Annotated in this window: 99 protein-coding genes, 3 tRNA genes and 1 pseudogene (1 of these 103 running past the window's edge); 43 read left to right on the top strand and 60 right to left on the bottom strand. The window is 69.1% G+C overall.

Annotated features, from left to right (window positions below):
• A partial coding sequence (locus tag D9R14_RS18100; protein ID WP_147453061.1) for a hypothetical protein occupies positions 1 to 214 on the bottom strand: 214 nt, incomplete at its 3' end.
• 103 nt (positions 215 to 317) lie between these two features.
• On the bottom strand, positions 318 to 449 hold the full coding sequence (locus D9R14_RS23520) for a hypothetical protein (RefSeq protein WP_281042015.1): 132 nt from the start codon (positions 447 to 449) through the stop codon (positions 318 to 320).
• A 69-nt stretch (positions 450 to 518) separates the two neighbouring features.
• On the opposite strand from D9R14_RS23520, the gene D9R14_RS18105 reads away from it, so the two are divergent.
• Positions 519 to 1,205, top strand: a complete 687-nt coding sequence (locus D9R14_RS18105) for a DJ-1/PfpI family protein (RefSeq protein ID WP_121624847.1) — start codon at positions 519 to 521, stop codon at positions 1,203 to 1,205.
• A 703-nt stretch (positions 1,206 to 1,908) separates the two neighbouring features.
• Here D9R14_RS18105 and D9R14_RS18110 read toward each other — a convergent pair.
• The 6 genes from D9R14_RS18110 to D9R14_RS18135 form a co-directional block, all read right to left on the bottom strand.
• Positions 1,909 to 1,984, bottom strand: a tRNA-Lys gene (locus D9R14_RS18110).
• Positions 1,985 to 2,156: 172 nt separating this feature from the next.
• Positions 2,157 to 3,656 carry a tripartite tricarboxylate transporter permease gene (locus D9R14_RS18115; protein ID WP_121624758.1) on the bottom strand — a complete coding sequence of 500 codons (1,500 nt, stop codon included), beginning with the start codon at positions 3,654 to 3,656 and terminating at the stop codon, positions 2,157 to 2,159.
• Between the two features lie 10 nt (positions 3,657 to 3,666).
• The gene (locus D9R14_RS18120; protein ID WP_121624759.1) at positions 3,667 to 4,128 is read right to left on the bottom strand and encodes a tripartite tricarboxylate transporter TctB family protein; all 462 of its coding nucleotides are present in this window, start codon (positions 4,126 to 4,128) and stop codon (positions 3,667 to 3,669) included.
• Positions 4,129 to 4,268: 140 nt separating this feature from the next.
• Positions 4,269 to 5,240 carry a tripartite tricarboxylate transporter substrate-binding protein gene (locus tag D9R14_RS18125; RefSeq protein WP_121624760.1) on the bottom strand — a complete coding sequence of 324 codons (972 nt, stop codon included), beginning with the start codon at positions 5,238 to 5,240 and terminating at the stop codon, positions 4,269 to 4,271.
• Positions 5,241 to 5,658: 418 nt separating this feature from the next.
• Positions 5,659 to 7,239: a 2-isopropylmalate synthase gene (locus tag D9R14_RS18130; protein WP_121624761.1), complete on the bottom strand. Its 1,581-nt coding sequence runs from the start codon at positions 7,237 to 7,239 to the stop codon at positions 5,659 to 5,661.
• A gap of 321 nt (positions 7,240 to 7,560) precedes the next feature.
• Entirely contained in the window at positions 7,561 to 8,418 is an 858-nt protein-coding gene (locus D9R14_RS18135; protein ID WP_121624762.1) for a LysR family transcriptional regulator, read from the bottom strand.
• 90 nt (positions 8,419 to 8,508) lie between these two features.
• On the opposite strand from D9R14_RS18135, the gene D9R14_RS18140 reads away from it, so the two are divergent.
• Complete coding sequence (locus D9R14_RS18140; protein WP_121624763.1) at positions 8,509 to 8,889, top strand: tautomerase family protein; 381 nt, start codon at positions 8,509 to 8,511, stop codon at positions 8,887 to 8,889.
• The gene (locus tag D9R14_RS18145) at positions 8,873 to 9,076 is read left to right on the top strand and encodes a hypothetical protein (protein WP_147453062.1); all 204 of its coding nucleotides are present in this window, start codon (positions 8,873 to 8,875) and stop codon (positions 9,074 to 9,076) included. The genes D9R14_RS18140 and D9R14_RS18145 overlap by 17 nt, the downstream gene beginning before the upstream one ends.
• Positions 9,077 to 9,103: 27 nt before the next feature.
• On the opposite strand, the gene D9R14_RS18150 is transcribed toward D9R14_RS18145, so the two are convergent.
• Positions 9,104 to 9,364, bottom strand: a complete 261-nt coding sequence (locus D9R14_RS18150) for a hypothetical protein (RefSeq protein WP_121624765.1) — start codon at positions 9,362 to 9,364, stop codon at positions 9,104 to 9,106.
• 280 nt (positions 9,365 to 9,644) lie between these two features.
• Positions 9,645 to 10,592 carry a UDP-N-acetylmuramate dehydrogenase gene (gene murB / locus D9R14_RS18155; protein ID WP_281042016.1) on the bottom strand — a complete coding sequence of 316 codons (948 nt, stop codon included), beginning with the start codon at positions 10,590 to 10,592 and terminating at the stop codon, positions 9,645 to 9,647.
• Positions 10,593 to 10,834: 242 nt separating this feature from the next.
• Between murB and D9R14_RS18160 the strand changes: the two genes are divergently transcribed.
• From D9R14_RS18160 to pbpC, 3 genes are all read left to right on the top strand, one after another.
• A complete protein-coding gene (locus D9R14_RS18160) occupies positions 10,835 to 11,458 on the top strand; it encodes a glycosyltransferase (protein WP_121624766.1) in 624 nt (207 codons plus the stop codon).
• 87 nt (positions 11,459 to 11,545) lie between these two features.
• Positions 11,546 to 16,876 carry an alpha-2-macroglobulin family protein gene (locus D9R14_RS18165; protein ID WP_121624767.1) on the top strand — a complete coding sequence of 1,777 codons (5,331 nt, stop codon included), beginning with the start codon at positions 11,546 to 11,548 and terminating at the stop codon, positions 16,874 to 16,876.
• Positions 16,873 to 19,026, top strand: coding sequence for a penicillin-binding protein 1C (gene pbpC, locus D9R14_RS18170; protein ID WP_245420876.1), 2,154 nt, complete (start codon positions 16,873 to 16,875; stop codon positions 19,024 to 19,026). The genes D9R14_RS18165 and pbpC overlap by 4 nt, the downstream gene beginning before the upstream one ends.
• Positions 19,027 to 19,384: 358 nt before the next feature.
• Here the strand turns inward: pbpC and D9R14_RS18175 are convergent, their stop codons facing one another.
• Positions 19,385 to 19,591, bottom strand: coding sequence for a DUF1127 domain-containing protein (locus D9R14_RS18175; protein ID WP_245420877.1), 207 nt, complete (start codon positions 19,589 to 19,591; stop codon positions 19,385 to 19,387).
• Positions 19,592 to 19,819: 228 nt separating this feature from the next.
• On the opposite strand from D9R14_RS18175, the gene D9R14_RS18180 reads away from it, so the two are divergent.
• A tRNA-Gln gene (locus D9R14_RS18180) sits at positions 19,820 to 19,893 on the top strand.
• Between the two features lie 251 nt (positions 19,894 to 20,144).
• Here D9R14_RS18180 and D9R14_RS18185 read toward each other — a convergent pair.
• Genes D9R14_RS18185 through D9R14_RS18205 form a run of 5 tightly spaced genes read right to left on the bottom strand, consistent with a single transcriptional unit; the run spans position 20,145 to position 24,267 of the window.
• Complete coding sequence (locus D9R14_RS18185; RefSeq protein WP_121624768.1) at positions 20,145 to 20,369, bottom strand: hypothetical protein; 225 nt, start codon at positions 20,367 to 20,369, stop codon at positions 20,145 to 20,147.
• 14 nt (positions 20,370 to 20,383) lie between these two features.
• Entirely contained in the window at positions 20,384 to 21,175 is a 792-nt protein-coding gene (locus D9R14_RS18190) for an ABC transporter permease (protein ID WP_170168670.1), read from the bottom strand.
• Positions 21,176 to 21,228: 53 nt separating this feature from the next.
• On the bottom strand, positions 21,229 to 22,137 hold the full coding sequence (locus D9R14_RS18195) for an ABC transporter permease (RefSeq protein WP_121624770.1): 909 nt from the start codon (positions 22,135 to 22,137) through the stop codon (positions 21,229 to 21,231).
• Entirely contained in the window at positions 22,124 to 23,182 is a 1,059-nt protein-coding gene (locus D9R14_RS18200; protein WP_121624771.1) for an ABC transporter ATP-binding protein, read from the bottom strand. Before D9R14_RS18200 ends, D9R14_RS18195 begins: the two co-directional genes overlap by 14 nt.
• 11 nt (positions 23,183 to 23,193) lie before the next feature.
• Positions 23,194 to 24,267 (bottom strand): ABC transporter substrate-binding protein, encoded by a 1,074-nt coding sequence (locus D9R14_RS18205; protein WP_170168671.1) that lies wholly within the window; start codon positions 24,265 to 24,267, stop codon positions 23,194 to 23,196.
• Positions 24,268 to 24,561: 294 nt separating this feature from the next.
• Between D9R14_RS18205 and D9R14_RS18210 the strand changes: the two genes are divergently transcribed.
• From D9R14_RS18210 to D9R14_RS18250, 9 genes are all read left to right on the top strand, one after another.
• Positions 24,562 to 25,419 (top strand): IclR family transcriptional regulator, encoded by an 858-nt coding sequence (locus tag D9R14_RS18210; RefSeq protein ID WP_121624773.1) that lies wholly within the window; start codon positions 24,562 to 24,564, stop codon positions 25,417 to 25,419.
• A 61-nt stretch (positions 25,420 to 25,480) separates the two neighbouring features.
• Entirely contained in the window at positions 25,481 to 27,268 is a 1,788-nt protein-coding gene (locus D9R14_RS18215; protein WP_121624774.1) for a gamma-glutamyltransferase family protein, read from the top strand.
• 118 nt (positions 27,269 to 27,386) lie between these two features.
• Entirely contained in the window at positions 27,387 to 27,563 is a 177-nt protein-coding gene (locus tag D9R14_RS23185) for a hypothetical protein (protein ID WP_170168672.1), read from the top strand.
• 259 nt (positions 27,564 to 27,822) lie between these two features.
• On the top strand, positions 27,823 to 28,734 hold the full coding sequence (locus D9R14_RS18225) for a LysR family transcriptional regulator (protein WP_121624776.1): 912 nt from the start codon (positions 27,823 to 27,825) through the stop codon (positions 28,732 to 28,734).
• 107 nt (positions 28,735 to 28,841) lie between these two features.
• Positions 28,842 to 29,462: a DUF4286 family protein gene (locus D9R14_RS18230; protein WP_121624777.1), complete on the top strand. Its 621-nt coding sequence runs from the start codon at positions 28,842 to 28,844 to the stop codon at positions 29,460 to 29,462.
• Complete coding sequence (locus D9R14_RS18235; protein ID WP_210210872.1) at positions 29,459 to 30,352, top strand: alpha/beta hydrolase; 894 nt, start codon at positions 29,459 to 29,461, stop codon at positions 30,350 to 30,352. Before D9R14_RS18230 ends, D9R14_RS18235 begins: the two co-directional genes overlap by 4 nt.
• Positions 30,353 to 30,371: 19 nt before the next feature.
• Positions 30,372 to 32,489, top strand: coding sequence for a hydantoinase/oxoprolinase family protein (locus tag D9R14_RS18240; RefSeq protein ID WP_210210873.1), 2,118 nt, complete (start codon positions 30,372 to 30,374; stop codon positions 32,487 to 32,489).
• A complete protein-coding gene (locus D9R14_RS18245; protein ID WP_121624779.1) occupies positions 32,482 to 34,260 on the top strand; it encodes a hydantoinase B/oxoprolinase family protein in 1,779 nt (592 codons plus the stop codon). Before D9R14_RS18240 ends, D9R14_RS18245 begins: the two co-directional genes overlap by 8 nt.
• A 46-nt stretch (positions 34,261 to 34,306) precedes the next feature.
• A complete protein-coding gene (locus D9R14_RS18250; protein ID WP_170168673.1) occupies positions 34,307 to 35,263 on the top strand; it encodes a Bug family tripartite tricarboxylate transporter substrate binding protein in 957 nt (318 codons plus the stop codon).
• A 54-nt stretch (positions 35,264 to 35,317) separates the two neighbouring features.
• Here D9R14_RS18250 and fghA read toward each other — a convergent pair whose 3' ends face one another.
• The 15 genes from fghA to D9R14_RS18325 form a co-directional block, all read right to left on the bottom strand.
• Positions 35,318 to 36,157, bottom strand: coding sequence for an S-formylglutathione hydrolase (gene fghA, locus D9R14_RS18255; protein WP_121624781.1), 840 nt, complete (start codon positions 36,155 to 36,157; stop codon positions 35,318 to 35,320).
• 14 nt (positions 36,158 to 36,171) lie between these two features.
• On the bottom strand, positions 36,172 to 37,299 hold the full coding sequence (locus D9R14_RS18260; RefSeq protein ID WP_121624782.1) for an S-(hydroxymethyl)glutathione dehydrogenase/class III alcohol dehydrogenase: 1,128 nt from the start codon (positions 37,297 to 37,299) through the stop codon (positions 36,172 to 36,174).
• A 32-nt stretch (positions 37,300 to 37,331) separates the two neighbouring features.
• Positions 37,332 to 37,613, bottom strand: a complete 282-nt coding sequence (locus tag D9R14_RS18265) for a metal/formaldehyde-sensitive transcriptional repressor (RefSeq protein ID WP_121624783.1) — start codon at positions 37,611 to 37,613, stop codon at positions 37,332 to 37,334.
• A 441-nt stretch (positions 37,614 to 38,054) separates the two neighbouring features.
• Entirely contained in the window at positions 38,055 to 39,923 is a 1,869-nt protein-coding gene (locus tag D9R14_RS18270) for a DEAD/DEAH box helicase (protein WP_121624784.1), read from the bottom strand.
• A gap of 198 nt (positions 39,924 to 40,121) precedes the next feature.
• Positions 40,122 to 41,315, bottom strand: coding sequence for a M14 family metallopeptidase (locus D9R14_RS18275; RefSeq protein WP_121624785.1), 1,194 nt, complete (start codon positions 41,313 to 41,315; stop codon positions 40,122 to 40,124).
• Positions 41,316 to 41,576: 261 nt separating this feature from the next.
• Positions 41,577 to 43,049 (bottom strand): arylsulfatase B, encoded by a 1,473-nt coding sequence (locus tag D9R14_RS18280; protein ID WP_121624786.1) that lies wholly within the window; start codon positions 43,047 to 43,049, stop codon positions 41,577 to 41,579.
• 11 nt (positions 43,050 to 43,060) lie between these two features.
• On the bottom strand, positions 43,061 to 44,044 hold the full coding sequence (locus D9R14_RS18285; protein ID WP_500692520.1) for a formylglycine-generating enzyme family protein: 984 nt from the start codon (positions 44,042 to 44,044) through the stop codon (positions 43,061 to 43,063).
• 175 nt (positions 44,045 to 44,219) lie between these two features.
• Complete coding sequence (locus tag D9R14_RS18290) at positions 44,220 to 45,251, bottom strand: AraC family transcriptional regulator (protein WP_121624787.1); 1,032 nt, start codon at positions 45,249 to 45,251, stop codon at positions 44,220 to 44,222.
• 153 nt (positions 45,252 to 45,404) lie between these two features.
• Complete coding sequence (locus tag D9R14_RS18295; RefSeq protein WP_121624788.1) at positions 45,405 to 46,160, bottom strand: sulfite exporter TauE/SafE family protein; 756 nt, start codon at positions 46,158 to 46,160, stop codon at positions 45,405 to 45,407.
• Positions 46,161 to 46,172: 12 nt separating this feature from the next.
• Complete coding sequence (locus D9R14_RS18300) at positions 46,173 to 47,228, bottom strand: phenylacetaldoxime dehydratase family protein (RefSeq protein WP_121624789.1); 1,056 nt, start codon at positions 47,226 to 47,228, stop codon at positions 46,173 to 46,175.
• Positions 47,229 to 47,236: 8 nt separating this feature from the next.
• A complete protein-coding gene (locus tag D9R14_RS18305) occupies positions 47,237 to 48,310 on the bottom strand; it encodes an ABC transporter substrate-binding protein (RefSeq protein ID WP_121624790.1) in 1,074 nt (357 codons plus the stop codon).
• A gap of 67 nt (positions 48,311 to 48,377) precedes the next feature.
• Positions 48,378 to 49,202, bottom strand: a complete 825-nt coding sequence (locus D9R14_RS18310) for an ABC transporter ATP-binding protein (protein ID WP_121624791.1) — start codon at positions 49,200 to 49,202, stop codon at positions 48,378 to 48,380.
• On the bottom strand, positions 49,199 to 50,038 hold the full coding sequence (locus D9R14_RS18315; RefSeq protein WP_245420878.1) for an ABC transporter permease: 840 nt from the start codon (positions 50,036 to 50,038) through the stop codon (positions 49,199 to 49,201). The genes D9R14_RS18310 and D9R14_RS18315 overlap by 4 nt, the downstream gene beginning before the upstream one ends.
• Positions 50,035 to 50,826 (bottom strand): ABC transporter permease, encoded by a 792-nt coding sequence (locus tag D9R14_RS18320; protein WP_121624792.1) that lies wholly within the window; start codon positions 50,824 to 50,826, stop codon positions 50,035 to 50,037. The genes D9R14_RS18315 and D9R14_RS18320 overlap by 4 nt, the downstream gene beginning before the upstream one ends.
• 5 nt (positions 50,827 to 50,831) lie before the next feature.
• Positions 50,832 to 51,887 (bottom strand): carbon-nitrogen hydrolase family protein, encoded by a 1,056-nt coding sequence (locus D9R14_RS18325; protein ID WP_170168674.1) that lies wholly within the window; start codon positions 51,885 to 51,887, stop codon positions 50,832 to 50,834.
• Positions 51,888 to 52,012: 125 nt separating this feature from the next.
• Between D9R14_RS18325 and D9R14_RS18330 the strand changes: the two genes are divergently transcribed.
• Entirely contained in the window at positions 52,013 to 52,954 is a 942-nt protein-coding gene (locus D9R14_RS18330) for a LysR family transcriptional regulator (RefSeq protein ID WP_121624794.1), read from the top strand.
• Positions 52,955 to 53,090: 136 nt separating this feature from the next.
• On the opposite strand, the pseudogene D9R14_RS23595 reads toward D9R14_RS18330, so the two are convergent.
• The 7 genes and pseudogenes from D9R14_RS23595 to D9R14_RS18360 all read right to left on the bottom strand — a co-directional run.
• Positions 53,091 to 53,252 (bottom strand): annotated as a pseudogene (locus tag D9R14_RS23595) (transposase); the annotation flags it as partial.
• The gene (locus tag D9R14_RS18335; protein WP_121624795.1) at positions 53,249 to 55,117 is read right to left on the bottom strand and encodes a TRAP transporter large permease; all 1,869 of its coding nucleotides are present in this window, start codon (positions 55,115 to 55,117) and stop codon (positions 53,249 to 53,251) included. The gene D9R14_RS18335 and the pseudogene D9R14_RS23595, both read right to left, overlap by 4 nt.
• Positions 55,118 to 55,127: 10 nt before the next feature.
• On the bottom strand, positions 55,128 to 56,141 hold the full coding sequence (locus D9R14_RS18340; protein WP_121624796.1) for a TRAP transporter substrate-binding protein: 1,014 nt from the start codon (positions 56,139 to 56,141) through the stop codon (positions 55,128 to 55,130).
• A 39-nt stretch (positions 56,142 to 56,180) separates the two neighbouring features.
• Entirely contained in the window at positions 56,181 to 57,044 is an 864-nt protein-coding gene (locus D9R14_RS18345) for an alpha/beta fold hydrolase (RefSeq protein WP_121624797.1), read from the bottom strand.
• A 35-nt stretch (positions 57,045 to 57,079) separates the two neighbouring features.
• Positions 57,080 to 57,955 (bottom strand): NAD(P)-dependent oxidoreductase, encoded by an 876-nt coding sequence (locus D9R14_RS18350; protein ID WP_121624798.1) that lies wholly within the window; start codon positions 57,953 to 57,955, stop codon positions 57,080 to 57,082.
• Positions 57,952 to 59,001: a transketolase family protein gene (locus tag D9R14_RS18355; RefSeq protein WP_245420879.1), complete on the bottom strand. Its 1,050-nt coding sequence runs from the start codon at positions 58,999 to 59,001 to the stop codon at positions 57,952 to 57,954. The genes D9R14_RS18350 and D9R14_RS18355 overlap by 4 nt, the downstream gene beginning before the upstream one ends.
• Positions 58,998 to 59,840, bottom strand: coding sequence for a transketolase (locus D9R14_RS18360; protein ID WP_210210874.1), 843 nt, complete (start codon positions 59,838 to 59,840; stop codon positions 58,998 to 59,000). The genes D9R14_RS18355 and D9R14_RS18360 overlap by 4 nt, the downstream gene beginning before the upstream one ends.
• A gap of 243 nt (positions 59,841 to 60,083) precedes the next feature.
• Between D9R14_RS18360 and gcvA the strand changes: the two genes are divergently transcribed.
• Entirely contained in the window at positions 60,084 to 61,049 is a 966-nt protein-coding gene (gcvA, locus tag D9R14_RS18365) for a transcriptional regulator GcvA (protein WP_121624801.1), read from the top strand.
• 143 nt (positions 61,050 to 61,192) lie between these two features.
• Here the strand turns inward: gcvA and D9R14_RS18370 are convergent, their stop codons facing one another.
• The 4 genes from D9R14_RS18370 to D9R14_RS18385 all read right to left on the bottom strand — a co-directional run bounded on the left by D9R14_RS18370 (position 61,193) and on the right by D9R14_RS18385 (position 66,156).
• Positions 61,193 to 62,626: an aldehyde dehydrogenase family protein gene (locus D9R14_RS18370; protein ID WP_210210875.1), complete on the bottom strand. Its 1,434-nt coding sequence runs from the start codon at positions 62,624 to 62,626 to the stop codon at positions 61,193 to 61,195.
• Between the two features lie 95 nt (positions 62,627 to 62,721).
• A complete protein-coding gene (locus tag D9R14_RS18375; RefSeq protein ID WP_121624803.1) occupies positions 62,722 to 63,621 on the bottom strand; it encodes an MBL fold metallo-hydrolase in 900 nt (299 codons plus the stop codon).
• Positions 63,622 to 63,659: 38 nt separating this feature from the next.
• Positions 63,660 to 64,397 carry an SDR family NAD(P)-dependent oxidoreductase gene (locus D9R14_RS18380; RefSeq protein WP_121624804.1) on the bottom strand — a complete coding sequence of 246 codons (738 nt, stop codon included), beginning with the start codon at positions 64,395 to 64,397 and terminating at the stop codon, positions 63,660 to 63,662.
• Positions 64,398 to 64,455: 58 nt separating this feature from the next.
• Positions 64,456 to 66,156, bottom strand: a complete 1,701-nt coding sequence (locus tag D9R14_RS18385; protein WP_121624805.1) for a GMC family oxidoreductase — start codon at positions 66,154 to 66,156, stop codon at positions 64,456 to 64,458.
• A gap of 185 nt (positions 66,157 to 66,341) precedes the next feature.
• Here D9R14_RS18385 and D9R14_RS18390 point away from each other — a divergent pair, with 185 nt between their 5' ends.
• The 3 genes from D9R14_RS18390 (at position 66,342) to D9R14_RS18400 (ending at position 69,087) form a co-directional block, all read left to right on the top strand.
• Positions 66,342 to 67,298, top strand: coding sequence for a LysR family transcriptional regulator (locus tag D9R14_RS18390; protein ID WP_121624806.1), 957 nt, complete (start codon positions 66,342 to 66,344; stop codon positions 67,296 to 67,298).
• A gap of 191 nt (positions 67,299 to 67,489) precedes the next feature.
• A complete protein-coding gene (locus D9R14_RS18395) occupies positions 67,490 to 67,915 on the top strand; it encodes a Zn-ribbon domain-containing OB-fold protein (protein ID WP_121624807.1) in 426 nt (141 codons plus the stop codon).
• Positions 67,912 to 69,087: a thiolase C-terminal domain-containing protein gene (locus D9R14_RS18400; protein ID WP_121624808.1), complete on the top strand. Its 1,176-nt coding sequence runs from the start codon at positions 67,912 to 67,914 to the stop codon at positions 69,085 to 69,087. The genes D9R14_RS18395 and D9R14_RS18400 overlap by 4 nt, the downstream gene beginning before the upstream one ends.
• Positions 69,088 to 69,200: 113 nt before the next feature.
• Here the strand turns inward: D9R14_RS18400 and D9R14_RS18405 are convergent, their stop codons facing one another.
• The gene (locus tag D9R14_RS18405) at positions 69,201 to 70,799 is read right to left on the bottom strand and encodes an AMP-binding protein (protein ID WP_170168675.1); all 1,599 of its coding nucleotides are present in this window, start codon (positions 70,797 to 70,799) and stop codon (positions 69,201 to 69,203) included.
• Between the two features lie 318 nt (positions 70,800 to 71,117).
• Here D9R14_RS18405 and D9R14_RS18410 point away from each other — a divergent pair, with 318 nt between their 5' ends.
• The 7 genes from D9R14_RS18410 to D9R14_RS18440 all read left to right on the top strand — a co-directional run bounded on the left by D9R14_RS18410 (position 71,118) and on the right by D9R14_RS18440 (position 77,613).
• Complete coding sequence (locus D9R14_RS18410; protein ID WP_121624810.1) at positions 71,118 to 72,083, top strand: Bug family tripartite tricarboxylate transporter substrate binding protein; 966 nt, start codon at positions 71,118 to 71,120, stop codon at positions 72,081 to 72,083.
• 27 nt (positions 72,084 to 72,110) lie between these two features.
• On the top strand, positions 72,111 to 73,013 hold the full coding sequence (locus tag D9R14_RS18415) for an NAD(P)-dependent oxidoreductase (protein WP_121624811.1): 903 nt from the start codon (positions 72,111 to 72,113) through the stop codon (positions 73,011 to 73,013).
• 48 nt (positions 73,014 to 73,061) lie between these two features.
• On the top strand, positions 73,062 to 73,847 hold the full coding sequence (locus D9R14_RS18420) for an N-acyl homoserine lactonase family protein (RefSeq protein ID WP_121624812.1): 786 nt from the start codon (positions 73,062 to 73,064) through the stop codon (positions 73,845 to 73,847).
• Positions 73,848 to 73,918: 71 nt separating this feature from the next.
• A complete protein-coding gene (locus tag D9R14_RS18425; RefSeq protein ID WP_121624813.1) occupies positions 73,919 to 74,275 on the top strand; it encodes a hypothetical protein in 357 nt (118 codons plus the stop codon).
• Positions 74,276 to 74,518: 243 nt separating this feature from the next.
• Entirely contained in the window at positions 74,519 to 75,799 is a 1,281-nt protein-coding gene (locus D9R14_RS18430) for a hypothetical protein (RefSeq protein ID WP_121624814.1), read from the top strand.
• A gap of 124 nt (positions 75,800 to 75,923) precedes the next feature.
• Complete coding sequence (locus tag D9R14_RS18435) at positions 75,924 to 76,628, top strand: COG3904 family protein (protein ID WP_245420880.1); 705 nt, start codon at positions 75,924 to 75,926, stop codon at positions 76,626 to 76,628.
• A gap of 289 nt (positions 76,629 to 76,917) precedes the next feature.
• Positions 76,918 to 77,613 (top strand): VIT1/CCC1 transporter family protein, encoded by a 696-nt coding sequence (locus D9R14_RS18440; protein ID WP_121624816.1) that lies wholly within the window; start codon positions 76,918 to 76,920, stop codon positions 77,611 to 77,613.
• Here the strand turns inward: D9R14_RS18440 and D9R14_RS18445 are convergent.
• From D9R14_RS18445 to D9R14_RS18470, 6 genes are all read right to left on the bottom strand, one after another.
• Positions 77,610 to 78,599, bottom strand: a complete 990-nt coding sequence (locus tag D9R14_RS18445; RefSeq protein WP_121624817.1) for an FAD:protein FMN transferase — start codon at positions 78,597 to 78,599, stop codon at positions 77,610 to 77,612. The two genes, D9R14_RS18440 and D9R14_RS18445, sit on opposite strands and share 4 nt — an antisense overlap.
• Positions 78,580 to 80,787: a PepSY domain-containing protein gene (locus D9R14_RS18450; RefSeq protein ID WP_121624818.1), complete on the bottom strand. Its 2,208-nt coding sequence runs from the start codon at positions 80,785 to 80,787 to the stop codon at positions 78,580 to 78,582. The genes D9R14_RS18445 and D9R14_RS18450 overlap by 20 nt, the downstream gene beginning before the upstream one ends.
• A 22-nt stretch (positions 80,788 to 80,809) precedes the next feature.
• Positions 80,810 to 81,280 carry a DUF2271 domain-containing protein gene (locus tag D9R14_RS18455; RefSeq protein ID WP_024279909.1) on the bottom strand — a complete coding sequence of 157 codons (471 nt, stop codon included), beginning with the start codon at positions 81,278 to 81,280 and terminating at the stop codon, positions 80,810 to 80,812.
• Between the two features lie 39 nt (positions 81,281 to 81,319).
• Positions 81,320 to 81,670, bottom strand: coding sequence for a hypothetical protein (locus tag D9R14_RS18460; protein ID WP_121624819.1), 351 nt, complete (start codon positions 81,668 to 81,670; stop codon positions 81,320 to 81,322).
• 91 nt (positions 81,671 to 81,761) lie between these two features.
• Positions 81,762 to 83,099, bottom strand: coding sequence for an ATP-binding protein (locus D9R14_RS18465; protein WP_121624820.1), 1,338 nt, complete (start codon positions 83,097 to 83,099; stop codon positions 81,762 to 81,764).
• Complete coding sequence (locus D9R14_RS18470; RefSeq protein ID WP_121624821.1) at positions 83,096 to 83,767, bottom strand: response regulator transcription factor; 672 nt, start codon at positions 83,765 to 83,767, stop codon at positions 83,096 to 83,098. Before D9R14_RS18470 ends, D9R14_RS18465 begins: the two co-directional genes overlap by 4 nt.
• A 133-nt stretch (positions 83,768 to 83,900) precedes the next feature.
• Between D9R14_RS18470 and D9R14_RS18475 the strand changes: the two genes are divergently transcribed.
• The 12 genes from D9R14_RS18475 (at position 83,901) to D9R14_RS18530 (ending at position 96,038) form a co-directional block, all read left to right on the top strand.
• A complete protein-coding gene (locus D9R14_RS18475; protein ID WP_121624822.1) occupies positions 83,901 to 84,191 on the top strand; it encodes a PepSY domain-containing protein in 291 nt (96 codons plus the stop codon).
• 113 nt (positions 84,192 to 84,304) lie between these two features.
• A complete protein-coding gene (locus D9R14_RS18480; RefSeq protein WP_281042018.1) occupies positions 84,305 to 85,213 on the top strand; it encodes a LysR substrate-binding domain-containing protein in 909 nt (302 codons plus the stop codon).
• A 208-nt stretch (positions 85,214 to 85,421) separates the two neighbouring features.
• Positions 85,422 to 86,486, top strand: a complete 1,065-nt coding sequence (locus tag D9R14_RS18485) for a 2,5-dihydroxypyridine 5,6-dioxygenase NicX family protein (protein ID WP_121624824.1) — start codon at positions 85,422 to 85,424, stop codon at positions 86,484 to 86,486.
• 25 nt (positions 86,487 to 86,511) lie between these two features.
• Positions 86,512 to 86,916 carry a hypothetical protein gene (locus D9R14_RS18490; protein WP_121624825.1) on the top strand — a complete coding sequence of 135 codons (405 nt, stop codon included), beginning with the start codon at positions 86,512 to 86,514 and terminating at the stop codon, positions 86,914 to 86,916.
• On the top strand, positions 86,913 to 88,331 hold the full coding sequence (locus D9R14_RS18495) for an acetyl-CoA carboxylase biotin carboxylase subunit (RefSeq protein ID WP_121624826.1): 1,419 nt from the start codon (positions 86,913 to 86,915) through the stop codon (positions 88,329 to 88,331). The genes D9R14_RS18490 and D9R14_RS18495 overlap by 4 nt, the downstream gene beginning before the upstream one ends.
• A 55-nt stretch (positions 88,332 to 88,386) precedes the next feature.
• Entirely contained in the window at positions 88,387 to 88,884 is a 498-nt protein-coding gene (locus tag D9R14_RS18500; protein ID WP_170168676.1) for an acetyl-CoA carboxylase biotin carboxyl carrier protein, read from the top strand.
• 28 nt (positions 88,885 to 88,912) lie between these two features.
• Positions 88,913 to 90,400: a hypothetical protein gene (locus D9R14_RS18505; RefSeq protein ID WP_170168677.1), complete on the top strand. Its 1,488-nt coding sequence runs from the start codon at positions 88,913 to 88,915 to the stop codon at positions 90,398 to 90,400.
• A 10-nt stretch (positions 90,401 to 90,410) separates the two neighbouring features.
• A complete protein-coding gene (locus tag D9R14_RS18510; RefSeq protein ID WP_121624829.1) occupies positions 90,411 to 91,580 on the top strand; it encodes an ABC transporter ATP-binding protein in 1,170 nt (389 codons plus the stop codon).
• 29 nt (positions 91,581 to 91,609) lie between these two features.
• Positions 91,610 to 92,413 carry an SDR family NAD(P)-dependent oxidoreductase gene (locus D9R14_RS18515; protein ID WP_121624830.1) on the top strand — a complete coding sequence of 268 codons (804 nt, stop codon included), beginning with the start codon at positions 91,610 to 91,612 and terminating at the stop codon, positions 92,411 to 92,413.
• Between the two features lie 36 nt (positions 92,414 to 92,449).
• A complete protein-coding gene (locus tag D9R14_RS18520) occupies positions 92,450 to 93,181 on the top strand; it encodes an SDR family oxidoreductase (RefSeq protein WP_121624831.1) in 732 nt (243 codons plus the stop codon).
• Between the two features lie 47 nt (positions 93,182 to 93,228).
• On the top strand, positions 93,229 to 94,287 hold the full coding sequence (locus D9R14_RS18525; protein WP_121624832.1) for an ABC transporter substrate-binding protein: 1,059 nt from the start codon (positions 93,229 to 93,231) through the stop codon (positions 94,285 to 94,287).
• Positions 94,287 to 96,038: an ABC transporter permease gene (locus tag D9R14_RS18530; protein WP_121624833.1), complete on the top strand. Its 1,752-nt coding sequence runs from the start codon at positions 94,287 to 94,289 to the stop codon at positions 96,036 to 96,038. The genes D9R14_RS18525 and D9R14_RS18530 overlap by 1 nt, the downstream gene beginning before the upstream one ends.
• Positions 96,039 to 96,209: 171 nt before the next feature.
• Here the strand turns inward: D9R14_RS18530 and D9R14_RS18535 are convergent.
• The 7 genes from D9R14_RS18535 to D9R14_RS18565 all read right to left on the bottom strand — a co-directional run bounded on the left by D9R14_RS18535 (position 96,210) and on the right by D9R14_RS18565 (position 102,136).
• A tRNA-Arg gene (locus D9R14_RS18535) sits at positions 96,210 to 96,286 on the bottom strand.
• Between the two features lie 281 nt (positions 96,287 to 96,567).
• A complete protein-coding gene (locus D9R14_RS18540) occupies positions 96,568 to 98,043 on the bottom strand; it encodes a sensor histidine kinase (protein WP_121624834.1) in 1,476 nt (491 codons plus the stop codon).
• A gap of 200 nt (positions 98,044 to 98,243) precedes the next feature.
• The gene (locus D9R14_RS18545; RefSeq protein ID WP_121624835.1) at positions 98,244 to 98,615 is read right to left on the bottom strand and encodes an HPr family phosphocarrier protein; all 372 of its coding nucleotides are present in this window, start codon (positions 98,613 to 98,615) and stop codon (positions 98,244 to 98,246) included.
• Complete coding sequence (locus D9R14_RS18550; protein WP_121624836.1) at positions 98,584 to 98,985, bottom strand: PTS sugar transporter subunit IIA; 402 nt, start codon at positions 98,983 to 98,985, stop codon at positions 98,584 to 98,586. Before D9R14_RS18550 ends, D9R14_RS18545 begins: the two co-directional genes overlap by 32 nt.
• Positions 98,986 to 99,088: 103 nt before the next feature.
• Positions 99,089 to 99,565 carry an HPr kinase/phosphorylase gene (locus D9R14_RS18555; RefSeq protein WP_121624837.1) on the bottom strand — a complete coding sequence of 159 codons (477 nt, stop codon included), beginning with the start codon at positions 99,563 to 99,565 and terminating at the stop codon, positions 99,089 to 99,091.
• Positions 99,566 to 99,569: 4 nt separating this feature from the next.
• Complete coding sequence (locus D9R14_RS18560; RefSeq protein WP_281042019.1) at positions 99,570 to 101,441, bottom strand: sensor histidine kinase; 1,872 nt, start codon at positions 101,439 to 101,441, stop codon at positions 99,570 to 99,572.
• Positions 101,438 to 102,136: a response regulator transcription factor gene (locus D9R14_RS18565; RefSeq protein WP_121624838.1), complete on the bottom strand. Its 699-nt coding sequence runs from the start codon at positions 102,134 to 102,136 to the stop codon at positions 101,438 to 101,440. The genes D9R14_RS18560 and D9R14_RS18565 overlap by 4 nt, the downstream gene beginning before the upstream one ends.
• A gap of 380 nt (positions 102,137 to 102,516) precedes the next feature.
• Between D9R14_RS18565 and D9R14_RS18570 the strand changes: the two genes are divergently transcribed.
• The gene (locus D9R14_RS18570) at positions 102,517 to 103,236 is read left to right on the top strand and encodes a HugZ family pyridoxamine 5'-phosphate oxidase (RefSeq protein ID WP_121624839.1); all 720 of its coding nucleotides are present in this window, start codon (positions 102,517 to 102,519) and stop codon (positions 103,234 to 103,236) included.
• Between the two features lie 129 nt (positions 103,237 to 103,365).
• The gene (locus tag D9R14_RS18575) at positions 103,366 to 104,979 is read left to right on the top strand and encodes a phosphoenolpyruvate carboxykinase (protein WP_121624840.1); all 1,614 of its coding nucleotides are present in this window, start codon (positions 103,366 to 103,368) and stop codon (positions 104,977 to 104,979) included.
• Between the two features lie 76 nt (positions 104,980 to 105,055).
• On the opposite strand, the gene D9R14_RS18580 is transcribed toward D9R14_RS18575, so the two are convergent.
• Both D9R14_RS18580 and D9R14_RS18585 read right to left on the bottom strand, forming a co-directional pair.
• On the bottom strand, positions 105,056 to 105,376 hold the full coding sequence (locus D9R14_RS18580) for a YnfA family protein (RefSeq protein ID WP_121624841.1): 321 nt from the start codon (positions 105,374 to 105,376) through the stop codon (positions 105,056 to 105,058).
• 4 nt (positions 105,377 to 105,380) lie between these two features.
• Positions 105,381 to 106,250, bottom strand: coding sequence for a 4-(cytidine 5'-diphospho)-2-C-methyl-D-erythritol kinase (locus tag D9R14_RS18585; protein WP_121624842.1), 870 nt, complete (start codon positions 106,248 to 106,250; stop codon positions 105,381 to 105,383).
• Between the two features lie 205 nt (positions 106,251 to 106,455).
• Between D9R14_RS18585 and D9R14_RS18590 the strand changes: the two genes are divergently transcribed.
• Positions 106,456 to 108,267 (top strand): tetratricopeptide repeat protein, encoded by a 1,812-nt coding sequence (locus tag D9R14_RS18590; RefSeq protein ID WP_245420882.1) that lies wholly within the window; start codon positions 106,456 to 106,458, stop codon positions 108,265 to 108,267.
• 125 nt (positions 108,268 to 108,392) lie between these two features.
• On the opposite strand, the gene D9R14_RS18595 is transcribed toward D9R14_RS18590, so the two are convergent.
• The gene (locus D9R14_RS18595; protein WP_121624844.1) at positions 108,393 to 109,814 is read right to left on the bottom strand and encodes a glutamate synthase subunit beta; all 1,422 of its coding nucleotides are present in this window, start codon (positions 109,812 to 109,814) and stop codon (positions 108,393 to 108,395) included.
• Positions 109,815 to 110,036: 222 nt separating this feature from the next.
• Positions 110,037 to 113,477: the 3' portion of a glutamate synthase large subunit gene (gene gltB, locus D9R14_RS18600; protein ID WP_245420883.1), read on the bottom strand. The gene runs 1,188 nt beyond the window's last position; only the last 3,441 of its 4,629 coding nucleotides appear in the window; the start codon falls outside the window, past its right edge; it ends in the stop codon at positions 110,037 to 110,039.

A 113,477-nucleotide genomic window follows, 5' to 3' on the forward strand; every position in this document is an offset into this window, starting at 1 on the left:
GCCGGCCGCCGCCGAAGCCGGTGCCGTCGGCATTGGTGAGGGTGACGTTGGGATCGAGCTGCACCGGGCCGGAATTGACCGCGGCCTCGCGCACGGTCTTCGCGGCATCGAGTCCGCCGAACGCCGGCGTCTTCGCGCGGGCGCCGAAACCGCCGAGGCCGCCGAAGCGGAAGGGAAAGAGCGCCATGACGAACTCCAGGGTCCAAGCAGCCATCGACCGATCCCTTCGAAGGGACATCTCCACCGACGCTAACCATGACGCTGCGGCGCCCACATCACCCATTTGGGTTGGCGCCAAGGTGCCCGCTCGGGAATTTTCAATCCTGGGGGGCAATCGACGCGCAGGCGAGCAAGGGCGCGGCAGCGGGCCGGCCGGGGCGCACCAAGAGCGCGTTCGGCACGAAGCGCGGGACGCTCAGGATGGCGATCACCGCGATGTCCAAATTCAAGGGAACTCGGTCATTTTGACATCAAAATCATGATAGGATGATATGGGCAAGATCATTCCGGAGCCCGCCATGAACAAGAAGCTCAAATTCGGACTATTGGTTTTTCCGGGCATCACGCAATTGGATATGACGGGTCCGCTGCAGGTCTTTGCCGCTGTTCCGGGTGCCGAAGTCCATGTTCTTTGGAAGCGGATCGAGCCTGTATCCACCGACGCCATCATCACTCTTACGCCTACGATGACCCTGGCGGACTGTCCCCAGCTCGACGTGATCTGCGTGCCGGGCGGATTCGGCATCGACGATCTGCTGGGAGACGACGAGGTTCTCGACTTTCTGCGACGTCAGGCCGAGGGCGCGCGCTTCGTGACCTCGGTCTGCACGGGCGCCCTGGTGTTGGGGGCGGCCGGGCTGTTGAGGGGGTATCGCGCGACGACGCACTGGAACGCGCTCGCAGCCCTGCCGATGCTCGGGGCCGAGATTTCACATGAACGTGTCTGCATCGACCGCAACCGCATCACCGGCGGGGGCGTCACCGCCGGCATCGATCTGGGACTGACCGTCGTTGCCGAACTGGTCGGCCGGTCCGCGGCCGAGGCGATCCAGCTTTGGATCGAATACAATCCCGCACCGCCGTTTCAGGCCGGCTCGCCCGACACCGCGCCGCCCGAACTGGTCGCATCCACGCGGGCGCGCCTCGAGGAGCGCCGCAAGCGCCGGTTCGAGCGGGTGGCGGACGCCGCCGCGCGGATGCGCTGAAGCGCCGCCGGAACACCGAAGACCTTCTTCCCCAGATGTGACAGGCAGGCCCCGGAGGGGCAAATCGAACCTCTCCGAGGGCCGCTCCATCCGGAAACCGCCGACGGAACGGGACCTCTCGCCCCGCGCATCCGCCTGCCGGCACGAGGCGAAAGCCGGGAGACCTGCAATGCGTGGGCATTGCGCTCTCCGGCATGTCGGCATCCACCCCAAACGGGTGATTATCCACGAGAAGCGTGCTGCTACCGTAAGCAAGTTTTCGGAGGGCAGACCATGAATATCAAGACTTTGGCCCTGGCAGCAGCGTTTTGGATTCTGGCTGCGGCCAATGCAACGGCGTGCGTCTCAGCAAATTCGAGGCATGGCCAGTACTGGATAATCGAAAATCGGTGCCCATACGATATTACGGCAAATTATACTCTGCATAATTCGTCTGGAGGCATCGGCCGCATCCGGAGTGGGCGAAATTATCTTACAGCTCAACCTGCAAATCGGAGTTTCGATTTCAATTATTGCGAAACCGAATCGTTGCTGAGGCGCGGTTGCAGCCTGAGTCCATACTAGGCTCCAGCCCCACGGTTTGCGGCGGTCCATAGGGAAAGCCAGGGCACGCTCCGGCCAGCCCCTCGGCTGTGCCAGATCACGAAGACGAGCCCCATCAAAGGGGGGCTCTCCGCCAAATTCCATGGTCATTGAGGAAATTTGGTGGGCGCACTAGGGCTCGAACCTAGGACCCGCTGATTAAGAGTCAGCTGCTCTACCAACTGAGCTATGCGCCCGTTCCGGGTGGCCCCGGAAGGAGGCGTCCGTGTAGCAAAACGCCCCCGCCCTTACAAGAGCGGAGGCGCACTTTTTTGCCAGGGATCGTCGGCCGGGTCCGGCACGGTCAAGCAAGCGGGTCGGCCGGGCCGGCCGGACGGCGGCGCGCCCGAAGGCCGCCGCCGTGCCGTCTCACTCCTTGAAGGCCTCCTCGCGGGTCTTCTGCACCGAGGGCAGCAGCACCACCACCAGCGCGATCGCAGCGAGGATCAGCAGCGAGGCCGAGATCGGCCGGGTGAGGAACACCATGGGATCGCCGCGCGAGATCAGCATGGCGCGGCGCAGATATTCCTCGAGCATCGGGCCGATGACGAAGCCCAGCAGCATGGGCGCCGGCTCGCAGTCGAGCTTCACCAGCGCGTAGCCCAGCACGCCGAACAGCGCCATCGAATAGACGTCGAAGGCGTTGTTGTTCACCGAGTACACGCCGATGCAGCAGAACGCGATGATGGCCGGGAACAGCAGGTGGTACGGCACGGTCAGCAGGCGCACCCACATGCCGATCAGCGGCAGGTTGAGCAGCACCAGCATGGCATTGCCGACCCACATGGAGGCGATGATGCCCCAGAACAGGTCCGGCTTCTCCGTCACCACGTTCGGCCCGGGCGTGATGCCCTGGATGATGAGCGCGCCGATCATCAGCGCCATCACCGGGTTGGACGGGATGCCCAGCGTCAGCATGGGGATGAAGGAGGTCTGCGCGCCCGCATTGTTGGCGCTCTCCGGCCCGGCGACGCCGGCGATGGCGCCTTTGCCGAACTCCTTCGGGGTCTTGGAGACCTTCTTCTCGATCGAGTAGGAGGCGAACGAGGACAGCATGGCGCCGCCGCCCGGCAGGATGCCGAGCACCGAGCCGATCGCCGTGCCGCGCAGCACCGGGGCGATGCTGGCCTTGAACTCGTCCTTGGTGAGAAGGAGGCTCTTCACCTTCGCCGCCACCAGGGATCGCTGGTGCTCGTCCTCCAGGTTGCGGATGATTTCGCCGATGCCGAACATGCCCATGGCGACCGCGACGAAGTCGAAGCCGTCGGCCAGTTCCTGCATGTCGAAGGTGAAGCGCGGCGTACCGGTGTAGATGTCCTGCCCCGACAGGCCGAGCAGCAGGCCGAGCACGATCATCGCCAGCGCCTTGACGATCGAGCCGGAGGCGAGCGTCACCGAGGCGATCAGGCCGAGCACCATCAGCGAGAAGTATTCCGCCGGGCCGAACTGCAGCGCGAGGTTGGCAAGCGGGGGGGCGAACAGCGCCAAGAGGAAGGTCGCGACCGTGCCCGCAAAGAACGAGCCGAGCGCGGCGATGGCGAGCGCCGCGCCGGCGCGGCCCTTCTTGGCCATCTGGTGGCCGTCGAGCGCTGTCACCACCGAGGATGATTCGCCCGGCAGGTTGATGAGGATGGCGGTGGTGGAGCCGCCATACTGCGCGCCGTAATAGATGCCGGCGAGCATGATCAGGGCGGAGACCGGCGGCAGGCCGAAGGTGATCGGCAGCAGCATGGCGATTGTGGCCACCGGGCCGAGGCCCGGCAGCACGCCGATCAGCGTGCCGAGAAGCACGCCGATGAAGCAATAGAAGAGGTTCTGAAACGAGAGGGCGACCGAGAACCCGAGTTCGAGATTGCTGAGAAGTTCCATGGCGCGCCCCTCAGTATCCGCCGAGCCACGGACCGATGATCTGCAGCGGCAGACCGAGGCCCTTGATGAAGACCGCCCAGCAGAAGACCGTCATCACCACGGTGTTGATGATCGCCGATTGCAGGCGGAACTTCTGGCTCGCCAGCGTCGAGGCGAACACCGAGATCGCCAGGGCCGGCAGGAAGCCGAGCGGGCGCATGGCGAAGCCGAAGAAGACGATCGAGCCGATGAGGATGATGAGCGCCCGCCACGCGATGCTTGAGGGGGCTTCCCCTTGTGTGCGCAGGCCGTTCACCAGCACGATCAGGCCCAGTAGTCCCAGGGTGCCCGACAGCACCATGGGGAAGTAGCCTGGGCCCATCCGGCCCGATGTGCCGAACGGCAGTTCGAGCCCTTGCCAGGCGAAAAGCGCCGCAAGGGCGATGAAAAGAAGTCCCGAAAGGACGTCCTTGGGATTGCGCACCAAACTCATAGCCTCCCCTCAGCCACTGGTCGTTTTTGTGATCTTGGGGGCGATCCTGCCCCGTGCCCGCGACGTGACGCCGACGCGGCGACCACATGCATAAACAAAACGGCTTCCGAGCGCGAGCCCGGAAGCCGCATGACTAAGCGTCAATCTGCAAATACGCCGGCCGATTCGATGATCGGCTTCCACTGGGCGATCTGGTCTTGCAGGAACTTCTCGTGGACCGCGGGGCTGCGGCGGTCCTTCGGCTCCGGCTCGGTGCCGAGATCGGCCATGCGGGCGATCACCTTGGGATCGTCGAGCGCCGCGTCGAGCGCCTTGTTGATCTTCTCGACCACGTCCTTCGGCGTGCCCTTCGGGGCGTAGATGCCGTGCCAGACCGCGACCTCGACCGGCAGGCCGCCTTCCGTGGTGGTCGGGATGTCGGGCAGCGACTTCACGCGGTCCTTGGTGGTCACGGCATAGGGCTTCACCTTGCCGCCCTTGATCTGGCCGGTGGTGTTGGTGGTCTGGTCGCACAGGAGGTCGATCTGGCCGCCCACCAGGTCGTTCATGGCCGGGCCCGTGCCGGGATAGGGCACGGTGGTCATGGGCGTGCCGACCTTGGACATGAACAGCATGCCGCACAGATGCGAGGCCGAGCCGACGCCGGCATTGCCGTACGTGACCTTGTCCTTGTTGGCCTTCACGTAGTCGACCAGTTCCTTGTAGGTCTTCGGCTCGAAGCCGGTCTTGCCGATGATGGTCATCGGCACGGCGGTGACGAGGCCCACTTCCTCGAAGTCGCTGCCGGGCTTGTAGGGCAGCTTGCGGTAGAGGGTCGCCGACGTCGCCTGGCCGATGTGGTGGAGCAGGAGCGTGTAGCCGTCGGGCGCGGCCTTCGCCACCTGGCCCGCGCCGCGGGTGCCGCCGGCGCCGCCGACATTCTCCACCAGCACCTGCTGGCCGAGGGTGCGCGACATGCTCTCGGCGATCAGCCGGGCGACGGTATCGGTCGGGCCGCCGGCGGTGAAGGGCACCACCATGGTGATGGGCCGGCTGGGATAGGTCTGGGCGCCGGCCGCGGACGACAGTCCAACGGCGGCGGCGAGGGCGAGCGCCGCTTTGAAGATGCGCATGGTGTCCTCCTCAACTCCCCTGGGAGCGTTTTGGGCCGTTGCCGGCTACTGCCTTTGAAACGGGCGCCGTGGCGAGCGTCAAGTGTTGCGCGGTGCCGCAGGCGAAGTTTTGCAATGCAGCATTATGTGCAAAGCAGAAGAAATCGCCTTTTCTGCCACCGGGACGTGTATCGCGGCGCGAAGTTCGGCGGGTCTTCAAGGGATTGAGAGGTTTTGCCTGAATTTGCGCCATTTAGGGCGCAAAGGCGCCACAAACAAAATTTGCGACCGCCCGGCCTGGTCCGACGCCGCGCCATGGGCGGGACGGCACGGGCGGACCCGGGGGGGGCGCACGCCGCTGCCATCCTGCGGCGATGGGAACACGTCCCTGTGGATACCGCCACGGCGAAGCGCCGCGGCGGTATCCGTCGCGCCGCGGTCAGCCCGCCGCGCTCTGCGCATTCAGCGTCTGGCGCTTCATCTGCAGCTTGTTGAGGGCGGTGATGTAGGCCTGCGCCGAGGCGACCAGCGTGTCCGGGTCCGCCGCGCGGGCGGTCACGGCCTTGCCGTTCTCCTCCAGCCGCACCGACACCTCGGCCTGCGCGTCCGTGCCCTCGGTGACCGCATGGACCTGGTAGAGGTCGAGCTTCACATTGTGCGGCACCAGCGCCTTGATGGCGTTGAAGGTGGCGTCCACCGGGCCGTTGCCCTCGGCCTCCTCGGTCTTCACCTCGCCGTCCACCGACATCTTCATGGTGGCGCGCTGCGGCCCGCGCGTGCCGGCGATGACCGACAGGGAGATCAGCTTGATGCGGTCGTGGGCGGCGGCGATGCCCTGGTCCACCAGCGCCTCGATGTCCTCGTCGTAGACCACCTTCTTGCGGTCGGCGAGATCCTTGAAGCGGGCGAAGGCGTCGTTGAGGGCGTTTTCGCCCAGTTCGTAGCCCATGGTCTTGAGCTTGTCGCGGAACGCGGCGCGGCCGGAATGCTTGCCCATGACCAGCGACGTCTTGGAGACGCCGACGCTCTCCGGCGTCATGATCTCGTAGGTCTGGGTGTGCTTGAGCATGCCGTCCTGGTGGATGCCGCTCTCGTGGGCGAAGGCGTTCCGGCCGACGATGGCCTTGTTGTACTGCACCGGGAACGAGGTCACCGCCGAAACCAGCTTGGAGGCGCGGGTGAGCATGGTCGCGTCGATGCCGGTGGCGTAGGGCAGCACGTCGGCGCGGGTGTTGATCGCCATGACGATCTCCTCCAGCGCCGCATTGCCCGCGCGCTCGCCGATGCCGTTGATGGTGCACTCGATCTGCCGCGCACCGCCGGCGAGGCCGGCCAGCGAATTGGCGACCGCCATGCCCAGATCGTCGTGGCAGTGCACGGAGAATACCGCCTTGTCGGAGTTCGGCACCCGCTCGATCACGGTGCGGAACAGGCGCTCATACTCGCTCGGGGTGGTGTAGCCCACGGTGTCGGGGATGTTGATGGTGGTGGCGCCGGCCTTGATCGCGGCCTCCACGCAGCGGCACAGGAAGTCGATCTCGGTGCGGGTGCCGTCTTCGGACGACCATTCCACGTCGTCCACATGGTTGCGGGCGCGGGTGACCGAGGCGACGATCATCTCCAGAACCTGCTCGGGCTCCTTCTGGAGCTTGTACTTCATGTGCACCGGCGAGGTGGACAGGAAGGTGTGGATGCGCCCGCGGCGCGCATGCTTCACCGCCTCGGCGCAGCGGTCGATGTCGTTGAGCGCGGCGCGCGACAGGCCGGCGATGGTGGCGTTCTTGGTGCGGCGGGCGATCTCGGCCACGCTCTCGAAATCGCCGATGGAGGCGATGGGGAAGCCGGCCTCGATCACGTCCACGCCCATCTCGTCGAGGAGCGCGGCCACCTCCAGCTTCTCCTCGAAGGTCATGGAGGCGCCGGGGCACTGCTCGCCGTCGCGCAGGGTGGTGTCGAAGATGATGACCCGGTCCGCCTTGCTCGCGGGCGCGGATACGGGGGGCGTGGTGGTGTCGGTCATCGCTGCGGTCCTTCTGGCGATCCGGCGGGCCGGCCATCGTCGGGGCGGCACAGGGTGCGGATCATAAGCCGAATGGGGCGCCGGGGCTTCCCGGCGGCGGCATCAACCCCTGAGTGCCCAGGCGCAAGCCCGGCCGGCCCTCAGGGGCGGCTAAGGAGCAGAAGCGCGCGCAGAATGAGAGCGTTGCCCGGAAACCGATCGGTCCGGGGGGCAGAGGCGGCAGTCTTGGTCGTGCGGGACGACACGGGGGCGCTCTACTCTTCGCTCAAATGCTTGGAAGGCTGCTCTTACCCGAGCGGTGACCGGAGCGCAAGCGCAACGTCAGCCGCGCACGGCGTTACGATAAGCGGCGGCGAGGGCCGCGAGCGCGGCGCGCGGCCGCGCGTCCACCACCCGCGTGTGCAGCAGCACCGGAAGGCGCGGCAGGTCCGGCAGCGCGAGCCGGCGCCCCACGTCGACGGCGCCGAGCGGCAGCATGCGGGGTGCCAGAGCGGCCACGCCAAGCCCGGCCGTGACCGCCGCCGCGACCGCCGTGACGCCGCCGCCGACGAATACCTCGGTCCAGGGCACGCCGGCTTCATCGAGGAGGCGCCCGGCGAGCGCGCGCACGCCGCATGGCTCCGCCATGGTGGCGAGCGGCAGCGGCTCGCCCGCGCGCTGCTGCCAGCCCGGCGCCGCGAACCAGCCGAACTTCTCCTGCGCGAGGCATTCGCCGTCGTCGCGCCCGGCGTGCAGGCGCACGATCACCGTGTCCAGCTCGCGCCGGTCGAAGCTCTGGAGCAGGTCGCCCGACGAGCCGATGCGAATCTCGATCACCAGATGCGGGTCCTGCGCGTTCATCCGCGCGATCAGGCCTGGAAGCTCCGGGCCCGCCACGTGGTCGCTGATGCCGATGGTGAGGCGCTGGCGCGCGGTGGCGAACAGGGCCAGCGCCCGGTCATTCGCTGCGAGCAGTTCGCGGGCATGGTCGAGGAATGCTTCGCCCCGTGCGGAGAGCTGCACGTGGCGCGGGGTGCGTTCGACCAGCCGGCAGCCCAGGCGCTCCTCAAGCCGCTTGAGCTTCAGGCTGACGGCGGCCTGCGTCGTCTGCATGGCCTCGGCGGCGCGGGTGAAGCTTCCGAGTTCGGCAATGCGAACGAAGGCCTGGACCGCATCCAGGTCGAGGGCAGGGACATTCATTATGATACGTTATCATTGTTATTAGAAGTGATAGCATATCAAAATATATCAGCCGGGCCTACCGTCGATTGCGCGACCAGGGAGGCCCCAATGCCGCTCGTTCACATTGCCATGCGTTCCGGAAAGTCCGACGCCTATCGCCAGGCGATCTTCGACGGGATTTATCGCGCCATGCGCGAGACGTTCTCGGTGCCCGAGGACGACCAGTTCATGACCATCACCCTGCACGACGCCGCCGACTTCCGCTATGGCGCGTCCTATTTCGGCATCGCCCGCAGCGACGATCTGGTGCTGATCCAGATCAGCGCCATGAACACCCGGACGCTGGAGCAGAAGAAGGCCTTGTTTGCGACGATCGCAGCGCGGCTCGGCGAGAACCCCGGCCTCCGCCCGGAGGATGTGTTCGTGAACCTCATCGAGGGCGCGCGCGAGAACTGGTCGCTCGGCCATGGCCTTGCCCAATACGCCTGACGCCGGTGCGGCCACGGGCTCCATCCGGGCGATCCGGCTTAGGGGATGGCTGAGGCAGGCCGTCGCGCGGCTGCGGCGCGCCAAGGCCATCTCCGCATCGCGTGAATTTCCCGCCGGCCGCTGGTGCGACCATGTCGAGCGCGCCATCAATGCGCAGATCATCCACGGCGATCCGCGCAAGCTGTGATGTCGGCTACACTGGCCCTGGGCGGCCTCAGTTCGGCGCGCCTTCCTTGCCGGACGGGGCCTTCTCTTCAATCGCATCGGCCACCTCGGTCAAGGCGGCGGCCAGCGCCCGCAGCAGATCGGCGGGGGCGGAGACCTGGACCGCGGGGGTGGGCAGGCCCGGCTTCGGGCGGCCCACCTCCAGCCGCAGCGCGCCGACCTTGCCGTCGAAGATGGCGGTGGTGAAGGCCTGGAGCGGCCACACCTTCAGGCGCCCCGCCTCGTCCTTGTCCCAGTTCTCGAAATCCATGCCGGTTCGCGCTCCCGCTCGCGCCCGCCGTCCTCCCGGTGCCCCGGGATGTGGCGACGCGTATCTGGCATTCTGCATATCATGACTGCCCGCGCGGGCAACCGGCGCCCGGTCGCGGCGATGGGCGGGACACCTTGCCCATACCCAAGCGCCCGTTTGATCGGTCAAAAGAGGAATGGCCGCGCCCACCGGCGTCATGGCCGGGACAAGCCCGGCCCTGACTTGGCTGACGATGTCAGGAAGCTCCAGGCACCCACTTCTGCGATTTTCCAAACCGGCTCTAAGCGCCTTTCGGCACGCCGATGCGCTTGATTTCCCAGTCCAGCGTGACGCCGCTCGTCTCCTTCACGCGTCGCCGCACCTCCTCCCCGAGGCCCTCGATGTCGGCGGCCGTGGCGCCGCCGAGGTTGATGAGGAAATTCGCGTGCAGTTCCGAGACCTGCGCCTGGCCGATGGTCAATCCGCGGCAGCCGGCGGCGTCCACCAGCTTCCAGGCGCTGGTGCCAGGCGGGTTCTTGAAGGTGGAGCCGCCGGTGCGGCTCTTGATGGGCTGGGTCGCCTCGCGGCTCTCGGTGATCTTTGCCATCTCCGCGGCGATCACCTCCCCGTCTCCCGGCCGGCCCTCGAACACGGCGCGGGTGAAGATCAGGTCGTCCGGCACGGAGGAGTGCCGGTAGGAATAGCCCATGTCGGCATTGGCGAGGGTGATCTTCTCGCCGCGGCGCGTGACCGCCTCCACCGCTACCACCACGTTTCTGGTCTCGCCGCCATAGGCGCCGCCGTTCATCCGCAGCGCCCCGCCGATGCAGCCCGGAATGCCGCGCAGGAAGGAGAAGCCCGCAATGGCATGATCGGCCGCCGCGCGTGCGACCTTCACGTCCGGCACCGCCGCGCCCGCGGTGATGCGGGTGCCCTCGACCTCCACTTCGGAGAAGCCGCGCCCGAGCCGGATGACGACGCCGGGGATGCCGCCGTCGCGCACGATCAGGTTGGAGCCGAGGCCGATCACCGTCACCGGGATCTCGGCCGGCAGATGCGCCAGAGCATAAGCGAGGTCGTCCGCGTCCGCGGGCAGGAACAGGACCTCGGCCGGGCCGCCGACCCGGAACCAGGTGAGATCGGCCAGCGAGATGCCGGCCTGAAGCGTGCCGCGCAGCTGCGGCATCGCCGCCTTGAGCGTGTCGGCGAGGCCGGCGCCGGGAGCGGCGGTCCCCTGTGCATCTGCCACGATGGTCGTCCCGTGCTGGGGCCGAAATCTCCCGCCGCGCGAGGCGGCCCGTTCGGCGCGGCCTGCCTCTCCCACATGCGCGCAGCCAGGGCAAGCGCGGTGCGGGCGGCGCGTCTGCCCGCCGCCCCCGAGCGGCGCCCGGACAGGGGGTGCCGTGCAACCGTTTTCATCGCACTGCACACAGCCATCGACGATCCCGCAAACCGGCGGTATAGCTTGCTTCCAAGAGGAGCCGCCGCCCTTTGCTGTCCGTCATCATCCCCACCCAGAATTCCGAGCGCCGCCTGGTGCCCGTCCTGTCCGCCCTGGTGCAGGGCGTGACCGCCGGCGTGCTGCGCGACGTGACGCTGGTGGACAACGGATCGACCGACGGCACCGCCACCATCGCCGACGGTGCGGGCTGCGCCTTCCTGCCCTCGGTGGGCGATCTCGGCGTCCGGCTGCGCCAGGGGGCCGCGGCCTCGCGGGGGCGCTGGCTGATGTTCCTCACCGACCAGTCGTTCCTGGAGGAGGGCTGGGCGCGCGAGGTGGCGCATTTCATCGAGGCCGCGGAACGGCGGGGGCAGGCGGAGCGGATCGCCGGTACCTTCCGCCTGGCGGTGGACGGCTACGGCCTGCGCCCGCGGCTCGGCGAGGCGGTGGCCGCGGCGCGACTCGCGCTGCTCGGCCTGCCGAAGCCGGGGCAGGGGCTCATCATCTCCCACCGGCACTATGATCGGCTCGGCGGCCATCCCTCCGGGGTGAAGGCCGAGCAGCGGCTTCTGGCGCGCATCGGCCGGCGCGGCATTCACGTGCTGCGCGCCCGCGTCCTGCTGGCCGACGGGATGGGGGGCGAGCCGGGCGAGGAGGGGGCGCTTTCCACCTAAAATAAGCCCCAGTGTGGGATAAGGTCTTTGCGCTGTCGCAGCCATCGGGCTTCATCCGCCCGCGGCGAAGCGCCGAGGGAGGGGTCCATGGGGCTGGGGCATCGTCTCGTTCGCGTCGGATTTGCGGTGGTGCTGGCGCTCTCCGCGGCGGCGGCGCTGGCTCAGACCCCGCCGCCCCGGCCTCCGGCCCGGCCCGAGGCGCCCGCGCCGCTGCCGCGGCCCCAGCCGGCCCAAAGCGCCCCGGCCCCCGCGCCCGCGCCGCAGGCCCAGGCTCCGACCCGTCCGGCCTCCGCCAAGACCTTCCAGCGCGCCGAGCTGTCCACCAATGCGCGCCGCTACGAGCGCTTGCTACGCCGCGGCGCGACGCCGCCGACCCAGCCGCTCGACAGGCTGCGGCGCGACGCCGATACCGCCTACCAGCGCAACGACGCGCGTGGCGCGGCCCAGCTCTATGCCGCCGTGGTGGTGGCGAGCCCGGACGACGCGGCCTCCTGGATGCGGCTCGCCCGCGCGCTCTCGGCCATCAAGCCGACCGAGAAGGAAAGCGGCTTCACCTTCACCGAGAATGCGCTCGGCGCCGCCTACATCGCCTATCGCCGCGCCGGCACGGCGGCGCTGGAGGGCGACGCGCTCGCCTTCATCGCCCGCACCGATGCCGGTCGCGGCACCTGGCGCTCGGCCATCGACACCATGAAGCTCGCGCTCGATTTGCGCGACAATGCGAGCGACCGCGCCTTCTTGGAGAAGATGAAGGAGGAGCACGGCTTCCGCATGCTCGACTACACGGTCGAATCGGACGCCGCCGCGCCGCGCGCCTGCCTCCAGTTCTCCGAGGATCTCAAGCCCGCCACCGACTTCTCCGCCTTCGTGCAGGTGGAGGGCATGGACAAGCCCGCGGTCACCGCCGAGGAGCGGCAGATCTGCGTCGAGGGCCTCAAGCACGGCGAGCACTATGAGGTGCGCGTGCGGCCCGGCGTTCCCGCCGCCATCGGCGAGACCACCCGCAAGGGCGCCGAGCTGTCCATCTATGTGCGCGACCGGCGCCCCTCCGCCCGCTTCGGCGGCCGCAACTACGTGCTGCCCAGCATCGGCCAGAAGGGCATTCCCATCACCACCGTCAACACCAAGGCGGTGAAGGTCTCGATCCTGCGCATCGGCGACCGCGGCCTCGTGCCCACCGCGCTCGACGGCGAGTTCCGGCAGGCGATCGAGTTCTACGTGCGCGAGCGCCTGAAGGAGGGCGCGGCGATCCCGGTGTTCGACGGCATCCTGGAAGTGGACAGCCCGCTGAACGGCGAGGTGACGACCGCCATCCCCGTCACCGAGGCGCTCGGCCAACTCCAGAGCGGCGTCTATGTGATGACCGCCGCGCCGGACCCCGCGCCCACCACCGAGGACGGCGACTACGAGACCATCTCCACCCAGTGGTTCATCGTCTCCGACCTCGGCCTCACCGCCGTGTCGGCGCGCGACGGCGTGCATGTGATGGTGCGCTCGCTCGGCGGCGCCGAGCCGGTGGCGGGGGTCGAGGTGCGCCTCGTCGCCAAGTCCAACGAGGTGCTCGGCACCCGCACCACCGACGCGAACGGCCTCGCCCGCTTCGATCCCGGCCTCGCGCGCGGGCCGGCGGGTCTTGAGCCCGAAGTGGTGGTGGCGCAGACCAAGGCGGGCGACTACGCCTTCCTGTCGCTCAAGGACCAGGGCTTCGACCTCACCGACCGCGGCGTCGCCGGGCGCGAGGCGCCGGGGCCGCTCGACGCCTTCCTCGCCGCCGAGCGCGGCGTCTACCGCTCCGGCGAGAGCGTGCACCTCACCGCTCTGCTGCGCGACGCCAAAGGCAATGCGGCGCCCGGCCTTCCCATCACCCTGGTGCTCCAGCGTCCGGACGGCGTCGAGGACCGGCGCCTCGTCTCCGAGGATGCCGGCGCGGGCGGGCGCACCGTGGACCTGCCGCTGCTCAAGGGCGCCATGACCGGCACCTGGCGCATCAAGGCGTTCAGCGACCCGAAGGCGGCGCCCATCGGCGAGACCACCTTCCTGCTGGAGGACTATGTTCCCGACCGGGTGGAGTTCGAGCTCTCCACCGCCGCCACCGCGGTGCCGCGCGCCGGCTCGGTGGAGGTTCTGCTGAACGGGCGCTATCTGTTCGGCGCGCCGGCCGCGCTGCTCGACGTGGAGGCGGAGAGCGAGCTGCGCCTCGCGCCGGGCGGGCGCAAGGCCTTCCCCGGCTTCCTGTTCGGCAATTCCGAGGACGAGGTGCTGGCCGACCGCAACCCGGCCCCCGACGCCCCGCGCACCGATGCGAACGGCCGTGCCACCCTGCGCCTCGGCGCCGGCACGCTGCCGCGCACCGAGCGGCCGCTGGAGATCGAGGCCATCGTGCGCCTCGTGGAGGCGGGCGGGCGCGCGGTGCAGCGCACGCTCACCGTCCCGGTCGCCGCCGCCGGCAGTCAGATCGGCGTGAAGCCGCTGTTCGACTCCCGCGTGCGCGAGGGCGAGCCGGCGGCGTTCGAGGTGGTGGTCGCCGCTCCCGATGACAAGCCGCGCGCCGCCAGCGGGCTCACCTGGCGCCTGTCGCGCCTGGAGACGCGCTACCAGTGGTACAAGGTGGACGGCGCCTGGCAGTACGAGCCGGTGAAGATCGTCTCCCGCGTCGGCGAAGGCCGCTTCGACGTGGCGGCGGACGCTCCCGCGCGGCTCCAGCTGCCCACCGATTTCGGCCGCTACCGGCTCGACGTGACCGGGCCCGGCCTGCCGCTCACCTCGCTGCCGTTCGAGGCCGGCTTCGGCGGCGGCGCCAGCGCCGACACACCCGACCGCCTGGAACTGACGCTCGGCGCCGACGCCTATGCCGCCGGCGACACGCTGGAGGCGACGATCACCGCCCGCGCCCCCGGCGCCGCCACCGTCATGGTGATGAACGAAGGCGTGCTGGCGACCCGCACCCTGAAGCTGGAGAAGGGCGCCAACAAGGTTGCCTTCCCGGTGGAGCCCTCCTGGACCCCCGGCGCCTATGTGGTCGCCTTCTACCATCGCCCGCTCGACGTGGCCGCCGGCCGCATGCCGGGCCGCGCCATCGGCCTCGGCTGGTTCTCGGTGGACCGCGCGGCGCGCACTCTCAAGGTGGAGCTGGGCGGCCCGGCGGAAATCCGCCCGGAGACCGCGCTCGACATTCCCGTCACCGTCACCGGGCTCAAGCCCGGCGAGCAGGCTTTTGTGACACTCGCCGCGGTGGACGTGGGCATCCTCAACCTCACCGGCTACAAGCCGCCGAACCCGGACGCCGCCATCCTCGGCCAGCGCCGGCTCGCGCCCGAGATCCGCGACCTCTACGGCGCGCTGATCGACGGCATGCGCGCCAATGCCGGTCGCCTGCGCTCCGGCGGCGACGGCGGCGAGGAGCACGCGCTGGCGAGCCCGCCCACCCAGCCGCCGCTCGCTCTATTCTCCGGCCTCGTCGCGGTGGGGCCGGACGGCACGGCGCGCGTCTCGTTCGCGATCCCCGCCTTTGACGGTACGGTGCGGCTGATGGCCATCGCCTGGAGCGCCGACAGGCTCGGCCACGCCGCCCGCGACGTGCTGGTGCGCGACCAGGTGGTGCTGATGCCGACCCTGCCGCGCTTCCTCGCCAATGGCGACCGCGGCTCGATCCACCTGGACGTGACACCCATCACCGCCCCGGCGGGCGACTACCGCCTGGAGGTGACGGGCACGGGCGCGGTGGCGACCCCGGTGCCCGGCCCGACGCTGAAGCTCGCCGCCGGCGAGCGCCAGTCCGTGCGCCTGCCGGTGGAGGGCAAGACGGTGGGCGCCGGCACGGTGGCGGTGCGCCTGGTCGGCCAGGGCGTCGACATCCGCCGCACCTATGCGGTGAACGTGCGCCCGGCCTATCCCGAGATCGAGCGCCGCACGGTGCGCAATCTCGCGCCCGGCGAGAGCATCACGCTCAACGCGGCCCTCGTGCAGGACCTCGTGCCCGGCACCGGATCGGTGGCGGTCAGCGCCGCGCCGCTCTCCACCATCGACGTGCCGGCGCTGCTCTCGGCGCTCGACCGCTACCCCTATGGCTGCTCCGAGCAGATCACCAGCCGCGCGCTGCCGCTGCTCTATTTCAACGATCTGGCCCAGCTCACCGGCAAGGACACCGACCCCGGCGCCGCGGATCGCATCCGCGATGCCGTCGCCCGCGTGCTCTCGCGGCAGGGTTCGGACGGCTCGTTCGGACTGTGGGCGGCGGGCGGCAGCGACACCTGGCTCGACGCCTATGTGACCGACTTCCTCGGCCGCGCGCGGGAGAAGGGCTATGCGGTGCCGGACATCGCCTTCCGCCTCGCGCTCGACCGGCTGCGCAACGTCGTCAACCTCGCCGGCGCGCGCTTCGACGAGGCCAGCGAGGGCCTTGCCTATGCGCTCTACGTGCTGGCCCGCAATGGCCGCGCGCCGCTCGGCGATCTGCGCTATCTCGCCGATGCGCGGCTCTCCGACATTACGTCGCCGCTCTCCCAAGGCCAGGTGGGCGCGGCGCTGGCGCTGCTCGGCGACCGCACCCGCGCCGAGCGCGTGATGAAGGTGGCGCTGGACGGCCTGCCCACGGCGGCCGCCGCCCCCGAGGCCGGCCGCGCCGACTTCGGCTCGGCTTTGCGCGATGCCGCCGCGCTTGCCGTGCTGGCGCGGGAGGCGGACCTGCCGCGCCTCGCCGACGTGGCGCTGAACCGGGTCGACGTGGCGCGCACCCTCACCCTGCGCACCTCCACCCAGGAGAACGCTTGGCTGCTGCTCGCCGCCCGCTCCCTCGCCGCCAGCGCCTCCGGCATGGTGATCGAGGCGAACGGCGCCGCCCGGCGCGGCGCGTTCGGCCGCACGCTCTCGCGCCAGGACCTGGAGCAGGGGCAGCTGACGTTGCGCAATGCCGGGCCGGAGCCGGTGAAGGTGGTGGTCGCCGTCAGCGGCGCCCCGGCCCAGCCGGAGCCGCCCACCGCCCACGGCTTCACCCTGGAGCGGCGCTATTACACCCCGGACGGCAAGCCGGCCGACCCCTCCAAGGCGGTGCAGAACCAGCGCTTCGTCGTGGTTCTGAAGGCCAAGGAGGAGGACACCGTGCTCGCCGATGTGCTGCTGGTGGACTATCTGCCCGCCGGCTTCGAGATCGAGAACCCGAACCTGCTCTCGGGCGAGGCGGACGCCTTCGCGTGGCTCGGCGAGACCAGCGAGGCGGGGCATCTCGAATTCCGCGACGACCGCTTCGTCGCCTCCGTCACCCGGCAGGAGGACGATGCGCCGTTCGTCGTCGCCTACATGGTGCGGGCGGTGGCGCCGGGGCGCTATGCCCACCCCCCGGCGATGATCGAGGACATGTACCGGCCCGACCGCTTCGCCCGCACCGCCGCAGGCACCCTGGAGGTCGCGCCCGCCCGATGAGCGAGGACCTCCCGGCAGCGGACCCGGCCGCGACCGGAGTGGGCCGGGACATGCCCCGCTCCGGTCCCCATCCGCGGCGCGCGGTGCGCGCGGCCGGCTGGGCGGCGATCGCCGCCGCCTTCCTCGCGGGCGGCGCCTATGCGGGCCTCGCCGGGCTCGGGCATGGCGGCGCGCGATTTGGCGGGCTGCCGGCGGATCCGGAGGTCTCGCGCGAGGTGGTGGACCGCTTCGGCGCGCTGCTGCGTCCGTTCGCGCTGAAAGACGGGCGCTGGCGCCTCGATGCGCGGGCCGAGGACGTGGATCCGCGCTTCCTCGCCATGCTGTTCGCCTATGAGGACAGGCGCTTCCGCGCGCATGGCGGGGTCGATCCGCTGGCGCTCGGGCGCGCCGCGTTCCAGGGCCTCGGCGCGCGCCGCGTGGTCTCAGGCGGTTCCACCCTCACCATGCAGGTGGCGCGCCTCACCGATCCGCCGCAGCCGCGCACGCTCAAGGCCAAGCTGCGCCAGATGGCGCGCGCGCTCGCCATCGAGCGCCACCGCACCAAGGACGAGATCCTCTCCCTCTATCTCACGCTCGCCCCGTATGGCGGCAACATCGAGGGGGTGAGGGCCGCCGCGCTCACCTATTTCGGCAAGGAACCGCGCCGGCTCACTTTGGGCGAGGCAGCACTGCTGGTGGCGCTGCCCCAGTCGCCCGAGGCGCGCCGGCCGGACCGCAACCCCGACGCCGCCCGCGCCGCTCGCGACCGGGTGCTGGACCGCCTGCTCGCCCAAGGCGCGCTGAAGGCCGACGAGGTGCGCCTCGCCAAGATCGAGCCGGTGCCGCGCGCCCGCCTTCCGCTGCCGCAGCGGGCGCCGCACCTCGCCGAGCAGATGGCGGCGGAGCGCCCCGCCGTGCGACGCCATGCGCTGACCCTGGAGCGCGATCTCCAGGCGCGCCTGGAGGACCTCGTCAAGGAGCGCACGGCGGCGCTCGGGCGCGGGGTCTCGGCCGCGCTTCTCGTGGTGGACAATGCCAGCGCCGAGGTGCGCGCCTATGTGGGTGGGGCCGATTTCTCCGATGCCAGCCGCGCCGGCGCGGTGGACCTCGCCCGCGCGGTGCGTTCGCCGGGCTCGACGCTGAAGCCGTTCATCTATGCGCTCGCCTTCGATGACGGCATCGCCCACCCGCAGACGCTGATCGAGGACGCCCCCGCGCGTTTCGGCGCCTGGCGGCCGGAGAATTTCGACCTCACATATCAGGGCGTCCTGCCGGTGAGGAAGGCGCTGCAACTGTCGCTGAACGTGCCGGCGGTGCGCCTCCTGGAGGCGGTGGGGCCGCAGCGCCTCGCCACCCGCATCAAGGAGGCCGGCGCGCGGCTGGAACTGCCCGAGGGCGCCGCGCCGAGCCTGCCCATGGGGCTCGGGGGCGTCGGCATCCGCCTCACCGACCTCGCCATGCTCTATTCCGCGCTGGCGCGGGGCGGGCAGGCGCTGCCCTTGAAGCTGCGGGCGGAGGGCGCGTTCGCCGGTCCCGCCCGGCCGCCGCGGGCGCTGGTGGGGGAGGTGGCGGCCTGGTACGTGGCGACGAGCCTCCTGGGCACGCCGGCCCCGGACAATGCGCTCGGTGGGCGCATCGCCTTCAAGACCGGCACCTCCTACGGCTATCGCGACGCCTGGGCGGTGGGGTTCGACGGGCGGCGCACGGTGGCGGTGTGGGTGGGGCGGCCCGATGGGCGCCCGGTGGCCGACCTCACCGGCCGCAATGCCGCGGCCCCGCTTCTGTTCGACGCCTTCGCCCGCATCGTGCGCACGCCGGCCCCGCTGGGGGCGCCGCCGCAGGGGGCGCTGATGGCGGTGAACGCCCGCCTGCCGCCGCCGCAGCGGCGGTTCGGTGCCGATGGCGCCGCCGACCGCTTCGCCGTGATCTATCCGCCGAACGGCGCGCGTCTGGAGGCGGCAGCCGAAGCGGACGGCGCGGATGAAACCGGCCTCGTCATCAAGGTGGAGGGCGGTGCGCTGCCCCTGACCGTGCTGGCGGACGGCAAGCCCGTCGCCCGTTCCGAGGACCGGCGCACGGTGTTCTGGACCCCGCCGGGCCGGGGCTTCGTGCGCCTGACCGTGATCGACGCCACCGGCCGCGCCGACAGCGTTACGGTGCGCGTGGAATAGGCCTGCGCAAAAAAAAACCGCCGCGCCGGTGAGGGCGGGCGGTCTGGAGGCCCCGGGAGGGGTCGGGAGGAAACAGTCGGGGGTGCGAGACAGCGACGCTTGTGGCGGCCGGTCCGTCGCCCCTTTGCGCCGACCGGGCTCGACAGGCGGATCGCCGGAGCCCACGCGGGCGCAGAAGCAAAACCCTCAGGTGCACGACGGACGGGACAGGCCCGCAAACTCCGTCGGTCCACCGAAACTCTGGCCGGTCGGCGACCTGCGTCGGCCGGCCCTTGAACCTGAACCCTTGAACCCTCACATCCGTTCCGTATCCCGGACCAACCGGGATTGGGATCGATGGATGAGGGCGCCGTCCGGTTCAGCGGCTGCGCGCGACGACCTGGGGAATATCCTCGCGGACGAGACCCATCTGGGCGAGCTCGGTGTTGCTCAGGCGGCTCAGATAGTCGTAGCGGTCGGCCATGCGGCGGGCCTCGGCGACGGCCGAGAAGAAGTTGGACACGGCCGCGGCGAAACGCCCGAAGAAGCCGGTATCGCGCAGGCCATTGGCAGTGATCGTGGTCATCTTTCCCTCCATTCGATGATGCGAATATAGGGCGGTTGCGTGCGCTGCAACATGGCCGATTGTGCATAGCACCAATGCGCATGCCGTATACCAGCGACCGATGCAAGCGGGTGCGAATTGGCTCTGGACCGGCGGCGGCGAATTGCGTATAGAGCGCGCCTGCCCGCGCTGGCGGGGCGCCCGCCGCCTCCGCCCCGCGCCGCCACCGCCCGCGCAGAGGCGGTCTGGTGGGGGATAGTTCAACGGTAGAACAGCGGACTCTGACTCCGTTAATCTAGGTTCGAATCCTAGTCCCCCAGCCAATCAGTTTCCTTTCCCAGAGATTTTGGCGTGCACGGTCATTCCTGCGACGGTGTCGTGGGTTAGCCGGGCGTTGGCGCGACCGCAGACCTGCTGCGGGTGGTCTTGGGCGAATCCTGGGGCGGATATCTCGGTCCGTCTGAGGCCGGACCTTTCCAATTTCCGGCCGCATCGCCGTTGGGCTTTGAGACCGAGGCCCGCGGACCCACGGGCAGGTCTCGAAGCGCGTCGTGTTGATAGGAAAGACGGCGGATTAGGCGCCGAGGATGCGCTGTTCCTGCGCGGCCCAGTCGTGGGGCAGCGCTACACTCAGGCTGGTGACCGTCAGGTCGGCAGGCCCATTGCCATCAGCGATGGCCTTGATGAGCTTCGGCGAGAGGCAGGCCAGCGCCAGGAGCCTGCGCACATTGCGATCCCCCATCCCTTCACGGGCAGCGATGTCATCGATGGTGGAGGAGCCGTCGAGCAGCTCCGCCATCCAACTCCATGCTTCTATCTCGTCGGGGTGGTGATGGAGAGGCCGAACACCTTCTCGAGGATCACAATCAGCGCGATGACCAACCCCATCTGGAGGGTCGAAGCGGCCGCAACGATGACCTGTTCGGATCCGTACTGGATCTGGCTGTAGATCTGGATTGGCAGGGTGGAGAGGCCCGGCCCGGTCAAGAACAACGTCGCGTTCACCTCGCCGAACGACACCACGAACGCGAACACCGCGCCGGCCACGATCCCCGGCTGGATGCTGGGCAGCGTCACCTTGAAGAACGCCCGCACCGGCGAGGCGCCGTGGATGATGGCTGCCTCCTCAACGCGGATGTCGAACAGATCGAGGCTCGACAGCACCGAGCGCACCACGAACGGCACGCCAAGCAGGATGTGCGCCGTCGCGATCCGGGCGAGGATCGGTGCGTGCGCCAGCTGGAAATACAGCAGCAGCGCAACGCCGAGGATGAGGCCGGGAAAGATCAGCGGCGTCAGCAGGAAGGCGTTGATCGCCCCCTTGAACGGGAAGCGCCCGCGCGCCAGCGCAATGGCGGCCAGCGTGCCGAGCACCACCGAGGCGGCGGCGGCGATCACCGCGATGACCAGGCTCCAGACGAAGCCGCTGACCATGTCGGCGGTGTTGAAGAACTCGAAATACCAGCGCAGCGAAAGCTGCTGCGGCGGAAAGGTGAGCGCGGAGGAGGGATTGAAGGACGAGATGATGATGACGATGATCGGCAGCAGGACCACCGCATAGGCGACCACGGTCGCGGCGGCCAGGGCCGCGTTGCCCCAGTCCATCGGTCGTCGCAGCGGGCGGGCCGGGGAGGGTTCTGCTTCGCGCGAAGGCGTGCTCATCGGGCCATCCCATTCGCAGGGCTGCCGAGCAGCCGGACCATCGCGCCGCAGGCGGCCGCGGTGGCCACCACCAGCACCACTGAAAGCGCGGCGGCGAGCGGCCAGTTGAAGCTGGACGTGGAATCGAAGATCAGGTTGCCGAGCAGCTTCACCTTCGGGCCGCCGAGCAGGAAGGAGATGATGTAGGTGCTCATGGCGATCGTGAAGACCATCACCGCGCCGGACACCATGCCGGCGCCGCTGAGTGGCAGCGTCACCTTCAGGAATATCTTGAACGGCCCTGCGCCGTGTGCGGCCGCAGCCTCGCGCAGCGCCGGATCGATGGTGATGAGCGTGTTGGTGATGTTGATGATCATGTACGGCAGGAGGATCGAGACGAGACCGAGCAGCACCGTGCCTTCCGTGTAGAGGAAGGCGATGGGGTAGTCGGTGGCTCCGGACGACAGGAGTACCTGGTTGACGATGCCGCGCCGTCCGAGCAGCGCGATCCATCCATAGACCCGGATCACCGTGCTCAGCAGCAGCGGGAACAGCAGCAGGATGATGAGCTTCTTGCGCGCCGCCGGCGACAGCTTGGCAAGATAGTAGGCGGCGGGATAGCCGAGCAGCAGGCAGGCCAGCGTCGTCTCCACGCTGATGCGGAAGGTGAGCCAGAGGCTGCCGAGATAGAAGCCGTCCGTGAGCACCGAGACGTAGTTCTTCAGCGTGAAGACGCCGTCGAAGAAACCGGTGTCCGACCGACCGTAGAAGCTCACCACGCAGAACGCCGCCGAAGGCAGCACGAGCAGGACGAAATAATAGAGGAAGGCGGGCGCCAGAAGCGCCTCGGCCCGCTTCCAGCGGAACGGCCGGCGGGCGGCGGGGGCGCGCTCGGCCGTGCCGGCGAGGCTGCTAGTGCGCGACAATGGCGGCGTCCTCCGGCTTGAACGCGGCGAAGACCTCCGCGCCCTCCGCGAGGGCGGTTCCGCGGCTGGGCGCGCGGGCGACCAGCAGGGCTCCGCCCCGCGTCCGCAGCACCACCCGCAGGTCGCTGCCGAGATAGAGGACGCTTTCCACCCTGGCCGGCAGGCCTTGCGCGGCGCCCGGCGCGCCGCTGAGGTCGAGCCGCTCCGGCCGGATGGCGAGGTGCACCCGCTCGTTCTCGCGCAAGATGTGATCCGCGGACGGGCGGAAGGCTTCGCCCTCCGCCACGACATGAAGTCCCTGCGGCCCCCGGGCGACCACGCCTTCGATCAGATTTGCGCTGCCGAGGAAGTCGGCGACGAAGCCGTCGGCCGGGCGCTCGTACAGGTCCTCGGCCGAGCCCTGCTGGGCAATGCGCCCGTCGCGGAAGATGGCAATGCCATCGGACATGGCGAGCGCCTCCTCCTGGTCGTGGGTGACATAGATGGTGGTGATGCCGAGCAGCTTCTGCAGCGAGCGCAATTCGCTCTGCATCTCGATGCGCAGCTTGCGGTCGAGCGCGCTCAGCGGCTCGTCCAGCAGCCACACCGCAGGGCGCGCGGCGATCGAGCGGGCGATCGCGATGCGCTGCTGCTGGCCGCCGCTCAGCTCCTTGGGATAGGCGCGCTCGCGGCCCGCCATGCGCACCATCTCCAGCGCCTCGCGCGCCTTCGCCTCGCGCGCCTTGCGGCCCATGCCGCGCATCTCGAGGCCGAAGGCGACATTGTCCAGCACCGTCTGGTGGGGAAACAGCGCATACTGCTGGAACACCATGCCGATGTCCCGCTTGTGGGGCGGCACCTCGTTCACGATGGCCGGGCCGATGCGCACCGTGCCGGCGTCCGGCCGCAGGAAGCCGGCGACGAGGCGCAGCAGCGTGGTCTTGCCCGAGCCGCTGGGACCGAGCAGCGAGAAGAACGACCCGTCCGGGACCGTGATGCTGACGCGGTCCACCGCCCAGGCGCCGGCATATTGCTTGGAGACGCCGGCTATCTCGACACTGGCCATGGCGCGCGCCCTCAGCGGCCGACAGTGCGGTTCCAGGCTTCTGTCAGCTCGGCCCGCTTGGAGTTCAGCCAGGCATAGTCGATGGCGACGAACCGCTTCTGCTCCTCCGGGGTCCAGGAGATCTTCGCCGCGCTCTCGGCGTCGATATAGTCCTTCCACTTGGTGTTGGTGGGGTGGAAGCCGAGCTTCTTGGCGTTCGCCGCCTGGAGCTGCGGATCGAGCGTGACGTTAACGTAGTCTTCGATCAGCGCCATGTTCTTGGTGTTCTGGATCGGCCCGAAGCCCCACGAGGTGAAGAAGCCGCCTTCGCTCGGCAGCACGAACTTGGTGGCGCCGCCCCAGTTCTGCACCTGGACCCATTCAGCGCGGCCAAGCCAGCCGATGGCGGCCTCCTCCTGGAACAAGCTCCGCGCATTGGCCTGGCTGTCGACGGTCCAGATCGGGTCGAGATCGGCGAGGCGCTTCAGGTTGTCGAGGCCCGCCTGGGTGTCCTTGTAGTCCTTGCCGGCCGCCAGCGCCGACAGGAGGATGACGTGGAGCCCGAAGGAGTGGACCACGGCCGGCAGCACGATCTTGCCGCGATAGTCCTTGTTCCACATGTCCGCCCAGGACGTGGGCGGGCTCTTCACCATCTTCGGATTGTAGCCCATGCCCAGGCCGTTGAAGAGGAACGACGTGTAGTTCGGGGTGATGAAGCGCGGGTCGACGTCCTTCAGGTTCGTAAGCTTGGGGGACTTGTAGTTTATTGCCTCAAGGATGCCTTCGGACTGGGCGCGGGCGAAGAAGGAATCCGCGAGGCAGATGAGGTCGTACTCGCTGCGCGGGATGCCGAGCTTCGCCTTGGCGATGCGCGCGGCATTGTCGGAGCCGGTGTCGTGGAGCACCGGTACCTTGGTGATCTCGGTGAACTTGGCGTCGATATTGGCCTTGTTCCAGGTTGCCCAATCGCCGCCGAAATCGCTCACCACGAGCTGGCTGGCTTGAGCGAAGGCATCCGTTGCCGCTGCAAACGGAGAGATCAGCCCTGCCGCTGCCGCGCCGGCTGAAAGCTTGAGGACGTGACGGCGATCGACGGTCTTCATCATGGCACGCTCCGCTCGGAAGGAAGGTCGCCGGACGCCAGTACTAGCGCCGATCATTGTTTCATATATGAAACCTGTATTTCTTATATGACTTCATCGGTGCTGGCTCTGCATGTCAAGGCGTGATTTTCAGCAAGCATTGACGCAATTTTGAGCGGGCGGTATGGCCAAACCCTGCGGTATATTCTGCCATTACTTTCAACGAAGACTTGCAATCCGATCGCCTGCGCCACAATCCAGATTGACACCCAGGTGCTCACGCAACAGTATGTTCCATATAAGAGAAAGTCATTTCATATGCGAAACAGTGAGAGCGTGAAGCGCAAGCTCGGTCCGGCCACGCCGGCCATCCTCAATGCGCTGGCAATCCTGGAATCCTTCGACGTCGAGACCCCCGCGCTCTCGCTGTCCGAGATCAGCCGCCGCCTCGGGATCGCCAAGGCCTCGGCATTCCGCAACCTCAATGCGCTGGAGCAGGGCGGGTACGTCGTCAAGGACGTGCGCGACGGCTCCTATTCGCTCGGCTCCAAGGTGCTGGACCTTGCCCGACGGTTTTCCGAGAAGGACCGTTTTCTCTCCATCGGCGGCGCGCACCTGCGCGAGCTTTCGCGCGTCACCGGCGAGACCAGCCACCTCGCCATCATGGACGGCCGGGAGATCGTCTATGTGGACGTCGCCGAGGGCTCGCACCGGGTTCGGGCGGTGGTGAGCCGCGGCGACCGGGTGCCCGGGCACTGCGTCGCCTCCGGCAAGGCCATTCTCGCCTTCTCCGACCGCCAGCGCGTCACCGAATTCCTGGCTGCCGGCCTGGCCGCCTTCACCCCCGGCACCATCACCTCGCCGGACGGACTTCTGACCGAGCTCGACCGCACCAGCCGGCGCGGCTACGCCGTCAATCTGGGGGAATGGGCGGAGGATGTCTCGGCCGTCGCCGTGCCGGTGTTCGGCCCCAACGACGCGGCAGTGGGCGCCATCGGCATCGCCGGCCCCCGCCTGCGGCTCGGCGCTAAGATGCTCGCGCACCTGTCCGAAGCCATCAAGGCCCAGGCGCGGCGCCTGTCCATGGAGCTGGGCGCGAGCCCCGGCCGTCTCGCCGAACCATCCGACTTGTCCAACGCCGCCATCCGCCGCAAGCGCGGCGCGGTCGCCGCCTGATCGCCCCGCAGCCGCCTGCCCGACATCGGGTGCCGTCGGCGCCGCCTCACGAGGATCCGCAATGAACAGAATTCCGACCAACCGCGCCTTCCGCATCAAGGACACGGCGTCGATGACCACGCATCCGCGGGTCTTTGGACATCGCGGCGCGGTGGCCTCGGAGCACTACCTCGCCTCCATGGCCGGCATCGATGCCTTGAAGATGGGCGGCAACGCCATCGACGCGGCCGTGGCCGCGACCCTGGTGGAGGGCGTCGTCAACCAGCACATGCACTCGATCGGCGGCGAGGTCCCCATCCTCGTCTCCTCCCCGGAGCATCCCGCGGTGGTGTGCATCAACGGGAACATGGTGGCGCCCGCCGCGGCGACGCCGGAACGATTCAAGGAGCTCGGGTTCGAGAAGATTCCCCCCTCCGGCGTCTTCGCCGCGGGCGTGCCGGGCTGCATGGGCGCGCTGCTCGAGGCGATGAAGCGCTACGGCCGCCTCACCTTCGGCGACGTCGTGGGGCCGGCGCTCGATCTCGCGCGCAACGGCTTCGCCGCCCATGCCGGCCTGCTGCGCCAGCATGCCTTCGGGGTTTGCGACCTCGCCGACCTGTTCCGCGCCGAATGGCACGGTTCGGCCGCGCTCTACCTCAATCCGGATGGCAGCGAGCTCGACGAGGGCACGACCATCCGCAACCCGGCGCTGGCCGACATGTTCGAGTATCTCTCGCGCTCCGAGGCGGCGCGCGGCGGCACCCGCGTGGAAGGGCTGGAGGCGGCCTTCGACGCTTTCTACAAGGGCGACGTGGCGCGCGAGATCGCCGACTATGTGAAGGACCAAGGCGGCCTGCTGACGCGCGAAGACCTGGAGCGCTTCCAGGTGCGCATCGAGGTGCCGGTGTCGATCGAGTTCGGCGGCGCGGTCTTCCACAAATGCGGCCCCTGGAACCAGGGCCCCGCATTGCTCCAGACCCTCTCCATCCTCAAGAACTTCGACCTCGTGGCCATGGGCCACAACACCGCCGACTACGTCCACACCGTGGTCGAGGCCATCAAGCTCGCTTATGCCGATCGCGAGCAGTATTACGGCGATCCGGCCTTCGTCGACGTGCCCATGGACCGGCTGCTCAGCGACGATTACGGCCGCATGCGCTCCGCCCTTGTCGGCCCGCGCGCCGACATGGAGGTGCGCCCCGGCGACGCCTGGAACAATGTCGCCCTGCTTCCGGCCGAAGAGCGCATCGGCGGCGCCCTCTGGGGACCCGGCACGGTCCACGTGGACGCGATGGACAAGGACGGCTACACCGCCGCCTTCACCCCGAGCGGCGCCTATCTGAAGGCCTCCGAAGTGGTGCCGGCGCTGGGCTTTCCGCTGGGCGTCCGGCTCTCCAACTGCCGGCTCGACCCGCCGAACCATCCGAACATCGTCGCGCCCTTCAAGCGGCCGCGCACCACCATATCCCCGAGCCTCGCGATGAAGGACGGCAAGCCCTGGCTCGCTTTCGGCTCCATGGGCGGCGACCAGCAGGACCAGTGGCAGATCCAGTTCGTGCTCAACCGCGTCTTGTTCGACATGCCGCTTCAGGCGGCGATCGAGGCGCCGAAATTCTCCTCCGATCACTTTCCGGCGCTGTTCTACCCGCATGATTTCTTCCTCAACCGGCTGCGGATCGAGGAGAGCGTCGGCGCGGAAACCATCGCCGGTTTGGAGGATCGCGGGCACGATCTCGATGTCGCCCCGCCCTGGACCGAGGGTTTCCTGTGCGGCACCGAGCGCCACCTCGACACGGGCCTCATGGAGGCGGGGTCCGATCCGCGCGGCACGCGCGCCGAGGTCTTCCCGGCCTACGCGCTCGCTTATTGATGCAACGGATCCCGGCTGTGGGGACCAGTTCCCCGCGGCTGGCGGCGACCCGCTGAGCCGCACGACCAGAAAAGCTGAAGGGCTTTCGCCACGGCCTCTATTGCGTCGGCTGTCGCTGTTGCTGGTCGTTTCGATGGACCTGCGCTGGACCGCCGCACTCGCCATCTACGTGGGGGCCGGGAAGCTCCTGCCGCATCGTGCCATCCTGTCGAAGGCAGCGGGCGTGGTCGCCGTGGCGCCGGGGGCCGTCCGAGTTGCCGGCGCGGCGCTCTTCCTTTCCCAGGCGTTCTGGTGAGGGGAGCGGCTCGGGCGTCGTGGCGGGACATTTACTGGCAGGACACGCGCGCGCCTCAGCGCTCATTTTCGATTCTCCTCCCGGTCTCTTCTCCTATGCGCCCCGTCGGCTCAGCGCCGTCCGAGGCCATGCCGAGCAAACCGCAATCCAGCCTGTGCCCGGCCGCGTCATCTGCCATGATGGGTCTGAGGAATCTCAGGAATGACGGCAAGGCACGCCCCCGTGGCGGGGACCGGGAACGCGCCGCGGGAGGAGAAGAATGGGAACGGATCGCCTTCAGGAAATCGAGGCGTTCGTGCAGATCGCGAAAAGTGGAACGTTCTCTGCGGCCGGACGTGCCCTCGGGCTCAGTCCATCCGCCGTCTCGAAGCTGGTCGCCCGCCTGGAGAAGCGTTTCGGCGCCCGCCTCTTCAACCGCACCACCCATGCTGTGCGCTTGTCCCACGAGGGCGAGGCGCTGCTGCATCGCGCAACCCGCGTGATGGATGCCATGCGCGAGACGGACAGACTCATCGACACCTTCTCGGCGGCGCCCTCGGGCCAGATCCGGGTCTATTGCCTGCCCTCGTTCGCGCTGTCTCAGCTCGCGCCGATCATTCCCGAATTCCTGCTGCTGCACCCACAGGTGCGTCTCGACATCCAGCTCGGCGCCGAGAAGATCGACCTGGTGGAGGCCGACGTCGATGTGCTGCTGCGCCTCGGCTACGGGCACGACAGCACGCTCGTCTCCCGCAAGATCGCCGAGAGCGGCTGGACGGTCTGCGCGGCGCCGTCCTATCTCGCTGCGCGCGGCGTGCCTGCCGTGCCGGCGGACCTCGTGGGGCACAATTGCCTGAACTTCTCGGTCCGCACCCGCGCCATCGTCTGGACTTTCCAGTCGCAGGATGTCCCCGCCGGCATCACGGGCAACGCCACCGCCAACCAGGCGCCGATGCTGCGCGAGCTGGCGCTGCGCGGGGTCGGAATCATCCGCGTCGCGGACTTCGTCGTGGCGGACGACATCCGCTCCGGGGCGCTGGTGCATCTGCTGCCCGAATTCACGGTGAGCGCGCGCGAGCCTCTGTTTGCGCTCTATCAGCGCCAGCCCGAGCAGTCGCTGCGCATCCGTACGTTCGTGGACTTCCTCTGCCAGAAGTTTGCCCGCAATCCCTGGCACCTGCCGCCATCCTGACGTTTTGGCTGTGAAGCGAATTCACAACCGTTGTCCCTCCGCGCGGCTGGCCGGAAGATTCTCCCGCTGGAATAGTCGCAGCCGTCGGCAGGGTACGGAGGCCATTTGTGTCGCGCTATTTCTACTTCGTCTTCACCCGGGCAAAGCCGGGTCAGGACAAGGAATTCAATCACTGGTACTCGGAACGGCACATCTTCGACCTTGTGGCCATCCCCGGAATTGCTGCAGCGCAGCGATTTCGCCTTGTGGACTCGCTGTCGCGGGCGCCGATGGCGGACTATCTGGCGATCTACGAATTCTCGGACCTGGAGCTTGCCCTCGCCGGCATCGCCGAGCGGCGCGGCACGGACCGCATGCCCTCCACCGAGGCCATCGACCGCGAGGCCAGCCGCGGCGTCGTGTTCCGGCCGCTGTGGGCCGTGGCCGAGGACTGGCGGTTCGGCGCCGGGCAGCTGGATCTCGTGAAGTTCGACGGCCCGACGGCAGCGGCCCAGCTTGAGGCCGGCCTCGGCAGGCTCGCGGCCCACGAGCGGCAGTCGCGTCCCGGGCCGCCGGCGTTCGACCTGGCGCGCTTCTGCGCAGACCCGCCCCGCACGCCAGCCGACAACCTGTCCGGCGCTGGCGCCGTCCACCTGAGCGCCGGCATCCTGCCGATCACCGATCGCGTACCCGCCACCTGGCCTCAGGCCGCCGAGACGAGCCCGACGCCAGGAGGACCGACATCATGAGGACCGACATCGAATTCAATGCCGAAGGCGCTGTCCTGCGCGGCTGGCACTATGTGCCGGACACCGGCGCAGGTCCCTTCCCCACCATCGTCATGGCGCACGGATCGGCGGCGCTGAAGGAGCAGTATCTCGACCGCTACGCGGAGGTGTTCGCCGCGGCGGGCCTTGCGTCCATCGTCTACGACAACCGCAATTTCGGCGCGAGCGGCGGCGACGTCCGGCAGGAGATCGATCCGATCCTCCAGATGCGGGACTACCGCCACGCCGTCACCTTCGCCGAGACCCTGCCGAGCACCGACGCCCAGCGCATCGGCGCCTGGGGCACGAGCCTCAGCGGCGGCCACGTGCTGATGCTCGCGGCCCTCGACCGGCGGGTGAAGTGCGTGGTGGCGCAGGTGCCCACCATCAGCGGCGGTCAGGGCGCGCTGCGCCGCACCCGCGCCGATCAGATGGCGGCATCGCGGGCGCGCTTCGACGAGGACCGCCGGCGGCGCTTCCGCGGCGAGCCGCCGGCGACCATGCCGCTGGTGGCCGAAGACCCGCAGACGCCCTGCTTCAACGGCGGGGCCGATGCCTGGGCCTTCTTTCAGGAAAGCCTCAAGGTCGCCCCCAGCCGCCGGAACGAGGTGACGGTCCGCAGCGCCGAGATGCTGAGGGAATACGAGCCCGGCAGCTATATCGAGCGCATCAGCCCTACGCCGCTGCTGATGATCGTCGGCACCCGCGACGTGCTCACCGCCACGGACCTTGCGCTCTCGGCCTACAACCGGGCGCTTGAGCCCAAGAAGCTGGTCCTGTTCGAGGGCGGTCACTACGACCCCTACATCAACCAGTTCGCCCTTTCGAGCAGCGCCGCGCGCGACTGGTTCGTCGCCCATCTGTGCCAATGACGCGGCGCGAGAGACACCCATGACCATCCAGTCTATGGCCGCCGACGGCGCGCGCCGCTTCCTCATCGCCGCCGACACCGGCGGCACGTTCACGGACCTCGCCGTCTACGACACCGCCACCGGCGCGACGACCTTCGGCAAGACGTTGACGACCTATGGCGACCTGGTGGAAGGCGTGATCGCCGGCCTTGAGGATACCGGGGCCGAGCTGAGCCACGCGGCGCTCTTCAAGCACGGCACCACACACGTCATCAACGCCTTCATCCAGCGCCGCGGCGGCCGCACGGCCCTGATCGCCACCGCCGGCTTCCGCGACGTGCTGGAGATCGGCCGCGGCAACCGGCCGGAGACGTTCAACCTTCGGTACCGCCGCGGTGCTCCGCTCGTGCCGCGCAGCCTCCGCTTCGAAGTGACGGAGCGCATGGACGGCCAGGGACGCGTCGTCACCCCTCTGGACGTGGCGGAACTGGAGGCCCTGGCGCCGGCCCTGCGGCAGGCGGAGGTGGAATCCATCGCCATCTCCTTCCTCAATTCCTACGCCAATGCCGTCCACGAAGAGCAGGCGCGTGCGGTGCTGCGGGCGCTGCTGCCGGATGTCTACATCACCACCGGCACCGAGCTGTCGCGCGAGTGGATGGAGTATGAGCGCACCTCGACGGCGGTCGCCAACGCGTTCGTGGGCGCCCGGATGTCGGCCTATGTGGGCGGCTTCTCGGAGGCGCTGCGTGGCCGCCGGTTCGACGGGCGCTTCTACATGATGGGCTCCAACGGCGGCGTGATGACGCCCGAAGCGGCCATCGCCCAGCCGGTGACGCTGGTGGAATCCGGGCCGATCGGCGGCTGCATCGGTGCGGCGGCCTATGCCGCGGCGCTCGGCATCGACCGGATGATCGCCTTCGACATGGGCGGCACCACCGCCAAGTGCGCACTGGTGGAGCACGCCCGCTTCGACGTGGTGAACACCTATTGGGTGGGCGGATACGAGCGCGGCTTCCCGATCCGCACCCCGGTGCTCGACATCGTGGAAGTCGGCGCGGGCGGCGGCTCCATCGCCTGGATCGACGACAATTCCCGGATGCGCCTCGGCCCGCGCAGCGCCGGCTCCGATCCCGGCCCCATCGCCTTCGGGCGCGGCGGCAGCGAGCCGACCGTCACCGACGCGAACGTGGTGCTCGGCCGCATTGGCTCGGACAGCTTCATGAACGGGAAGCTGTCGCTCGACCGCCAGGGCGCGAGCACCGCCATAGACCGCCAGCTCGCCTTGCCGCTCGGCTATGCGGGGCCGGACCGGATCGACCAGGTGGCGCAGGGCATCCTGGACCTCGCCACGGTCGCCATGTCGGGCGCGATCAAGGAGATTACCATCGAGCGCGGGCGCGACATCCGCGACTACGAGCTCTTCGTCTTCGGCGGCGGCGGCCCCCTGTTCGGCTCGGATCTCGCCCGCAGCCTCGGCATCCGCACCGTCGTCGTGCCGCCGCATCCCGGCGCCTTCTCGTCCCTGGGCATGCTCATGGCCGAGGCGCGGCGCGATGCGGCGCGCACCTTCCTGCACCCCCTGTCGGAGCAGGCGGTCGGCGACGCGCTCGCCACGCTACAGGAGATGGCGGACGGCCTGCGGGTGGACATGGCGGACGAGTTCGACGTGTCGCGCATCTCGTATCTCTACGAGGCGGACATGAACTACCAGGGCCAGTCCCATACGGTGCGAATCCAGATTCCGCCGGAGCCCACCACCGAGAGCATCCAGGCCGCCTTCGAGGCGGTGTACCGGGCGCGCTACGGCCACCTCAACGACGACATGGGACTGGCCTTCGTCGTGCTGCGCGCCGGAGCGGTGGTGCCGACGCTGCGCCCGACGCTGGAGGCGATCGGCCGAACCCCCGTCGCCGGCGATGGCGCCCCGCGCACGCAGCGCTCGGTCTACTTCGCCAGCGTCGGCCAACGTCTGGAGACCAGGGTCTACCGCCGTTCGGACCTCGCGCCCGGCGCGACCGTCGAGGGGCCGGCGATCATCGAGGAATACAGCTCCACCACCGTGGTTGCCCCGAGGGACACGCTGACCGTGGGCGCGCTCGGGGAGTTGCGCATCACGTGCGCTCCCGCGGCCCGCAAAGGAGACGCGTCCCGTGGATGACATCTCGCATTCCCTCGCCTTCGCCCGTGCGAGCGATCCCATCGAGCTGCAGATCATCCGCCAGCGGCTGATCGCGATCCCGAACCTGATCGAGAAGAACATCGAGCGCACGGCCTTCAGCCTGCTGGTGCAGGAATACAAGGACTATGCGGTCGGCTTCGTCGACGCGTCGGGCAACCTCGTCACCCAGTCCCGCTACAGCCTGCCGGGTTTCGTCGCCAACGCGCTGGGCCTTGCGGTGCGGGCCGGGCTCGACGTGGTCGGCGCGGCGGAGATGCACGAGGGCGACGTCTTCATCATCAACGACGCGGCGACCCTCGGAAAGCATCTCAACGACGTCTGCGCCTTCACGCCGATCCGGGTCGACGGCCGCCTCCTGGGGTTCTTCGCGGTCCTGGTCCACTGGGTGGACGTGGGCGGCAACATGCCCGGCTCCTGCCTGTCGCCGACCACGACGGAGATCTACCAGGAAGGCATCCAGTTCCCGCTGCTGAAGCTGATCGACCGCGGGCGGAAGTGCCGCGAGATCTTCCGCCTGATCGAGAGCAACACGCGCTTCCCCGATCTCGTCATGGGCGACCTGGAGGCCCAGTTGGGCGGCTGCCGCATGGGCCACGACATGGTCCTGGAGGTGGTTGCCCAGCATGGCCTCGACGAGGTGACGGAAGCCATGGAGGTCATGCACGCGGACGCCGACCGCGACATGGCCCGTGCATTGCGCGACGTGCCGCGCGGCACCTACGCCGCATCCTCGTTCTTCGACGACGACGGCATCAATGTCGGCGTGCCCATCAAGGTGGACGTGAAGGTCGTGGTCGCGGACGAGGGGATCACGATCGACCTGTCGGGCCTCAACGGGCAGGTCTCCGGCCCGTTCAATTCGGGGCGGGAGGGCGGCGCAGTGGCGGTGGGCCGCATGGCGGCCAAGTTCCTGTTCTCGCCGCTCTCGCCCGTGAACGAAGGCGATTTCGGCCGGGTGCGCATCGAGGTCCCCGACGGGACCTTCCTGAGCGCCGGGCCGCACGCCGCCTATGGCAGTGCCGGCAACACCCACGCCAGCGTGGTCGACACCATCCTCGCCGCATTCGCCGGCGCGCTGCCCGACGACATTCCGGCCGGCCATCACGGCATCTACGGCACGCACACCGTCACCGGGATCAATGCCGAGACCGGCGCGCGCTTCCTGTGTCTCGACGCCATGTCGGGCGGCTGGGGCGCGTTCTCGGATGCGGACGGTCCCGGCCCCTACCGCTCCACCACGCACGGCGACGTGCGCGACGTGCCGGTGGAGATCCAGGAGGCGCTGTACCCGTACCGGATCGAGGCCAAGCGCCTGCGGCCGGATTCCGCCGGTCCGGGTCGCTTCCGCGGCGGCCTCGGGGTCGAGAAGGTCTACCGCTTCCTTCAGCCGCTCACGCTGATGAACAAGATGGATCGCACCGCGTGCCCGCCCTGGGGCCTTGCGGGCGGCGGCGCCGCCTTGCCGGCCGGCGGAGAGGTCCGCCGCGCCGATGGCGACGCCTTCGTCCTGCGCAAGGGGCGCATGCAGATGGAGCGCGGCGACGTGGTCGTCATCTGCAGCGGCGGCGGCGGTGGGCATGGCCCGGCGTTCGAGCGCGATCCCCGGCGGGTGCTGGAGGATGTCCGGCAAGGCTACGTCTCCGTCGAGGCGGCGGCCCGCGACTACGGCGTCGTCCTTGGCGCAGACGGCGCGCTCGACGCGCAGGCGACGAACGCCCGCCGCGCCGCGATGGCGGCCGGCGCTCGATGACGGGCCGCGCGGCGGCCGCGAAAAACCAGAAAACAGGAGGAAACCGATGAAGCTCACATGTCTCGCGGGCGCGGCACTGGCCGTCGCCGTGGCGCTATCGCCCGCTTGGGCCGCCGAGGGGCCGCCGATCAAGATCGTTGTCGGCTTCACCGCCGGCGGCGTTACCGACGTGCTGGCCCGCGTGGTGGCCGAAGACCTGCGCAAGCGCCTCAATGCGCCGGTGATCGTCGAGAACAAGCCGGGCGCGGCCGGCACCCGCGCCGCGGCCCAGGTGTCGAAGGCGGACCCCGACGGCACCACCCTGCTGATGATCCCCGGAACGCACACCATGGCGCCGGCGCTCCAGAAGGTCGACTACGACACCAAGAAGGACCTGACCTACATCAGCCTGATCGCCACTGCGCCCTCCATGCTGACGGTGAACAAGGACACGAAGTACACCGACGTGAAGTCGGTGGTGGACGATGCCAAGGCGCATCCGGGCGAGATTCCGTATGGCAGTTCGGGCGTCGGCTCCACCTCGCACTTCATGGGGATCCTGTTCGAGCGGGAAGCGGGCGTGAAGCTGAACCACGTCCCCTTCAAGAGCTCGGGAGAAAGCCTTCAGGCGGTGATCGGCGGCCATGTGCCGATGTCGTTCTCGGCCGTGAACCAGGCGCTCGGCGCGGTGAAGTCCGGTCAGGTGCGCGCGCTCGCGATCGGCTCGGAAAAGCGCTCCGCCCATCTGCCGGACGTGCCCACCTTCGCCGAGGTGGGCCTGCCGAAGGTGCTTTCCGAAACCTGGATCGGCCTGACCGGCCCGGCCAACATGTCGCCGGACCTGGTGAAGAAGATCAACGACGCCGTCATGGCGGGCATCGCGACGCCGGAAATGCAGAAGCGCTTCGCCGACCTGGGCGTGGACGTGATCGCGGCCGGCCCGGTGGAATTCACGAACATCGTTGCGCGCGAGGTCGACACCTATGAGGCCCTCGCCCGGGATCTCAATCTTAAGGCGCAGTGACGGCAGAGCCGGCGGGCTGCGGGAGCGCATTCGCTTCCGCAGCCGTCTTCACCGTCACGCCTTTTCCAGCCGCGCCGCGTGCCAATGGATATGGCTCGCCATGAAGGTCGAGATGAAGAAATAGGAATGGTCGTATCCCTCGCGCATATTGAGCGTGACGGGGATGCCCGCAGTCTGGCAGGCCGCGACCAGCAGTTCCGGCCGAAGGCCCGTCTTCAGGAACGGATCCGCCGCGCCCTGATCGACGAGGAACTCCGGAAAGCGCTTGCCGTCCTCGATCAGCGCCACGGCGTCGTAGGAGCGCCACGCCGCCTCGTCCTTGCCGAGATATTTCTCCAACGCCGGGCGTGACCAGTCCGCGGTCGACGGCTGGACGATCGGAGCGAAGGCCGAACAGCTCTTGAAGCGGTCGGGATGCTTCAGCGCAAAGGTCAGCGCGCCATGTCCGCCCATCGAGTGGCCGAAAATGCCCTGCCGGCTCATATCGGCAGGAAACTCGGCGGCGATGAGCGCGGTGAGTTCCTCGACGATGTAGGAATACATCCGGTAGTGCGGCGCGTAGGGGTCCTGCGTCGCGTCCAGATAGAAGCCGGCACCGGAGCCGAACTGCCAATTGTCCGGCTCGTCCGCGACATGGGCGCCGCGCGGGCTGGTATCGGGCGCCACGATGATGACGCCGCGCTCGGCCGCCGCCGCGCGGTACTCGCCCTTCTCCATGACATTGGCATGGGTGCAGGTGAGCCCCGACAGATACCAAAGCACCGGCACCGGCCCACGTGCGGCCTGAGGCGGCACGAAGACGGCGAAGGTCATGGTCGAGCCGGTCACCTGCGAAGAGTGCCGATAGACACCCTGGACACCGCCATGGGACTTCGCCGTCGAGACCGTCTGCATCGCCGTCGTTTCCATCAGTAGATCACGACCGAGCGGATCGACTTGCCTTCATGCATCAGGTCGAAGGCGGTATTGATCTCGTCGAGCGGCATGGTGTGGGTGATCAGGTCGTCGATGTTGATCTTGCCCTCCATGTACCAGTCGACGATCTTCGGCACGTCGGTGCGCCCACGCGCGCCGCCAAAGGCCGAGCCGCGCCAGTTGCGGCCGGTCACGAGCTGGAAGGGGCGGGTGGAGATCTCCGCCCCCGCCGGCGCCACACCGATGACGATCGAGGTTCCCCAGCCGCGATGGCAGGCTTCCAGAGCCTGACGCATGACAGTCACATTGCCGGTGCAGTCAAAGGTGAAGTCCGCGCCGCCATCCGTCAGGTCCTGAATGGCGGAGACCACCTTGTCCGAACCGATCTCCAGCGGGTTGATGAAGTCGGTCATGCCGAACTTCTTCGCCATCTCGACCTTCGCCGGGTTGATGTCCACGCCGATGATCTTGTCGGCGCCGACCATGCGGGCGCCCTGGATCACGTTGAGCCCAATACCGCCGAGGCCGAACACCACGACGTTCGCGCCGGGCCACACCTTGGCGGTGTAGACCACCGCGCCGATGCCGGTGGTGACGCCGCAGCCGATGTAGCAGATCTTGTCGAAGGGGGCGTCCTCGCGCACCTTGGCCAGCGCGATCTCCGGCAGCACGGTGAAGTTCGAGAAGGTCGAGCAGCCCATATAGTGGAAGATTTCCGTGCTTTTTCCACCAATGGCCTCGCAGGAGAAGCGCGAGGTCCGGTCCGGCATCAGGCCCTGGCCTTGCGTGGCGCGGATCGAGGTGCAGAGGTTCGAGCGCTGCGACAGGCAGGTCTTGCAGCTCCGGCATTCCGGCGTGTAGAGCGGAATGACGTGATCCCCGACCTTGAGCGAGGTCACGCCGGCGCCGACCTCGCGCACGATGCCCGCGCCCTCATGGCCGAGAATGGCGGGGAACTTTCCCTCGCTGTCGAGGCCATCGAGCGTGTAGGCGTCGGTGTGGCACACGCCGGTCGCCATGATCTCGACCAGCACCTCGCCGGGCTTCGGCCCGCCGATCTCGATGGTTTCGATGGTCAGCGGCTTCTTGGCCTCCCAGGCCACGGCGGCGCGCGATTTCATGAGTCTTCCCCTTTGTCTGGCTTGGTGTACGGCTATTTCAGATAGGTGCGCAGAATCTGCATGATGTCGTTGAGGTCATCCGGCATCGGGGCAGCCCCTGCCTTTGCCGCCAGGGGACCGATCGTGTCGCGCAGATGACTGTCGAGCACTTCGGCCATCAGCCCACCCGCCGCTCCGCGCAGCGCGGCGATCTGCTGGAGCAGCAGCCGGCATTCCACCCCCGCCTCGATCGCGCGTTCCAGCGCCTCGGCCTGGCCCTTGATGCGGCGCAGGCGCGCCAGGGCGCGCTTCTTGTCATCCGGCGAATGCGGCATAGAGGCACCGATGCGTGCGAACTGGAGGCTCCACGAGTCAGGGAATTATACTGATGGGAGTATGTGCGCAATCCCTGCTCGCCTCCGCTGATGGAGGCTGCTGCGCGTGGCCTGCCCCGCCGAAAGCGGGCTGAAAGGGCAGGGGATCGACCGTCCGGCTGTCATCCCGGCATGATTGTGAAGCGGTGGACGTGGGGTCGATCGCAGCCGTGGCAGCGCCATTGGCGCGCTTGGGAGGCGCGCCAACATCGCGAACAAAACCAGAGTCAGCGAGTCTGGTGCCAACCTCGGCGCCGAGCCGCGGAGACACAATGCTCGCTCCTGGCTCTTGCCACTTGGCAGCGATCTTTGCCGCATAGCCAGATGGGCCACGCGATGGGCCTTGTCGGTTCTTGGGGGCTCCGTTCTCGCCCGGTCCCGCGAGTGGCTCCCGGAGCGTCGTCAGGAACGTCGCGTCGGCTTGCCTTTGGGCTTTCCCTCGAAGCGGCTCGGACGCCCGCCTTTCGGCTGGCGCTCGCCTTTGCCTTGACCTGACGGCTTGGCCTCGCGCGGCTTCTCGAACGCGGCCCTGCCTTCGTCCGCTCGGCCATCGGCTGACTTCCCGTGCGGGCGCCCATTGCGAAACTTCTTGCCGCGGGAAGGGCCCTCCGGGGAGGGCGGGCCGCGCATCGCCTTCCCGCGTGCCGGAGGCTTCGAAGGGGCCGCGGGTCGGCCGGGCAGCGGCTCGATGATGATATCTTCGTCATCCGCCTTGCGCGCCGCCTTGGCGAAGCGGTCGGCGGCGGCGAGGCTGACCTCGAAGGCCGTCTCCTCATCGAAGATGCGGATGACGCCGATGTCCTTTCGCGTCACGTTCCCGCGCCGGCAGATCAGCGGCAGCAGCCATTTCGGGTCGGCATTGTTGCGGCGCCCCACATTGAGGCGGAACCAGGCACCGCCGGCGCCGGACGCTTCGCCGAAATCCCGGCCGGCCGCGCGGTCGCGTGCGGCGCGCGGCTCCCCCGGGTCGGCCACCTCCTCCGGGGCGGGCAGGCCGGCCCGATAGAGGCGCACCAAAGCGGCGGCCAGGTGCTCGGGCGAATGGGCGGCGAGCAGCGCGAGGCCGGCGCTGGCATCCTCCTCATTGGGCTCGTCGGTGACAACGGCGTCGCGCAGCATGCGTTCGTGGTCGAGCTTGCGGATGTCCTCGGAGGTCGGCGGGCCGGACCATGACGGCTTGATGCCCAGCCCCCGCATCAGGTCTTCGGTCCGGCGCCGGCGGAACGGCGGAACCAGCAGCACGCTCACGCCCTTGCGGCCCGCCCGTCCGGTGCGCCCGCTGCGGTGCTGCAGGCTTTCGGCATCGTTCGGCAGGTCGGCATGGATGACGAGGCCGAGGTTCGGCAGGTCGATGCCGCGCGCCGCGACGTCGGTGGCCACGCAGACCCGCGCCCGCCCATCCCTGAGCGCCTGCAAGGCGTGGTTGCGCTCGTTCTGGCTCAGCTCGCCGGACAGCGCCACGGCGGAGAACTGCCGCTCCTGAAGCATGGCGTGCAGGCGCCGCACGGCCTCGCGCGTGTTGCAGAACACGATGGCGCTGGGGGTGTCGTAATAGCGCAGCACGTTGACCACCGCATGCGCGACCTCGGTCGGCGCGACACGCATCGTGCGGTACTCGATGTCGGCGTGGCCGCCTTCCGCGCTCGCCACCTCGATCCGCAGCGCCTCGCGCTGATAGCGCCGGGCCAGCGTGGTGATGCCGCGCGGCATGGTCGCCGAGAACAGCAGGCTGCGCCGCTCCGGCGGGGTGGCGTCGAGAATGAATTCGAGATCGTCGCGAAAGCCGAGGTCGAGCATCTCGTCGGCCTCGTCGAGCACGCAGACGCGCAGCGCGGAGAGGTCGAGGCGGCCACGCTCCAGATGATCGCGCAGGCGGCCGGGCGTGCCGACGACGATGTGGGCGCCCCGTTCCAGCTGGCGCTGCTCCTGGCGCGGATCCATCCCGCCGACGCAGGAGACGATGCGGGCGCCCGTGCCCGCATAGAGCCAGGCGAACTCGCGCTGGACCTGGAGCGCCAGTTCGCGCGTGGGCGCCACCACCAGCGCCTGCGGCACGGTCGCGAACTCGAAACGCTCGGCGGCGCCCAGCAGCGTCTCGGCCATGGCGAGGCCATAGGCCACCGTCTTGCCGGAACCGGTCTGGGCCGACACCAGAAGGTCGCGCCCCGAGGCCTCGGGCGCCAGCACGGCGCGCTGGACCGGCGTCGGGTTGTCGTATTCCCGGTCTGCTAGGGCGCGCGCGAGCGCAGGATTGGTCGTCTGGAAGGGCACGGCTGGTTCCGCCTATCTCGCAGTATCGTCAGGCGTCGAAGGGGAGCCGTCGGAAAGTTTATGGAACGCCTTGTAATAGGCCGCGAGACCAGATGCCACAGTCACCTACGTGCGCTTCTGCGGCGCATGGCGCCGTGCCCATTGAGCTCAGGCCAGAGATTGCCGACGGTAAAAGCGCAAACGTCGCGCGCCGGATGGTCACTCGGGATAGCTCTCGCAGCCATCCGGCGCATCCTTGTGGAAAAGAATGAAGACCAAGGGATTGCCTGGTTCGGCCATCGCGTCGCTGCGCTGGCCGGTCACCTCTCCGGCCACGCCGCTCGTATATGTCGCGACCACTTCTCCGAAGCTGTTGCGCTGGACGGCCACCTCCTGCCCGGGTTCGACCTTGTCACTGAGGCCGACCAGATGCTCGACGAGCCCGCCTTGGGTCGCCAGGATGGGAAAGGCGCTGTTGCCGACGAAGACGCTCACGTCCTTGCCCGTCCGTCCCATCGGCCCGGCGACGATGCCGTGATGCTTGAGGACGTTCATGGTGCCTTCCACGAATAAGTCGATCATTTCAAGATCCAGCACGCGCGCCGCGCCGATCTCCGGCGTGAAGGCGGGGATGCCCGCGTCCATGAAGGCATTGTGCAGGACACCCGGATACACGTGGTTGTCGAAGATCTGGCCGACCGGGTAGAGCTCCACCATGGCCTTGACCTCCGGTACGTCCATGCCGCCGATGTTGAAAGCGGCGACCTCGAACCCGGTCGTGCCGGTATGGAAGTCGATGGCGGCATCGGCGTTCGGCCGCAGCAGGCGGTTGAACAGCAGCCCGGCATGCCGGCTTGGGGCGGTCAGGCCGTTCTCGTTGCCGGGCCATTCCCGATTCATGTCGATCAGGTCGGCGCCCCTTCCGGCATTCGGCCATCTGCGCTGCATGCCTTCCATTGCTGCGCGAGACACGTCGGTCACGGCCGTGACCGTGCCCGACATCCGCGCCGGATCGAGCTGGTTCATCACCGTCTGCACCGTGTGCACGGAACTCATCTCGTCGCCGTGCACGCCGCTCACCAGAACGACACGCTTGCCCGGCTTGGCGCCCCTGGCGACCGTCACCGACACGTACCAGTGCTGTCCCGTGGGCGTCTCGACGCCCTGAAAATACAGAAGATGCTTCCGCCCTGGCTCCAGGTCGTCGACGTTGAGCGCGCTGACGACCTTTTTCCCCTGGATGACGTCGCCGGTATAGACCGTTGCGGATGGACCGCCGGCTGCGGAGGTCGGCGAACCCTGAGCCGGGGCGGGACTGGCGTTGGCCATGAGCCCAGCCGATGCGCCGAGCGTTGCAACTGACGCGATCATGAAGTCGCGGCGACCAAGGCTTTCGCCCGGCTTGCTGGACATGACACAGATCCCTTCAATGCGATCGGCAGCGTCTCGACGCGCTCGACCGCCTGGCAGCCCGCACCAGCGTGGCCCAATCGATCGGCGAGTTTGAGGCGAGTTGCCGGCGATTCTGCCGGGAGCATGCGTGATCGTCAGCCGGTCCCATGAGGACCGGAACCCAGCCGGGCCTGGCTTATGACCGGCAGGAAAATGGGGAGCGCTTCAGTCGTCAGTCCACGCGACCGGGGGGTCTTGCGCCCGAACAGGCGGCCGGCGGCCTCAGTCGTCCTCCAGGCCCATCTCGTAGAGCGCCGCGCCGGGGGTGGCGAGCGGGGCCGAAAGCGTCGCCTTCAGCGCCGCCGAATAGAACAGCGGCGGCGCCATGGCTCGGGCAAGGTCGATGACCTTGTCCTGCAGCGCCTTCACCGTGTCGGGATGCCGGGCCGCGAGGTCGGTCTTCTCCGAAGGATCGGCATCGAGGTCGAACAGCTCCACCTTGGGCGGCAGCACGACGTGCCAGACGAGCTTCCATTTGCCGTCGCGGACCGCCCCTTGAGTGGGCTCCACATTGTAGACCACCCCGCCGCGTCCGGCCTGGCCGGCGGAGAGCGCCTGCCAGACATCCTGGCCATCGAGGGGCTTGGAGCGGGCGAGGTCGGCGCCGGCGAGCCTGGCCAGCGTCGGCAGCATGTCCACCACATGCATCACGCCGTCCGACTGGCCCGGCGCGATCCGTCCCGGCCAGTTGGCAAGCGCCACCACGCGAGTGCCGCCTTCATAGAGCGAGCCCTTCCCGTCGCGGTAGGGCGTGTTGCGGGCCGGCAGTTCGCCCGCCACAGCTCCCTCGCCCACGAACATCTTGTTGCGCGTCCCGCCATTGTCGGAATGGAAGACGATGAGCGTGTCCCGGCGCATGCCGCGCGCCTCCAGCGCATCCACCACCTTGCCGATCTGCTCGTCCATGGCGGTGATCATGGCGGCATAGGCGCGCCGCGAGGGATCGGCAATGTGGGCATACAGGTCGAGATAGTGCTGCGGCGCCTGAAACGGGGTGTGGGGCGCCGTGAAGGCGAGGTAGAGAAACAGCGGCGTGTTCGGATCGTGGCCGCCGATGAGGTGCACCGCTTCGGCGCCGAACAGGTCGGTGTCGTAGCCCTCTTCCTTCACCAGCTCGTTGTTGCGGTACCAGTCGGTGACGCCGTGGGCCTCGTGCTTGAAGTGGTCGATCTCGCCGACCAGCGGGCCATAGAAGCTGTCGAACCCGCGCTGGCGGGGCCAATAGGCCTTGTCGGCGTGGCCGAGGTGCCACTTGCCGACCAGTGCGGTGCGATATCCCACCTCCCTCAGCGCCTGGGGCAGCAGGAATTCGTCGGTGGCGAGGCCATAGCTCGCGCCGGAAGGAATGACGCCCACCTGGAGCCCGTAGCGCAGCGGATAGCGGCCGGTCATGAGTGCCGCGCGGGTCGGGGTGCACAAGGGCTGGGTATAGAACTGGCCAAGCCGCGCGCCCCCCGCGGCGAGCCGGTCGAGATGGGGGGTCTTGATGTCCGAGCCGTGAAAGCCGACATCGGCAAACCCGAGGTCATCGGCGAGGATGTAGAGAATGTGAGGTCGCGGCGCTCCGGCCGCCCGCGCGCCGGGGGCCAGCAGGGACAGTCCCGCCACGGCGGCCAGGAAGCCGGCTCCGCCGGAGAGGACATCGCGCCGGTTCGGAGAGGCCGCATCTGCGGCAGTGTCGCGTGCGTCGGTCATGGAGGTCCTCGTCAGGGAGAGACACGGCGGACACATCGGAATCCGATGTGCACGGAGCCGGTGTCGATGGTCTGGGGCTGCCGGGCGGCGGGACGGTAGCGGCGGCAGTAGTTGGGCGCGCACAGATGCGAGCCGCCCTTCAGCACCTTGCGCGGCAGGGCGGGTCCCCACCGGTTCTGGTCGAGGCTTTCCTGAGGGCTGCCGCCGCGGGGGTTGCGGGGAAGGCAGCACGGCTTGGCCGAGGGGTCGGCATGGCGGGGCCGGAACCAGTCGTCGGTCCATTCCCACACGTTGCCGATCATGTCGAAGAGACCGTAGCCGTTGGGCGAAAAAGCCGTGACCGGCGACGTCCCCGCATAGCCGTCAAGCGCCAGGTTCTCGTAAGGGAACTCACCCTGCCAAGTGTTGGCCAGATGCACGCCACCGGGCGCCAGTTCGTCGCCCCAGGCGAACGCTTTGCCATCGAGCCCACTGCGCGCGGCGAACTCCCATTCGGCCTCCGTGGGCAGCGCCTTTCCGCGCCAGCGCGCATAGGCGGCGGCATCGGCGTGACAGACATGGACCACCGGGTGGTCGTCCAACCCCTTCAGATCGCTGTCCGGCCCGCGGGGATGGCGCCAGTTCGCCCCGGCCACGAACTGCCACCAGCGGGTCCAGTCTCGCCGATCGCCCGGCGCCATCGCGGGCACGAACACCAGCGAGCCGCCGATCAGAAGGCGCGGATCGGCATCCGGATAGTCCGCCGCGCTGGGGATCTGCTCGGCCAGCGTGACGTGGCCGGTCGCCGCGACGAATGCAGCAAAATCCCGATTGGTCACCGGTGTGCGGTCGATGAAGAAGCCGTCCACGTGGACCGGATGAGCCGGCGCCTCTTCCGGATAGTGCGCGTCCGAACCCATCAGAAAATGCCCGCCGGCGAGCCACACCATGTCGTCGCCCGGGCCAGGTTTCGGTGCCGCGTTCAGGAGCGGGCGGAGATCGCGCTGCCCGTGCATCGTCCTTGCCTTCTTCTGCCGCCCCTCGGGTCGATCCGGGCCGTCTAGAACCGTGGGGTCCGGGCCGAAGCCACCGACCGCGGTTTAGCCGGAGCCATCGCGGGCCCTCAATTGCCATTTGGCGCCAATGCGAGCGGATCCGTGCGCGGGACGGTTCCGCGGCCCTTGATCGGCCTCAGCCGTCGATCGCCGCTGCCCTGCGGTAGGCGAGCGGCGTGCGGCCTTCCCACCGCCGGAACGCGCGGATGAAATGCGAAGCGTGGCCATAGCCGAGCGCCCGCGCCACCGAGCCGATGGGGAGGACGTCGCCGGCAAGGTGAAGCCGGGCCTGCGCATGCCGCCACCCATCCACCTCCATCTCGAACGACGTGTCGAGACCGGCGAGGCGCCGCTGCAACGTGCGCGGCGCGACGCCCAGGCTGCAAGCCGTATCGATCAAGGATAGGGACCCGCTCATGGCCGCGCTGGCGACCAGGCGGTGGATCACGGCCAGCAATGCGGCATCATTATCCCAGATCCCCGCGGCAGGCCCGGCTGCGGCGGCCTCCAGGCGATCACCGGGAGGCGTCGTGGCGCCGAACAGGAGGTTCGGCCGGTCGAGCCACGCGGCGTCGAAGGTCAGGGCGATGCCATCGCCGGAACCAAAGATCACGCGCGCGCCGAGCTTGGTCTCGTAGACGTGCACGGGCGCCGCGCGACGATGGGGAAGGTGGACGACGGTCTGTTCCGGGTCCACTCCCGCGATCTGCGTGATGGCGCGGAGCATGAAGGCCGCGACGCCGTCATTGAGCACGCGTGCGTGCTCGGGATCACTGTCCGTCAGGCTGTGGCGCCAGGCGGCCATTCCGTGCCGCTCCTCCAGGCGAAGCGCGACGCCGCCCTGCAGGTCCGGCATCTGCCGTGCGAGCGCAATGAGGCATTCGCGCAGAGTGCGTCCGGAGAAGAGCGCCCATCCGGCGGCGCCCAGCCGGAGCGGGTCGGCCGCCGCGGCGAGGTCGAGGCCGATGGCGGGCTCCGCGCTGCGCCGTGCGAATTGGCGCAGGAGAGCACACAGCTTTGCGCGGGCGACGAGATCGCCGCCGGCAAACCGCGCGTCGGCCGCAAGTCCTGCTTGGGCCAAGAGGGGCGCAAGCGCGACGCCGCGCTCCTCGGCGATGCCGGGAAGCATGTGCAGCAGTGCGAGGCGAACCGGGTTGCCATCCCACATCGGACCGGCACGAGCGTAGGTCCGGAACGCAAGGGTGAACCTGCGGATCCGGGAGGTTGACGTCCAGCCTCCATATCGTGGCTGCACGGTGGATGGGTCAAGAGGGGCCCGCGCGCCGCCCGGGGGATCGGGATGGCGCTGATCCGTCCGCTGCTAGAACAGCAGCATCGCCCCGCGGGAGGCGGCCATCGTGCCGATGAGGCCGAGCGCGACGAGCGCCACGCGCCGGTGCCCGCCCGGCATGCGGCGGAACAGCCAGCCGCCGGCGAGCGTGCCGGCGATCAGCGCGGGCAGGAGCAGGGCGGCAAGCCCCATGTGGCGGACGGTGATCTGACCGGCGAGCGCGCCGAGCACCAGCGGCGCCGCGCAGAACAGCGAGAACACCAGGGTCATGGAGGCGCGCGCGGCCGCGGGCGTGAACCAGCCGCGCAGGTAGAAGGCGGTGAGCGGCGGACCGCCCATGGCCACCAGTCCCTGGAGAAAGCCCGCGGATGCTCCGGTGGCGAGCGTGACGGCGAGGCCGGGGCGCGGCGTGCGCACCGGCGGAGCCAGTGCCAGCCCCAGGGATGCGCCGACGGTCACGACACCCACCAGGAGCCGCACCATGTCCTGCGGGGCGAAGTGGAGCAGGACCGCCCCCAGGGCGACGAAAGGCAGCCCGGCTGCGGCGATGGCGGCGCTGCTGCGCCGGTCGACCGTGGCGAGGTCGCCGCGCAGCGTCACCGCGCCGGATGCCAGCTGAAGGGAGAGCACCACCGGCACGGCCTGCACCGGATCCATGAACAGGGAAGCGAACGGCATGGCGAACAGCCCGAAGCCGAAGCCGGTGAAGCCGCGCAGCACTGCCGCGGCGGCCACCACCACGGACAGGGCGAGCGCCATGGTCGCGAACTGGGGGTCGATGCTCATGAGTGCAGCGCGTCAGCCGGCCTGTCCCAGAACGCGGGCGGGAAAATAGGGCAAGAGGCCGGTGCCCCCATCGCAATTGACATACTCGAAGTCGGGCGCGTCGTGATCGAGCACGTAGATTTCGTTGTAGGTGCGCAGTTCCAGCGCCTCCTGGTACTTCCGGCGCTCCGCCATCGCGCGGTGATAGATGGCGAGATGGGTGGGGTGGTGCATGGCCCAGGACTCCAGGTGCCCGAGCGAGAGGAAATGGCCGAGCGAATAGGCCTCCTCCAGAGGCGCCCCCGCGGCGTCTGTGAGCATCACCTGGCGCAGCGCAGGGCAGCCGGCCTCGCAGGGATTGCGCCGCAGATAGTCCATGCCGGCGTCGAGCTTCGGCCGGACGTTGCGCTCGTAGCTGTCGCGCTGCTCCGGCCCGCAGGCGGCCCAGGAGACGCCCGAGCGGATCACCGCCAGGCCGGCGGGCGGGCGCACCGCGAGGCGCTGGCCACGCCCTTCCGGCGCGGCGTCGAGCGACACGAGCCGCGGCGCCTCGCCTTCGAGCCGGTCCCAGGCCGAGGCCGGGATGCGGTCGCGCGCAGCGCCCCAGTAGCCGGTCTCGTCCATCTGCTCCAGGCGCGAGAAGGGACAGCCGGAGAGGCCGCGGCGATATTCCGCGAAGGCGATGGTCTCGGCCCGCTCGGGAGCGACGCTCACCGGCTCCCACCATTGGCCGAAGTCTTCGGCCAGCGCGCGGGTGCCGGCGCGCCAGGCCGCCACCTCGGGCGCCCCGAGCCAGCGGGCATAGGCGTCACGGTCGGGCCAATAGAGCGCCGCCAAGCGGTTCGCCCGCCCCGCGAGGTCGGTGAAGGCGGCGCAGTCGAGATGGCCGGGGGCATCGGGCGCCGCGCGCGCCGCCGCGAGGAAATCGGCGAGCGCGCGCGCGGCGAGGTCCGCCTCCGCCGCCATGCCCACGAACAGCACGGCGAGCCGGCCGGGCGCGTGGTCGAAGCGCGACGAGTAGCGCGGGATCGGCGGGACATGTCCCGCCGGCCGGCTCATCGGATGGATGCGCGGGCGCTCCTCGCTCATGGGCGCGCTCAGCCCTGGTCCATGGCGAAGGCGCGCAGCTTGGGATCGTCGGCGATCATCTTCAGGAACTTGTCGGTGATGTAGTCCTTCGCCTCGGGCGTCTTCTGCAGCGTGCCGGTGGACCTCAGGTAGTCGGCAAGGTCCGTGTGCCACTGGTCCATGGTCGAGGGGCCCTTCGAGCGGTCGAAGAGCTTGAGCTGCTCCTCCAGCGTGTAGATCGGCCGCTTGTCGTAATCCATCTCGATGAAGTGGTCGGACAGCGTGGTGCCGCCTTCCGGGTAGAACTTCTTCATGTAGGCCATGGTCTCGGCGCGGTGCTTCTTCTGCCAGGCGATGGAGCGCAGATAGACCGCCAGCACCTTGGCCACCGTCTCCGGATGCTCCTGCGCGAAATCGGCGCGCACCACCACGGCGGCGGTCACCGCGGCGCCGCCGTCCCGGCCGGTGCACAGCGTCTTGGTGTCGGCCTTCTCCTGGAGCGTGTAGGAGAAGGGCGGCCAGGCCGCCGCGAGCGCGCCGTTGCCCGAGGAATAGGCGGCGATGGTCTGCGCGGGACCGAGATTGACCACCCGCACGTCGTTCGGGCCGAGGCCCATCTTCTTCAGGCAGGCCACGGCCGTGTAATGGCCGGTGGAATTGGTAGTGAGGAGAATCTCCTTGCCCTTCAGGATCGAGGGATCCTTGAGGATCGCGTCCGCATCCTTGGCGCGGGCTGCGACCCAGGCGGTGTCCGACTGGTCGTCGGCGAGCGCGATGGTGACGAGGTTGAAGCGCACGGCGCCGAGCACCGCCGGCGGCGAGCCGGTGCCGCCGATGTCCCAGGACTTGGACGGCGCGGCGGCGATCTGCTGCGGCCCGGCGGGGAAGGTGGAGAAGCTCGGCTCCAGCCCCATCTCCTTCCACCAGCCCTTCTCGGTGGCGATGTAGAACGGAAGCGACCAGTAGAGCGCCGGCTGGTAGGAGATCTTCACCTCCTCGGCGGCGGCGGGGGCGGCGAACGCCGGCGCGGCGAGCGCCATGCCGGCGGCGAGGATTGTGCGTGCGAGGACCCTGCGTGCGGGGACCGTGCTGCGAGAGACCATGGTCTGAACTCCTGTTCCCGTTTTTTCTGGAAGGTTTGTCTTTGTCGTTGCCGTCGTCGTGCCGCCTTCAGGAGGCGATCGGGAGCGTGTGCGTGGCCGCGTCGTCGCGGTGGGCACCCGCCGAGCGCAGCAGGCGCCACAGGCGGGTGCGGATGCGGATGAAGGAGTCCAGCTCCATCACCTCCTCCACCGGGCGTTCCGCCCAGCGCTCCGCCTTGCGCAGGGAGGCGACGTCGACGATCTCGCGTACCGAGCCCGGCCGGCCCGCCATCACCACCACGCGGTCGGCGAGGTAGGTCGCCTCCTCGACCGAATGGGTGATGAACAGGACGGTGCGGCGCTGGCCCGCGGTGAGGCGGATCAGCTCTTCCTGCATCTCGATGCGGGTCTGCGCGTCGAGGGCGCCGAACGGCTCGTCCATCAGCAGCACCTCCGGCTCCAGGATGAAGGAGCGGGCGATGGCGACGCGCTGCTGCATGCCGCCGGAAAGCTGGTGCGGATAGCTGTCGCCGTGGCCTTCGAGCCGCATGGTGGCGAGATAGCGCTCCACCAGGGGGCGCGCCTCGGCGTCGCTCATGCCGCGGCACTTGAGGCCGAAGCCGATGTTCTGGCGCACCGTCTTCCAGGGCAGCAGCGCGAACTGCTGGAACACCACGGCACGGTCCGGTCCCGGCCCGGTCACCGCCCGCCCGCCCACCATCACGCTTCCGGTGGTGGGGTGGTCGAGCCCGGCGGCGAGCCGCAGCAGCGTGGTCTTACCGCAGCCCGAGGGACCGACGATGGCGACGAACTCGCCGTCCGGCACATGCAGCGTGACCGGCTCCAGGGCCTGGAACGCGCCGCCTTTGCGCTCGAAGGCGCGGGTGACGTCGGTGAATGCGATGCCGCTCATGCGCCTGCCCTCCAGCCGCGCCCGATGCGCGCGTCGATTTGCCGAAGCCCGAGGTCGATCAGGAGACCGACGAAGCCGATGGTGGCCATGCCGGCCATGACGATCGGCGTCTCCACCGATCCCTGTCCCTGGACGATGAGGTAGCCGACGCCCGAGGACGCGACGATCAGCTCCGCCCCGATCAGCGACTGCCAGCCGAGCGCCGCCGCCACCCGGATGCCGGCCATGATGGAGGGCAGCGCCGAGGGCAGGAGCACGTCGACGATCAGCCGCCAGTTCCCCGCCCCCAGGGTGCGGCAGGCCTCGATGAGCCGCTCGTCGGTCATCCGCGCCCCGCGATAGGTGTTGATGACGCAGGCGGCGAAGGCGCCGGAGAAGACGATCAGGATCGGCCCGCCAATGCCGGTGCCGAACCACAGCGCCGCGAACGGCACCCAGGCCAGCGGGGCGATGAAGCGGAAGGTCTCGAAGAACGGCGCGAACGCATGGCGGAACGGTGCGAACCATCCCATCATGAGGCCCACCGGAACGCCGACCGCCACGGCGAGCGCGAAGCCCGCGGAGAACCGCCCGAGGCTCGCAAGGAGGTGCTGCTGCAGCGTCGCGCCCGCGAACGGCACGCCGATATTCTTCACCAGCGCCTGGGCCACGTCCCATGGCGAGGGCAGCAGCATCTTCGGCAGCAGCCCGGACGCGGCGAGGGCGAACCACAGGCCGAGGGCGAAGGCGATGCTGGCGGCGGACAGCAGGGTCAGCCGCGCGCCTGGCCCCACTGCCGGGCCGCGGCGCCTGCGCACCGGTCGCAGATCTGATTTGGCCAGCATGTCCATGGTCATGGCGTCACCTTGAGCCAGGGAAGGCAGCGCCGCTCGACGACGCCGAGCAGCCACGTCATGGTGGCGCCGCACACGGCCACCGCCGCCATGGCGACGACGATCATCCCGGGGAAGATGTCCTGCGCAGCGGTCATCAGCACCCGGCCGAGGCCGAAGAAGGCGCCGATCAGCTCCGCCGCCACCAGCGCCATCCAGGACGCCTGGAGCGACACCCGCAGCCCCGAGAAGATCAGAGGCGCCGCGCCGGGCAGGATCACGTCGAGCAGCATTCGGCGGGGCCCGGCGCCATGCACCCGCGCGGCGGCGATGATGGTGGGGTCCACGGTGCGCACGCCGGTGAAGGTATTGATGAGCGTCGGCACGAAGGCGGTGAACCAGATGACGAAGATCTTGGCCCCGTCGCCGAGCCCGAACCAGATGATGGCGAGCGGGATCCAGGCCAGAGGCGGGATCGGGCGGATGAAGGCGACGATCGGCCCGAACACCGCCTCCGCGCTGCGGCTCATGCCCATGGCGAGGCCGATGGGCAGCGCCGTGCCCGCGGCCACCGCGAAGCCCATGAAGGCGAGCATGATGGATTGCAGCGTGTGCTGGGCGAGGGTGCCGCCCGCATAGCCGGTGGTGGCGAGCTGCACGGCGGCGTCCCACACGTCGCCCGGCTGCGGGATGCGCATGGGGTCGAAGCTCTTCGCCGACACCCACCAGGCGATCAGGAAGCCGACCACCGCCGCGCCGCCGATGACGGGCGCGCCGAGCAGCGAGCGGTGCAAGGGGCTGGCGGCGGCCATGGCGCCTACTCCGCCGCGGCGCCGAACGACGCCAGCTCGGTCTCGCCGTCGAACGGCGAGGGGGCGGCATCCAGGCTCTCCAGCAGCCGCGGCCGCTCGCGCCGCACACGCAGCGAGAACAGCTCGTGGCGGTTGTAGTAGCCCGCCATGTCGTGATGCTGCTTCAGCTCCACCAGAACGGAGAGGTCGATCTCGGCCAGGATCAGCCCCTCCTCGTCGCCCTGCCGGCTGGCGAGCAGCTCCCCGGTGGGGCCGACGATCATGGATGCCGCGCGCGGACAGGCGCGCATCATCGCCTCCACCTCCTCGTCGCCCTCGCTCATTGCGGCGATGGTGGGCTCGTCGAGCGTTCCGGCCGCCACCACGCAATAGACCTTGGCCTCGAACGCATGGGCGGCGGTGCGGAAGCGGATGGCGTCCTTCAGGTCGTAGGGCGCTCCGCCGAGCGGATTGCGGAACGGCCAGATCGCCGGATAGCAGGAGCAGTGGATCTCCTCGCCCTCGCTCATGAGCACGTAGCGGGCGAGCGGATTGTTGTTCTCGCCGCAGATCAGCCCGCCGATGCGGGCGAGCGAGGTCTGCACCACCCGGAGGCCGGCGGCGTCGCCCCGGTTCCAGGAAAGCTGCTCGTAGAAGGTCGGCACCAGCTTCCTGTGCAGGTTCACGATCTCGCCGGTGTCGGAGATCAGCGCCTGGGAATTCCACATGCAGCCGGGGCTGGTCGGCGAGACCTCGCAGAAGCCGAGGCTCACGAAGATGCGGTGGCGCGCGGCGGCGGCGGCGATCTCGCCGATGGGGCCGCGGTCGGACAGCAGCGCGTTTTCCGCAAAGCGGCGGAAGAAGCGGTGGGCGTCGACGGGCCGGTAGAGGCCGGCCCAGATCGGGAAGCCGGGAATGAAGGATTCCGGAAAGACCACCAGCCGGGCGCCGGTGCGCGCCGCATCGGCGATCACCTCGACCGCCTTCGCCACGCCGCCGCGCAGGTCGAACGGCGGAGCCGCAACGTGCGCCGCAGCAACGACCGTCTTGCGGCTGGCGCCGGAGCCAGGAATGCCTTGCATGCCAGATGTTTCCTTCCAAAAACCCGGGCCTGGCCCAGGGTGCCGGACAAGCCCTCTTGCATGCATCGTATCGCTGGAGCAGCATTCGAAAAGACATAAGAAACCGAATATGAGGTTCGGAAAACATGAACCGCTTTACGCTCCGCGCGGTGCGGACCTTCGTGACGGTGGCGGAGTGTGGGACCATCTCCGTTGCCGCGGAGCGGCTCGGCCGCAGCCAGGGCTCGGTGTCGACCACGATCAGCGACTTCGAGGAGCAGGTCGGCCTGCAATTGTTCGTGCGCAAGCCCGCCAAGGGCCTTGCCCTGACGCCCTCCGGCGAGCTGGTGGCGCTGGAGGCGCGCGGCCTCCTGGCCCATGCCGACGAGTTCGAGACCATCGCTGGGGCGCTCGGCAACGCGGTGGAAGGCGACCTCATGGTGGGCTGCTTCACCAACCTCGCACCGGTGGTGTTCGCCAACATCATGGGCTCGTTCTCGGCGCGCTATCCGAGCATCCGCATCCATATCGAGATCGGCGACCAGGAGGAGATCCTCCAGGGGCTCAAGAGCGGCCGCATCGAGACCGCCCTCACCTTCGACCTCGGGCTATCCGACCAGTTCCAGGCGGTGCACATGGCCGAGCTTCCGGCGTTCGTGGTGCTGCCCGAGCAGCACCGGCTGGCCGGCCGGCGCGCCGTTCAGCTCAGCGAACTCGCCGCCGAACCCATGATCCTCATGGACCTGCCGCACACGCGCGAATACTTCCTCTCGCTGTTCTATGCGCTGGGGCTCGAACCCAACATCCGCTTCCGCTCCTCCTCGTTCGAGGCAGTGCGCACCCTGGTGGGCAACGGCCTCGGCTACTCGATCCTGAACCTCAAGACCGCCTCCTCGATCACCTATGACGGCTCGCGCATCGTCACCGTGCCGCTGGAGGATGGGGTGCGCCCGCTGAAGGTGGTGCTGGTGACGCTGAAGCGGATCGCCAAGCGCCGGCTGACCATGACCTTCCAGGACTTCGTGCGCGGCTTCCTCGCGACGTGGAGCAGGGGCCAGACACGCTCGGAGGCCGATGCCGCCGACTGATGCGGAGCAGCCGCCGGAAAAGGCGTCGCCCGCTTGGCGCAGGGCCGCCGCCGGAGAGGCTGGCGAACCGTGCCGAGCACACCGCTGAAAGCCAGTTCCGCCATCCCACCTCGGGACGAACAGCCTCCCCGGGCCCGTAGAACGTCCCGTTGATCGCCCGCCGATCATCGCCCCCGGGCACCCCGCGCGGCTTGTTCGGCAGCAGCGGCGCGATCAGCCGCCACTCTCCTTCGCTCAGATCGCAACGAGGCTCCCTGTCCGGGCGCTTGAGATTGGACGCCGCATGCGCCGGCGTCACAGGAAGCCGATGGAGATCCACGGCACGGCGGCGACCAGCGCGAGGCCGAGGATGAGCGCGCCCATGTATCCCCAGAGGGGCCTTATGCCCTTTGTCGGGTCCACCCTGCCGATGGCACAGGCCGCGTAGTAGCCGACACCGAACGGCGGAATGAACAGCCCGACGCCCATCGAGAGGATGATGACCATCGCGTAATGCACCTCGTGGATGCCGAGGGCCTTGGCGATCGGGAACACCAGCGGGGCGAACAGGACCACGGCCGGGATGCCTTCGAGCACGCTGCCGAGCACCACGAAGGTGATGACCGAGACCCCCATGAACACCGGCGCCCCGCCGGGCAGGTTGCCCATGGCCGTCGCCAGCGCCCGGGAGAATCCGGATTGCGTCAGGCACCACGCCACCGCGGTCGCCGCGGCGATGATGAAGAGGATGGCGCCGGAGAGCGCGGCCGTGTCCACCAGCATCCGCAGCAGCCGGCGCAGGTCGAATTCGCGGTAGATGAAGATGCCGACCAGCACCGAATAGGCGATGCCGATGGTGGACACCTCGGTGGCGGTCGCCACGCCCTCCACCACCGCGGTGCGGATGATGAGCGGCAGGATGAGGGCCGGCACGGCCAGCAGCAGCGCCTTCGATATCTCGCCGCGGGTGGCCCGGCGCACGCCGGACAGGTCCTCGTTCCGGTAGCGCCACCACACGAGCGCGCACAAGGCGAGGCCGCACACGAAGGCGGGCAGCAGCCCGCCGATGAAGAGCGAGGCGATGGACACGCTCGTCACCGACCCGATGGTGATGAGAACGAGCGAGGGCGGGATGGTCTCGGTCTGCGCGCCGGTGGCGGCGAGCAGGGCCACGAGGTCGCCCTCCTTCGCGCCGCGCTTCTTCATCTCCGGAAACAGCGCCGGCGCCACCGCCGCCATGTCGGCGGTCTTCGAGCCGGAGATGCCAGACACGAGATACATCGCCGCGACCAGCACATAGGACAGGCCGCCGCGCACATGGCCGAGCAGGGCGGCGAGGAAGCCCACCATGGCCCGCGCCATGCCGGTCAGCTCCATCAGCATGCCGAGCAGCACGAACAGCGGCACCGCGAGCAGCAGAAGATGCGACATGCCCTCGTCGAGCCGGCCGGCGATCACGGTCAGCGGGCGGCCGGTGCCAAGCGCCACATAGCTCAGCGCCGCGAGGCCGAACACGAACGCGATCGGCACGCCGCTCAAGACGCCTGTGGCCACGAACAGCACGAAGAACAATACAAGGTTCCAGTTGCCGAGGGCGAGGATGAGGGGCTTTGCGGCCATGCCCGCGGCCACGACGGCGACGGCGACCGCGACCGCGACGAGCACGTCGCGCGGCTGCCCGAGCCGGGCGGCCCGCATCAGGCCGAAGAACAGGATCAGCGCAAGCCCGATGGGCAGCCCCGCCGCGCGCCAGGCCACCGAGACTTCGAGCGCGGGGGTGATGACGATGATCTCGTCCACCGCATATTCGAAGGCGTAGGGCAGCAGGATCACGGTGAGCGCGAGACAGGTCACCAGGGCGGCCAGCTCAAGCCGCGACCGCACGCGAGGCGGCGCGGCATCCGCCAGCGCGCCCATGCGCATGTGCTGCCCACGCTGGAAGGCGAGCACCGCCCCCAGCATGGAGAGCCAAAGGAAGAGCATCGAGGCGAGCTCGTCCGACCAGGTCAGCGGCGCGCCCCACACGTAGCGGGCGAGGACGCCGGCGAGAAGCACCGCCACCTCGACCACGACGAGCCCGCCGGCGGCGAACTCGACGACGCGCACCACGCCGGCCTCCAGCTTTTCAAGCACCGGAGGGAGCGCGACGGCCGCAGCCGGAGTGGGGTGGGACGGAGCCGCCATCGATCCGGCCTCAGCCGAGCTTGCCGGAGGCGGCTTCGAGCAGCCCCCACGCCTCGTCGCCGAACCGGCCCTTCCACTCGGTATAGAAGGTGGAATCCTGAAGCTTCTTGCGGAACAGCGCGCTGTCCACGTCGAAGAACTCCAGTCCCTTGGCGGTCAGCTCGGCCTGCAGTTCGGCATTGAGCTTCTCCACGTCGGCACGCTGCTTCAGCGCGGCCTCGTTGACGGTCTTCATGATGATGTCGCGGGTCGACGCCGGCATCGCCTCGAAGTTGCGGCGGTTGGCGAGGAACCAGAAGCCGTCCCACATGTGGTTGGTCTTCGAGAGATACTTCTGCACCTCGTACATCTTCGCGAAGTAGATGCCGGCGAGCGGGTTTTCGAGGCCGTCCGCGACGTGGGTCTGCAGCGCCGAATAGGTCTCGCCCCACGGGATCGAGGTGGGCGAGGCGCCCAGCGACTTGAAGAGCGAGGTCCACAGCGGCGACGGCGGGACGCGGATCTTGAAGCCCTGGAAGTCCTGGGGCGTGCGGATCGGGCGGGTCTGCGAGGTGGTCTGGCGGAAGCCGTTGTCCCACATCTTGTCGAAGGCGACGAGATTGGCCTTGTTGAAGGCCTTGATGATGTGCTGGCCGAGCGGTCCGTCCACGGCCTTCCAGACCTGCGGATAGTTCGAGAACGCGAAGCCGACGCCGGTGATGGCGGCGACCGGAACCAGGGTCGATACGATGAGGCCGGTCTGGGCGAAGAAGTCCAGCGCGCCGGAGCGCAGCTGGCTCAGCATGTCGGCATCGGTGCCGAGCTGGCTCGCCGGGAAGACCTGGATCTCCACCTTGCCGTCGGTGAGCTGGGAGATGGTCTTGCTCGCCTCGGTCATCCGCGTGTTCAGCGGATGATCCACCGGCATGATGTTGGCGAACTTGAGCGTGAACTCCGGCGCCGCCCGCACGATGGCGGGCATGGCGATCGTGGCGCCGGCGAGCGCGGTGCCGGCGAGAAAGCCGCGGCGGCTGATGATCGACATGGTAGTCCTCCCGTTTTTATTCCTGACAGTGGGTACGCTTTACGTTCCGGCGTGCTGGGCGAAGAAGTCGCGGAGCTGCGCCGCCACGAAGTCCGGGGCCTCCTCCGCAACCCAGTGGCCGCAATCGGGGATGAGCCCGCCGCTCACGTTCTCCGCCAGGCGGCTCAGGGACTCGAACGTCTCCATGCCGCGGCCGAAGCTGCTGTCGCCGCCCAGCGCCAGCACCGGCATCTTGAGCTTGCCGTTGCGCGCGACGATCTCGGCATTGTCGATCGCGTCCTGCGGGAAGGCCCGGTAGTAGGCGATCAGAGCGCGGAAGCCGCCGAGCCGCGCATAAGTGCGGTGGTATTCGAGTCGGTCCTGGAGCGGAATCACGTCGTGCCGCTTGCCGTAATTCTCGAACAGCCAGTCGATGACCAGGTGCTCGCGCCCCTCGCACAGCTTCTCGGGCAGGTCGAGGGTGCGGAAGAAGGGATGGTGCCAGCGCCGGCCGCCCTGGGACATCTCCGCCCCGTCGCCGGGAATGGCGACGTCAAGGATGGCGAGCGCGCGTACCGCCTCCGGGTGCTGGGCCGCAAGCGAGAAGGCGACCGGGCCGCCCCAGTCGTGGCCGACCAGGAAGAAGCGCTCGATGCCGAGCTTGTGGTGCAGCAGTTCCCAAATGTCGGCGGCCACCGTCTTCTTGTCGTAGCCGGACGCGGGACGGGAGGTGTCGCCCAATCCCCTCAGGTCCGGGGCGATGATGGAATAGCGGTCCGCCAGCTGGGGAATGATGGTGCGCCATTCGTGCGAGCTCTGCGGCACGCCGTGCAGCAGCACCACGGGATCTCCGGCGCCGGCCGTAAGATAGTGCAGCGTGACGTCGGAGAGCTCGGCGTAGTGGGAGGTGATCTCGACGGTCATCGCCGTCTCCTTGTTGCTTGTCTGCGTTTCCCGGTTCAGGCGCCCCGCAGGCGCCGGTAGGCCTCGATGACCTTGCTGTCGTCCTGTTCGCCCATGCCCTGGCCGGATACGGCCAGGAACAGCTGGTGCGCCGCCGCGGCCAAGGGCAGCGCCGCGCGCGTCTCCGTGCCGGCGGCGAGCACGATGCCGAGGTCCTTCACGAAGATGTCGACGGTGCTCGTGACGATGGGTTCGTCCTCCAGCATCCGCGGGCCGCGGTCCTTCAGCATCCAGCTCGATGCGGCCGAGCCGGAGACGATCTCCAGCGCCACGGCGGCATCGACGCCGGCCTTCTCGGCGAGCGACAGCGCCTCCGCGGCCGCCGCCAGATGCACGCCGCACAGAAGCTGGTTGATGGTCTTTGCCATCGCGCCCTGTCCGGGCGTGGTGCCGGTGTTGTAGAGCTTGCCGCCCATCGCCTCCAGCAACGGCCGCGCGCGGGCGAAGATGTCCTCGCGTCCCGCCGCCATGATGGAGAGGGAGCCGGCGGCGGCGCCCACCACGCCGCCGGAGACCGGCGCGTCGAGGAAGCCGCGGCCCGTGGCCATCACCTTCGCGGCGAGCGCCGCCACCTGTCCCGGCAGGCAGGTGGCCATGAGCACCACCACCGCGTCCGGTGCCAGCGCGTCGAGCGCGTCGGCATTGAACAGGACATCCTCCGCCTGGGCCGCGTTGACGACCATCAGCAGCAGCGTTCCGGCGCCGCGGGCGGCGTCCGCAGGGGTTGGAGCGACCGCGCCGCCGGCGGCGGCGAAGGCGTCGAGCGCTTCCGGCCGGCGGTCGCAGCCGCAGACCGAAAAGCCGGCCCGGACCAGGTTGGTGGCCATCGGCAGGCCCATGGCCCCGAGGCCGACGAATGCAACCTTGCTCATGCCGCGCCTCCCGCGCCGCCGTCCGACCAGGCCTTGATGCTGCCCGCCACCTTCTCGGCGGAGATGCCGTAGCGATCGTGCAGCGTCGGCAGTGCGCCCGCGTCGAGGAAGGCGTCCGGCAGGCCGATTTGGTGGAAGGCCGCCGGCGCCACGCCGGCGCGCAGCAGCGTGGCCGCCACCGCTTCACCGAGGCCGCCGATCACCGTGTGGTTCTCGGCCACGATCACCGGCCGGCCGGTCTTGCGCGCGGCGGCGACGATCGCCGCCTCGTCGAGCGGCTTGATGGTGGGCACGTGGAGCACCGCCACTTCCACCTTGTCCTTGCGCAGGAGATCGGCTGCCTCCAAAGCGCGCATGGTCATGAGGCCGGAGGAGATGACGAGGGCGTCCGGGCCGTCGCGCAGCAGCTTCGCCTTGCCGAGCTCGAACGTGTAGCCATACTCATCCAGCACCAGCGGGACCTGGCCGCGCAGCAGGCGCATGTAGGCCGGCCCGTCGTGCCGGGCCATCGCCGGCACCACCTGCTCGATCTCGTGCGCGTCGCAGGGGTCGATCACCACCATGTTGGGCATCGCCCGGAACAGCGCCAGATCCTCGGCCGCCTGGTGCGAGGGGCCATAGCCCGAAGTGAGGCCCGGCAGCGCGCAGACGATCTTCACGTTGCGGTTTTCCTCCGCGATCGTCTGGTGGATGAAGTCGTAGGCCCGGCGCGAGGCGAACACGGCATAGGTGGTGGCGAAGGGCATGAACCCTTCGGACGCGAGCCCCGAGGCCGCGCCGAACAGGAGCTGCTCGGCCATCCCCATCTGGTGGAAGCGCTCGGGAAAGGCCTGCGCGAAGATGTGCAGGTCGGTGTACTTGCCGAGGTCAGCCGTCATGCCCAGCACGCGCTCGTTCTCGCGGGCGAGGGCGACAAGCGCATGGCCGAAGGGCGCCGGCTTGGTGCGCTGGCCCTCCGCTGCGATGGAGGCGATCATCGCCGAGGTGGTGAGGCGGGGCTTGCCGGCCGCGGCGGCCGGCGCGTTCTTGCGGATGTGCGTGCTCATGACGGCTTCCCTTCGTCGAGCGCGGCCAGCGCCAGCTGCCATTCGTGCGCATCGACGCGGATGAAATGGTTCTTCTCGCGTGCCTCAAGGAACGGCACGCCCTTGCCCATCAGCGTATCGGCGACGATCATGCTCGGCCGGCCGCTTCCCGCCTGGGCCCTGGCGGCGTCGAACGCCGCCTGCACCGCGGCGATGTCGTTGCCGTCCACGCGCCGGACGAACCAGCCGAACGCCTCCAGCTTCTGCGGCAGCGGCTCGAAGCCCAGAACGGAGGTGGACGGGCCGTCGGCCTGCTGGTTGTTCACGTCGACCACGGCGATGAGGTTGTCGAGCTTGAAGTGGCCGGCCGACATGATGGCCTCCCACACCGACCCCTCGTCCAGTTCGCCGTCGGAGAACAGCGTATAGACCCGGCGGTCCGAGCCCTTGCGCTTCAGGCCGAGGCACTTGCCGACCGCGATGGAAAGCCCGAGCCCCAGCGAGCCGCCCGACATCTCCATGCCGGGGGTGTAGCTGGCCATGCCGGACATGGGCAGGCGGCTGTCGTCCGAGCCGTAGGTCTCGATCTCGGCGTCCGGGATGATCCCGGCCTCGATCAGCGCCGCATACAGGGCGATGGCATAGTGGCCGTTGGACAGAAGGAAGCGGTCGCGGTCTTCCCATTCCGGCTCCTCCGGCCGGTAGGTCATGGCGTGGAAGTAGGCGACCGCCAGCACGTCGGCGATGCCGAGCGCCTGGGCGATGTAGCCCTGTCCCTGCACCTCGCCCATGCGCAGCGCGTTGCGGCGGATGTTGCGTGCGCGTTCGGGAATAGGAATGTTGTGGCCGAGCTGGCTCATGGGCATGACCTTGACAGAAGGATGCGGACCCGCAGCAGGCGCTGCGTCGCCGCAGGCGCCTGCGCGCAGTTCAGTGTTCCGGGCCGTGGATGCGAAGCATGGTGTCCTCCCAAGCGTCCCGATGGATCGGGATCGGGCGCGGCACGGTGGCCTGCGCATTTCATTGCCCCAAGGGTGTTTCGTTTGCCGGGCCGCTTCAAACGAATTAGAACGACCAATAGCTGAAATTAATTCAGGCAAAGAATGCGCAAGCTCCCGACCCTGAAAGCCGTCCGCGCCTTCGAGGCGGCGTCACGCCTCGGCTCGATCCAGCAGGCGGCGGACGAGCTGCGCGTCACCCCTTCGGCAGTGAGCCACCAGATCCGCTTCCTGGAGGAGGAGATCGGCGCGCGGCTGTTTCATCGCGCCCACCGCTCGATCATCCTGACCGATGTGGGCCGGCGCTATGCCACCGAGATCGGGCGGGCGCTGTCCCAGATCGAGGACGCCACGCGCAATGTGCGCCGGGGCGAGCGCAGCGATATCCTGTCAATCCACGTGGTGCCGAGCCTGGCGACCCAATGGCTGATGCCGCGGATTTCCCGCTTCAGCGAGATCAATGCGGAGATCGACCTCAGGCTGCACGCGTCCAACAACACGATCGACCTCAATTCCGGGACGCTCGATCTCGCCATCCAGTACGGCACCGCGCTGCAGCAGAGCGGAACCGTGGTCGAGCCGTTCCCGAACGAGACGATCGTGGCCCTTTGCTCGCCGCGTTTCCTGGAAGGCGCCCATCCGCTTCGCGAGCCCGCCGACCTCGTGCATCACCAGCTCATTCACTCCGAAGTCAATTTGTTCGGCTGGCCTGAATGGCAGAAGCGTCATCCCGGCGTTCGGCTCAATCTCGACCGAGGCCCCCGGTTCGACCGCTCGTTCATGTCGATCAGCGCGGCGGTCGACGGGCGGGGCGTCTGCCTGGAAAGCCTGCTGCTGGTCGAGCGGGAGATCAAGAGCGGCAGTCTTGTCGCCCCCTTCGGGATGGAGGGGCCGCAGATGATCTGTCACAGCCTTGTTTACTTGAAGGCGTCGGAGCAACTGCCGAAAATCACCTCGTTTCGACACTGGCTGTTTTCGGAACTCGGCAATCTGAACCGATCGGCGGGGCCGGGCGACACGATCCGCCCCCCGCGCGCGCTGTCCCGCCTCACCTCTCCAAATCCCGGCTGATCCTGCGGGAAAGTCTTGGACGAGCGCCATCGGCCGCATGACAGCAACGCGTTCGCCGCCCCTGCCCATCATTTGCGGGCGCCGCGATCCGATCGGCAGACCACGGGTGGGGATCGCTGGGGACTCAAGGTCGGCACGCAGGGTCAGCCGGCGTTGATCCAGACCGACTTGGTGCTGAGATACTCATCCAGATGCCGCGCGCCGGACTCGCGTCCGTAGCCGCTCATGCGGTAGCCGCCGAACGACACGGCTGGGTCCATGAGTTGGTAGCAGTTGGCCCAGACCGAGCCCGCCTTCATGGCGCGCGCGACGCGCAGGGCGCGGCCGACGTCGCGGGTCCACACGCCCGCGCCGAGGCCGAACATGCTGGCGTTGGCGCGGGCGATGACCTCCGCTTCGCCGTCGAACGGGATGACGCACAGCACCGGCCCGAAAATCTCCTCCTGGGCGATGCGCATCCGGTCCTCGACGCCTGAGAACACCGTCGGCGGCACGTAGAAGCCTTTCGCGTAGGCGCCATCCGTGAGCCGTGCGCCTCCGGACACCGCATGCGCCCCCTCGGCGGCGCCGATGTCGAGATAGGAGGCCACGCGCTCCAGCTGCCGCGCCGAGATCAGCGGCCCGAGCTGGGTCTGAGGGTCCGCACCGTCACCGACTTTGAGCGCGGCGCCGAATGCGGCGACGCGCGCGACGACGTCGTCATAGATGCTCCGCTCAACGAACAGCCGCGTGCCGGCGCTGCATACCTGTCCCGAATTGGCGAAGGCGGCCATGGCGGCGCCCGGCACCGCGGCATCAAGGTCGGCGTCGGCGAACACGATGTTCGCGGACTTTCCGCCCAGTTCCAGAGACAGGCGCTTGAGGTTGGCCGCGGAGAGCCGCACGATCTCCTGCCCAGTCACATGCGAGCCGGTGAAGGCCACCTTGTCGATGCCGGGATGGGCGGCAATGGCCGCGCCCGCCGTTCGGCCGAAGCCGGTGACGACGTTCACCACACCCGGCGGCACGCCCGCCTCCAGCACCAGCTCGGCGAAGCGCAGCGGGCTCAGCGAGGCATCCTCGGCGGGCTTCAGAACGATGGCACAGCCGGTGGCCAGCGCCGGCCCCACCTTCAGCACGCTCATGCCCAGCGGCGCGTTCCAGGGGATGATGGCGCCCACGACCCCCACCGGCTCCCGCGCCGTGAAGGTGAGCACCGCGCCAGGGACGGAATTCTCGATGGTCTCGCCGGTCAGCGCCGTGGCCTGCCCTGCGTAGAAGCGCAGCAGCCCCACCATGCGCTTGCGCCCGAGGCGCGTGCGGCTGATGGGGCCGCCCATGTCCAGGGTGTCGAGCCAGGCAAGCTCGTCGTAGTTCGTGTCCACGAGGTCCGCGAGGCGCAAAAGCGCAGCTTGGCGCTCGTCGGGTTTCGCCTTCGACCACGAGCCGTCCAGGGCGGCGCGCGCGGCGGCGACGGCACGGTCGACGTCCTCGGCATCGCCCTCCGGAAGCGTTGCCAGCAGCGTGCCGGTGGCGGGGTTGCGGGCCTCGAAGCGGCGGCCGGAGGCGGCCTCCACCCAGTCCGCCCCGATGAGCATGCGGCGCGCCCCGCCGTCGGCGAAGGCGGGCAAGGCGGGCGCCTCGGCGGCGCGGCGTTGGGCGGTCTCGGCCATGGGCGTCTCCTGCTGCCGGCTCAGAGCACGAGGCAATAGCCGCTGCCGCGGCGGGCAAGGCGGCTCGCGTGGGGGGCGCCAAAATGGGCGGGAAAGACCATGGCGTCGGTCTCGATCGCCTGCTCCAGCAGCGCCTTGCGGGTGCGATAGGCGAGGGCGCTGTCCTCGTCGAACCGGCAGTGCCATTCCGGGCGAGGCACCTGGACGATCTGGTGCAGCACGTCGGCGGAGAAGATGCCGGTCTCGCCCTTCGAGCGGGCGATCACGGCCACCTGTCCCGCGGTGTGGCCGGGCGCCGCCTGGATGAAGAGGCCCTTCGATATCTCGTCGCCGTCGGCGATGTCGTCCACGAGGCCCGCCTCGTAGATCGGCTTGATGCTGTCCTCCAGATAGCAGTCGCACTCCGGAAAGCCCTTCAGGCCGGTATCGGTGGCGATCCAATGCTCGTACTCCGCCTTTGGGAAGAGATAGCGGGCATTGGGGAAGGTCGGCACCCAGCGGCCATCCACCAGCATGGTGTTCCAGCCCACATGGTCGACGTGGAAATGGGTGTTGACCACCAGGGTCACGTCTTCGGGCGTGACGCCTTCCGCGGCGAGGCGGTCGAGGAAGGGCGTGTCCAGCATGTCGAAGCGGCGGAAGGCTGGCGGGCGCGGCTTGGCGTTGCCGCAGCCGGTATCGACGAGGATCACGTCGTCGCCGTTTCGCACCAGCCAGGTGTGCATGGACGACATCAGCCGCTGGGTCTTGGGATCGAGGAAGGCCGGGCTCGCGAGCTCGGGATTCTCCTCGTAGAAGGAAGGCCGGAAGTCGGCGAACAGGTAGCTCGGGGGCGAGCCGGGACTGAGCAGTTCCTCCACACGGGTCACGGCGATATCGCCCACCCGGTAGGTGCTGGACGTGGTCTTGGTCGCGGTCATGGCTCGCTCCTCCGCCTTCGTGCTCTCCGGCCGCGCCGTCAGATGGCGGCGACGCCGATGGTGAGGCCGCCGCACACATTGAGCGTCTGCCCCGTGGTGTAGCCGGCCTCGTCGGACATGAAGTACATGCAGGCCGCCGCGATCTCCTCCGGCTGGCCGACGCGGCGCACCGGGATCGCATTGACGAACGCCTCACGCTGGGGCGTGCCGGGGGCCATGTTGCCGGCTGTGAAGCCCTCGGTCTCGATGGGGCCGGGGGAGATGCAGTTCACCGTGATGCCGAAGGGCGCGAGCTCCAGCGCCGCGTTGCGGGTGAGCCCGACGATGCCGGCCTTGGTCATGCCGTAGAGCAGGCGGCCGTGCTTCCCGAGCGCCGAACGGCTGCCCATGTTGACGATGCGCCCGAAGCCGGCGGCGCGCATGTGCGGTACGAACGCCTGCATGGTCAGCATGTTCGCGGCGAGATTCACTGCCACGAGGTTCTCGAAATGGGCGAACTCCGCCGTCTCCACCTCGCCGTAGAAGAAGCGCGCGGCGTTGTTCACGAGCCGCAGCACCTTGTGGCGGGCGGCGATGCCGGCGAGCACCTCGCGGGTGGCGGCGCTGTCGGAGAAGTCCAGGTTGACGAACTCGCCGGGGAAATCCTCCTTGGGCGAGGTGCGCGCGAGGCCGATCACGTGGTGGCCTTGGGCCGCGAGGCGGCGGGCGATGGCGAGGCCGATGCCCCTGTTGGCGCCGGTGACGACGGCGCCGGCTTTCTCCGTATTCTCTCCCATCTTCTGCTCCAGTTTCCTGCGGCGGCAGAGCCGCCCTGCGTGTCGGTTCGGCGACGGGTCAGTGCCCGGAGAGGATCGCGTCGGCGATCTTCTCGGCGGCCATCATCACCGGGACGTTGGTGTTGGCGGACGGCACGACGGGGAAGATGGAAGCGTCCACCACCCTGAGCCCCCGGACGCTGCGCACAAGGCCGGCAGCGTCGGTCACGGCCATGGGGTCGTCGGCCCGTCCCATGCGGCACGAACAGCTTGCATGCCAGGTGCCGGTCACCGCCGATCGGGTGAAGTCCTCCAGCTCCCCGTCATCCTCCATCAGCCGGTCGAAGCGGTACTTGCCGGCCATGAAGCGGTCGATGAGGGCGCGGCGCAGGACCGGATTGGCGTCCAGCATCCGCGCCAGCACCGCCATCAGGATACGGTTCCGGGAATTGACCATGCCCACCTGCCGCACGCGCTTGTCGTAGCTCGCCGGGAACGGATCGGAGGCGACGGCGCGCATTTCGGCCGAGCGCTGGATCATGCCCATGAGGCGGAATCCCGCCATCAGGCGCACCAGGTCGCGGTGGTCGCTCAGCAGGTTGAAGGCGACCGCCGCCGGCTCGCGCCAGTCCGCCGAGCGCAGCGTCACCGTGCCGGATTGGGAATAGCTCTTGTTGACGAAGATGATGAAGGTGCCGAGCTGCTCGCCCACTTTGTGCCAGGCGGACTTGCTGGCAAGCGTCACGAACATGTCGCCGCGCGGCGCTCCCGCGAGGCCCGACGAGTAGCGCAGCGCCATCAGGATGTGGCGCCGCGTCAGAATGCCGATGCGGGCCTCGGGCTTCAGGAACGAGGCGAGGGCCACGGACGGGTGGTCCATGAGGCTCTGGCCCACCCCCGGGACGTGCGCCACCACCTCGATGCCATGGGCGCGCAGGTGCGGCGCCGGGCCAATACCGGCACGCAGCAACTGGGACGGCGAGCCGATGGCGCCGCTCGACAGGATGACCTCGCGGGCACGCAGTTCGTCCTCGCCCTCGCCGGAGCGGACGGCGACGCCGACGCAGGCGCCATCCTCCAGCAGGAGGCGCGTCACTCTCGCGCCGGCGCGGATGTGCAGGTTCTCCCGTCGGCGCGTCGCGGCGTCGAGATAGGCCGCGGCGGCGGACACGCGCCGGTCGTAGATGTTGTTGATGGCGATCGGGAAATGCCCGTCCGCGAAAGCCCCGTTCTGGTCCTCCAGGAAGGGAATGCCGGCCGCTTCCAGCGCCTTGCTCACCGCCTTGGCGTGGCCGCACCACAGCTCCGGGAAGATGCGGGAGATGGGGACCGGCCCCTCCTTGCCGTGCAGCGGGCCGCCGAAGTCCATGTCCCGCTCGAGCTTGCGGAAATAGGGGAGCACCGCCTCCCAGTTCCATCCCGCCGCGCCGCGTCTCTCCCAGTCGTCATAGTCTGAGGGGGCGCCGCGATTGGCGAGCTGTCCATTCACGGAGGAGCCGCCGCCCAGAACGCGGCCCTGCTCGTACCGCGCCTCCGGCGGCGCCGCCGCAGGGTCGTTGTGCGGAACGGCGCGTGCGCGGGCCTTCAGCTCGGTCCACAGGAAGCGGGGATTGAGATAGGCGAAGCCGGGATAGCTGTCTGCGATCTCCGGCGGCACGCGGCCGGGCGGGGTGTCCTCCCCGGCCTCGCACAGCAGCACCCGGTTCGACGCCTTGGCCGAGAGGCGGCTGGCGAGAACGCATCCGGCCGATCCGCCGCCCACGATGATGTAGTCGTACATCAGCCCGCTGTTCCCCGTCGCGTCCGGCTCCGCGCAGGGCCGGCCTCCCCCGGTGCGTCCCACGCAGGACGGACCGGCACGCCTCTGCGGGCGTCGTCTCCTCTAAGTACAGGCGCGCTCGGCGCCCGGTCGACTTTCGCGGGAGCATATGTTCTATAATCCAAAGGTATGGCTGGAGGACCGGCGTGGACGTCCGCGAGCTGCGCTATTTCAGGACCGTCGCGGAGGCGCGCAGCTTCTCGAAGGCGGCGCTCAAGCTGAGGGTGGCGCAGCCGGCGCTCAGCCGGCAGATCCGGCGGCTGGAGAGTTCGCTCGGCATGCCGCTGTTCGCCCGCCACAGCCGCGGCGTGGTTCTGACCGGTGCCGGCGAATTCCTGTTCGAGCGCACCACCACCCTGTTCGACGATCTCGCGCGCATCCAGCGCGACATCGCGAGCTATGCAGGGGCCAAGTCGCGCAGCGTCACTCTCGGTGTGCCGCCGGCGACGGCGCGGCTGCTGGTGCCGCCGCTCCTGCGCGCGGTCGCCGAGGAGACGCCGAACCTCACCTTGCGCATCATGGAGGGCTTCTCCGGCGTCCTGCACGAATGGCTGAGCACCGGGCAGGTGGACATCGCCTTCATGCACAATCCCAGCCTCGCGCCGAACCTCACGTTCGTGCCTATGCTGGTGGAGCGCATCTACCTGGTGGAGCCGCCCGGCACCCCGCCGCGCGAGAACCTCACCCTGGCGGAAGCGCTCAGTCGCCCGCTTTATTTGCCCAGCCAGACCAACAGCCTGCGCCAGCTGGTGGACAAGCTCACGGCGCGCGACAAGCTCAAGCTCGACATCCTTCAGGAGATCGACGGGCTCACCGTGACCAAGGCGCTGGTTCAGGAGGGAATGGGCGCCACGCTCTACGCCTACAGCGCGGTGCAGAAAGAGGTGAGCGCCGGCGAGCTCACCGCCTCGCCCATCGTCACTGCGGGCGCTGTGTGGAGCCTCGGCGCGGCGCTGAAGACGGACCAGAATGCGGGCCAGCTCGCCGACTTCGTCGCTCTGCTCGGCCGCCAGGTCGCGGCGCTCGTGGACCAGGGAGTGTGGCGCGGCAAGTTGCACCGGCTCCCGCGCGTGTCCAAGCCCGGCAAAGCGGCGTGGGGCTGAGCGCAGGCGGCGCAGATCGGCCATCCAGCCCGGTGAATCGCCGTCCAGCCGGAAAAGCGGAGCCGGCGCCAGCAATGCCTTTCCGGCATAGTTTCATTGTCGTGTTCTTCGTTCAGGGGCGGGAAGGGCTGCTCTAGCGTCGTCGCCGGCGGGAGTTCCCTGCCCAAGCGAAAACGACGATTGGACGCGCCGTGTCGACCTATCTGCCCACCCAGCTGCCCGGTCCGCAGCCGGACCTCGACGACCAGCCCTTCTGGGATTTCTGCAAGGCGCGCGAACTGCGCATCCAGGCCTGCGCCGACTGCGGCAAGCTGCGCCATCCGCCGATGCCAGCCTGCCCGGCGTGCCGCTCCATGCGGACCACGTGGCGCGCGGTGCCCGGCACCGGAACGGTGTTTTCCTTCACCGTCTGCCACTATCCGGCACATGCCTCGCTGAAGGACGTCGTGCCCTACAATGTCAGCGTCGTCCTGCTGGACGGGACCGACGACATCCGCATAGTCAGCAACGTGATCGACGCGGAGCCGGACGAGATCGCGATCGGCATGCGCGTCGCGCTCGCCTGGGATGAAGTTGCGGACGGCCAGGTGCTGCCGCGCTTCCGGAGGGCGCCATGACCGTCGCCTTTCCCTCAGACACCGCCATCGTCGGCCTCGGCGAAAGCCGCTACGGCCGCCGTGGCAGCATCACCGAGGTGAGCGAGTTCCAGCTCCTGTGCGAGGCGATCGCCGCCGCCGCCGAGGACGCCGGCCTCGACGTCGGCGAGATCGACGGCTTCTGCTCGTTCGCCGATGAGCGCCACGAGCCGGTGCGCATCCAGCAGACGCTGGGTATCCCGCAGATGCGCTTCTCCAACCTCGTATGGGGCGCCGCCGGAGGCGGTTGCTCAGCGAGCGTCATGAATGCGGCCCTCGCGGTCCATGCGGGCATCTGCAAGACCGTCGTGGTCTACCGCTCGCTGTGCCAGGGGCAGTATGCCCGCTTCGGCCAATACCGGCCGCGGCCCATCGGCGGCTCCTACATGACGCCGTTCGGCCTGCTGACGCCGGCGCAGTACACCGCGCTCACCTTCCGCCGCTACATGTTCGAGCAGGGCACCACGGAGCAACAACTGGCGGCGGTGCCGCTCACCTTCCGGGCCCACGCGCAGCGCAATCCGCGCGCGATCCAGTTCGGCAAACCGCTGACGAAGGAGGAGTATTTCGCCGCGCGCTACATCGCGACGCCGTTCCGCCTCTACGATTGCTGCCTGGAGACGGACGGCGCCTGCGCGCTCATCGTCACCTCGCTGGAGAAGGCGCGCGACCTGAGGCAGAAGCCTGCGCGTATCCTGGCGGCGGCCCAGGCGTCGAACAAGGGTTGGGGCCTCGGACCGGTCGCCTCCCACAACATGGCGCTCGAAGACTACGGCACCACCAATTCCCGCGCGCTCGCCGAGGCGCTGTTCGCCATGGCTGGCATCGGGCCAGAGGACGTGGACGTCGCGCAGTTCTACGACGCCTTCAGCGGCCTGGTGCTGATGGCTCTGGAAGATTTCGGCTTCGTGCCGCGCGGCGGCGGCGGCCCGTTCGCAGCCGCCGGCAATCTCGCCTGGCCGAACGGCACGCTGCCCACCAACACCGCGGGCGGTCTGCTTTCGGAGGCCTATCTGCACGGGCTGAATCTGGTCAGCGAGGGCGTGCGTCAGATCCGGGGCACTTCGACGGCCCAAGTGGCGGACGCCGAGATCAGCTTCGTCAACAGCGGTGGCGGCGCCGGGCACAAGAGCGCGCTCATCCTGTCGCGCTGAGAGGCGGGCGAGAGAATGCGCGGCGCAGGGTGGGAAGGCCCCGGGCGCATTCTCTGCCAATAATTCAGAGGGCGATCCGATCAATTTGTTTCAATTTGATCGGATCGATCATTTTAGGACTTCGCCTCGTCCGTGACCCGCACATAGTCGGCGGTCTCGCGATCCCAGGTGCCCGGGCCGATGCCGTCGGCCACCAGCCGGTACTTCTCGACCTTGCTGTTGGGTGTGCGCGGCAGCTCGCGCACGAAATCGACGTAGCGGGGCATCATGAACCGCGGCAGGCGGCCCTGGAGCCAGTCCACCAGTTCGCCGGGACGCAGCCGGCCGGGGTCCCGGACCTCGCACACGATGCGCACGTCGTCCTCGCCCGCGGCGGCGGGCACCGCCACCGCCGCGCAGTCGTCCACCAGCGGATGGGAGGCGACCACGCTCTCGATCTCGTAGGGCGAGATGTTCTCCCCGCGCCGGCGGATGCGTTCCTTCTTGCGTGAGGTGAAGAAGACGAACCCATCCTCGTCCACGCGCGCATAGTCCCCGGTCTTGAACCACAGATCGGAGAACACCTTCAGCGTCTCTTCGCTCTTGTTGATGTAGCCGCGCATCATGATGGAGGGCAGCTTCGGGCGCAGCGCGATCTCGCCGGTGCGCCCGGCGGGCACTTCGAGGCCCTGCTCGTCGAGGATCTTCATCTCCCAGTCCTCGTGGACGCGCCCGCAGCTTCCCGCGCGCCGCGCCCCGCCATGGGGGGTGTAGATGGTGAGGCCGGTCTCGGTCATGCCGTACGCTTCCACGAGCCGTACGCCGAAGCGCGCCTCGAATTCGGGATCATGGCTGGCATTGAACATCCGCGTCATCTTGTGGCCGCGGTCGAAGGCGCCCGGCGGCTGCGCCTTCAGCATGGTCTGCATGGTGAAGATGGTCTGGCCGATGGTGGCGGCGCAGGCCGCTGCCTGCTCGAAATAGCGTGAGGCGCTGAACTGCCGCGCGATCACCACCTTCGCCCCCACCATGAGGCACGGCAACGCGCCGAGCCGGCTCGCCACACCGTGGAACAGCGGCATGGGCGTGAACAGCACGTCGTCGCGCTGCAGGTCGGTGCCGCGCAGGAAGGTGCAGGTGGAGGAAAAGAAATGGCCGTTCGGCATCACCACGCCCTTCGAGGGACCGGTGGTGCCCGAAGTGTACATGATGGCCTGCGTGTCCTCGAAGGTGCATGCGATCTCCGGATCCGCGCCGTCGCCCGCGAGCAGTTCGTCATAACCGAGCACGCGGGTCGGTCCGGCCGGAGCGGCGCCTTCGCCCACCACCGCCACCCAATCGAGGGCGGCGCGCGCCTCGGCCCCCACCGCCTCGAGCGCGGGGAGGAATTCAGCGGCGATGACGAGGCCCCGGCTGCCGGAATCCCGCAGCAGGTATTCGAGCAGCGCGCCGGTATAGGTGGTGTTGATCGGCACGATCACGGCGCCGATGTTCACGCACGCATACCAGCAGAAGATGAACTCCGCGCCGTTCGGAAGCATGACGGCGACGCGGTCGCCCTTGGACAGGGAAAGATCGCGGAAGCTGCACGAGAGCGCGCGCACATTCGCGTAGGTCTCGGCGAACGAGAAGGCGCGTCCGTCGGCCTCCAGATAGATCCGGTCCGCCTCCCGCTCGGCCACCTGTCGCAGTATCGGGCCGAGCACGCGCTCGCGCAGAGGCAGGGAATGCATCGGATGCAAAAGCCGGCTCCTTCGTCTTACGGCAGCTCGAAACAATCCTGCCGCATCAAGATCTGCGAGCGGCGCCGGGCGCGGTTCCGACACCCATCGGCCACCCGGCCTGAGAGCGTTATGCCGTGCCCGCTGCTGCCGTGCTCGCGGCGTGGCCGGCATAGGTCGTATGCCCAGTAGGTATGAATACACGAAGCGGCGGGCCTCTATCGTCACGCCAAACATTCCGCCCTGCCGGCTCCGTCCGGCGCGCCGGAACAAGAGCAACGCAGAACAAGATGCCGCGCAATCGCGCGGACAAGCCGGGGAGGGGATGCGATGAGCATTCTGAAACGCCTATTTTTCCTCGCAGTTTGCCTGCTGGGCGCGACAAGTGCATTCGCGCAGTCGGATTATCCCAGTCGTCCGATCCGCATTATCGTCACCTATACGCCGGGCGGGGCGTCCGACATCTTGGCCCGCATGGTGGGCGAGGAGATGAGCAAGGCCTGGAAGCAGGCGGTGGTGGTCGAGAACCGGCCCGGCGCCGGCGGCGCCGTGGGCCTCGAGGCGGCGGCCCGCTCGGCGCCCGACGGTTACACCCTCGTGGTGGGCGTCAGCGGCACGCTCGTCATGGGTCCCCACCTGATGAAGGGGCTGACCTTCGACACCCGCAAAGATTTCACACCCGTCGCCATGCTGTCGCGGGTCGAGAACATCTTTGTCGTCGATCCGAACTTCGAGGCCAAGACCATCCAGGACGTGATCGCGCTCGCCAAGGCCAAGCCCGGTGCCCTCAGCTATGCCTCCGGAGCCGCAGCCTTCCAGCTCGGCATGGAGCTGTTCAAGTCGAAGGCCGGCATCGACATCGTCGCCATACCCTACAAGGGCGACGGCCCTGCGGCGCTCGACGTGATCGCCGGCCGCGTGCCGATGATGATCTCCTCCGTCGGCGCCCAGCTCGGCGCGGTGCGCTCGGGCAAGCTGCGCGCGCTCGCCGTGCTCGGCAATGAGCGCGTGCCATCGCTGCCCGACGTGCCGACCATGATGGAGGCCGGCGTGCCTGGCTATGTGGCCGTGGGCTGGAACGCGCTCGTGGCGCCGGCCGGGGTGCCGGCGGAGATCGCCGACAAGATCAACCGCGAGGTCAACCGGATCCTCGAGATGCCGGACATCCGAAAGAAGATCATCGACCAGGGGTTCGAGCCCTGGCCCATGTCGCGCGCCGCGCTCGCCGACATCATCGCCACCGAGCACGCCAAGTGGGGCGAGGTGGTCCGCGCCGCCGGCATCGAGCCGCAATGAATGCCTCGCCTGCCAGGGAGGCGCTCCATGTCCGTGGCGTCTGATAGCCTGCCGAAGGTGGCCATGATCGGCCTTGGCATGATGGGCCTGCCCATGGCGACCTGCCTGCTGAAGGCAGGCTTCCCGGTCGTCGGCGCTGATCTGTCCGCTTCGGCGCGCGCGGCGTTCGCCGCCGCGGGCGGCGCCGCGTTCGAACAGGCGAGAGATGCCGTCGCCGGGGCGGACGTGGTCATCACCATGCTGCCGGACGGCAGGATCGTTCGCGATGCGCTGCTGGGCGACGGCGGCATCGCCGCCGTCCTGCCCGCCGGCACGCTCGTCCTCGACATGAGCTCATCGGCGCCGATCGGGACCGTTCGGCTCGGCGCAGAACTCGCCGCGCTGGAATTGCGCTTCGTCGACGCGCCGGTGTCCGGCGGGGTGCGCCGGGCGGTGGACGGTACGCTTGCCATCATGGCGGGCGGATCCGCCGCCGACGTGGAGGCGGCCCGTCCGGTGCTTGCAGCCATGGGGCGCTCCGTCTTCGCCACCGGCCCGCTGGGCTCGGGCCACGCCATGAAGGCGCTGAACAACTACGTCTCGGCCGCCGGGCTGCTCGCTTCCTGCGAGGCGCTCGCGATAGCCGAGGCATTCGGCATCGCGCCGGAAACCGTGGTGGACGTGCTCAACGCCTCCACCGGCCGCAACAACTCCACTGAGACCAAGCTGAAGCCCTTCGTGTTGTCTGGCACGTTCGGCTCCGGCTTCGCGCTCGCATTGATGGCGAAGGACCTGCGCACCGCGGCGGATCTCGCCGCTGAGGTGGGGATCGAGGAAGGCCTCATCGAATGCAGCGCGCGGAAATGGGAGCAGGCGCGCGCCGGCCTGCGGCCGGGGGCGGACCACACGGAGATTTCCAGTTTCGTCGGCACCCGCCACAAGGCGCGGTGACGCGCCGACTTCGTCCACCGCAGGACCGTCGCATCGGGAGCCGCGCTCATGAATGACTGGGAGGTGATCGCCCTCCACTACGCGACGGCCATCCGTCCGGCTGCGGACCTCGTGCTTGAGGCGGACCCGCACGAGGCGCCGGGCCGGATCGATTATTTCATTTGGGTCGTGCGCGGCCCGCTCGGTGTCGTGGTGGTGGATACCGGCTACCTGCCCGCCGAGGGTGAGCGGCGCGGGCGCACGCTGCTGCGCCATCCGGTGGAAGCGCTCGCATCCATCGGCATCGACGCCGCCGCGGTCCGCGACGTGGTGCTGACCCATTTGCACTACGACCATGCGGGGAACCTCGCCGCCTTCCCGCGCGCCACTTTCCATCTCCAGGACCGGGAGATGGCGTACGGAACAGGCCGCTGCATGTGCCACCCGCGGATGCGCGTGCCGTTCCATGCGAATGATGTGGTGGAAGCGGTGCGCATGGTGTTCGCCGGCCGCGTGCGGTTTCACGATGGGGATGGGGAGCTTCTTCCGGGCCTGTCGCTGCACCTTGTAGGGGGACACTCACGGGGCCTGCAGGTGGTGCGGGTGGCGCGGCGCGACGGCCCGGTGGTAATTGCGTCGGACGCGGTCCACTTCGCCGCGCACATGCAGGCCGGAAAGGTCTTTCCGCTATTTGCCGACTACGCCGATGTCCTGGAAGGATACGCCAGGCTTCGCGCCCTGGCCGGCGCGGGCGGCATTATCCTGCCGGGCCACGACCCATCGGTGCTGACCACCTACACGCCCGTTTCGCCAAACGCGTCCTGGGCAGTGCGCATCGGCCATGGCGCGGTCTGACGCATAGCGGCCGCCCGCATCCCAGGCATTCCGCGACGGGCATCCGAGCGAAAAGGACAGCGACCCACCTCATGCGCATCGCGACGCTGGGGTCCATCGAGCCGCAGGCGTGGAGCCGCGTGGCCTTCGCGCTCTTCAGCCTCTTTGCCGGCGCGGCGGCGATCCAGGCGCGCGCGGTGCTCTGCGGCAAGGCGCCTGAGCCCATGGGCAGCCCAGGCTCCTGGGTGCGCTCGGGCCTGCAGTCCGGCTCGTTCGGCGTCCATGGCGGCCTCGTCAGGTGCCGGTCGTGCAGAGGGAGCCCGGTGCCGCGTTCCGTGCCTGATCCCCGGCCGTTGATCCTGCCTCTCGTCGGAGGCGACATGAACCGTCATCGCGATGGCGAGTTCGTCCGGCTGCCGGGCCGGAATAGGCGGCGCAATGGAAGCTGAATGGTGGTGGTGCGCGAAAATCTTGTCCTACAGTTCCTTGCTCGATTTCAGGAGGAAACTGGTAGTCATGCGCAAGCGTTGCCGTAGTGGGGCATAAGCAAAAAATCACGCAATTGTTATTGTTTGACGATGCACGGGAGTTCGCAGGGAGGTGTGCACTGAGGCCTGGCTGGATGCCCTGTCTTATTGCAGGCGCAATGGACTGCAATATTTCGATAACCTCTTCATGAAGGTTTACCCTGAATGGCATCGGCTTTGCGCCACAGCGTTTCCGGGCTCGATACGACGATGCGCCTCACGCTTGCCGTGCTGGCTCTGGCGTCGGGCGTCTACACCTATCTCGGTGTCCGCGATCTGCTCGACGGATCGCCCCTCATCACCTTCTTCGCCGCGCTGATCTATTCCAGCGCCGTCTCCGTCGCGATCTATGCCTTCTGGTCGTTCCTGCTGGCGTTTCTGCCGCATGTGCGGGATGTCGCGAGCAGGGTGTGGCTCGCCGCGGCGATGCTGCTGGGCTCGGTAATGATCATCGCCATGTCCTCGTGGCTCAACGCCGCCGCGCTCGCGGGCTCCGCGGCCATTGAGCAGCATCTCGCGGTAACGCTCCAGAACTACACGCGCGATCTCGACGAAGCGCACAATCGCGCCCTCGGCGCGCAGAGCCTTCTGCCGGACATCCAGCTCGCCTCGACCCGCTTCGCTCGGCTCGCCGACGCCGAGCGCGGCGGCGCCCTCACCGGCACGGGCGGGTCCGGCACCGTCGTCCAGCTTCTCAGCCAGATGTCGCGGCAGCTCGACGACCTCGGCCGCGAGGTTTCGGCGAGCGGCGAGAGGGTGAAGACGCTCTATGCAGAAGGCAGCGCCAACATCGCCCAGATGCGGGAGCTCGTCTCCGGTCAGGGCGAGATCAAGGCGCGCTCCGATGGCTTCGGGGCTGAGGCGCTGCGTCTCGTCGGCACCATCGCCTCGCTCGAGCAGGCGTCCATGGCGCAGGCGGTGAAACGCGCCGCCGACGATCTCTCCTCAGGCTTCATCGCCCCGGCGGCGGGCGGGCGGACGGCGGATCTCGCGGGCCGCCAGTCCGCCGTCGTGGACAATGTGGAGCGGGCGGTCGAGGCGCAGGCGAACGCGCTCTCGAAGGCGGCCGACAAGATCATCGGCACCGGCACCGTGGAGCCGGCGCGCTTCCAGCCGCTCAGCACCGCCGAGGCGGTCCTCCGTTATGCGGGAGATTTCCTGCCGAGCTGGGCAGGGGCGATCTCGATCGATTTGCTGCCCGCCGTTCTGGTGCTGATCCTGTGCGTCGTCCATGCGGCCATTCGCCGGGAGGGCGAGCCGGTGGCCGCAAGCACCATGACCGCGGACCAGCTGATCACCGCCCTGCGGCTTGCCGGCGAGATCCGAGCGCAGTCGTACCCTCCTGTCCCTGCCGCCGGGAACGCGGAGGACGATGCACCGGACACGGCGGACACCCAGGCGGCAACGGTGACGGCGCTGCCAACCAGCCGCGCGAAGAAGGAGTGACAGCGTGAGTGCGGGGCCCGCAAGCGCGCCATCATCGGGGGATGCTGAGGCGACGAGCACCTGGGCCCGGTTCCTCGGGGTCCGACCGGACGAAACTGTGCTGCGCACCGTTTTCCGCGCCCTCATGGCGCTGACCATCGCGGTTCTCGGCTGGGATCTCGCCGAGCGCATGACGGCGCCGCCGGAGCGGCCCGCCGTCCCCGGCGAGGAACACACCGTGCAGCCCTACCTGCCGTCCGCGCGCCCGGGCATGCCCGGCCCCGAAGAGCGGCGCCCGGGCCGCGTGCCGGCGGCTGACCTGCGCAAGCCCATGGTCATCGAACTCGTCGCCGGCGGCCGCCTGGAGGCGCGGGGCGCGATTACCCCGGGCACCGCAGAGCGCTTTGCCGCCGAGATCGCGCGGCTGGGCGACTATGTGAAGACCGTGGTGCTCAATTCCCCCGGCGGATCGGTCAGCGATGCCCTCGCCATGGGGCGGCTCATTCGCGAGCGGCGCCTTGACACCAAGGTCGAAGCGTCGGGCCTGTGCGTGTCGTCCTGTCCGCTGGTCTTCGTGGGCGGCGTCAACCGCATCGCCGAAGGCGGGTCCGCCATCGGGGTCCACCAGGTCTTCACCGGGCGGCGGTCGGCCGGCGCGCCGCCCGCGGATGCGGCGGAAGGCATGGCGGGCGGCCAGCGGGTGTCGGCCGAATGCCAGCGTCACCTCGTGGCGATGGGCGTCGACCCGCGCGTGTGGATGAGCGCGATGGAAACGCCGCCGCAGGAGATGTTCTATTTCTCCGCCGGCGAACTGCTGGAGCTGAAGCTGGCGACTGCCGCGCGGTCTTGAATCTTCTGCAACAGGCAGCTTGCTCTCGATTCACAGGAGTCGACGCGCTCCGGCGCTCCGACTGGCAGCAGCCGAGGCCGTAGTCGTAGCAGGCGCGGCTGGTTGAGGGCCTCGCCGGACCACGTGAGCATCTCGCCCTGGGAGGTCACGGCAGCGCGCCGCGATGTGCTGCTGGTGCAGCGGTTCCGCCGGGTCGAAGTGGATCCGACCGGTTGCGGGCCGATAGCCCTTTTCCGCCTCTTTAGGGGTATGGTGCGCTTCCATCTGCCCAGTGTCCCGAGGATTCGCCATGAAGCCCCTCCACCGGGAAAACCATCTGATCGCGCGCATCGGCTGGCTGCGCGCCGCGGTCCTTGGCGCCAATGACGGCATCATCTCCACGGCGAGCCTCATGGTGGGCGTCGCAGCAGCCTCGACGAACGCATCCGAGATTCTGGTCGCGGGCGTCGCCAGCCTCGTGGCCGGGGCCATGTCCATGGCCGCTGGCGAATATGTCTCGGTCAGTTCGCAGGCTGACACCGAGAACGCCGACCTGCAGAAGGAACGGCGCGAACTCGCCGAGGATCCCGAAAGCGAGCTGAACGAACTGACGAATATCTATGTGGGGCGGGGCGTCGAGCCGGCGCTGGCGCGCCGGGTGGCCGAGCAGATGACGGCCAAGGACGCCTTCACCGCCCATGCCCGCGACGAGCTGGGTCTGGCCGAGCATGTGGTCGCACGCCCCATACAGGCCGCGCTGACATCGGCGGTGACGTTCGCGCTGGGTGCCGCGATTCCGCTAATCATCTCGCTGCTGGCGCCCACGGCGCTGATCGCGCCCATCGTCTCGGGCGGATCGCTGGCGTGTCTCGCGGTGCTCGGCGCGCTGGGCGCGCGCGCGGGCGGCGCGGACATCTGGAAGCCGACCATCCGCGTGACCTTCTGGGGCGCCATCGCCATGGCAGCGACGGCCGCCATCGGCGCGGCGGTCGGGCACGCGGTCTAGATTCGTTCGCCTGCCGGCTCGGGCGGTACGGCGAGCGGCCCCGTCCCCTCCATTGTGCCGTCCGTGCGCACGAACAGCGCCGCGAGGCCGAGGCGGCGGGCGAGGGCTGGCCCCTCGCTTGCCCCGCGCACCAGCAAAGCGGTCGCCCAGGCGTCCGCCGCCATGCAGGTTTCGCCGAGCACGGTGACGGCTGAGAGGTCATTCTCCAGCGGCGCGCCCCGCGCCGGGTCCATGGTGTGGGAGAGCACGCGCCCCGCCACTTCCACCCGGTGGCGATAATTGCCCGAGGTGGCGACGGCGGCGCCGGAGAGTTCCAGCACGCCGAGGATGTCCCGCTCCCTCACGGACGGCCGCTCATGGGCCACCGTCCACGGCCGGCCGTCCGGCTTCAGGCCTTCGGCGCGCATCTCGCCGTCGATGCCCACCAGAAAGGAGGAGGGGCCGGCCGCGCGCATCTCGCGGGCCAGCTCATCCACGCCGAAGCCCTTGGCGATGCCGGCCAGATCGAGCCGGAGCGGTACCAGACGGCGGGCGCGGCAGCCGGCCGGATCGAGCTGCAAGGTCTTCGGCGGCTCGAAGGAGGGGCGGCCGGCGAGCGCCGCGATGTGTCCGCCATCAGGCCCCGGCACCCCGCCGAAGCCCCATGCCCGGACCAGATCGCCCACCCCGATATCGAATGCTCCGCCCGAGAGGCGACCGATTTCCAGCGCCGTTGCGAGGACGTGCATCAGCTCCCGGGGGAGGGGCCTCCACGCCCCGATGGGCGCGGCGTTCAGCCGTTCCAGATCGGAGTCGGGCCGGAAGGTGGACATCTGCTGTTCCACCTTCTCCACCGCGCTCTGGAGGCGACAGGTGAGCGCCGCTTCGTCCACGTCGCCGGCGGCGAAGAAGGTGGCGGACCAGCGCGCGCCCATGGCCGGCCCGCTCAGGGCGCGGCGGCGGAGCGCCGTCGCATCCCGAGGCGCATCAATAGACATCTTCGACATAGCGTCCGCTCGATTTGAGGGTGGGAAGGTCGAGGCCCAGCGGGCGCACCACCGGCTCCAGCGCGCGGGTCACGGCCTCGGCCATGTCGCGGCCGCCGCAGACGAGGATCTGCGCGCCCTGCTTCACCAGTTCCCGCAGGCGCGGGGCATCGGCGGCGATGCGGTCCTGCACATAGGCGCTCCCGTCCGCATCCCGCGAGAAAGCGGTGCGCAGGGTGGTCAGCCGCCGCTCGGCGAGGTGCTGGGCGAGTTCATGCTCATAGAGGAAGTCGGAGGCCGCGCTCCGCCCGCCCCAGTAGAGATGCACCGGCCGACCCGCCGCATTGGCCCGCACGAAGCCGGCCAGCGGCCCGATGCCGGCCCCCGCGCCGATGAGGATGAGCGGGCCGCGTCCCTTGGCCGGACGGAAGGTCGGATTTTCCCGGATGAAGGCATCGATGCCCTCGCCGGGCTGAAGAGCGTGCAGGAAAGTGGAGCACAGTCCGCCCGCGCGCAGCCGCACGCAGATTTCCAGCACGCCGTCGCGGGTGGAGGAGGCCAGCGAATAGAAGCGCGGCATGGCATCGCCAAGCTTCTCATTCACAGGCGGCACGATGCCCACGAGGTCGCCGGCCTCGAAGGCGGGCAGGGGGCCGGGCGCGCCGGTGCGCGGGTCAACGGGTGCCGTGAAGCGCAGGATCGCCACGGGCGCGCCCACCGCCTCGCCGTAAAGCTCCCGCCCGGCCAGCGCCAGCCGGGTGGTCTTCGGCGGCTCCGCCACATGGGTGAGCACGAGGTCATGCCCCAGCACATCCCCCAGATCGTGCCCCCATTGGGCGAATTCCTGGGGTGAGCGGCGATCCACCCGCTTCATGGGCAGGAGCTGCGGGCAGCCGCGCGCGTCCAGTGCATCGGCGACGTCGCGCGCGAAGCGGCAGAAATGGGGGAAGCTGCGATCGCCGAAGCCCAGCACCGCCACTGCCGGATGCCCCGGCAGCTTTGCGAGGCGGGACAGGAAGTGTCTGGCCGATTGCGGCGCCGCGCCCTCGCCATAGGTGGCGGCGAGCACCAGCAGGCGCGGGGCGGCCATATGCGCCGCGCTCACGTCATTCATGGCCGCGGTGTGGACCTTGTGGCCGGCGGCGGCGAGGGCCGCGTGCAGGGTGCCCGCGAAACCCCAGGTGGAATTGCCCTCGCTGCCCACCAGGATCACCGTATCCGCCGCCCGCGCCGGGACGTTGGCACCGATGCGCGGCCGTGCCGCCCGCCGCCGCAGCCAGAGGACGAGGCCCGTTCCGCCGAGCACGGGAACCATGGCAGAGGCGAGACCCAGCAAAAGGCCGAGCACCCAGGCGCCACGCCCGGTATGCAGCGTGCGCACGAGGTCGTTCATCCGCTCCAGCGCCGGCGCCGGCGTCATGGCGAGGGTGGCGCCGGTGGCGGCATCCACCAGCCGCTCGCCATCGGCGGTGACGAGGGTGAAGACGTCGGTGGGGTCGGCAGGATCGGGGAAGGTGAGTTCGCGCAGATCCCGGAGCTTCACGCTGTTCAGGCTGCTGAGAGTCCCGACGGGGGCCGGCGCGCCACCGCTGGCGGCGATGGCGGGGGTCATCGCCGCCTTTTCAGGCAGAAGCCCGAAGGTGCCCGCCGACATCCACAGGCCGGTCAGCGACGACAGGATCAGGCCCACGGCCGCGAGCCGGCCGAGTTCGCCATGCCAGCGCTGCGCCGGGGTGCCGCGGATGGGCCGCAGCAGCGCCCCCATGCCGCCGAGCCGGCGGGCCAGCAGCAGGAGGCCGGAGACGGAGAGCCCCAGCATCGCCAGCGCGCCGATGGCCGCCGCCACGCGCCCCGCATCGCCCATCAGGAAGGCGCGGTGCAGGTTGGTGATGAAGCGGGTGGTGTCCGACACCGCGTAAGGCCCGAGCCCCGCGCCGGTGGCGGGATCGATGCGCTCCACGCCACGCGTGCCACCATCGTCGAAGGCCGCCGTGAGGCTGCCGTCCGCCCGCAGCCGGATGGCGCTGACGCCGGGATGGCGCGCGGCGACCGCACCTGCGACGTCCGCGACGCTGGCGGATGCCGGTATGGCCGGGGCGGCAACGTGGTTCAGCGCCGGCTGCACGGAAAGGACCGTGCCGGAGAGGGCGGTGACGGCAAGGGCCAGCGCCAGCGCGATGCCGGGAAGGCCATGGAGGCGGCGAAGCATTTTGGGGGGTGTCCGAAGGGGATCAGAAGGTGACGGTGAAGGACTTCACATAGCCCTTGCCGGCGACGGGCTTGCCGGACGCACTTGCGGCGAGGGGGGCGACCACCTCGGAGGGATTGTCCATCCCGTCCTCCACCGCCGTGTCCACATGGACCTGGTAGCCGGCATCGATCATGGCATCGGCGAGATCGAGGGTGATCTTCAGTGTCTTGCCGGACCCGATGCTGGCGCCGGTGATGCCGTCGATCTCGGTGGGCCGTCCGCCGGAGGCGCGCTGCCAGTCGGAGAGGTGGCGGTAGTATTTCGCCTTGCCTCCGGCCATCCAGAGCGTGCCCTTGTAGGCGCCGGCCGCATCGGTGACGTACAGCACCACATAGGCGCCGTTGCCGCCATAGGGCTTCAGGGTGGTCTCGAAGGTGACCTGCCGCGCCTCGGCCAGCACCGGCGACAGCAGGGTGGCGGTAGCCGCCACGGCGGGGAGAACGAATTTCATCTGATTATTCCTTTGAAGGGGTGCGGGGGCGGCCGAGGGTCACTGCACCTCGACCTTGGGCCGGGCCTTGCCCTGGAACAGGCCGTTGTCCGGCACCGGCGCGGCGGGATCGGCCGGGCCGTTCTGCGGAACGGCACCGGGGCGGGCGCCCGGGCGGCCGTCATCATCGTCGTCGTCATCATCGTCGTGATGGCGGCCGTGATGGCGCTCCTTGCCCTCGCGCCGGTGGTCGTTGTCGGCGAGACGGAGGGGGCGGGCGTCGGCGCGGGTAGCGTCGTCGCGGCTGTGGAAGGGGAGATCGAGATGGTCGATCTGGGTCGCCGCCAGCGCCACGCCGAGGCCGGCGGTGGAGAGGAGGAGGGCGATTCCGATCAGGGTTCGCGTCTTCATGGAGGGGCTCCGGCGTTCGATGACGCTGACACCCTCACGAACCAACCTGACAGCCGCCTGAACCCCCTGCTGAATCGCGTTCAGCTTGCTGTCAGGATCGCGCTTCGGGAAAGCGCACGACGGCGCTGAAGCCCTCCGTCGCCCCCGGGATGGGCGAGGCGATTTCCAGCGCCAGCCCCGCCCCGCGGCAGATGGCGGCGGCAATGGCGAGGCCAAGGCCAGAGCCCTCCGCCCCCGTCGGTCCCCGCTCGAACGGCCGCAGCAACTGGGCCATCCGTTCCGCCGGAACGACGGCGCCATGGTTGGTGATTTCCAGCCGGTCGGCGGTGAGGCGGACCCGGACCGGCGTGTCCGGCGCGCCGTGTTTCAAAGCATTTTCAATGAGATTGCGTGCCAGAACCGCGAAGGCGTCGGGGTCGAGATCGCTGACGGGGCCGCCCTCCGCCGTGATGCTGAGGTCGATGTCTCCCGCTCGGTCGGTCCGGCGGTCGATGTCGGCGATCACATGGCGCAGTACAGGCGCGAGTGGCGCAGGCGCCTCCGCGAGCAGGCCGGCGCCTTCGGCCTTGGCGAGCTGGAGCAACTTCTCCGACAGGCGCGAAAGGCGGCGCAGCGCGCCCGCGATGGTGCGTGCGCGCTCCTGCGCCGGTCCTTCCGGCAGCTCGGCCACGAGCCGCTGGGTCTGCGCCAGGGCGGCGGCGATGGGGGTGCGCAACTCATGGGCGCTGTTGGCGGCAAAGCCCCGCTCCGCCTCCAGCGCCCCGCGCAGGCGCTCCATGAGCGCATTCACAGCACCCGCGACGGGTGCCATCTCCTCCGGCAAACCCTGCTCCGGCACCGGCGCCAGGTTGCCCCGCCCCCGCGCGGCGATGGCATGGCGGAAGGCGAGCACCGGCTTCAAGGTGAGGCGGAGCGTGAGCCAGACACCGGCAAGCGCGATGGGCACGAGGGCGACAAGCGGCCAGATCAGCGCCATGACCGCCCGCCAGACCGCGGCGGCGCGATGGTCCAGCTCCTCCGCCGTGGTGACGATGACGGTGCCACGCACCGCCGCTTCCGTGTAGGTGCGCAGCCGGGGCGTGGTGTGAAAGCCGGGGGCGAGCCCGGCGGGAATCGCCATCTGCTCCGCGTCGCTGGACTGGAGCAGCACACGGCCTTGCGCGTCGCGCACCACATAGGTGATGAATTCGCGATGCGGGCCCACGGGCGGCATGTGGTGCGTGCCGGCCCCATCCTCGCGCGCGAGCAGCTCCGAATAGGCGAGGGGCAGCACCCGCTGGGCCACCTCCTGCAACGCGCTGTCGAAGACCTCGTCGATCTCGTGCCGCAGCACCAGCCCGGCAACCGTCGCTGCCGAGAGCCACAGGGCGGCCACCGACAACGCGAGCCACAGGCCGAGGCGCCGGCGCAGGCTCCAGCGTCCGCTCATGCGCCGCCTCCCGGCGTGCCCAAGCGATAGCCCATGCCGCGCACGGTCTCGATCACGTCGGCACCGAGCTTCTTGCGCAGGCGCGCCACATAGACCTCGATGGTGTTGCTCTCCACCTCCGCATCGAAGGAATAGAGCCGTTCCTCCAGCTGCGGCTTCGACATGAGCTGGTGCGGCCGCTGCACGAAAGCCTCGAACAGCGCCCATTCCCGCGCTGTCAAAGCGATGGTCTGCCCGGCGCGGCGCACCGAGCGGGCGGAAAGGTCCACCTCGATGTCGCCGAGCGCGACCAGCGGGTTGGGATTGCCCGCATAGCGCCGCCCCACGGCGCGGATGCGCGCCGACAGCTCGAACAGGTCGAACGGCTTCACCAGATAGTCGTCGGCGCCGGCGTCGAGGGCGGCGATGCGGTCGGAGATCTGGTCGCGGGCGGTGAGCACCATCACCGGCGTCGCGTCGCCCGTGCTGCGCAGCTTCTTCAGGAAGTCGGAGCCGCGCCCGTCGGGCAGCATGAGGTCGAGAAGGATCAGGTCGAAGGCCGCGGCATGGACGGCGTGCGCGGCATCCGCAAGGCGCGTCACCCAGTCGGCGCCGTGCCCGTCCGCGACGATCTGGTCGCGCACGGCCATGCCCAGGACGGGATCGTCTTCGATGAGGAGGATTCGCATCTGTCACCTCGGAGGGCCGCCTGGCAATCTAGCGCGGCACGAGGTGGAAGGATCGAGAGAATTCCTCCGGCCGTTCAGGTGGGTGTCAGCTTGGCGTGGTGTTGATGGGGCCGGGGCGGAAGGAGGATGTGCGGTGAGACGCCAAGGGTTCGCATTCCGGCTTGTGGCCGCCAGCCTTGTCATCACCAGCCTTGCCGCGACGCCGGCCGCTGCGGATCGCGACTGCAACGTGCCGCTGGCCGACTGGCAGCCGCGCGAGGTGCTGCAGAAGAAGCTGGAGGCCGAGGGCTGGACGGTGCTCTCCATCCGCTCCGATGACGGCTGCTACAAGGTCCGCGCCACCAACGCGCAGGGGATGCGGCTGAAAGCGAAGTTCGATCCCGCGCGCCTTGAGCCGGTTCTTGGACAGCGTGATGATGATTGACCGCAGCTTCCTCAAACCCAAAAAATAGTGGAGCTTAGCTTGGCTCCGCCAGATGGGTCAGATGGGGTTCTCTGGATCCCCCGTCCGAAGCGAGGAGGCAGACGCTGAACAGGTTGCCGTCCATGTCGAGCCTCCTCGCATTCGAGGCGGCGGCACGCCATTCCAGCTTTACCCGCGCCGCGACGGAGCTGAACCTGACCCAGGGCGCGGTGAGCCAGCGCATCAAGGCGCTGGAGGATCTGCTCGGCCACCAGCTGTTCGTGCGCGAGGGCAATGCGGTCCGCATCACGGACGAGGGGCGGCACTATCTGGCGTCGGCGCGCATGGCGCTGGCAGAGGTCCAGTCGGCGACGAGCCGCGCCGTCGAACGGCACCGCGGCGACATCCTCACGATCGCTTGCCTCGGCACGTTCGCGCTCAAGTGCCTGATCCCGAGGCTCAAGGAGTTCCGCCGGCAGCGGCCCAACATCGCCCTGCGCCTGCGGACCCTCCACCCCTTGGAGGAGGCCTCCCGCCAGGACCACGATGTCTCGATCCAGTACGGCGTGCGCAGCCGCTGGCCCGACATGGTGCTGGCGAAGCTCGGCGACGACTTTCTCTTTCCCGTCTGCAGCCCCGACCTGCTGCAGGAGGGCGAGGGCCTGACCAGCCCGCGCGATCTCGTGCGCCACACCATCATCCGCACGCTCTCGCCCATCGACATCCAGGGCGACTGGTCGCTGTGGCTGGACCGGGCTGGACTACCGGGACTGATGTCGGCTTCGGAGTTGCATTGCGATACGCTGTTCTCCTCGTACGAGGCTGCGATCGAGGGCCTGGGCGTGACCATGGGGCGCTGGTCGGTGGCACGCATGGATTTGGCGGCCGGCCGGCTGGTGGAGCCGTTCACCATCCGCCTGCCCTCGCCGCTCGGCTACCACGTCATCGCCACGCCCGAGCGCGCCAAGCTCGCCAAGGTGGCTGCCTTCTTCGAATGGGCGGCAGAGCACCTGCACAACACCGCCCAGCCCCACCCCCACTGAGGCGACACGAGCGATCCATGCCGAGCCGCAGCGCGAATTAGATTTTCTAATGACTGGATTACGCAATTTGGCTTGAGGATTTTGGCCTCTCGACGAAACTCGACCCAACGACATGCGAGCTGAATTCGCCTCTAATGGCGCTGATCTCACTCCTGTCGATAAGAATAAATCTGCGTGATCGTAGATTTTCCGGGAGGGGGTGTCGTCGATGGAGATGATTTCGCGCTATGGCGCGCCGCCCACTCGTCTGATCTCTTTGATGAATTGCCTGAAGTACCCGTTGCGGCACGTGCGGGCAGGCGACAAGTTCGTGATCCTCACCGACGATCAGATGGACCCGCTCATCTGGCAGGCGATGATGGCGGAGCTGCACAGCCGGGGGGCCGAGGCACTGCTATGCCTGTTCCCCAAGCGCGCCTACCACTGTGCCGACCCCTCGCCCATGTCGATCGGCGCCGCCAAGGAGGCGGACGTGGTGATCGCCCTCACCACCACCGCGCTCAACAGCGGCACGCCGGGCCTGCGGCAGATCCGCTCCGAGGGCGGCGGCAAGGGTAAGACCCCGATCTGGCTGTGGGAGGAGGCGAACCAGGAGATCCTCATCGACGGCGGCGGCGCCGCCACCGAGGATGAGATCAAGGAAATGTGCGACGTCCAGCGCCGCATCGGCGCGGTGTTCGACAACGGCAGGGAGGTGCGCGTCACCTCTCGCGCCGGCACCGACCTTACCGCGGACATCTCCGGCTATCCGCCGGGCGCGCTGGCGGACCGCTGGGGCGCGATCCCCTTCGAGCGCGACGAGGCAACCGGCCGCTTCGGCCTCAGCCCCGGCACCTGGCCGTTCGGCGAGTTCCACGTCGAGCCGCTGGCCGGCACCGCCAACGGCGTCGTGGTCTGGGACCAGACCGCCCATTTCCCGCCCGGCCAGTGGAGGGAGCCGGTGGAACTGGTGATCGAGAAGGGCAAGGTGGTCGACATCCGCGGCGGGCACGAGGCGCGTCTCGTCCGGCGCTATCTCAACCTCTATGGCGACGAGAATTCGTGGCTCGTGGGCGGCGAGATCTCGGTCGGCACCAACCGGCGCTGCCTGCCCTATACCGGCAACATGCGCTCCGAGAAGAAGCGCTACGGCGCCATGCACTTCGGCATCGGCCACGGGGCCGACCGCGGGGTGGTGAAGAGCAAGCTCAGGCTGGAAGGCATCACGGACTACGTCACCTGGGTGGTCGACGGCAAGCATACGGTGGTCGAGGATGGCGAGATCCTTGTCTAGCGGGCCGGCGCGTCGGGAGTGGGCGATGGCGGCGAGCGAGGTCGCCGAGCTGCTCCGGGCGTTCGAAAGCTCGGGCTTCGCCCGGCTCGCGATGGCGATCGGCCCTGTCAGGGTCGCTGCGTCCCGCCCGCTGGCGTCGGACACGGCGAAGGAGGCGCATCCGGACGCCGTCGCGGTCAACGCGCCGGTGCTCGGCATGTTCGAGCCGGCGCGTGCATCCGATGGCGCGCCGCTCGCACGCCGGGGCGCGGATGTCCTGACCGGCACCCCCATCGGGGTGATCCGCGTGCTGGATGCCCTCCACTCCGTCACCGCGGGCATTGCCGGGACTGTGGTCGCCGTCCATGCCGGCGACGGTGCATTCGTAGAATTTGGCGCGCCGCTCATCAGCGTCGTACCCGCCGACGCCGGCGTGAGGGGGGCGCCATGAGCGCGACCCGGCCCATCCGTCGCCTGCTGGTCGCCAATCGGGGCGAGATCGCGGCGCGCATCATCCGCACCTGCCGCGGGCTCGGCATCGAGACCGTGGTCACGGTGTCCGAGGCCGATCGCGACAGCCTGCCCGCGCGCCTCGCGGATCGCGCCGTGTGCATCGGGCCGGCGCGCGCAACAGCGAGCTATCTCGACATCGGCGCCGTGGTCATGGCAGCCATTGGCACCGGCTGCGATGCGCTCCATCCCGGCTTCGGCTTCCTCTCCGAGCGCGCGGAACTGGCGGCTGCGTGCGCCAAGGCGGGCATCATTTTCGTGGGCCCGCGCGCCGAGACGATCCGGCAGCTGGGCAACAAGATCGAGGCCCGCGCCCTCGCCGCCGCAGCCGGCGTGCCCATCGTGCCCGGCGACAACAGCGTCGCCGACTTCGCTCGTGCCGAGGCGGTGGCGCGCGAGATCGGCATGCCGTTGCTGTTCAAGGCGGCCGCTGGTGGCGGCGGGCGCGGCATGAAGATCGTGCGCAGCGAGGGTGAGCTGCGCAGCGCGTTCGAGACCGCGCGCGCCGAGGCGCAGGCGGCGTTCGGCGACGGCACGCTCTATATCGAGCGCCTGATCTCCGACGCCCGCCACATCGAGGTGCAGATCCTCGCCGACCGGCACGGCACCGTGCTGCATCTCGGCGAGCGCGACTGCACGCTCCAGCGCCGTCACCAGAAGATCGTCGAGGAGGGCCCGGCGAGCCTTGTGCCGGCGCCGCTGGTGGCGCGCCTGCGCCAGGCGGCGGTCGATCTGGCGCGGAGCGTCGGCTACGAGAATGCCGGGACGGTCGAGTTCATCTACGACCAGCAGCGGCAGGATTTCTTCTTCCTGGAGGTGAACACCCGCATCCAGGTGGAGCACCCGGTGACCGAGGAGCTCACGGGCATCGATATCGTCGCCGAGCAATTGCGCGTCGCCGCCGGCGCGCCGCTCACGCTTGCGCAGGAGGACGTGCGTCTTTGCGGCCACGTCATCGAATGCCGGATCAACGCCGAGGCGGCGGAGGCCGGGTTCCGCCCCGCGCCCGGCCGGATCACCCGCTGGAAGGCACCGCCGCAGGATTTCGTGCGGCTCGATACCCACTGCCACGAGGGCTACGTGGTGCCGCCCTTCTACGATTCCATGCTGGCCAAGCTCATCGTCCATGGAGCGGACCGTACGGAAGCCGTGGCGCGCGCCGGCGCGGCGCTGGAGGCGTTCGAGATCGAGGGCGTGGAGACGACGCTGCCCTTCCTGCGCCGGCTGCTCGCCCGGCCGGAATTCGCCTCCGGCGCGGTGAATACCCGCTGGGTGGAGGCGGTGGTGGCCGAGCCCTCGTTTTTCGCACCCCTGCCACCGGCTCGACACCCGGCCGCGGCCGAGGCGGCATCATGAGGAGACGACAGATGGGGCGCGACGGGAGCGGACCTGGATGCGGAGGGAGAAGGCAATGACGGAGCTGACCTATCAGGACGTCATCGGCATCCTGCGGCTGATCGATTCCGGTCCGTTCTCCGACGTGGAGCTGGAGTTCGAGGGAACGCGGCTCAAGGTCACGCGGTCCCGCGATGATGTTCCAGCGACGGTCCGGCCGGCGTCCTTGCCTCGGCCTGCATCACCATCTCCCGCCCCACCGCCGGCCGCCAACGCGGTGGCCCCAGCCACTGCGCCGGCCACGCCGCGCCGCGCCCCGGCCGACGTGCCCGACGGCGCCAAGGTCGCGAGCCCGATGGCAGGCACCTTCTATGCCGCGCCCGCTCCCGGCGCGCCGCCTTTCGCCGAGGAGGGCCGCGCGGTGCGCAAGGGCGACCAGCTCGGCATCGTCGAGGTGATGAAGCTGTTCACGCCCATCCAGGCGCCCTGCGACGGCGTGGTCGCCGCCATTCTCGTGCGGAACGAAGAGGTGGTGGAGATCGAGCAGACGCTGATGGTGATTGGCCCGGCCTGAGGCCTGCCCCGCAACGGAGACCAGGACGTTGAAGAAACTGCGCATCCTCGACGAGACGCTCCGCAACGCCCAGCAGTCGCTGTGGGCGACGCGCATGCGCACCCGCGACATGCTGCCCATCGCCGCGGTGATGGACGAGGCGCGCTTCGATGCCATCTGCGTCGCCGCCGGTGTCTCGTTCGAGGTCGCCGCCATGTTCCTGCACGAGGACCCGTGGGAGCGGATGCGCCTGCTGCGCCAGCAGGCGCCCAAGACCTCATTCGACGTGCTGGTGCGCGCGCGCAATCTCTGGGGCTGGAAGGCCCAGCCCTACGACGTGCAGACGGTCTATCTCGAAACGCTGATGCGCAACGGCGTCGACAGCTTCAAGGTGTTCGACGGCCTCAACGACCTGCGCAACATGGCGTGGATCATCTCAGAGGGCCGTCGCCTCGGCTTCAAGGTGAAGGGCTTCGTAGGCTTCAACGACAGCCCCGCCCATACCGACGCCTACCTCGCGGGCAAAGCGCGGGAATTCAAGGAGCACGGTGTCCATGAACTGGTGCTGTCCGACTCCCCCGGCGTGATGCTGCCGGAGCGCGCGTTTTCCTCGGTGGCCGCCACGCGCGCCGCCATCGGCGAGGACATGCCGCTGCACTTCCACGCCCACACCACCGGCGGCGTCTCCAAGGAATGCTGCCGCGAGGCGATCCGCGCCGGCGCGGACGTGATCTGGACCGCCGCGCGCCCCCTCGCTTATGGCCATTCGCTGCCCTGGGTATCCGACATCGTCCGCATCGCCCGCGAGGAGGGGCGCGAGGTGGATGTGGACGAGGCCGCGCTCGCCGAGATCGACGACTGGTTCTACTGGGTCGCGCACAAGGAGGGAAAGCCGATCCCCGAGGACGAGCCCTTCGACCCGGTGCACCACCGCGACTATGTGGGCCACCAGATCCCCGGCGGCATGATCTCCAACCTGGTGCGCCAGCTCCAGGACCTGAAGATGGAGCACCTTCTGCCCGCCGTGCTGGAGGAGGCGGGCCGGGTGCGCGGCGAGGTGGGCTATCCCCACATGTCCACGCCCTTCTCGCAGTTCGTGGGCGTGCAGGCGGTGATGAACGTCACCAGCGGCAAGCGCTACGCCACCGTGCCGGAGGCGCTGCGGCTCTACGCGCGCGGCGCGTTCGGCCAGCCGATCCATCCGCTCGACCCGAACGTTGCCGACATCCTCACCGGCGGCAAGGCGCCCATCGATTCCATCGCCGGCCTCGACGAGCCGGCGCTGCCGCGCATCCGCGCCGAGCACGGGCCGTTCGAATCCGACGAGGACCTGCTGCTGTTCCTGTTCCTCAATCCGGCGGCCTATACCGGGTTCAAGGCCAACCGCGCGCGCATCGCCTGGACGCCGCGGCCGAGCCCGGTGGCGGCGCTGATCGGCGAACTCGGCCGGCGCGCGGACATCGCGGCGGTGGAGATCGAGCACGGGTCGCTGAGGCTCAGCCTGTCCGGCCGGATCACGCCGGAAGCGGCGGCGTGAGGAGGCCGCGATGATGGTGCAGCCCCTTCCCCCCTCCGCCTCCGCCTCCGGCAGACCAGCGGCCACGCCCGGCGCCGGAGATGAGGCGTTGCTGCGCATCTCGCATCTCAAGAAGCGCTACGGCGCCTGGTTGGCGGTGGACGATGTCTCCTTCTCCGTCGCGGCGGGGGAGTTCTTCACCATGCTTGGGCCGAGCGGGTGCGGAAAGACCTCCACCCTGCGCTGCATCGCCGGGCTTGAGATGCCGTTCGAGGGTGAGATCGTCATCGACCGCAAGCTTGTCTATTCCGCCGCACAGCGGATCCAGGTTCCGGCCAACCATCGCGACATCGCCATGGTGTTCCAGTCCTACGCCATCTGGCCGCACATGAGCGTGTTCGGCAACGTGGCCTTCCCGCTGGAGGCGCGCGGCGTGCGCGGGGCCGAGCTGAAATCGCGCGTCGGCGCGGCGCTGGAGACGGTGGGGCTCGCGGCCATGGCCGACCGGCCGGCGCCGATGCTGTCGGGCGGCCAGCAGCAGCGCGTGGCGCTCGCGCGCGCCATCGTCGCCAACGCCAAGCTGCTGCTGCTCGACGAGCCGCTCTCCAACCTCGATGCGGCGCTGCGCATTCAGATGCGCGCCGAGCTGCGCAACATCCAGCGCCGCCTCGGCGCCACCATGATCTACGTGACCCACGACCAGGAGGAGGCCATGAGCCTGTCGGACCGCATCGCGGTGATGCGGAACGGCAAGATCGTGGAGATCGGCGCTCCCCAGGACCTCTACCACCGGCCGCGCAGCGTTTTCACCGCCCAGTTCGTGGGCCAGTCGGAGGTGCTCCCCTGCGATCTTCCCGCTGCGCCGGCGGGCGGGCGGGTCGAGGCGCGGGCGCCGTTCGGGGTGGTGATGTGCACCGGCGTTCCGCAAGGGATCGGGCCGGGGCGCCACGGCCTCCTGGTGCGCCCGGAGCACATCCAGATCCTGCCCAGGGGCTCGGTGCCGGAGGGGCTGCCCAACCGCTTCCCGGCGCGCATCGAGAGCCGCAGCTTCTCGGGCCGGCTGATCGACTACCACGCGGCAGTGGGCGCCTCCTCGCTCGCCGTGCAGACGCTCTCCACCTCCGAATGGGAGGTGGGCGCCCCGGTGGTCCTGCACATGCCGCCCGCCCATTGCATCGTCGTCGAGGGATCGCCCGGCTGAGGCCGGACGGCGTTCAGGAGTTCACGCCCATGCTTTTGAAGGACAGGGTCGCGATCGTGGTGGGCGCCGGCCAGAGTCCGGGCGAGGGCACCGGCATCGGCCGGGCGACGACGCTGCGCTTCGCCCGCGAGGGCGCGCTCATCCTCGCCGTGGACCGCGACCTCGCCTCCGCCGAGGAGACCGCCGCCATGGCGGCGCAGGCGGGCGGCACCTGCATCGCCCACCAGGCGGACGTGACCGACGAGGCCGCGCTCGCCGGCGCGGTGGCGGCCGCTTATGGCCGGTGGGGGCGCGTCGACATCCTCAACTACAACGTCGGCGTCAGCATGGCTGCCGGCGACGCGCTGCTGCCCCAGCTGACCGAGGAGGCGTTCGACCGCGTCAACGCCATCAACCTGCGCGGCGCGATCATGATCGCCAAGCACGTTCTGCCGATCATGCGCGCGCAGCGCTCGGGCGTCGTCATCAACGTGTCCTCCATCGCCGCGGTGGAGAACACCTACAACTACGTCGCCTACAAGACCTCGAAGGCAGGCATGGTGGCGTTCACCGCCCAGATCGCGATGCAGAACGCCGAGCACGGCGTGCGCGCCAATTCCATCCTGCCGGGTGTTATGGAGACGCCCATGGCCATGGGGCCGCGCCTCGCCTCGGGCGAGAAGACGCGGGACCAGCTGATCGCCGAGCGCAACGCCAAGGTGCCGCTGCGCCGGCGCATGGGCAGCCCCTGGGACGTGGCGAGCGCCGCGGCGTTCCTGGCCTCCGACGATGCGAGCTTCATCACCGGGGTGGCGCTGCCCGTTGACGGCGGCGCGCTGGCGCGCATCGGCTGAGGCGTGACGAGACGGAAGAACGGCGGGAGGAGAGCAATGGCGGCAGCGGGCGAAGGCGGCACCACCCTCGTCACCGGCGGGGCGACCAGCATCGGCTGGGCGACGGTCGAGCGCGAGCTCGCCGCCGGCCGGCGCGTGGTGGTGTTCGACGTCCAGGACCCGGTGCGGCCGGACGCGGTCGACTTCGTGAAGGTCGACCTCGCCGATCCCGGCGCCACCGCCGCGGCCCTCGACCGGATGCTGGCGCGCGGCCCCGTGACACGCCTCGTCAACAACGTCGCGATCGTCCGGCCGGGGCCGCTGGAGGACATCCGCTTCGAGGACCTCGACGCGGTGATGTCGGTCAACGTGCGCTGCGCCATCCAGTGCGCGCAGGCGCTCGTGCCCGGCATGAAGGCGGCCGGCTTCGGGCGCATCGTCAACATCTCGAGCCGCGTCGCCATCGGCAAGGAGCTGCGCTCGGTCTATTCGGCGTCCAAGGCGGCGCTGGTCGGGCTCACCAAGACCTGGGCGCTGGAACTGGCGGCGCACGGCATCACGGTGAACGCGGTCGCCCCGGGCCCGATCGAGACCCCCGCCTTCGCGGCCGCCAACCGGCCGGAGGACCCGCGCACGAAGGCGATCCTGCGCGCGATCCCGCTCCAGCGCATGGGACAGCCGCGGGACGTGGCCAATGTGGTCGCCTTCTTCCTCGATGACGCCGCCAGCTTCGTCACGGGACAGGTGATCTATGTGTGCGGCGGCATCACGGTGGGCCGCGCGGCGTGAGCGGAAGAGGTGGCATAGGACACGACAAAAAAGAGAGGGAGGAAACCATGACCGAGATCGATCGCAGGACCGTGGTGAAAGGGCTCGCGGCGGGCGCCGCCGGCCTCATGGGCGGCCTTCCCGGCCCGCTCGCCTCCGCCTTCGCGGCGGAGGCCGACGACATGGCGAAGCTCGTGCCGCTGGCCGAGGCGGCGGTGGCGGCCAAGGAGGAGCCGGCGGTGTGGTACGAGACCACGGCCACCGATCTGCTCGCGCCCTGCATCGCCACCTTCAACAAGCGCTTCCCGAAGGTCGCCATCGAGCATGTGCGCGGCATCGGCGTCGGCGACATGGTCGCCAAGGTGATGCAGGAGGCCCGCGCGCCCGGCAAGTCCGCCGATCTCGTCACCACCACCGCCGACCAGACCTGGGGCATCACCTCGCGCGACCTCGCTCTGCCGGTGAAGTGGACGGACTACGGCATGCCGGCGAAGTTCGCGCCAACCCCCTATTCGCTGATCTGCGCGCACAGCCTGTTCTGCATCGTCTACAACACCAGCCAGCTGCCCGAGGCCGAGGCTCCCAAGGGATGGGAGGATCTCCTCAATCCCAAGTGGAAGGGCAAGGTGGGCAGTCCGGCCTTCGCCCAGCCTTATGCCGGCCTCGTGCCGGTGTGGGGCGAACCGCGCACCACGGCATTCGTCGAGAAGTTCGCGGCCAACGGGCCGGTCATCACCGCGAGCACCTACACGCTGGCCCAGCAATGCGCCTCGGGCGAGCTGCTGGCGGCCGTCGGCCTCAACTGGACTGCGCGGCCGACCATCCAGCGCGGCGGGCCGATCAAGATCTTGTTCCCCGATCCCTACCCGCTGAGCACCAACTATTCGACGCTGCCGAAATATGCCCGCAACGTGAACAGCGCCAAGCTCTTCGCGTGCTGGCTCGCCACCAACGAGGGCAACCGCGCCTACGAGGCTGCCACCGGCCGCGGCAGCCTGTTTCTCGACACCGAAACCGCCAAGCTGAAGCTGCCCACCGCCTCCGAGTTCCCGCTCGACGAGGTGCCGCGCATGACCAAGCTGATCGAGCTCTACAACAAGATCCTGCGGGCAGGCGGACCGATCTGATGAGCGACGCGCGGTTCGATGGCAGGCTTGCCGGCGCCCTCCCTTCGCCGACGTCCCTGCGCGAGCGCCTGCCGCGCGGCAAGACGCTGGTGTGGATCGGCCTCAGCATCATCCTCGGCTGGCTGGTGGTGGTGCCGGTGGCGTTGCTGATCCTATCGAGCTTCAAGACCGAGGGTTTCCCCACGGATGCGGGCTTCACCCTGCGCCACTATGTGGAGGCCTACACCGATCCCGAGCTGCGCGTCGTCCTGTTCAACACGCTGGTCTTCACGGTGGCGTCCACCGTATCCGCGGTGGCGCTCGGCACCGCGCTGGCCTGGCTCATCGAGCGCACCGACGTGCCTGGTGCCGGCGTGTTCCGGGTGCTGATCGTGGTGCCCATGGCGACCCCGCCGGTGCTGCTCGCGACAGCCTGGGCAATGCTGCTCAGCCCCCGCGCGGGCTCGCTGAACCTCGGGCTGGTGTCCGCGCTGGGACTCTCCGGGATGCCGTTCAACATATATTCCATGGCCGGCATGGTGTTCGTGGAGACGCTGACCATCATCCCGACCGTGTTCCTGATGCTGGCCCACGCCTTCCGCAATGCCGACCCGGCCCACGAGGAGGCGGCGCAGACCTCCGGCGCCTCGCCCTGGCGCGTATTCTGGCGCGTGACACTGCCCATGATGGCGCCGGCAATCCTCGGGGCGGCGGCGTTCGTCGCCATCGTTTGTCTGGTGGTGTTCGACGTGCCCGGCACGCTCGGCATGCCGGCGCGCATCTTCGTGCTGTCCTCGCAGGTCTACTATCTCTTCGGCGCGAGCCCGTCGGGCGTTCCCGCCTTCGGGCAGATCAGCGCGCTCGCGGTGCTGATCCTCGCCTGCCTGATCCTGCTGGCGGTGGTCTACCAATCCTTCACGCGGGTCTCTTCGCGCTTCGTGACCATCTCCGGCAAGGGCTTCCGCCCGCGGGTGAAGGAGCTCGGTCCATGGCGCTGGGTGGGCGCGGGCCTCGTCAGCGCCTATCTGGCGCTCGCGGTCGTCCTGCCGCTGGGCATGCTGGTCTGGGCCAGCCTGATGCCCTATCTCACCCCGGTGACTTGGCAGAATCTCGGCCTCATGACGATCTCCAACCACCTCGCCATCCTCAAGAATCCAATGATCGTGACGGCGGTGGTGAACTCGCTCCTGGTCGCCACCATCGCTTCCACTGCGGTCATGGCACTCGCCGGGACATCGGGCTGGATCATCGTGCGCGAGCGCGGGCTGGCGGGACGGGTGCTGGACATCCTGACCTTCGTGCCGCTGGCGATTCCGGGCGTGATCATGGGCATCGCCCTGACCTACGTCTATCTCTCGATCCCGGTGATTCCGATCTATGGCACCATCTGGATCCTGGTGATCGCGTACACCACCTTCTATCTCGCCTATGGCAGCCGGACCTCCCAGAGCGCCTTCTTCCAGCTGCACCGGGATCTCGAGGAGGCTGGCCTCGCCAGCGGCGCCTCGGCGGCGCGCACGCACCTGCGCATCACCTTCCCGCTGGTGTTCCCGGCCATGCTGGGCATCTGGGTCTGGGTGTTCGCCCATGTGATGCGCGAACTGTCGATCGCCCTGATGCTGCACGGGCGGCAGAACGTGGTGATCTCGACGCTGATCTGGAACTACTGGTCGGGCGGCGATCCGGTGACCGCATCGGCTATCGGCGTCTGGCTGATCGTGGCGCTGACGCTGCTGGTGGGCGCCACATTCGCGCTGACCCGAAACCGGTAGCGTTCGACGCCACCGTGCTGGTTCCGCTCAATGCGGCTTGCTCGCTCGATATTCCGGCTATCGGTGGGCAGGAAAGTTTGTTGCCCGCGATGACCCGGTGGAGACCCGAGGGGAGGGTGTCTCCGCAGCAATACTCAAGGCCCAGAAGCCTCGATTTTTCTTGGGCTTAAATGGCGCGCCGGGGAAGATTCGAACTCCCGACCCCCAGATTCGTAGTCTGGTGCTCTATCCAGCTGAGCTACCGGCGCATTGTCCCGCGGCGTTGGCTGAGGAGCCGAACGGGGGAAGTGGCCTTCCCCGGGGATCGCAGCGTGGTGCGCTGCGAGGACCCGTCTGCTACCCCTTTTTAGGAGGGCTGGCAAGGCAAAAGACATCGACGCGCGGCGCGCCGGGCGAGGGGGCGGCGGGCTGTGGAAAACCTGGGGGCGGGCGACGGCCGGCACAGGGGGCACGGCGCGCACGGGCGGCGCCGCGCGGATGTCCGCTCTGCCCCGGGCTCCGCCGCGCGCAGGCCCGCCCGGGCGGTGTCTCAGGCCCGCAGGCGTTCGCTGCGGTGCCTGTGCGTGCCGGGCTGGTCCGGAATGACGATCCGAAACGCGGTTCCCGTCTCGCGCTCGACAAGGCGGATCTCACCGCCATGCGCGCGCACCAGTTCGTCGGCGATGGGCAGGCCGAGGCCCGTTCCGCCGCGGCGCGCGGATGAGACGAAGGCCTCGAACAGGTGCGCGCGCCGCGCGGGCGGAATGCCTGGCCCGGTGTCGGCGATCTCGATCTCGGTGCCCGAAGGCGTGCGCCGCGCCGTGAGGATCAGCTGGTCGCGGGCCGGATCGTTCGGCGCGCGCGATTCTAGCGCCTGAACGGAATTTCGGGTGATGTTCAAGATCACGCGGAACAGCTGGTCCGGGTCCGCGTCCACCACCAGGTCGTCCTGAATGCCGGTCTTCCAGGCGATGGCCGCGCCCGGCCCGAGGCCCAGCGTGTCCCGCACTTCATCGAACAGGTGGGCGAGCGGCACCACGCGCCGGTCCGGCAGCTTCTCCTGCGCCCGTCCGTAGGACAGCGTCTGCTCGCAATAGGCGACGGCACGGTCGAGGGCGGCGATCAGCTTGGGTGCGAACCGCTGCACGGTCGGGTCCGGCAGACCGGCCAGCCGGTCCGAGAGCAACTGGGCCGAGGCCAGAAGATTACGCAGATCGTGGTTGATCTTGGAGACCGCGAGGCCGAGGGCGGCCAGGTGGCTCTTCTGGTGAAGGGTCTGGGACAGGCCGCGCTGGAGCTCCTCCAGCGCCTCCTCGGCCGTGCCGATTTCGTCCGAGCGGCCGCTGGGGACGATGATCCGCGTGGCATCCTCGGGGTTCTCCCGGAACGCCGACATGCGTTCGGTGAGGCGCCGCATCGGCCGCACGAATAGCCAGTTGAGGGACAGATAGACGAGAACGCCTGCCGCCACCGCCACGAGCAGCGACGTGAACAGGACGGTGGCTGCGAAGCCGAGCATGGCGCGGCGCAGCGGCGTCTCGGAGAGCACGATCTCGATGAAGTCCCCGCCCGGCGGCGGATCGCCGACGAGCCGCAGGTAGCGTCCATTGGGCGCCAGCAGCGTGTCTGCGGCGCCGCGCACCATGCTCCAGAGGCTTCCGGTGCGCATGTCGATATGGACGTCGGCCTCGGGCGGCATGTCGGACATGGCGAGCAGGCGCCGCGTGTCGTCCTTCTTCACCACGATCACCTTGGCGCCGACGCTCTCCAGAAGATCGTGGGTGAGGTCGGCGGGAATGCGGTCCTGCGGCGCGGCGTCCAGCACCAAGGCGGCGGTGCGCGCGGCGGCGAGGCGATCGGACAGCCAGGCGGTGCGGTAATTGGCGATGGTGGGCACCAGCACCGAGACTTCGGCCACCGCCACCACGCCCACGGTGAGGGCAAGCAGCTTGGCCGACAAGCCGAAGCGGCGCCGCTTTGGCGGCGCGCTGACGGCCTCGGCGCTCTGGCTTGCTAGTCTGAACATGCCTTCTCTACGGCGGACCAAACCCCTGCGGATCTCCGGGCCGACGCCCTGATAACGATTTAGCGAGAATAAGTATCATCGGCGTCCGCCGCCAGAGCGGCCTGCCCACAGGGTAAATTCGCCGCGAGAAGGGGAAAGACGCCGGGCCGGCATAGACGTTCAGGCGGCGAAAGTCTTGGGCGGTGCCGATGCGCGCGGACCTATTCTTCCTCGCCGAACCGCTCCGCGACCAGGGCTTCGAGCGCGTCCAGAACGGTTTCGGCATCGCGTCCGCGGGCGGTGACGGTGATCGACGTTCCCGGGCCCGCCGCCAGCATCATCAGACCCATGATGGAGGTGCCGCCCACCACCTCGCCGTTCCGGCAGACGCTGACCGAGGCGTCGAAGCGTTCCACGAGCTGGACGAACTTGGCGGAGGCGCGGGCATGCAGGCCGCGCTTGTTCACGATCGGCAGGCAGCGCGACTGCGTGCCCGGCGCGAGCGGTCGACCGCAGGCGGCGGCAGGGTCTTCGCATTCCGCCGAGGGGCTGCCGCCGGGCTCATTTGCCGGCAAGGACACGGCTCGCGACATTGATGTATTTCCTGCCCGCTTCCTGGGCGCAGTTCACGGCCTCGGCGAGCGGCAGTTCGCCCCGCACCTTGGCGAGCTTCACCAGCATCGGCAGGTTGATGCCCGCCACAACCTCCACTTCCGGCGAATTCATCACCGAAATCGCGAGGTTGGAGGGCGTGCCGCCGAACATGTCGGTGAGGATCACCACGCCGTCGCCGCTCTGGGCCTTGGCCACCGCGTCGATGATGTCGTGGCGACGCCGCTCCATGTCGTCGTCCGGACCGATGGTCACGGTTTCGATCTGAGTCTGCGGCCCCATCACATGCTCCAGCGCGGAGCAGAATTCGACGGCGAGGCGGCCATGGGTGACGAGGACGAGACCGATCATGATTCCTCCGCCTTCACCCCCATGAAGGCCTCCCGCAGCGCGGGAGCGACATATTCAGAGCGGCTCAAAAAATACGCAAGGGGTGCAGCGCACAAAAGCACATTTAGTTTTGGTAATCCGCGGTCAAAATCGCGGCAGCCAAAAGAAGCGCGGCCTGTTCCGGTGTTGTGCTGGCGATGCGATGCAGCGCGCATCCGCGGATAAGCGCCAAACATGCATCTTCATTAGGCATGCGCATTAATTGGGCCAACGGGTCGAGCTGCACCACATGAGAGAGCTTGACCTGCGGGCGATGGGAAAGCCGCCGGATGCCGAGCCCCCGCACCTCGATCAGGCCGGCGAGCAGCGGCGGGGGGCGTGCGGTGAGGCTACCGTCTGCCGCTTCCAGGATCACGCGGTCGTCCGCCACCAGCTCGGCCGGCGGCAGAGCGCGCGGGGCGTCGAGGATCAGCTTCAGCGCCAGCGTGGACTTGCCGGCGCCGGACGCGCCGATGATCAGGATGCCGTGCCCGCCTATGGCGACGCAGGTGCCGTGTTCCGTGGCCGCCTGCGTGTCACCGTCTGCACCGTCCGCCGACACGGCCTCAGACCTTGGGCAGGCGCACGACGAAGCGCGCCCCCTCGACCTTCGGCGCGCCGGCCTCGTCCGTGCCCATGCGGTTCTCGGCCCAGATCTTGCCGCCGTGCGCCTCGACGATCTGCCGGGAGATGGACAGGCCGAGCCCGGAATTCTGGCCGAAGCCCTGGTGCGGCCGGTCGGTGTAGAAGCGCTCGAAGATGCGGGCGAGGGCGTCGGGGCGGATGCCCGGCCCGTCGTCGTCGACCACGATCTGCGCGCCGTCCTTGAGGCGTCGGCAGGTGACGCGCACGGTGGCCCCGCGCGGCGAGAAGGAACGGGCGTTGGACACGAGGTTGTCCACCACCTGGCCGAGGCGCGAGGCGTGGCCCGCCACCTCGAAGTCCGCCGGTGCGCCGGGGCCGCGCTCGAAGGCGAGGGTGACGCCGACGCCGTCGTCGCCGCGCACGTCCTGCGCCATGCCCACCACCATTTCCAGCAGCTGCTTGAGGTCCACCGCCACCGCCTCCTGGCGCTGGAGTTCGGCGTCGAGCCGGCTGGCGTCGGAGATGTCGGAGATCAGCCGGTCGAGGCGCTTCACGTCGTGCTGGATCACCTCCAGCAGCCGGCCGCGCGAGGTGTCGGACTTCGCCAGAGGCAAGGTCTCGACGGCGCTGCGGAGCGAGGTGAGGGGGTTCTTCAATTCATGCGCCACGTCGGCGGCGAAGCTCTCGATCGCCTCGATGCGGTTGTAGAGCGCCCCCGTCATGTCGCGCAGGGCGCGGGAGAGATGGCCGATTTCGTCCGAGCGGGCGGAGAAGTCCGGAATTTCCACCCGGGTCTTGATGCGCCGCCGCACCCGCTCGGCCGCGGAGGCGAGCTTGCGCACCGGATCGGCGATGGTGCCCGCGAGCAGCACGGAGAGCAGCACCATGACCGCCGCGGCCACCAGGAACACGCGCACGATCACGAGGCGCTCCGCGCGCACCGCCTCGTCGATCTCGCCGCCCTGGGTGGACAGCATCAGCACGCCGAGGATGGCGCGGAAGCGCTGGATCGGCACCGCCACCGAGATGACCACCCGGCCCCGGTCGTCGACGCGCACCTCGGCGTCGTTGACGCCCACGGCGGCGGCGGCGACCTCGGGATAGTTCTTGCCGGCCTGCGGCCCGAGTTCCTTGTAGAGCGGAAGGTCGCCGCGCCCGAACCAGAGCTGGAGCACGCGCCAGGCACGCTCGAAGACCGTGGGCGCCGGTTCCGCCGGATCGGGCAGGTCGAAGCGCAGGATCTCTCCGCGCGAATAGAGCGAGCGGGAATCGAGCAGCAGCTGGCCGTCGCGGTCGTAGATGCGCGCGCGGGTTCCGGTCGGCCCGACCAGACGGCGCAGCACCGGGGCGACGCGCTCGGGATTGATGGGGAACTCGAAGCTGGAGAAGCCTTCCTCGGACGGCCCGTAGCTTTCGCCGGCCTGAAGCTCCAGGAGCCGCTCGGGGTCGAGGGTGATGGCATTGGTCTCCACCTGCGCGGATGAGGCGATGGCGGCGGCGATGATCTCGCCCTGCACCATCAGGCTCTGCACGCGGGCATCGATGAGCCCGGCGCGGAACTCGGACAGATAGAGGATGCCCGACACCAGCGCGCACAGCCCCGCGAGGTTGAGCAGCACGATGCGGCGGGTGAGCGAGGAGAAGCTCTTGAAGGCGACGAAGCGCCGCGCGCGCCCGATCGCGCCCATGAGGCCGCCGCGGGGCGGCTTGCCTTCCGGTAGGGCAGCGGCATCCGGCGGTTCGCCATCACGCGGCGCAGCCGGGGGATCGCCCGCGGCGCGGGCCGCAGGCGAGAGTTCGGGCTCGTCATCGTCCGCGCCGGAGCGCGGCGCGATGCGCTGGGGGGCGCTCATTCCTTGAAGCGGTAGCCCACGCCGTAGAGGGTCTCGATCATCTCGAAGCTGTCGTCCACGGACTTGAACTTCTTGCGCAGGCGCTTGATGTGGCTGTCGATGGTGCGGTCGTCCACATAGACCTGGTCGTCATAGGCCGCGTCCATCAGGGCGTTGCGGCTCTTCACGACGCCGGGGCGCTGGGCGAGGGCCTGGAGGATCAGGAACTCGGTGACGGTGAGCGTCACCGGCTCGTTCTTCCAGGTGCAGGTGTGGCGCTCGGGGTCCATGCGCAGGTTGCCGCGCTCCAGAACCTTGGCGCTGTCGACCTCGCGCGGGACCGAGCCGTCCTTGGCGCCGACCCGGCGCAGCACGGCCTTCACGCGCTCCACCAGAAGGCGCTGGGAGAACGGCTTCTTGATGAAGTCGTCGGCCCCCATCTTGAGCCCGAACAGTTCGTCGATCTCCTCGTCCTTGGAGGTGAGGAAGATCACCGGCATGTCGGTCTTCTGGCGCAGGCGGCGCAGCAGCTCCATGCCGTCCATGCGCGGCATCTTGATGTCCAGGATCGCGAGGTCCGGCGGGTTGGTCTTGAAGCCGTCGAGCGCCGAGGCGCCGTCCGTGTAGGTGTCGATGCGATAACCCTCCGCCTCCAGTGCGATGGACACCGAGGTGAGGATGTTGCGGTCGTCGTCGACGAGGGCGATGGTGGGCATGACACCTCTTTTATCAACCGTCCGGAGCTTCAGCCGCCCGAACCGGCCGCCATACTGCGCGGCCTCGTGCGGTGAACCCGGTTCGCGTGGCCGAAATGTGACACGCAAGCGGAGAGGCCGATAAATAGCGGGATTCTCGGTGAACGCCAAATTGTGGCAGGGGTCCGGGCCCGTTCCGCCGCATCCTGGAAGTTGAGCAACTCCAATGAAGCGCCGCCCGCGCCGATGCTTGCTCGCGGGCAAAGCCTTGCGGCGGAAGCGATTGCGCCGGGCGGTGGGCGTCCGGGGCGGGGCCTGCGCCATTGGCCGCAGGGTTGGCGCGCTTGCCTCGCCGGCTGGCGCAAGGCCATGGTCCGCCGACCGAAATTGGGAGGCCCACCATGAGCGATACCGCCGCCACCGCCGTCCGCCGGCTGATCCGGGAGGCCCGCTTCGGCGCGCTCGGCACGCTGGAAGACGGCGGCGCGCCCTATGCCTCGCTGGTGGCGGTGGCGACCGACGATGCCGGCCGGCCGACCTTTCTCATCTCGCGGCTTGCCCGGCACACCCGGAACATCGCCCGCGATCCGCGGATTTCGCTGCTCGTCTCGGCGGCGGGTGTGGCCGATCCCATGAATTCGCCGCGCGCGAGCCTGCTCGGGCGCATCGCGCCCGCCGGCGACGACGCCCGGCCGCGTTTCCTCGCCCGCCATCCGGATGCCTCAGGCTATGCCGACTTCGCCGATTTCGCCTTCTACCGGATGGAGGTGGAGGAGGCGCACCTGGTGGAGGGCTTCGGGCGCATCGTCGACGTCGCCGGGACAAAGCTCCTGACCGACTGGAGCGCGGCGGCGGACCTCAAGGCGGCGGCCGAGGGGGTCATCGCGCATATGAATTCCGACCATGCGGACGCCGTGGCGCTCTATGCCACGCGGCTGCTCGGCGCGCCGGACGGCGACTGGCGGATGCTGGCGATCGACCCGGAGGGCTGCGAACTCGCCCTGGGCGACCGCGTGCGCCGGCTCGATTTCGCCGAGACCTGCACCAATTCTGCTGCGGTGCGAAAGGAGTTGGTGCGCCTGGTGGGCGAGGCGCGCCGCGACAATCCGGCGTCGATCTAAACGTTTGAACGACATTTTCTTGGCCGCGGGAACGCTCTAGTCTTGAGTGCGCTTCATACTGGATGCAGAAGACATCCAGGCGGAGCTATGCCGGCATAATGCCGCTGGGAAACGTGAGGAGGGCCGTTCGTGCTCGAAACTGGACATCGCAACAGTGCCTGCGGCGCGGAGGCCTTCGGTCTGCGCAATCTCGCCGGGGTTCACTGGAACCTGCAGGCCCCCGCGCTCTACGAGCATGCGCTTGCGAAGAATGAGGGCAAGCTCTCCTCCGGCGGGGCGCTGATGGCGGAGACCGGCGTCCATACCGGCCGCAGCCCCAAGGACAAGTTCGTGGTGCGCGACGCCTCCACGGAAGGCGAGGTCTGGTGGGACAATAACGGCGCCATCACCCCCGCCCAGTTCGAGACCCTCTACCAGGACTTCCTGAAGGCCGCCGCGGGCAAGGAGCTGTTCGCGCAGGACCTCTATGGCGGCGCCGATCCGTCCTGCCGCATCAAGGCGCGCGTCTACACCGAATACGCCTGGCACTCTCTGTTCATCCGCACCATGCTGCGCCGGCCCGAGCGGTCCGAACTCGACAGCTACGTGCCGGACATGACCATCATCGACCTGCCGAGCTTCAAGGCCGATCCGGCCCGCCACGGCGTGCGCTCCGAGACCATCATCGCCGTCGACTTCACCCGCGGCATCGTGCTGATCGGCTCCTCGTCCTATGCCGGCGAGATGAAGAAATCGGTCTTCACCTTCCTCAACTACCTGCTGCCCAAGAAGGGCGTCATGCCGATGCACTGCTCGGCGAATGTCGGCGGGGCGGGCGACGTCTGCCTGTTCTTCGGCCTCTCCGGCACCGGCAAGACGACGCTGTCAGCCGATCCCAAACGCACGCTGCTCGGCGACGACGAGCATGGCTGGAGCCCGGACGGCGTCTTCAATTTCGAGGGCGGCTGCTACGCCAAGACGATCCGCCTTTCCAAGGAGGCGGAGCCCGAGATTTTCGCCGCCTCCAACCGCTTCGGGACGGTGCTGGAGAACGTGATCCTCGATCCCGACACCGGCGTTCCGGACTTCGACGACGGGCGGCTCACCGAGAACACCCGCTCCTGCTATCCGCTGGACTTCATCCCCAACGCCAGCCCGACCGGCCGGGCGGGCATGCCGAAGAACCTCGTCATGCTCACCTGCGATGCGTTCGGCGTGCTGCCGCCCATCGCCAAGCTCACGCCGGCGCAGGCCATGTACCACTTCCTGTCCGGCTACACCGCGAAGGTGGCCGGCACGGAGAAGGGCGTGAAGGACCCGGAAGCCACCTTCTCCACCTGCTTCGGCGCCCCCTTCATGCCGCGCCATCCCTCGGTCTACGGCAACATGCTGCGCGACCTTATCGCCAAGCATGGCGTCGACTGCTGGCTGGTGAATACCGGCTGGACCGGCGGCAAGTTCGGCGTCGGCCGGCGCATGCCCATCAAGGTCACGCGCACGCTCCTCACCGGCGCCCTCGACGGCTCGCTGAAGAACGTGTCCTTCCGCACCGATCCCTATTTCGGCTTCGCGGTTCCGACCTCGGTGCCGGGCATCGAGCCGCACATCCTCTATCCGTCCAAGACCTGGGCGGACAAGGCGGACTTCGACGCCACCGCGCGCAGGCTCGTCGCCATGTTCCAGGAGAATTTCGGCAAGTTCGAGAAGCACGTGGACGCGGCGGTGCTGGAAGCCCAGCCGCAGGTGCGCCTCGCCGCCGAGTGAGCGCGGCGAGCGAGCGCGGCCCATCGTGATCGGCAGCGGGGCGACTTCGGCCGCCCCGCTTGCGTTCCGGCGACCGTTACGCCCGCGGACCGAAGATGATGACCGCGGCGCCCGCGAGGCAGAGCGCCGCGCCGATGGTGTCGAACCGGTCCGGCCGCACGCCCTCCACGCTCCACATCCAGGCGAGCGAGGCGAGGATATAGACGCCGCCATAGGCCGCGAAGGCGCGGCCGGCGGCTTCCGCCTCCACCTGGGTCAAGGCCAGGGCGAACACCGCGAGGCTCGCCATGCCCGGCAGCAGCCACCAGGGCGAGCCGCCGGTCCGCACCACGTGCCAGAAGGCGAAGCAGCCGGCGATCTCGGTCAAGGCGGCCAGGAGGAAGGCGGGGAGCGTCACGGCATCACCTCAGCATGGTGGGCTTGACCCACCAGGACGGCTCCGCCGCCTTGACGCGGCGCGCCAGCGCGGCGGCGGCGCGGCAGTCGGCGGTGAGGGCGAAGACGGTGGCGCCCGAGCCCGACATGCGCACCAACTGCGCTTCCGGGCCCCCGGCAAGCAGGGCCTTCGCCGTGCCGATGGCGGGCGCGATCGTGAGCGCCGGCGGCTCCAGATCGTTCGGCACCGCCCGGATGGCCGCGAGCACGCCGTCCGCATCCGGCGGCAGCCCATCGGGATGGTCCGGGCCGGCGAGACGCGCGCCCGGCGGAAGGCCGAGCCCCCTGAACACCGGGGCGGTCGGCACCGCCGCGCCGCAATTGACGAGGACGCAGGCGAGCGGCGCAATGCGCAGCGGCGCGGAGAGCACTTCGCCGCGCCCGCGCATGATGCGGGCGCGCGGATCGAGGCAGGCCGGCACGTCCGACCCCACGTCCTGCGCCACCGCGAAGAGGCGGGGATCGTCGGCGGGCAGATCGTTGAGCCGCGCCAGCAGCCGCAGGGCCGCGGCAGCATCGGCCGAGCCGCCGCCGAGCCCGGCCGCCACCGGCAGGCGCTTCTCCAGCACGAAGGCGCCGAGCCGCGCCTGGGGGACCAGGGCGGCAAATCCCGCCGCCGCGCGCAAAACCAGATTGTCGCCGGCCGGGCCGGCCGCCAGCGCCGTGGGTCCGGTGAGGTCGAGGCCGAGCGGGGCCCCGGGAACCAGGTGCAGCAGGTCGCCGGCCCCCGCGAACGCCACCAGGCTGACGAGATCGTGAAACCCGTCCGCGCGGCGGCCAAGCACGCGCAATGTCAGGTTGATCTTCGCCGGGGCGCGCTCGGTCAGTCGGTGCATGAAGGGCTTATGCCGCGCCGCCGCAACCGCGGCAAGGCGCCGGCGCCCGAAGCGGGCGGACGGCGGGGCCCCGCATGGCCGCGGGCGGGGCGTCTGCGGGGTTGCCCGCGCTTGCGGCGCAACAGGAAAGCGGCCATCCTCCCGCCATCTGGCGCGGCTAACGGTTCGCAGCGCACGCCGCGCGTCGACATTCGGGATATTGCTGGTGAAGCTTTTCCGCGCCCTTTCTTCCGCTCTTCTTCTGGCCGGATGCGCCACCCTGTTCGGCGCGCTCCGGCCGACGCCCGGACTGGCCCAGCCCTCGGACAGCGAGATCACCCTTCCCGGCAGCTACCTGGCCGCCCGCTTCGCGACCGTGCAGCGGGAATCGGAGATCGCCGCCTTCTATCTGCGCAACCTGCTCAAGCTCGATCGCGGCAATGAGGAGATCATCGAGCGCACCATGCTCGCCTCGCTGCTGGGCGGGCAGGTGGACGACGCGATGAAGTATGCCGACAAGATCGTGAAGGTGGACCGCACCCACCGCTTCGCGCGCTTCCTGCTCTCGGTGCGCGCCATCAAGCGCGGCCAGTATCAGACGGCGCGCACCAACCTCTCTCTGGCGGTGAGCGGCCCGATCGACGACGTGACCGCCATGCTGCTTGCGCCATGGCTCGCCTCGGCGACGCAGCGCACCGGCGTCGATCTGGTGGACCGCCTCAGCACCACGCTGCTGGCCGCCTGGGCGACCTACGGGTCCGGCAACCCCAAGACCGGCGTCGAGCTGATCGACCGGCTCCAGGGTCCGGTGTGGTATGGCCAGTTCAAGGACCTGCACGCCGGCCTCATCCTCGACGCCGCGGGCCTCAAGAAGGAGGCCGGCGTCCGGCTCGAATCCGCGGTGAAGAGCGAGCCGCTGACGGTGCGCGCCGTGGATGCGCACGTGCGCTGGTCCTCGCGCAATGTCGGCACGGCCGCCACGCTGGAGAGCTACCAGGAGTTCGACCGGCGCTATTCGGGCGATCCGCTGGTCAAGTACATGATGGGCGAGCTCAAGAGCGGAAAGGCCATGCCGCCGCTGGTGCGCACGCCTCAGGAGGGCGCCGCCGAGGTGCTGTTCGGGCTCGCCGGCGTGCTGAGCCGGCAGGGGCTGGAGGATTACGCGCTCGCCTATCTCCAGCTCGCCATCTGGCTCAACCCCGACCATCCCATGGCCAGCATGTCGCTGGCCGGACTCTACGAACTGATGCAGCAGCCGGCCAAGGCCATCGAGCTGTTCGCGTCCGTGCCGGCCAGCTCGCCCCTGAAGGGGGATGCCGAGGTGCGCCTCGCGGTCAATCTGGACGCCGCCGACAACGCCACCGAGGCGCTGCGCCACCTGAACAAGTTCATCGCCAGCCACCCCCAGGACCTCGACGCCATCGTCGCCATGGGCCGGATCCAGAACAATCGCAAGATGTTCGCCGAGTGCGCGGTGACCTACAGCAAGGCCATCGCGCTCTTGCCCTCGCCCGGCGCCGGAAGCTGGCCGCTGTTCTATTCGCGCGGCATCTGCAACGAGCGCTCGAAGAACTGGCCGCAGGCGGAAGCGGATTTCAAGAAGGCGCTGGAGCTCAATCCCGAGCAGCCCCATGTGCTGAACTATCTCGGCTATTCCTGGGTCGACCAGGGCATCAATCTCGACAAGGGCCTCGACATGATCCGCCGCGCGGTCAATCTGCGGCCGGACGACGGCGCCATCATCGACAGCCTGGGCTGGGCCTATTACCGCATGGGCCGCTATGACGAGGCGGTGGCGGAGCTGGAGCGCGCCGTGATGCGCATGCCGACGGACCCGGTGGTCAACGACCATCTGGGCGATGCCTACTGGAAGGTGGGCCGGCGCCTGGAGGCGGGCTTCCAGTGGAACCACGCGCGGGATCTGAAGCCGGAGCCGGACCAGTTGGAAAAGATCGTCCGGAAGATCGACAAGGGCCTCGACGCGGTGGAGCCGGCCGCGCCGCCGGTGCGCAAGGCCGAGGATCAGAAGGGCGGCTGACGGACGCCCCGCTCCCGTTCGGGAGCGCCGGCGCCTTCGCGCCCGGCCTCCGCGACCTGCCTATTGCGACCTGCCTTGCGGCCTACCTCTCGCGCCTGTCCGGAGCGCCGAGCCCGGACCCGGCTTCAGCGCGGCAGGGTGGTGGCGCCCATCAGCGCGAGGTCGATGGCGTGGGCGGCCTGGCGGCCCTCGCGGATGGCCCACACGACCAAAGACTGGCCGCGCCGCATGTCGCCCGCCGCATAGAGCTTCGGCACCGAGGTGAGGTAGCTCTCGTCGTCCGCCTCTAGGTTGCCGCGCCGGTCGAGCGCCGCGCCGGACTGGTCCAGCAGGCCCGCCTTCAGCGGCCCGGCAAAGCCGATGGCGAGGAAGACGAGATCGGCGCGCAGCACGAACTCGGTGCCGGAGATGGGCTGGCGCTTGGCGTCCACCCGCGCGCACTTCACGCCCGTCACCCGGCCGTTGCGGCCCTCGATGCCCAGCGTGGCGCAGGCGAACTCGCGCTCGGCGCCCTCCGCCTGAGACGAGGAGGTGCGGAACTTGGTCGGCCAATAGGGCCACACCGCCAGCTTGTCCTCCTTCGCCGGCGGAACCGGGCGGATGTCGAGCTGCGTCACCGACAGCGCGCCCTGGCGGAACGCGGTGCCGACGCAGTCCGAGGCGGTGTCGCCGCCGCCCACCACCACCACGTGCCTGCCGGAGGCGAGGATCGGCACCTCGTCGATCCGCTCGCCGCCCTCGCGGCGGTTGGACTGCACCAGATAGGGCATGGCGAAGTGCACGCCTTCCAGCTCCTGGCCGGGCAGGCCGGGATCGCGCGGCGCCTCGGCGCCGCCGGCGAGCAGCACGGCGTCGTGCTTGTCGAGAAGCTCCTGGGTCGAGGTGGTGACGCCCACGTTCACCCCGTAATGGAAGGTGACGCCCTCGGCCTCCATCTGCTTCACGCGGCGGTCGATGTGGTGCTTTTCCATCTTGAAGTCGGGGATGCCGTAGCGCAGCAGGCCGCCGGCCTTGGGCTCGCGCTCATAGACGTGCACCTCGTGGCCGGCGCGGGCGAGCTGCTGGGCCGCCGCCATGCCGGCCGGGCCGGAGCCGACCACGCCGACGCTCTTGCCGGTCTTCGCCGCGGCCAGCTCGGGCTTGATCCAGCCCATCTTCCACGCCTTGTCGGCGAGCGCCTGCTCGACGGTCTTGATGGTGACCGGCATGTCCTCGAGGTTCAGCGTGCACGCCTCCTCGCACGGGGCGGGGCAGACGCGGCCGGTGAACTCCGGGAAGTTGTTGGTGGAATGGAGGTTGGCGACCGCCGCCTCCCAGTCCTCGTTGTAGACGAGGTCGTTCCAGTCCGGGATCTGGTTGTGGATCGGGCAGCCGTTCGGCCCGTGGCAGAACGGGATGCCGCAATCCATGCAGCGCGCCGCCTGGTTCTGCACCTCGGCGTCGGGCAGCGGCAGCGTGAACTCGCGGAAATGGCGGATGCGGTCGGAGGCGGGCTGATACTTCTGCTCGCGCCGATCGATCTCCAGAAAACCCGTGACCTTACCCATGCGAACCTCGTCGAAGGAGCCGATCCGCGCCGCGCGCCTGATGCTCCATTACAAGAATTGTTCCAGCTTGAGGACTCGGAATTCGTGCGCCTTCCGGCAGACAAGACCGAGGCCCGGGGAGATCGCGCCCCATGGGGAGCCGGGCGTGTCGCGAACCCTCTCCCCGCCGGCGAGAGGGAGCGCGCTGGCCCCGCGTGGCGCGGGGACAGGCCGCCTTTCAGCTCATTCCGCCGCCGCGAGGCCGCGCAGTTTCTCCATGTCGCGCAGAGCGCGCCGGTATTCCACCGGCATCACCTTGACGAACTTGGAGCGGTAGTCCGCCCAATTGTCGAGGATCTGCTGGGCGCGCGCCGAGCCGGTGTGGTGCAGGTGCTTGGCGATGAGCTGGTGCAGGCGCTCCTCGTCGTGGCGCGACATGTCGCCCTGCACGTCGATGCGGCCCTTGAACTCCAGGTCGCCGCCGTGGTGGTGGAGGCGCTCCAACAGGTCCTCCTCCTCCTCCACCGGCTCTAGGTCCACCATGGAGAGGTTGCAGCGCTTCTTGAAGCTGTTGTCCTCGTCCAGCACATAGGCGACGCCGCCCGACATGCCGGCCGCGAAATTGCGCCCTGTGGGGCCGATCACGACCACAATGCCGCCGGTCATGTATTCGCAGCCATGGTCGCCGGTGCCCTCGACCACGGCGATTGCCCCCGAATTGCGCACCGCGAAGCGCTCGCCGGCGATGCCGCGGAAGTAGCATTCGCCTTCGATGGCGCCGTACATCACCGTATTGCCGACGATGATGGATTCCTCCGCCACGATCGCCGCATTCTCCGGCGGCCGCACGATGATGCGCCCGCCCGAGAGGCCCTTGCCCACATAATCGTTGCCCTCGCCGATGAGGTCGAAGGTGACGCCGGCGGCAAGGAACGCGCCGAACGACTGGCCGGCGGTGCCGCGCAGGGTCACGTGGATCGTGTCGTCGGGCAGGCCCTGGTGGCCGTAGCGCTTGGCCACCGCACCGGAGAGCATGGCACCGGCCGAGCGGTCCACCGAGCGGATCGGCGTCTCGATCTCGACCCGCTCGCCCTTCTCCAGAGCCGGCTTCGCCTTCTCGATCAGGGTGCGGTCCAGCACCTTCTCGATCGGGTGGTGCTGGCGCTCGGAATGGCGGATGCCGACATCGGCCGGCACGTCGGGCTGCGCGAACAGCTTCGAGAAGTCGAGGCCCTTGGCCTTCCAGTGGTCGATCGCCTCGCGCTGGTCCAGCACGTCGGCGCGGCCCACCAGGTCCTCCAGCTTGCGGAAGCCGAGCGAAGCCATGATCTCCCGCACCTCCTCGGCGACGAAGAAGAAGTAGTTGATGACGTGCTCGGGCGTGCCCTTGAAGCGCTTGCGCAGCACCGGGTCCTGGGTGGCGACGCCCACCGGGCAGGTGTTGAGGTGGCACTTGCGCATCATGATGCAGCCGGCCGAGATCAAGGGCGCGGTGGAGAAGCCGAACTCGTCGGCCCCGAGCAGCGCGCCGATGATGACGTCGCGCCCGGTGCGGAAGCCGCCGTCCACCTGCAGCGCGACGCGCGAGCGCAGGCGGTTTGCCACCAGCGTCTGCTGGGTCTCGGCGAGGCCCATCTCCCACGGCGAGCCGGCATGCTTGATGGAGGTGAGCGGGGAGGCGCCCGTGCCGCCCTCGAAGCCGGAGATGGTGATGTGGTCCGCGCGCGCCTTGGCGACGCCCGCCGCCACCGTGCCGACGCCCACCTCGGAGACCAGCTTCACCGACACATCCGCGTCGGGGTTCACGTTCTTCAGGTCGTAGATGAGCTGCGCCAGGTCCTCGATGGAATAGATGTCGTGGTGCGGCGGCGGTGAGATGAGGCCGACGCCGGGCGTGGAGTGGCGCACCTTGGCGATCACCGCGTCCACCTTGTGGCCGGGCAACTGGCCGCCCTCGCCGGGCTTGGCGCCCTGCGCCACCTTGATCTGCATGACGTCGGAATTGACGAGGTATTCCGCGCTCACGCCGAAGCGGCCGGAGGCCACCTGCTTGATCGCCGAGCGCATGCTGTCGCCGTTGGGCAGGGGCACGTAGCGCTCGGCCTCCTCGCCGCCCTCGCCGGTGTTCGACTTTCCGCCGATCCGGTTCATGGCGATGGCGAGCGTGGTGTGCGCCTCGCGCGAGATGGAGCCGAACGACATGGCGCCGGTGACGAAGCGCTTCACGATCTCGGAGGCCGGCTCGACCTCGGCGAGGTCCACCGGCTTCTGGCCGAGTTCCTCGGCGCCGCGGATGCGGAACAGCGAGCGCACCGTCAGCAGGCGGCGATCCTCGACGTTCATCATCTCGGCGAAGGCGCGGTACTTGTCCTTGGCGTCGCCGCGCACGGCGTGCTGGAGGCTCGCCACCGCCTCAGGCGTCCAGGCATGGTCCTCGCCGCGCATGCGGTAGGCATATTCGCCGCCCACATCGAGCGAGAGCCGGTAGACCGGCGCGTCGGAGAAGGCGAGCTGGTGGCGCCGCACGGTCTCCTCGGCGATTTCGGCGAGGCCGACGCCCTCGATGGTGGTGGCGGTGCCGAAGAAATACTTGTCCACCAGCTCGGAGGACAGGCCGATCGCGTCGAAGATCTGCGCGCCGCAATAGGACTGGTAGGTGGAGATGCCCATCTTGGACATCACCTTGAGCAGCCCCTTGTCCACCGACTTGATGAAGCGCTTGACGATCTCCTTGTCGTCCACCTCCTCGGGGATCTCGTCGCGCATGTCGACAAGGGTCTCGAAGGCGAGATAGGGGTTGATCGCCTCGGCGCCGTAGCCCGCAAGGCAGGCGAAGTGATGGATCTCGCGCGCCTCGCCGGTCTCCACCACGAGGCCGACCGACGTGCGCAGCCCCTTGCGGATCAGATGGTGGTGCACCGCCGCCGTGGCGAGCAAAGCCGGGATCGGGATGCGGTCCGGCCCGGTCATCCGGTCGGACAGGATGATGATGTTGTAGCCGCCGTGCACCGCCGCCTCGGCGCGCTCGCACAGGTGCTCCACCGCCGTCGCCATGCCGGCGGCGCCCTTCTCGGTGCCGTAGGTGATGTCGAGCGTGCGGGTGTCGAACCGCTCCTCCATGAAGCCGATGGAGCGGATCTTCTCCAGGTCCTCATTGGTGAGGATGGGCTGGCGCACTTCCAGGCGCTTGCGCTTGGCGGTGCCCTCCAGGTCGAAGATGTTCGGCCGCGGCCCGATGAAGGAGACGAGGCTCATCACCAGTTCCTCGCGGATCGGGTCGATGGGCGGGTTCGTCACCTGGGCGAAGTTCTGCTGGAAGTAGCTGAACAGGGACTTCGACTTGTCGGACAGCACCGAGATCGGCGTGTCGGTGCCCATGGAGCCGACGGCCTCCTGGCCGGTGATGGCCATGGGCGCCATGAGGAGCTTGAGGTCTTCCTGCGTGTAGCCGAACGCCTGCTGGCGATCGAGCAGCGACACGTCGGTGCGCACCTCGCGCGCCTCCACGGGGCGCAGGTCCTCCAGGACGAGCTGGGTGTGCTTGAGCCACTCCTTGTAGGGGTTGGCGCGGGCGAGCTCGGTCTTAATCTCCTCGTCGGGGACGAGGCGGCCTTCCTCGAGGTCCACCAGCAGCATCTTGCCGGGCTGGAGACGCCACTTGGTGACGATCTTTTCCTCGGGCAG

The organism is Xanthobacter tagetidis (assembly GCF_003667445.1).
Taxonomy (GTDB): domain Bacteria; phylum Pseudomonadota; class Alphaproteobacteria; order Rhizobiales; family Xanthobacteraceae; genus Xanthobacter; species Xanthobacter tagetidis.

Bases quoted from the DNA above. Each gene is read 5' to 3' on its own strand.
- D9R14_RS18105 (WP_121624847.1), top strand. From the start codon at position 519: ATGAACAAGAAGCTCAAATTCGGACTATTGGTTTTTCCGGGCATCACG.
- D9R14_RS18115 (WP_121624758.1), bottom strand. From the start codon at position 3,656: ATGGAACTTCTCAGCAATCTCGAACTCGGGTTCTCGGTCGCCCTCTCG.
- D9R14_RS18120 (WP_121624759.1), bottom strand. From the start codon at position 4,128: ATGAGTTTGGTGCGCAATCCCAAGGACGTCCTTTCGGGACTTCTTTTC.
- D9R14_RS18125 (WP_121624760.1), bottom strand. From the start codon at position 5,240: ATGCGCATCTTCAAAGCGGCGCTCGCCCTCGCCGCCGCCGTTGGACTG.
- D9R14_RS18130 (WP_121624761.1), bottom strand. From the start codon at position 7,239: ATGACCGACACCACCACGCCCCCCGTATCCGCGCCCGCGAGCAAGGCG.
- D9R14_RS18135 (WP_121624762.1), bottom strand. From the start codon at position 8,418: ATGAATGTCCCTGCCCTCGACCTGGATGCGGTCCAGGCCTTCGTTCGC.
- D9R14_RS18140 (WP_121624763.1), top strand. From the start codon at position 8,509: ATGCCGCTCGTTCACATTGCCATGCGTTCCGGAAAGTCCGACGCCTAT.
- D9R14_RS18150 (WP_121624765.1), bottom strand. From the start codon at position 9,364: ATGGATTTCGAGAACTGGGACAAGGACGAGGCGGGGCGCCTGAAGGTG.
- D9R14_RS18165 (WP_121624767.1), top strand. From the start codon at position 11,546: ATGGGGCTGGGGCATCGTCTCGTTCGCGTCGGATTTGCGGTGGTGCTG.
- pbpC (WP_245420876.1), top strand. From the start codon at position 16,873: ATGAGCGAGGACCTCCCGGCAGCGGACCCGGCCGCGACCGGAGTGGGC.
- D9R14_RS18175 (WP_245420877.1), bottom strand. From the start codon at position 19,591: ATGACCACGATCACTGCCAATGGCCTGCGCGATACCGGCTTCTTCGGG.
- D9R14_RS18185 (WP_121624768.1), bottom strand. From the start codon at position 20,369: ATGGCGGAGCTGCTCGACGGCTCCTCCACCATCGATGACATCGCTGCC.
- D9R14_RS18190 (WP_170168670.1), bottom strand. From the start codon at position 21,175: ATGGACTGGGGCAACGCGGCCCTGGCCGCCGCGACCGTGGTCGCCTAT.
- D9R14_RS18200 (WP_121624771.1), bottom strand. From the start codon at position 23,182: ATGGCCAGTGTCGAGATAGCCGGCGTCTCCAAGCAATATGCCGGCGCC.
- D9R14_RS18205 (WP_170168671.1), bottom strand. From the start codon at position 24,267: ATGATGAAGACCGTCGATCGCCGTCACGTCCTCAAGCTTTCAGCCGGC.
- D9R14_RS18210 (WP_121624773.1), top strand. From the start codon at position 24,562: ATGCGAAACAGTGAGAGCGTGAAGCGCAAGCTCGGTCCGGCCACGCCG.
- D9R14_RS18215 (WP_121624774.1), top strand. From the start codon at position 25,481: ATGAACAGAATTCCGACCAACCGCGCCTTCCGCATCAAGGACACGGCG.
- D9R14_RS18225 (WP_121624776.1), top strand. From the start codon at position 27,823: ATGGGAACGGATCGCCTTCAGGAAATCGAGGCGTTCGTGCAGATCGCG.
- D9R14_RS18235 (WP_210210872.1), top strand. From the start codon at position 29,459: ATGAGGACCGACATCGAATTCAATGCCGAAGGCGCTGTCCTGCGCGGC.
- D9R14_RS18240 (WP_210210873.1), top strand. From the start codon at position 30,372: ATGACCATCCAGTCTATGGCCGCCGACGGCGCGCGCCGCTTCCTCATC.
- D9R14_RS18250 (WP_170168673.1), top strand. From the start codon at position 34,307: ATGAAGCTCACATGTCTCGCGGGCGCGGCACTGGCCGTCGCCGTGGCG.
- fghA (WP_121624781.1), bottom strand. From the start codon at position 36,157: ATGCAGACGGTCTCGACGGCGAAGTCCCATGGCGGTGTCCAGGGTGTC.
- D9R14_RS18260 (WP_121624782.1), bottom strand. From the start codon at position 37,299: ATGAAATCGCGCGCCGCCGTGGCCTGGGAGGCCAAGAAGCCGCTGACC.
- D9R14_RS18265 (WP_121624783.1), bottom strand. From the start codon at position 37,613: ATGCCGCATTCGCCGGATGACAAGAAGCGCGCCCTGGCGCGCCTGCGC.
- D9R14_RS18275 (WP_121624785.1), bottom strand. From the start codon at position 41,315: ATGTCCAGCAAGCCGGGCGAAAGCCTTGGTCGCCGCGACTTCATGATC.
- D9R14_RS18280 (WP_121624786.1), bottom strand. From the start codon at position 43,049: ATGACCGACGCACGCGACACTGCCGCAGATGCGGCCTCTCCGAACCGG.
- D9R14_RS18285 (WP_500692520.1), bottom strand. From the start codon at position 44,044: ATGCACGGGCAGCGCGATCTCCGCCCGCTCCTGAACGCGGCACCGAAA.
- D9R14_RS18290 (WP_121624787.1), bottom strand. From the start codon at position 45,251: ATGTGGGATGGCAACCCGGTTCGCCTCGCACTGCTGCACATGCTTCCC.
- D9R14_RS18295 (WP_121624788.1), bottom strand. From the start codon at position 46,160: ATGAGCATCGACCCCCAGTTCGCGACCATGGCGCTCGCCCTGTCCGTG.
- D9R14_RS18300 (WP_121624789.1), bottom strand. From the start codon at position 47,228: ATGAGCGAGGAGCGCCCGCGCATCCATCCGATGAGCCGGCCGGCGGGA.
- D9R14_RS18305 (WP_121624790.1), bottom strand. From the start codon at position 48,310: ATGGTCTCTCGCAGCACGGTCCCCGCACGCAGGGTCCTCGCACGCACA.
- D9R14_RS18310 (WP_121624791.1), bottom strand. From the start codon at position 49,202: ATGAGCGGCATCGCATTCACCGACGTCACCCGCGCCTTCGAGCGCAAA.
- D9R14_RS18315 (WP_245420878.1), bottom strand. From the start codon at position 50,038: ATGACCATGGACATGCTGGCCAAATCAGATCTGCGACCGGTGCGCAGG.
- D9R14_RS18320 (WP_121624792.1), bottom strand. From the start codon at position 50,826: ATGGCCGCCGCCAGCCCCTTGCACCGCTCGCTGCTCGGCGCGCCCGTC.
- D9R14_RS18325 (WP_170168674.1), bottom strand. From the start codon at position 51,887: ATGCAAGGCATTCCTGGCTCCGGCGCCAGCCGCAAGACGGTCGTTGCT.
- D9R14_RS18330 (WP_121624794.1), top strand. From the start codon at position 52,013: ATGAACCGCTTTACGCTCCGCGCGGTGCGGACCTTCGTGACGGTGGCG.
- D9R14_RS18335 (WP_121624795.1), bottom strand. From the start codon at position 55,117: ATGGCGGCTCCGTCCCACCCCACTCCGGCTGCGGCCGTCGCGCTCCCT.
- D9R14_RS18340 (WP_121624796.1), bottom strand. From the start codon at position 56,141: ATGTCGATCATCAGCCGCCGCGGCTTTCTCGCCGGCACCGCGCTCGCC.
- D9R14_RS18345 (WP_121624797.1), bottom strand. From the start codon at position 57,044: ATGACCGTCGAGATCACCTCCCACTACGCCGAGCTCTCCGACGTCACG.
- D9R14_RS18350 (WP_121624798.1), bottom strand. From the start codon at position 57,955: ATGAGCAAGGTTGCATTCGTCGGCCTCGGGGCCATGGGCCTGCCGATG.
- D9R14_RS18355 (WP_245420879.1), bottom strand. From the start codon at position 59,001: ATGAGCACGCACATCCGCAAGAACGCGCCGGCCGCCGCGGCCGGCAAG.
- D9R14_RS18360 (WP_210210874.1), bottom strand. From the start codon at position 59,840: ATGAGCCAGCTCGGCCACAACATTCCTATTCCCGAACGCGCACGCAAC.
- gcvA (WP_121624801.1), top strand. From the start codon at position 60,084: ATGCGCAAGCTCCCGACCCTGAAAGCCGTCCGCGCCTTCGAGGCGGCG.
- D9R14_RS18370 (WP_210210875.1), bottom strand. From the start codon at position 62,626: ATGCTCATCGGGGCGGACTGGGTGGAGGCCGCCTCCGGCCGCCGCTTC.
- D9R14_RS18375 (WP_121624803.1), bottom strand. From the start codon at position 63,621: ATGACCGCGACCAAGACCACGTCCAGCACCTACCGGGTGGGCGATATC.
- D9R14_RS18380 (WP_121624804.1), bottom strand. From the start codon at position 64,397: ATGGGAGAGAATACGGAGAAAGCCGGCGCCGTCGTCACCGGCGCCAAC.
- D9R14_RS18385 (WP_121624805.1), bottom strand. From the start codon at position 66,156: ATGTACGACTACATCATCGTGGGCGGCGGATCGGCCGGATGCGTTCTC.
- D9R14_RS18400 (WP_121624808.1), top strand. From the start codon at position 67,912: ATGACCGTCGCCTTTCCCTCAGACACCGCCATCGTCGGCCTCGGCGAA.
- D9R14_RS18405 (WP_170168675.1), bottom strand. From the start codon at position 70,799: ATGCATTCCCTGCCTCTGCGCGAGCGCGTGCTCGGCCCGATACTGCGA.
- D9R14_RS18410 (WP_121624810.1), top strand. From the start codon at position 71,118: ATGAGCATTCTGAAACGCCTATTTTTCCTCGCAGTTTGCCTGCTGGGC.
- D9R14_RS18415 (WP_121624811.1), top strand. From the start codon at position 72,111: ATGTCCGTGGCGTCTGATAGCCTGCCGAAGGTGGCCATGATCGGCCTT.
- D9R14_RS18420 (WP_121624812.1), top strand. From the start codon at position 73,062: ATGAATGACTGGGAGGTGATCGCCCTCCACTACGCGACGGCCATCCGT.
- D9R14_RS18425 (WP_121624813.1), top strand. From the start codon at position 73,919: ATGCGCATCGCGACGCTGGGGTCCATCGAGCCGCAGGCGTGGAGCCGC.
- D9R14_RS18430 (WP_121624814.1), top strand. From the start codon at position 74,519: ATGGCATCGGCTTTGCGCCACAGCGTTTCCGGGCTCGATACGACGATG.
- D9R14_RS18435 (WP_245420880.1), top strand. From the start codon at position 75,924: ATGGCGCTGACCATCGCGGTTCTCGGCTGGGATCTCGCCGAGCGCATG.
- D9R14_RS18440 (WP_121624816.1), top strand. From the start codon at position 76,918: ATGAAGCCCCTCCACCGGGAAAACCATCTGATCGCGCGCATCGGCTGG.
- D9R14_RS18445 (WP_121624817.1), bottom strand. From the start codon at position 78,599: ATGTCGAAGATGTCTATTGATGCGCCTCGGGATGCGACGGCGCTCCGC.
- D9R14_RS18450 (WP_121624818.1), bottom strand. From the start codon at position 80,787: ATGCTTCGCCGCCTCCATGGCCTTCCCGGCATCGCGCTGGCGCTGGCC.
- D9R14_RS18455 (WP_024279909.1), bottom strand. From the start codon at position 81,280: ATGAAATTCGTTCTCCCCGCCGTGGCGGCTACCGCCACCCTGCTGTCG.
- D9R14_RS18460 (WP_121624819.1), bottom strand. From the start codon at position 81,670: ATGAAGACGCGAACCCTGATCGGAATCGCCCTCCTCCTCTCCACCGCC.
- D9R14_RS18465 (WP_121624820.1), bottom strand. From the start codon at position 83,099: ATGAGCGGACGCTGGAGCCTGCGCCGGCGCCTCGGCCTGTGGCTCGCG.
- D9R14_RS18470 (WP_121624821.1), bottom strand. From the start codon at position 83,767: ATGCGAATCCTCCTCATCGAAGACGATCCCGTCCTGGGCATGGCCGTG.
- D9R14_RS18485 (WP_121624824.1), top strand. From the start codon at position 85,422: ATGGAGATGATTTCGCGCTATGGCGCGCCGCCCACTCGTCTGATCTCT.
- D9R14_RS18490 (WP_121624825.1), top strand. From the start codon at position 86,512: ATGGCGGCGAGCGAGGTCGCCGAGCTGCTCCGGGCGTTCGAAAGCTCG.
- D9R14_RS18495 (WP_121624826.1), top strand. From the start codon at position 86,913: ATGAGCGCGACCCGGCCCATCCGTCGCCTGCTGGTCGCCAATCGGGGC.
- D9R14_RS18500 (WP_170168676.1), top strand. From the start codon at position 88,387: ATGACGGAGCTGACCTATCAGGACGTCATCGGCATCCTGCGGCTGATC.
- D9R14_RS18510 (WP_121624829.1), top strand. From the start codon at position 90,411: ATGATGGTGCAGCCCCTTCCCCCCTCCGCCTCCGCCTCCGGCAGACCA.
- D9R14_RS18515 (WP_121624830.1), top strand. From the start codon at position 91,610: ATGCTTTTGAAGGACAGGGTCGCGATCGTGGTGGGCGCCGGCCAGAGT.
- D9R14_RS18520 (WP_121624831.1), top strand. From the start codon at position 92,450: ATGGCGGCAGCGGGCGAAGGCGGCACCACCCTCGTCACCGGCGGGGCG.
- D9R14_RS18525 (WP_121624832.1), top strand. From the start codon at position 93,229: ATGACCGAGATCGATCGCAGGACCGTGGTGAAAGGGCTCGCGGCGGGC.
- D9R14_RS18530 (WP_121624833.1), top strand. From the start codon at position 94,287: ATGAGCGACGCGCGGTTCGATGGCAGGCTTGCCGGCGCCCTCCCTTCG.
- D9R14_RS18540 (WP_121624834.1), bottom strand. From the start codon at position 98,043: ATGTTCAGACTAGCAAGCCAGAGCGCCGAGGCCGTCAGCGCGCCGCCA.
- D9R14_RS18545 (WP_121624835.1), bottom strand. From the start codon at position 98,615: ATGTCGCGAGCCGTGTCCTTGCCGGCAAATGAGCCCGGCGGCAGCCCC.
- D9R14_RS18550 (WP_121624836.1), bottom strand. From the start codon at position 98,985: ATGATCGGTCTCGTCCTCGTCACCCATGGCCGCCTCGCCGTCGAATTC.
- D9R14_RS18560 (WP_281042019.1), bottom strand. From the start codon at position 101,441: ATGAGCGCCCCCCAGCGCATCGCGCCGCGCTCCGGCGCGGACGATGAC.
- D9R14_RS18565 (WP_121624838.1), bottom strand. From the start codon at position 102,136: ATGCCCACCATCGCCCTCGTCGACGACGACCGCAACATCCTCACCTCG.
- D9R14_RS18570 (WP_121624839.1), top strand. From the start codon at position 102,517: ATGAGCGATACCGCCGCCACCGCCGTCCGCCGGCTGATCCGGGAGGCC.
- D9R14_RS18585 (WP_121624842.1), bottom strand. From the start codon at position 106,250: ATGCACCGACTGACCGAGCGCGCCCCGGCGAAGATCAACCTGACATTG.
- D9R14_RS18595 (WP_121624844.1), bottom strand. From the start codon at position 109,814: ATGGGTAAGGTCACGGGTTTTCTGGAGATCGATCGGCGCGAGCAGAAG.